At 66.7% G+C, this 115,343-nt stretch carries 109 protein-coding genes and 1 pseudogene (2 of these 110 running past the window's edge); 55 read left to right on the top strand and 55 right to left on the bottom strand.

From position 1 onward, the window contains the following. Positions 1-739 carry the 3' portion of an MFS transporter gene (locus OG326_RS27030; protein WP_442791055.1) on the top strand. 965 nt of this gene lie to the left of the window's left edge, so 739 of the gene's 1,704 nt are visible here — the last part of the coding sequence; its start codon lies off the left edge, out of view; its stop codon occupies positions 737-739. Positions 740-764: 25 nt separating this feature from the next. On the opposite strand, the gene OG326_RS27035 is transcribed toward OG326_RS27030, so the two are convergent. The 5 genes from OG326_RS27035 to OG326_RS27055 form a co-directional block, all read right to left on the bottom strand. Then, positions 765-1,265, bottom strand: a complete 501-nt coding sequence (locus tag OG326_RS27035; RefSeq protein ID WP_327139929.1) for a hypothetical protein — start codon at positions 1,263-1,265, stop codon at positions 765-767. A gap of 17 nt (positions 1,266-1,282) precedes the next feature. Further along, positions 1,283-2,791: a hypothetical protein gene (locus tag OG326_RS27040; RefSeq protein ID WP_327139930.1), complete on the bottom strand. Its 1,509-nt coding sequence runs from the start codon at positions 2,789-2,791 to the stop codon at positions 1,283-1,285. A gap of 159 nt (positions 2,792-2,950) precedes the next feature. Continuing rightward, on the bottom strand, positions 2,951-4,114 hold the full coding sequence (locus OG326_RS27045) for an SPFH domain-containing protein (protein ID WP_327139931.1): 1,164 nt from the start codon (positions 4,112-4,114) through the stop codon (positions 2,951-2,953). Between the two features lie 221 nt (positions 4,115-4,335). Further along, the gene (locus OG326_RS27050) at positions 4,336-5,160 is read right to left on the bottom strand and encodes an SDR family NAD(P)-dependent oxidoreductase (protein ID WP_327139932.1); all 825 of its coding nucleotides are present in this window, start codon (positions 5,158-5,160) and stop codon (positions 4,336-4,338) included. Between the two features lie 34 nt (positions 5,161-5,194). Beyond that, on the bottom strand, positions 5,195-6,766 hold the full coding sequence (locus tag OG326_RS27055) for a succinic semialdehyde dehydrogenase (RefSeq protein WP_327139933.1): 1,572 nt from the start codon (positions 6,764-6,766) through the stop codon (positions 5,195-5,197). A 130-nt stretch (positions 6,767-6,896) separates the two neighbouring features. Here OG326_RS27055 and OG326_RS27060 point away from each other — a divergent pair, with 130 nt between their 5' ends. Both OG326_RS27060 and OG326_RS27065 read left to right on the top strand, forming a co-directional pair. Beyond that, positions 6,897-7,568: a TetR/AcrR family transcriptional regulator gene (locus OG326_RS27060; protein ID WP_327139934.1), complete on the top strand. Its 672-nt coding sequence runs from the start codon at positions 6,897-6,899 to the stop codon at positions 7,566-7,568. A 107-nt stretch (positions 7,569-7,675) separates the two neighbouring features. Then, positions 7,676-8,137, top strand: coding sequence for a hypothetical protein (locus tag OG326_RS27065; protein ID WP_327139935.1), 462 nt, complete (start codon positions 7,676-7,678; stop codon positions 8,135-8,137). Between the two features lie 23 nt (positions 8,138-8,160). Here OG326_RS27065 and OG326_RS27070 read toward each other — a convergent pair whose 3' ends face one another. From OG326_RS27070 to recC, 4 genes are all read right to left on the bottom strand, one after another. Next, the gene (locus OG326_RS27070; protein ID WP_327139936.1) at positions 8,161-9,645 is read right to left on the bottom strand and encodes a flavin-containing monooxygenase; all 1,485 of its coding nucleotides are present in this window, start codon (positions 9,643-9,645) and stop codon (positions 8,161-8,163) included. Positions 9,646-9,756: 111 nt separating this feature from the next. Beyond that, on the bottom strand, positions 9,757-11,640 hold the full coding sequence (gene recD, locus OG326_RS27075; RefSeq protein WP_327139937.1) for an exodeoxyribonuclease V subunit alpha: 1,884 nt from the start codon (positions 11,638-11,640) through the stop codon (positions 9,757-9,759). 130 nt (positions 11,641-11,770) lie between these two features. Next, positions 11,771-15,184, bottom strand: a complete 3,414-nt coding sequence (locus tag OG326_RS27080) for a UvrD-helicase domain-containing protein (protein WP_442791056.1) — start codon at positions 15,182-15,184, stop codon at positions 11,771-11,773. Positions 15,185-15,659: 475 nt separating this feature from the next. After that, positions 15,660-18,998, bottom strand: a complete 3,339-nt coding sequence (gene recC, locus OG326_RS27085; RefSeq protein WP_327139939.1) for an exodeoxyribonuclease V subunit gamma — start codon at positions 18,996-18,998, stop codon at positions 15,660-15,662. Positions 18,999-19,195: 197 nt separating this feature from the next. Here recC and OG326_RS27090 point away from each other — a divergent pair, with 197 nt between their 5' ends. From OG326_RS27090 to OG326_RS27110, 5 genes are all read left to right on the top strand, one after another. Further along, positions 19,196-19,381: a hypothetical protein gene (locus tag OG326_RS27090; protein ID WP_327139940.1), complete on the top strand. Its 186-nt coding sequence runs from the start codon at positions 19,196-19,198 to the stop codon at positions 19,379-19,381. 172 nt (positions 19,382-19,553) lie between these two features. Continuing rightward, complete coding sequence (locus OG326_RS27095) at positions 19,554-20,450, top strand: tat pathway signal sequence (RefSeq protein ID WP_442790833.1); 897 nt, start codon at positions 19,554-19,556, stop codon at positions 20,448-20,450. A 238-nt stretch (positions 20,451-20,688) separates the two neighbouring features. Then, complete coding sequence (locus OG326_RS27100) at positions 20,689-22,131, top strand: NAD(P)/FAD-dependent oxidoreductase (RefSeq protein WP_327139942.1); 1,443 nt, start codon at positions 20,689-20,691, stop codon at positions 22,129-22,131. Between the two features lie 93 nt (positions 22,132-22,224). Continuing rightward, positions 22,225-23,220, top strand: coding sequence for a hypothetical protein (locus tag OG326_RS27105; protein ID WP_327139943.1), 996 nt, complete (start codon positions 22,225-22,227; stop codon positions 23,218-23,220). Positions 23,221-23,405: 185 nt separating this feature from the next. Beyond that, positions 23,406-24,182: a hypothetical protein gene (locus tag OG326_RS27110; protein ID WP_327139944.1), complete on the top strand. Its 777-nt coding sequence runs from the start codon at positions 23,406-23,408 to the stop codon at positions 24,180-24,182. A 139-nt stretch (positions 24,183-24,321) separates the two neighbouring features. Here the strand turns inward: OG326_RS27110 and OG326_RS27115 are convergent, their stop codons facing one another. The 3 genes from OG326_RS27115 to OG326_RS27125 form a co-directional block, all read right to left on the bottom strand. Beyond that, the gene (locus OG326_RS27115) at positions 24,322-24,972 is read right to left on the bottom strand and encodes an urease accessory protein UreD (protein WP_327139945.1); all 651 of its coding nucleotides are present in this window, start codon (positions 24,970-24,972) and stop codon (positions 24,322-24,324) included. Between the two features lie 69 nt (positions 24,973-25,041). Continuing rightward, entirely contained in the window at positions 25,042-25,755 is a 714-nt protein-coding gene (gene ureG / locus OG326_RS27120) for an urease accessory protein UreG (protein ID WP_327139946.1), read from the bottom strand. Positions 25,756-25,825: 70 nt separating this feature from the next. Further along, a complete protein-coding gene (locus OG326_RS27125; RefSeq protein WP_327139947.1) occupies positions 25,826-26,458 on the bottom strand; it encodes an urease accessory protein UreF in 633 nt (210 codons plus the stop codon). Positions 26,459-26,579: 121 nt separating this feature from the next. On the opposite strand from OG326_RS27125, the gene OG326_RS27130 reads away from it, so the two are divergent. Then, entirely contained in the window at positions 26,580-27,557 is a 978-nt protein-coding gene (locus tag OG326_RS27130) for a zinc-binding dehydrogenase (protein WP_327139948.1), read from the top strand. A gap of 284 nt (positions 27,558-27,841) precedes the next feature. Here OG326_RS27130 and OG326_RS27135 read toward each other — a convergent pair whose 3' ends face one another. The 4 genes from OG326_RS27135 to OG326_RS27150 all read right to left on the bottom strand — a co-directional run bounded on the left by OG326_RS27135 (position 27,842) and on the right by OG326_RS27150 (position 34,195). Next, a complete protein-coding gene (locus OG326_RS27135) occupies positions 27,842-28,594 on the bottom strand; it encodes a fumarylacetoacetate hydrolase family protein (RefSeq protein WP_327139950.1) in 753 nt (250 codons plus the stop codon). A gap of 5 nt (positions 28,595-28,599) precedes the next feature. Next, positions 28,600-31,548: an FAD-binding and (Fe-S)-binding domain-containing protein gene (locus OG326_RS27140; protein WP_327139951.1), complete on the bottom strand. Its 2,949-nt coding sequence runs from the start codon at positions 31,546-31,548 to the stop codon at positions 28,600-28,602. Continuing rightward, on the bottom strand, positions 31,545-32,888 hold the full coding sequence (locus OG326_RS27145; protein ID WP_327139952.1) for an MFS transporter: 1,344 nt from the start codon (positions 32,886-32,888) through the stop codon (positions 31,545-31,547). Before OG326_RS27145 ends, OG326_RS27140 begins: the two co-directional genes overlap by 4 nt. 140 nt (positions 32,889-33,028) lie before the next feature. Then, a complete protein-coding gene (locus OG326_RS27150) occupies positions 33,029-34,195 on the bottom strand; it encodes a pyridoxal-phosphate-dependent aminotransferase family protein (RefSeq protein ID WP_327139953.1) in 1,167 nt (388 codons plus the stop codon). 100 nt (positions 34,196-34,295) lie between these two features. On the opposite strand from OG326_RS27150, the gene OG326_RS27155 reads away from it, so the two are divergent. Then, a complete protein-coding gene (locus tag OG326_RS27155) occupies positions 34,296-35,024 on the top strand; it encodes an IclR family transcriptional regulator (protein WP_327139954.1) in 729 nt (242 codons plus the stop codon). Here the strand turns inward: OG326_RS27155 and OG326_RS27160 are convergent. The 4 genes from OG326_RS27160 to OG326_RS27175 are packed head-to-tail and all read right to left on the bottom strand — an operon-like array spanning position 35,021 to position 39,744. After that, positions 35,021-36,187, bottom strand: coding sequence for a glycerate kinase (locus OG326_RS27160; RefSeq protein ID WP_327139955.1), 1,167 nt, complete (start codon positions 36,185-36,187; stop codon positions 35,021-35,023). The two genes, OG326_RS27155 and OG326_RS27160, sit on opposite strands and share 4 nt — an antisense overlap. A gap of 8 nt (positions 36,188-36,195) precedes the next feature. Further along, complete coding sequence (gene gcl, locus OG326_RS27165) at positions 36,196-37,971, bottom strand: glyoxylate carboligase (RefSeq protein ID WP_327139956.1); 1,776 nt, start codon at positions 37,969-37,971, stop codon at positions 36,196-36,198. Next, the gene (locus OG326_RS27170; RefSeq protein ID WP_327139957.1) at positions 37,971-38,864 is read right to left on the bottom strand and encodes a 2-hydroxy-3-oxopropionate reductase; all 894 of its coding nucleotides are present in this window, start codon (positions 38,862-38,864) and stop codon (positions 37,971-37,973) included. The genes gcl and OG326_RS27170 overlap by 1 nt, the downstream gene beginning before the upstream one ends. A gap of 55 nt (positions 38,865-38,919) precedes the next feature. Further along, on the bottom strand, positions 38,920-39,744 hold the full coding sequence (locus tag OG326_RS27175) for a hydroxypyruvate isomerase family protein (protein ID WP_327139958.1): 825 nt from the start codon (positions 39,742-39,744) through the stop codon (positions 38,920-38,922). Positions 39,745-39,925: 181 nt separating this feature from the next. Here OG326_RS27175 and OG326_RS27180 point away from each other — a divergent pair, with 181 nt between their 5' ends. After that, positions 39,926-40,690 carry an IclR family transcriptional regulator gene (locus tag OG326_RS27180; protein ID WP_327139959.1) on the top strand — a complete coding sequence of 255 codons (765 nt, stop codon included), beginning with the start codon at positions 39,926-39,928 and terminating at the stop codon, positions 40,688-40,690. A 443-nt stretch (positions 40,691-41,133) separates the two neighbouring features. Here OG326_RS27180 and OG326_RS27185 read toward each other — a convergent pair whose 3' ends face one another. The 4 genes from OG326_RS27185 to OG326_RS27200 all read right to left on the bottom strand — a co-directional run bounded on the left by OG326_RS27185 (position 41,134) and on the right by OG326_RS27200 (position 47,327). After that, on the bottom strand, positions 41,134-43,626 hold the full coding sequence (locus tag OG326_RS27185) for an Hsp70 family protein (RefSeq protein WP_327139960.1): 2,493 nt from the start codon (positions 43,624-43,626) through the stop codon (positions 41,134-41,136). After that, positions 43,626-44,012, bottom strand: coding sequence for a hypothetical protein (locus OG326_RS27190; RefSeq protein ID WP_327139961.1), 387 nt, complete (start codon positions 44,010-44,012; stop codon positions 43,626-43,628). The genes OG326_RS27185 and OG326_RS27190 overlap by 1 nt, the downstream gene beginning before the upstream one ends. A gap of 26 nt (positions 44,013-44,038) precedes the next feature. Further along, positions 44,039-46,900: a tetratricopeptide repeat protein gene (locus OG326_RS27195; RefSeq protein ID WP_327139962.1), complete on the bottom strand. Its 2,862-nt coding sequence runs from the start codon at positions 46,898-46,900 to the stop codon at positions 44,039-44,041. A gap of 157 nt (positions 46,901-47,057) precedes the next feature. Further along, positions 47,058-47,327 carry a hypothetical protein gene (locus OG326_RS27200; RefSeq protein WP_327139963.1) on the bottom strand — a complete coding sequence of 90 codons (270 nt, stop codon included), beginning with the start codon at positions 47,325-47,327 and terminating at the stop codon, positions 47,058-47,060. Between the two features lie 247 nt (positions 47,328-47,574). Here OG326_RS27200 and OG326_RS27205 point away from each other — a divergent pair, with 247 nt between their 5' ends. Beyond that, a complete protein-coding gene (locus OG326_RS27205) occupies positions 47,575-48,480 on the top strand; it encodes a helix-turn-helix domain-containing protein (protein WP_327139964.1) in 906 nt (301 codons plus the stop codon). Then, entirely contained in the window at positions 48,470-48,664 is a 195-nt protein-coding gene (locus OG326_RS27210) for a DUF397 domain-containing protein (RefSeq protein ID WP_327139965.1), read from the top strand. Before OG326_RS27205 ends, OG326_RS27210 begins: the two co-directional genes overlap by 11 nt. A gap of 189 nt (positions 48,665-48,853) precedes the next feature. Here OG326_RS27210 and OG326_RS27215 read toward each other — a convergent pair whose 3' ends face one another. Next, complete coding sequence (locus OG326_RS27215; RefSeq protein WP_327139966.1) at positions 48,854-49,099, bottom strand: hypothetical protein; 246 nt, start codon at positions 49,097-49,099, stop codon at positions 48,854-48,856. A gap of 262 nt (positions 49,100-49,361) precedes the next feature. Between OG326_RS27215 and OG326_RS27220 the strand changes: the two genes are divergently transcribed. After that, a complete protein-coding gene (locus tag OG326_RS27220; protein WP_327139967.1) occupies positions 49,362-49,784 on the top strand; it encodes a hypothetical protein in 423 nt (140 codons plus the stop codon). A gap of 8 nt (positions 49,785-49,792) precedes the next feature. Here the strand turns inward: OG326_RS27220 and OG326_RS27225 are convergent, their stop codons facing one another. After that, positions 49,793-50,683, bottom strand: a complete 891-nt coding sequence (locus OG326_RS27225; RefSeq protein WP_327139968.1) for an SDR family NAD(P)-dependent oxidoreductase — start codon at positions 50,681-50,683, stop codon at positions 49,793-49,795. A gap of 115 nt (positions 50,684-50,798) precedes the next feature. Between OG326_RS27225 and OG326_RS27230 the strand changes: the two genes are divergently transcribed. Beyond that, a complete protein-coding gene (locus OG326_RS27230; protein WP_327139969.1) occupies positions 50,799-51,536 on the top strand; it encodes a hypothetical protein in 738 nt (245 codons plus the stop codon). An 18-nt stretch (positions 51,537-51,554) separates the two neighbouring features. On the opposite strand, the gene OG326_RS27235 is transcribed toward OG326_RS27230, so the two are convergent. Next, the gene (locus OG326_RS27235; protein WP_327139970.1) at positions 51,555-53,021 is read right to left on the bottom strand and encodes an MFS transporter; all 1,467 of its coding nucleotides are present in this window, start codon (positions 53,019-53,021) and stop codon (positions 51,555-51,557) included. A gap of 121 nt (positions 53,022-53,142) precedes the next feature. Between OG326_RS27235 and OG326_RS27240 the strand changes: the two genes are divergently transcribed. Continuing rightward, complete coding sequence (locus OG326_RS27240; protein WP_327139971.1) at positions 53,143-53,811, top strand: TetR/AcrR family transcriptional regulator; 669 nt, start codon at positions 53,143-53,145, stop codon at positions 53,809-53,811. Between the two features lie 68 nt (positions 53,812-53,879). Here the strand turns inward: OG326_RS27240 and OG326_RS27245 are convergent, their stop codons facing one another. Both OG326_RS27245 and OG326_RS27250 read right to left on the bottom strand, forming a co-directional pair. Beyond that, positions 53,880-54,290, bottom strand: coding sequence for a YchJ family protein (locus OG326_RS27245; RefSeq protein WP_327139972.1), 411 nt, complete (start codon positions 54,288-54,290; stop codon positions 53,880-53,882). Between the two features lie 52 nt (positions 54,291-54,342). After that, on the bottom strand, positions 54,343-54,741 hold the full coding sequence (locus tag OG326_RS27250) for a nuclear transport factor 2 family protein (RefSeq protein WP_327139973.1): 399 nt from the start codon (positions 54,739-54,741) through the stop codon (positions 54,343-54,345). Between the two features lie 95 nt (positions 54,742-54,836). Between OG326_RS27250 and OG326_RS27255 the strand changes: the two genes are divergently transcribed. After that, a complete protein-coding gene (locus tag OG326_RS27255) occupies positions 54,837-55,391 on the top strand; it encodes a PadR family transcriptional regulator (protein ID WP_327139974.1) in 555 nt (184 codons plus the stop codon). A 21-nt stretch (positions 55,392-55,412) separates the two neighbouring features. On the opposite strand, the gene OG326_RS27260 is transcribed toward OG326_RS27255, so the two are convergent. The 7 genes from OG326_RS27260 to OG326_RS27290 form a co-directional block, all read right to left on the bottom strand. Then, on the bottom strand, positions 55,413-56,081 hold the full coding sequence (locus OG326_RS27260) for an O-methyltransferase (RefSeq protein WP_327139975.1): 669 nt from the start codon (positions 56,079-56,081) through the stop codon (positions 55,413-55,415). Positions 56,082-56,145: 64 nt separating this feature from the next. Beyond that, complete coding sequence (locus OG326_RS27265; protein ID WP_327139976.1) at positions 56,146-57,867, bottom strand: urease subunit alpha; 1,722 nt, start codon at positions 57,865-57,867, stop codon at positions 56,146-56,148. Next, positions 57,867-58,178: an urease subunit beta gene (locus OG326_RS27270; protein ID WP_327139977.1), complete on the bottom strand. Its 312-nt coding sequence runs from the start codon at positions 58,176-58,178 to the stop codon at positions 57,867-57,869. The genes OG326_RS27265 and OG326_RS27270 overlap by 1 nt, the downstream gene beginning before the upstream one ends. Positions 58,179-58,184: 6 nt before the next feature. Further along, positions 58,185-58,487: an urease subunit gamma gene (locus tag OG326_RS27275; RefSeq protein ID WP_327139978.1), complete on the bottom strand. Its 303-nt coding sequence runs from the start codon at positions 58,485-58,487 to the stop codon at positions 58,185-58,187. Positions 58,488-58,543: 56 nt separating this feature from the next. Further along, positions 58,544-59,986: a HAMP domain-containing sensor histidine kinase gene (locus OG326_RS27280; protein ID WP_327146597.1), complete on the bottom strand. Its 1,443-nt coding sequence runs from the start codon at positions 59,984-59,986 to the stop codon at positions 58,544-58,546. Between the two features lie 110 nt (positions 59,987-60,096). Next, a complete protein-coding gene (locus OG326_RS27285) occupies positions 60,097-60,486 on the bottom strand; it encodes a PaaI family thioesterase (RefSeq protein ID WP_327146598.1) in 390 nt (129 codons plus the stop codon). Positions 60,487-60,665: 179 nt separating this feature from the next. Next, positions 60,666-61,142, bottom strand: a complete 477-nt coding sequence (locus OG326_RS27290) for a hypothetical protein (protein WP_327139979.1) — start codon at positions 61,140-61,142, stop codon at positions 60,666-60,668. Positions 61,143-61,350: 208 nt separating this feature from the next. Between OG326_RS27290 and OG326_RS27295 the strand changes: the two genes are divergently transcribed. The 4 genes from OG326_RS27295 to OG326_RS27310 are packed head-to-tail and all read left to right on the top strand — an operon-like array spanning position 61,351 to position 63,583. Continuing rightward, positions 61,351-61,680: a hypothetical protein gene (locus OG326_RS27295; protein WP_327139980.1), complete on the top strand. Its 330-nt coding sequence runs from the start codon at positions 61,351-61,353 to the stop codon at positions 61,678-61,680. After that, positions 61,667-62,173: a DUF6879 family protein gene (locus OG326_RS27300; protein ID WP_327139981.1), complete on the top strand. Its 507-nt coding sequence runs from the start codon at positions 61,667-61,669 to the stop codon at positions 62,171-62,173. Before OG326_RS27295 ends, OG326_RS27300 begins: the two co-directional genes overlap by 14 nt. Further along, complete coding sequence (locus OG326_RS27305; protein ID WP_327139982.1) at positions 62,170-63,003, top strand: helix-turn-helix domain-containing protein; 834 nt, start codon at positions 62,170-62,172, stop codon at positions 63,001-63,003. The genes OG326_RS27300 and OG326_RS27305 overlap by 4 nt, the downstream gene beginning before the upstream one ends. Before the next feature lie 58 nt (positions 63,004-63,061). Then, complete coding sequence (locus OG326_RS27310; RefSeq protein ID WP_327139983.1) at positions 63,062-63,583, top strand: DUF6879 family protein; 522 nt, start codon at positions 63,062-63,064, stop codon at positions 63,581-63,583. 236 nt (positions 63,584-63,819) lie between these two features. On the opposite strand, the gene OG326_RS27315 is transcribed toward OG326_RS27310, so the two are convergent. After that, complete coding sequence (locus OG326_RS27315; RefSeq protein WP_327139984.1) at positions 63,820-64,326, bottom strand: excalibur calcium-binding domain-containing protein; 507 nt, start codon at positions 64,324-64,326, stop codon at positions 63,820-63,822. Between the two features lie 78 nt (positions 64,327-64,404). Next, on the bottom strand, positions 64,405-64,677 hold the full coding sequence (locus OG326_RS27320) for a YciI family protein (protein WP_327139985.1): 273 nt from the start codon (positions 64,675-64,677) through the stop codon (positions 64,405-64,407). Between the two features lie 564 nt (positions 64,678-65,241). Between OG326_RS27320 and OG326_RS27325 the strand changes: the two genes are divergently transcribed. Then, complete coding sequence (locus OG326_RS27325; protein ID WP_327139986.1) at positions 65,242-65,628, top strand: hypothetical protein; 387 nt, start codon at positions 65,242-65,244, stop codon at positions 65,626-65,628. 6 nt (positions 65,629-65,634) lie between these two features. Beyond that, a complete protein-coding gene (locus OG326_RS27330) occupies positions 65,635-68,079 on the top strand; it encodes an ATP-binding protein (protein WP_327139987.1) in 2,445 nt (814 codons plus the stop codon). A 36-nt stretch (positions 68,080-68,115) separates the two neighbouring features. Here the strand turns inward: OG326_RS27330 and OG326_RS27335 are convergent, their stop codons facing one another. From OG326_RS27335 to OG326_RS27360, 6 genes are all read right to left on the bottom strand, one after another. Further along, positions 68,116-68,664: a hypothetical protein gene (locus tag OG326_RS27335; RefSeq protein ID WP_327139988.1), complete on the bottom strand. Its 549-nt coding sequence runs from the start codon at positions 68,662-68,664 to the stop codon at positions 68,116-68,118. 27 nt (positions 68,665-68,691) lie between these two features. Then, on the bottom strand, positions 68,692-69,618 hold the full coding sequence (locus tag OG326_RS27340) for a metallophosphoesterase family protein (RefSeq protein ID WP_327139989.1): 927 nt from the start codon (positions 69,616-69,618) through the stop codon (positions 68,692-68,694). Beyond that, positions 69,615-71,342, bottom strand: coding sequence for an ABC transporter permease (locus OG326_RS27345; protein ID WP_327139990.1), 1,728 nt, complete (start codon positions 71,340-71,342; stop codon positions 69,615-69,617). The genes OG326_RS27340 and OG326_RS27345 overlap by 4 nt, the downstream gene beginning before the upstream one ends. A 2-nt stretch (positions 71,343-71,344) precedes the next feature. Next, positions 71,345-72,391: an extracellular solute-binding protein gene (locus tag OG326_RS27350; RefSeq protein WP_327139991.1), complete on the bottom strand. Its 1,047-nt coding sequence runs from the start codon at positions 72,389-72,391 to the stop codon at positions 71,345-71,347. A gap of 37 nt (positions 72,392-72,428) precedes the next feature. Further along, on the bottom strand, positions 72,429-73,475 hold the full coding sequence (locus tag OG326_RS27355; RefSeq protein ID WP_327139992.1) for an ABC transporter ATP-binding protein: 1,047 nt from the start codon (positions 73,473-73,475) through the stop codon (positions 72,429-72,431). Between the two features lie 81 nt (positions 73,476-73,556). Beyond that, positions 73,557-74,264 carry a hypothetical protein gene (locus OG326_RS27360; RefSeq protein WP_327139993.1) on the bottom strand — a complete coding sequence of 236 codons (708 nt, stop codon included), beginning with the start codon at positions 74,262-74,264 and terminating at the stop codon, positions 73,557-73,559. 113 nt (positions 74,265-74,377) lie between these two features. On the opposite strand from OG326_RS27360, the gene OG326_RS27365 reads away from it, so the two are divergent. The 12 genes from OG326_RS27365 (at position 74,378) to OG326_RS27420 (ending at position 86,909) form a co-directional block, all read left to right on the top strand. Beyond that, a complete protein-coding gene (locus OG326_RS27365; RefSeq protein ID WP_327139994.1) occupies positions 74,378-75,415 on the top strand; it encodes a FecCD family ABC transporter permease in 1,038 nt (345 codons plus the stop codon). Then, positions 75,412-76,533, top strand: coding sequence for a FecCD family ABC transporter permease (locus OG326_RS27370; RefSeq protein WP_327139995.1), 1,122 nt, complete (start codon positions 75,412-75,414; stop codon positions 76,531-76,533). The genes OG326_RS27365 and OG326_RS27370 overlap by 4 nt, the downstream gene beginning before the upstream one ends. 17 nt (positions 76,534-76,550) lie before the next feature. Next, positions 76,551-77,417 (top strand): ABC transporter ATP-binding protein, encoded by an 867-nt coding sequence (locus tag OG326_RS27375; RefSeq protein ID WP_442791057.1) that lies wholly within the window; start codon positions 76,551-76,553, stop codon positions 77,415-77,417. Between the two features lie 77 nt (positions 77,418-77,494). Beyond that, positions 77,495-77,896 (top strand): BlaI/MecI/CopY family transcriptional regulator, encoded by a 402-nt coding sequence (locus tag OG326_RS27380; protein ID WP_327139996.1) that lies wholly within the window; start codon positions 77,495-77,497, stop codon positions 77,894-77,896. A gap of 42 nt (positions 77,897-77,938) precedes the next feature. Further along, a complete protein-coding gene (locus OG326_RS27385) occupies positions 77,939-78,880 on the top strand; it encodes a M56 family metallopeptidase (protein ID WP_327139997.1) in 942 nt (313 codons plus the stop codon). Continuing rightward, complete coding sequence (locus OG326_RS27390) at positions 78,873-80,309, top strand: DEAD/DEAH box helicase (RefSeq protein WP_442790834.1); 1,437 nt, start codon at positions 78,873-78,875, stop codon at positions 80,307-80,309. The genes OG326_RS27385 and OG326_RS27390 overlap by 8 nt, the downstream gene beginning before the upstream one ends. Positions 80,310-80,421: 112 nt before the next feature. Further along, the gene (locus OG326_RS27395) at positions 80,422-81,048 is read left to right on the top strand and encodes a hypothetical protein (RefSeq protein ID WP_442791058.1); all 627 of its coding nucleotides are present in this window, start codon (positions 80,422-80,424) and stop codon (positions 81,046-81,048) included. 207 nt (positions 81,049-81,255) lie between these two features. Further along, positions 81,256-81,639, top strand: coding sequence for a hypothetical protein (locus OG326_RS27400; protein ID WP_327139999.1), 384 nt, complete (start codon positions 81,256-81,258; stop codon positions 81,637-81,639). Between the two features lie 200 nt (positions 81,640-81,839). Continuing rightward, on the top strand, positions 81,840-83,276 hold the full coding sequence (locus tag OG326_RS27405) for a GuaB1 family IMP dehydrogenase-related protein (RefSeq protein ID WP_327140000.1): 1,437 nt from the start codon (positions 81,840-81,842) through the stop codon (positions 83,274-83,276). A gap of 307 nt (positions 83,277-83,583) precedes the next feature. Beyond that, on the top strand, positions 83,584-84,960 hold the full coding sequence (locus OG326_RS27410; RefSeq protein ID WP_327146601.1) for a hemolysin family protein: 1,377 nt from the start codon (positions 83,584-83,586) through the stop codon (positions 84,958-84,960). After that, positions 84,953-86,017, top strand: coding sequence for a hemolysin family protein (locus OG326_RS27415; RefSeq protein ID WP_327140001.1), 1,065 nt, complete (start codon positions 84,953-84,955; stop codon positions 86,015-86,017). Before OG326_RS27410 ends, OG326_RS27415 begins: the two co-directional genes overlap by 8 nt. Positions 86,018-86,024: 7 nt before the next feature. Next, positions 86,025-86,909 (top strand): 3-methyladenine DNA glycosylase, encoded by an 885-nt coding sequence (locus OG326_RS27420; protein ID WP_327140002.1) that lies wholly within the window; start codon positions 86,025-86,027, stop codon positions 86,907-86,909. Positions 86,910-87,188: 279 nt separating this feature from the next. On the opposite strand, the gene OG326_RS27425 is transcribed toward OG326_RS27420, so the two are convergent. Further along, complete coding sequence (locus OG326_RS27425; RefSeq protein WP_327140003.1) at positions 87,189-87,581, bottom strand: hypothetical protein; 393 nt, start codon at positions 87,579-87,581, stop codon at positions 87,189-87,191. 364 nt (positions 87,582-87,945) lie between these two features. Between OG326_RS27425 and OG326_RS27430 the strand changes: the two genes are divergently transcribed. The 5 genes from OG326_RS27430 to OG326_RS27450 all read left to right on the top strand — a co-directional run bounded on the left by OG326_RS27430 (position 87,946) and on the right by OG326_RS27450 (position 92,416). Then, complete coding sequence (locus OG326_RS27430; protein WP_327140004.1) at positions 87,946-88,227, top strand: hypothetical protein; 282 nt, start codon at positions 87,946-87,948, stop codon at positions 88,225-88,227. 233 nt (positions 88,228-88,460) lie between these two features. Further along, positions 88,461-90,038, top strand: coding sequence for an LVIVD repeat-containing protein (locus OG326_RS27435; RefSeq protein WP_327146602.1), 1,578 nt, complete (start codon positions 88,461-88,463; stop codon positions 90,036-90,038). Then, positions 90,035-90,697 (top strand): DUF305 domain-containing protein, encoded by a 663-nt coding sequence (locus OG326_RS27440; RefSeq protein ID WP_327140005.1) that lies wholly within the window; start codon positions 90,035-90,037, stop codon positions 90,695-90,697. Before OG326_RS27435 ends, OG326_RS27440 begins: the two co-directional genes overlap by 4 nt. An 88-nt stretch (positions 90,698-90,785) precedes the next feature. Further along, positions 90,786-91,553, top strand: a complete 768-nt coding sequence (locus OG326_RS27445; protein ID WP_327140006.1) for an SDR family NAD(P)-dependent oxidoreductase — start codon at positions 90,786-90,788, stop codon at positions 91,551-91,553. Positions 91,554-91,690: 137 nt separating this feature from the next. Then, positions 91,691-92,416 carry a PaaI family thioesterase gene (locus tag OG326_RS27450; protein WP_327140007.1) on the top strand — a complete coding sequence of 242 codons (726 nt, stop codon included), beginning with the start codon at positions 91,691-91,693 and terminating at the stop codon, positions 92,414-92,416. A gap of 24 nt (positions 92,417-92,440) precedes the next feature. Here OG326_RS27450 and OG326_RS27455 read toward each other — a convergent pair whose 3' ends face one another. The 3 genes from OG326_RS27455 to OG326_RS27465 are packed head-to-tail and all read right to left on the bottom strand — an operon-like array spanning position 92,441 to position 95,116. Next, entirely contained in the window at positions 92,441-93,730 is a 1,290-nt protein-coding gene (locus tag OG326_RS27455) for an acyl-CoA dehydrogenase family protein (protein ID WP_327140008.1), read from the bottom strand. A 10-nt stretch (positions 93,731-93,740) separates the two neighbouring features. After that, positions 93,741-94,373, bottom strand: coding sequence for a TetR/AcrR family transcriptional regulator (locus OG326_RS27460; protein WP_327140009.1), 633 nt, complete (start codon positions 94,371-94,373; stop codon positions 93,741-93,743). After that, a complete protein-coding gene (locus tag OG326_RS27465; protein ID WP_327140010.1) occupies positions 94,370-95,116 on the bottom strand; it encodes an SDR family NAD(P)-dependent oxidoreductase in 747 nt (248 codons plus the stop codon). Before OG326_RS27465 ends, OG326_RS27460 begins: the two co-directional genes overlap by 4 nt. A 199-nt stretch (positions 95,117-95,315) precedes the next feature. Here OG326_RS27465 and OG326_RS27470 point away from each other — a divergent pair, with 199 nt between their 5' ends. From OG326_RS27470 to OG326_RS27480, 3 genes are all read left to right on the top strand, one after another. Beyond that, positions 95,316-97,493, top strand: a complete 2,178-nt coding sequence (locus OG326_RS27470) for a malate synthase G (RefSeq protein ID WP_327140011.1) — start codon at positions 95,316-95,318, stop codon at positions 97,491-97,493. 451 nt (positions 97,494-97,944) lie between these two features. Continuing rightward, positions 97,945-98,388 (top strand): MarR family winged helix-turn-helix transcriptional regulator, encoded by a 444-nt coding sequence (locus OG326_RS27475; protein ID WP_327140012.1) that lies wholly within the window; start codon positions 97,945-97,947, stop codon positions 98,386-98,388. Between the two features lie 315 nt (positions 98,389-98,703). Beyond that, complete coding sequence (locus OG326_RS27480) at positions 98,704-99,336, top strand: NAD(P)-dependent oxidoreductase (protein WP_327140013.1); 633 nt, start codon at positions 98,704-98,706, stop codon at positions 99,334-99,336. 304 nt (positions 99,337-99,640) lie between these two features. On the opposite strand, the gene OG326_RS27485 is transcribed toward OG326_RS27480, so the two are convergent. Then, positions 99,641-99,970 (bottom strand): MerR family transcriptional regulator, encoded by a 330-nt coding sequence (locus OG326_RS27485; RefSeq protein ID WP_327140014.1) that lies wholly within the window; start codon positions 99,968-99,970, stop codon positions 99,641-99,643. 157 nt (positions 99,971-100,127) lie between these two features. Here OG326_RS27485 and OG326_RS27490 point away from each other — a divergent pair, with 157 nt between their 5' ends. Together OG326_RS27490 and OG326_RS27495 are read left to right on the top strand one after the other, a co-directional pair. After that, positions 100,128-100,556 carry an Hsp20/alpha crystallin family protein gene (locus OG326_RS27490; protein ID WP_327140015.1) on the top strand — a complete coding sequence of 143 codons (429 nt, stop codon included), beginning with the start codon at positions 100,128-100,130 and terminating at the stop codon, positions 100,554-100,556. Positions 100,557-100,806: 250 nt separating this feature from the next. Then, complete coding sequence (locus OG326_RS27495; RefSeq protein ID WP_327140016.1) at positions 100,807-100,950, top strand: hypothetical protein; 144 nt, start codon at positions 100,807-100,809, stop codon at positions 100,948-100,950. A 712-nt stretch (positions 100,951-101,662) separates the two neighbouring features. Here OG326_RS27495 and OG326_RS27500 read toward each other — a convergent pair. Then, complete coding sequence (locus tag OG326_RS27500; RefSeq protein WP_327140017.1) at positions 101,663-102,787, bottom strand: hydroxyneurosporene dehydrogenase; 1,125 nt, start codon at positions 102,785-102,787, stop codon at positions 101,663-101,665. 158 nt (positions 102,788-102,945) lie between these two features. Between OG326_RS27500 and OG326_RS27505 the strand changes: the two genes are divergently transcribed. Together OG326_RS27505 and OG326_RS27510 are read left to right on the top strand one after the other, a co-directional pair. Continuing rightward, positions 102,946-103,554, top strand: coding sequence for a TetR/AcrR family transcriptional regulator (locus OG326_RS27505; protein WP_327140018.1), 609 nt, complete (start codon positions 102,946-102,948; stop codon positions 103,552-103,554). A gap of 160 nt (positions 103,555-103,714) precedes the next feature. Next, positions 103,715-104,983, top strand: coding sequence for a lipase family alpha/beta hydrolase (locus OG326_RS27510; protein WP_327140019.1), 1,269 nt, complete (start codon positions 103,715-103,717; stop codon positions 104,981-104,983). A 26-nt stretch (positions 104,984-105,009) separates the two neighbouring features. Here OG326_RS27510 and OG326_RS27515 read toward each other — a convergent pair whose 3' ends face one another. Both OG326_RS27515 and OG326_RS27520 read right to left on the bottom strand, forming a co-directional pair. Then, positions 105,010-105,180: a hypothetical protein gene (locus OG326_RS27515; protein WP_327140020.1), complete on the bottom strand. Its 171-nt coding sequence runs from the start codon at positions 105,178-105,180 to the stop codon at positions 105,010-105,012. A 63-nt stretch (positions 105,181-105,243) separates the two neighbouring features. Further along, entirely contained in the window at positions 105,244-105,900 is a 657-nt protein-coding gene (locus OG326_RS27520) for a peroxiredoxin-like family protein (protein ID WP_327140021.1), read from the bottom strand. A gap of 106 nt (positions 105,901-106,006) precedes the next feature. Between OG326_RS27520 and OG326_RS27525 the strand changes: the two genes are divergently transcribed. Together OG326_RS27525 and OG326_RS27530 are read left to right on the top strand one after the other, a co-directional pair. Further along, the gene (locus OG326_RS27525; protein ID WP_327140022.1) at positions 106,007-106,636 is read left to right on the top strand and encodes a TetR/AcrR family transcriptional regulator; all 630 of its coding nucleotides are present in this window, start codon (positions 106,007-106,009) and stop codon (positions 106,634-106,636) included. 198 nt (positions 106,637-106,834) lie between these two features. Continuing rightward, positions 106,835-107,431, top strand: a complete 597-nt coding sequence (locus OG326_RS27530; protein WP_327140023.1) for a hypothetical protein — start codon at positions 106,835-106,837, stop codon at positions 107,429-107,431. A 15-nt stretch (positions 107,432-107,446) separates the two neighbouring features. Here the strand turns inward: OG326_RS27530 and OG326_RS27535 are convergent, their stop codons facing one another. Next, the gene (locus OG326_RS27535) at positions 107,447-107,905 is read right to left on the bottom strand and encodes an ester cyclase (RefSeq protein WP_327140024.1); all 459 of its coding nucleotides are present in this window, start codon (positions 107,903-107,905) and stop codon (positions 107,447-107,449) included. Positions 107,906-107,955: 50 nt separating this feature from the next. Between OG326_RS27535 and OG326_RS27540 the strand changes: the two genes are divergently transcribed. Together OG326_RS27540 and OG326_RS27545 are read left to right on the top strand one after the other, a co-directional pair. Next, positions 107,956-108,414, top strand: a complete 459-nt coding sequence (locus tag OG326_RS27540) for a hypothetical protein (RefSeq protein ID WP_327140025.1) — start codon at positions 107,956-107,958, stop codon at positions 108,412-108,414. A gap of 6 nt (positions 108,415-108,420) precedes the next feature. Further along, on the top strand, positions 108,421-109,026 hold the full coding sequence (locus tag OG326_RS27545) for a TetR/AcrR family transcriptional regulator C-terminal domain-containing protein (protein ID WP_327140026.1): 606 nt from the start codon (positions 108,421-108,423) through the stop codon (positions 109,024-109,026). Here the strand turns inward: OG326_RS27545 and OG326_RS27550 are convergent. Beyond that, positions 109,023-110,447, bottom strand: a complete 1,425-nt coding sequence (locus OG326_RS27550; RefSeq protein ID WP_327140027.1) for an MFS transporter — start codon at positions 110,445-110,447, stop codon at positions 109,023-109,025. The genes OG326_RS27545 and OG326_RS27550 overlap by 4 nt on opposite strands. A gap of 91 nt (positions 110,448-110,538) precedes the next feature. Here OG326_RS27550 and OG326_RS27555 point away from each other — a divergent pair, with 91 nt between their 5' ends. The 4 genes and pseudogenes from OG326_RS27555 (at position 110,539) to add (ending at position 114,902) form a co-directional block, all read left to right on the top strand. Then, the gene (locus OG326_RS27555; protein ID WP_327140028.1) at positions 110,539-111,225 is read left to right on the top strand and encodes a TetR/AcrR family transcriptional regulator; all 687 of its coding nucleotides are present in this window, start codon (positions 110,539-110,541) and stop codon (positions 111,223-111,225) included. 135 nt (positions 111,226-111,360) lie between these two features. After that, positions 111,361-112,668 (top strand): annotated as a pseudogene (locus OG326_RS27560) (purine-cytosine permease family protein); the annotation flags it as partial. A gap of 51 nt (positions 112,669-112,719) precedes the next feature. After that, positions 112,720-113,811: an isopenicillin N synthase family dioxygenase gene (locus OG326_RS27565; protein WP_327146603.1), complete on the top strand. Its 1,092-nt coding sequence runs from the start codon at positions 112,720-112,722 to the stop codon at positions 113,809-113,811. Next, the gene (gene add, locus OG326_RS27570; protein ID WP_327140029.1) at positions 113,808-114,902 is read left to right on the top strand and encodes an adenosine deaminase; all 1,095 of its coding nucleotides are present in this window, start codon (positions 113,808-113,810) and stop codon (positions 114,900-114,902) included. The genes OG326_RS27565 and add overlap by 4 nt, the downstream gene beginning before the upstream one ends. Here the strand turns inward: add and OG326_RS27575 are convergent. After that, on the bottom strand, positions 114,874-115,343 hold the 3' portion of the coding sequence (locus OG326_RS27575; protein ID WP_327140030.1) for a helix-turn-helix domain-containing protein. The gene runs 139 nt beyond the window's last position; the window shows 470 of its 609 coding nt (coding positions 140-609); the start codon falls outside the window, past its right edge; its stop codon occupies positions 114,874-114,876. The genes add and OG326_RS27575 overlap by 29 nt on opposite strands.

The following is a 115,343-nucleotide window of genomic DNA, read 5'->3' on the forward strand; positions in this document are numbered from 1 at the left end:
CGACTATGCCGACACCCCGCTGTGGGCCGGCATCTACATGCTGCCGCTGACCGCGGGCTTCATGCTGGCCGGTCCGCTCTCCGGCCTGCTGTCCGACCGTTTCGGCACCCGCCCCTTCGCCACCGGCGGATTGCTGGTGATGGCGCTGTCGTTTGCCGGATTACTGCTGCTGCCGGTGAATTTCGACTACCCGGTGTTCGCGGCGCTGATTCTGCTCAACGGCATCGGCCAGGGCGTGTTCTCCTCGCCCAATACCTCCTCCATCATGAGCAGCGTGCCGCCCGCCCGGCGCGGCGTCGCCTCCGGCATGCGCGCGACATTCCAGAACTCCGGCATGTCGCTGTCGATCGGAATCTTCTTCTCGCTCATGATCACCGGCCTGGCCGCGCGCCTGCCGCAGTCGCTGGCGGGCGGCCTGCAACAGCAGGGCGTTCCCGCCGACGTGGCCACCCACCTCAGCCAATTGCCGCCGGTGGCAACGCTGTTCGCCGCGTTCCTGGGCTACAACCCGCTGGGCCACCTCCTGGCCCCCAGTGGCGTCCTGAACACCATTCCCGCCGACCACGCCCAAAAGCTGACCAGCACCACGTATTTCCCAGAGCTGGTCGCCGGCCCGCTGCACCACGGACTGATCATCGTGTTCTCCGTCGCGACGGCCATGACGCTGGTGGCCGCGATTGCCACCATGCTGCGCCCCAACGACCCGGGCAAAGTCCGCGCCCCTATTAACGAGGGCTGAGTTCGCCGGCGTCCGGCCTGTCAGATCAACTGGTCTCCAGCGACTTCCGGATTTCGGTCGCGATGTCGAGCTGGGCGCGGGCGGCGGCCAGACCGGCCGTGGTGTCGGCGGCGGTGCGCTGGGTGGCGGCCGAGATGTATTGGGCTACACCGGATTCGATGGATGCAACGGCATCGGTGGCCAATTTCAGTTGATCGGCGGCGGCCGCGGGCGGGAGGGCGGCCATGGCTACCAGGCGGTCGTCCCAGGACAGGGCGGCCTGTTCGAGTTCGGCGCGCAGGACGAGGGTGGTGCCGTCGTCGAGGGCGTCGGCGGTGCGCAGGGCGGTCATGGCATCGCGCAGGCGGCGGTGCAGGCGCGGCGCCGGGTCGTGGGAGCCCGCCCAGGAGGCGGGGGCCCGGGTGGGGGTGCCCGGGACCACCTGATTCGCGGCGCCCACCGCCTGCTTCTGACGTTTCGAGAGCAGCGCTATGCCGCCGCCGATCGCTACGACAAGCACGATCAGAAGTACGAGCACCCACACCATCGCTACACCCTCATCCGCTAATTGTGGTGTCCGGGCGCCGTATTCGGCGGCCGGGGCACCGTGGTCCGGCTGGTGGCCGTGTGATGGCCGTGCAGTCCGTTGTACACCAGGATGATCGCCACGATGGCGACGAGCACCGCCACGATCAAGGCAATGATCTTGATCTTGCTCCAGGGGCGGTCGCCGGAAACCTCGCCGGTGAGGCCGTTGATGTACACCTGGTACGGCTTGTCCATATAGACGACGGTCAGCAGCCAGATCGGCAGCAGCAGATGCTTGTAGGCCAGCCAGTTCCACGAGGTATTGGACTCGTGGACGATCTGGCGGTCGCCGCCGATCGCGGCGTGCACCGAACTCTCGATCGCCTGCTCCATGCGCTGCTGCGCCTCGGGCAGCGACTGTTCCGCGTCATTGTCGTAGGTGCGGCACAGGTGACCCGCGACGAATTCCGGTGAGTACGAACGGGCTTCCTCGACCGGCCAGGGCTCCAGCGCGCGAATGCGCGAGCGGTTCAGGTTCTCGTTGGCGAGCACCGGGAGATCCGCGAACTGATTGCTCACCTCACCGGAGGCCGGAAACCAGCGGGTACGCGTCTCGTAGATCGGATCGCCGTCTTCATCGGTGCCGGTCCGCACCTGATAGTCCTCGCCGCGCTCACCCTGGTACCAGGTGTCGGTATCGGCGTCGTAGGTGAAGTACGCGGTGTAGAGGCTCGAGAATGCGCCGATCCGCCGGTACTTGCGGAACTTCGACGGTGCGAACCACCGTCCGGAGACCCACTTCTCGACCAGATCCCGCGCCTGCTTCTCACCGACGTGGAAGGGCAGCAGCCCGTCCACCGGGAGCCGGGCGGGCGCATTGTGCACATCGTCGCGCTGGATGGGCGTCGCGCAGTAGGGGCAGCGGGTGGCGGTGAGCGTGCCGTTGAAACCGGTTGTCCCACCACAGTTCTGACACTTCACCTCCCACTCTCCCGTGACCTGCGGCCCGGCCTGACCGGCCTGGATCTGCCGCAGCTCCGCGATGGCCGATCCGAGCTCGCGCGCCTGCACCGGAGTGTTCGGCACGGTGATGGCCGAGCGATTACCGCAGTTGGGGCACAGCAGATCCTGTCCCACCGGATCGAACCCCAGCTGCCCACCGCACGACGAACACGGATAGGTGCGCGTCTGCTCGGTGGTGTGCAGCATGGCGCGATCGGGAACCGGCGGCGGCACCGGCGCTGCCGGAGCAGCCTCCGGAGGCGCAGGCACCGGGGCCGTGAATACCGGCTGCGCGTACCCCGCCTGCGGCGCGTATCCCGATTGCGGCGGAAGTGGCGGCGGCGCAGCGGCTCGAGGTTGCCCGGCCGGAAGTGGCGGCGGGCCGGAAGACGGCGCACCGGCCGGGGGCAGTGGCGGCGGGGCGGCGGGCACCGGCGGAGTCCACGGCCGCGGCTCCGAGGTCGGGAGCGGCGGCGGGGCGGCCGATCCCCGAGGGGGAAGCGGTGGGGGTGCGGCCGGGTACGGCGGCTGGTTGTCGTTCACTGGAGCTCACTCGAGGTGACGGAAGCGACGGTTACACCGTTGCTGCGGAGAGACTTTCAGGTGCGCCGACGATACCGGCGTGGTGACGTATTCGCCGCCCACGCGGGCATGTCTCGCCGGCGCACCCGCCGGTCTCGTGGATGGTGTTCGCGCGCGGCGCTAGTGCGGCGGCAGCGGCGGCGGGGTGCCCGGTAGCGGCGGCGGCGCGGCGAAGAGCGTCTGCAGCGCCGGGACGGTGGAGGCGGCAACCCAGCCCGCCATGCCCTCGGCCCACACATTGGTATCGCGGGTGAGCTGTCCGGCCGAAACATACTGGCGCAGTTGCTCGATCGGGAACGGCCCGGCCGCCTGCCCGCCATTGTCGAAGTGGAAGACCTGCTGACCCGGCAGCGGCGGCGGCGCGGCCTGCTGCGGCGCGGCGGCCTGCTGCGGCGCGGGCTGGGCGAATCCGCCCTGCATCTGCCCGGCCATCTGCCCGCCCAGCACCATTCCCATTCCGGCCTGCATGGCGGCACCCATTCCCCCGCCGGGGTTCTGGGCGGCGGCGAGCATGGCGTCGGCGGCCTGCATCTGCTGATACCGATTGAGGTCGACATTGTTCATGAACCCGCCGGCCTCGACACCGCGGGCGACACCGCGCGTCATGGCCTGCTGGATCTCCTCGGGCAGCGAGATCGACAGCGTGACCTGATCGACGCCGATGCCGAATCCGGACAGCCGCTGCGCCACGAATTCGCCCAGCTTGCCGGACAATTCGACCTGACGGCCCTGCAGATCGATGGCCCCGAGCCCGCTCGCGAGCACCATATCGGAGAAGGCCAGCGCCATATTGTTGCGCAGCGTCTCGCTCAGCACATCGGCGTCGACCTCGGCATTGGTGCCGATCATCTGCCGCAGGAACACCTCGACATCGGTGACCTTGACCATGGCGGTGCCATTGGCGCGGATCTGCACCATCCGGAAGTCGGGATCGCGCACGGTGACGGGCTGCGGTGTCCCCCAGCGCATATCGGTGACCGGGCGGGTATTGATGAAGTACACCTCGGACCGGAACGGCGAATTGAAGCCGTACCGCCACCCCTGCAGGGTGGACATGATCGGCATGTTCTCGGTGGTGAGCGTGTAGTGCCCGGGCCCGTACTGATCGGCCAGCTGCCCCCGGTAGACGAAGACCGCGCGCTGGCCCTCCCGGACGATGAGTTCCGCACCGTTCTTGATCTCGTTGTCGTAGCGCGGGAATCGCCACGCCAAGGTGGTGCGGGTGTCGTCGAGCCACTCGATGATGTCGACGAATTCGCCCCGGATCATGTCCATCAGGCCCATGAAGTCTCCTGTTCCTCCCTTCGGGCACAGCGCCCGCCCTGCGCGAGTATCGCACAGGCGTGTAAACGCTCGTGTCCCACGCGAACTGCTATCGCACGCAGGTACCCCCGGTGTTATCGCACTCTGCTGACCAGCGGGTTCGGCCCGGAAATGACGACCTCCGCCGGACAGGACAATGGCCCGCGGGGGGAGCATCTCCCCGCGGGCCATCGCTCGAAAAGCTACTTGCGGCCGGTGAACTCGTCCATGGAGTGATAGACGCCGACGCTGTTGAGGTAGAAGTCGCGCACCTTCAGCGGCAGCAGTCCGGAGATGGCGCGGTTGAGCCGCGAGGTCCAGGGCAGCACCACCAGCGCCGCACCCTTCTTCATCTCCTCCCAGGAGGTGTTCACGACCTCCTCCTGCTCCAGGATGGGGGTGAACAGGAAGCCCTTGGCGCCGTCGAACATTCCGGTATTGATGTAGGTCGGGCAGACCGTGGTGAACTTGACGTGCTCGTTGCCGGACTGCTCCAGCTCCAGCCGCACCGAGTCCGACCAGCCCAGCGCCGCCCACTTCGAGGCCGCGTACACGCTCATGCGCGGATTCGCGACCAGCGCCGCCGAGGAGGCGATGTTCAGCACCCGCGCCTCGCCGGAGTTCTTCACCATGGCCGGCAGGAACTCCAGCGTGATGTACATGGGCGCAAGGGAATTGATGGCCATGGTCTTGTCGATATCGGCCTTGTTCTCGGTCTCCCAGAAGTAGCCGTTGCCGCGCACGATGCCCGCATTGTTGATCAGCACATCGATATCGCCGACCTGCTCGCGCACCGCCGCGCCGTGCTCGGCAATGGCATCACGGTCGGAGACGTCGACCACATAGTGGTGAATGCTGCTGCTGCCCAACGCCGCAAGCTCGGCGGCCGTCTCCTTCAGCGCCTGCTCATTGATATCCCAGAGCACCACGTGGGCGGCCTGTTCGCGCACCGCTCGCTCCGCGAACGATTTGCCCAGGCCCATAGCGGCGCCCGTGACGAGGACCTTCTTGCCCGCTACGTTCTTCATACCCTGCTGCTCCCCTGTATCGATTGTCCGCGAATCACTTCTGCCGCAATGACTTCATGACGCCCAGGTAGACCGTCATGGTCTTGGCCCACAGCTGCTCCGACATACCGGGCAGCGGGGCGATGGGCAGCATGCGCTGCACCGCGATGGTCTGGGTGTCGACGTACTTGAGCAGGCCCTCCGGACCGTGCCGGCGACCGGTGCCGGAGATGCCGAGCCCGCCGGACGGTGCGGCCACCGAACCCCAGGCGGCGATGAAGCCCTCGTTGACGTTCACCGAACCGGCATTGACGCGGGCGGCGATCTCGCGTCCGCGGTCCGTATTCCGGCTCCACACACTCGCATTGAGGCCGTAGGCGGTGTCATTGGCCTGGGTCACGGCCTCGTCATCGCTGGCGACGCGGTACACCGAGACGACCGGGCCGAAGGTTTCCTCACGGAAGACCGTCATCCCCTCGCGCACATCCGCGAGAACCGTCGGCTCGTAGAAGTACGGGCCCAGTTCGGGGCGCGCCTTACCGCCCGCGAGCACGGTCGCGCCCTTGGCGACGGCATCGTCGACATGCTTACTGACAGTGTCGATCTGGCGCGGGAAGGTCAGCGAACCGATCTCGTAGTCGAAGTCGAGGGTCTTGCCGAGCGTGAGCTTCTTGGTATTGGCCACGAATTCGGTGACGAACTGGTCATACACCTTGTCGTGCACATAGATTCGCTCGATCGATTCGCACAGCTGCCCAGCCGAGGCGAAGCACGCGCGCACCGCGATCTTGGCGGCGGCGGAGACGTCGGCGTCCTCCAGCACGAGCAGCGGGTTCTTACCGCCCAGTTCGAGGGAGTAGCCGATGAGCCGCTCACCCGCCTGCTGCGCGATGGTGCGGCCGGTGGCGCTGGAACCGGTGTAGTCGACGTAATCGGCGCGAGCGATGACCTCGGGGCCGAGCTTGGCGCCGCGGCCGAGGACGGCCTGCCACAGGCCCTTCGGCAGTCCCGCGCGCTCGGCGATATCGATGGCCCACAGCAGCGTCAGCGCGGTCTGATTGTCGGGGCGGCCGATGACGGCATTGCCCGCGAGCAGTGCGGGCAGCGCATCCGAGGCGCCCAGTGCGAGCGGATAGTTCCACGGCGAGATCACGGCCACCACGCCCTTGGGCCGGTTGCGAACCTCGACCTGGGTCAGCAGCGGCATGACGCCGCGCGGCTTGCGGTGCGCGAGAATGCGTTTGCCCTCGGCGGCGTAGAAGCGGGTATTGACCGCGACATCGGAGACCTCGTCGAACGCGTGCACGCGCGACTTGCCGGTCTCGATCTGCACGATATCGAGAATGGTGTCCTGCTCGGCGAGCACCAGATCGTGAATGCGGCGCAGCAGTGCGGCGCGCTCCCCGACCGGCACCTTCGCCCACGTCTGCTGGGCGCTGCGCGCGGTGGCGAAGGCGGTCTCCACATCGGCGACCGAGGACTGCGGCAGATCGACGATCTTGCGGCCGGTGGCCGGGGCGAAGACCTCGACCGACGGCGCGCTGCCCGCGACCGCATGGCCGAGCAGTCGCTGTACCAGGTCGAACGGCAGTGCATCGGCGGCGGCGAGCTGCGGGGCAGTCGACATTGGTCGCCCTCTCGAGGAGTCGGACGCGGGCTGGCCCGCTATTTACTGAACACCGATGTTAGGTGAACACTAGTGTTAGATTAATAGGCGTGACGCACCTCATGTCAAGCCGTACGCGCGGTGGCCGCCCATGACAACGGCCTCCACGGCGGCCCGTCGCGGCCGCCCGCCGCAGACGGCGCAGCAGGCCGATCAGGTGCGCGCGCGAATCGTCCTGGCCACCGCCGACGTCTTCGCCGAACACGGTTCGCGCGGGCTCAGCGTCGCCCGCATCATCGATGCGGCCGGGCTGGCCCGGCCGACCTTCTACCGCTACTTCGCCAATGCCGTCGAACCCCTGCACGCGGTCCTGACCCTCTCCAACGACGATCTGGTCGGCGGCATTCGCGCCGCGCTCGATCGCACCGAAGAGCCGGTTCAACTGGGCATCAATATGATCGAGGCCTATCTCTACTGGGCGAGTGGCCACGGCCCGATGCTCTCCCCGCTCTTCGCGGAATTGCACGATCCCGGCTCGCCCGTCTCGTCCTATCGGGAGCGAGCCCTGGACGATATTCGCGAACTCGTTCGCACCAAGTTCGTCGAGCTGAGCCGACCGGTACCGGCTCCCCTGGATCTGGATACCGCCCTGCAAACCTGCGAATTCGTGGTCTACCGGATTTCCGCGGGCGGCGAACCCGGTCCCGAGACCATCGCGGCGGCCCGCCTCACCATGATTCGCAGCGTCCTGGTCACCCTCGGACGCCGCGAAGACGTCGAATACGCCCTGACAATTCCCGGGCTCTTCGCCGCCGACAGCTAGCGCAACCCGCTCACCAGCTAATTTCGCGCGCGGAGCAAATCGCGGCGTTCGCCTGCCGGACCGGCCAGGTTCCCGGCGCCGTGCCCGAATTGCACCTACCGTGGTTTATGCGAACTTTCGTTCACCTGCTGCTTTTCGCCTGTGCCATTGTCATTGCGGTCGGCACATTCGGTCCGCTGCTCGGCACGGTCGAGGCCCGGCATGTCCGGCTGTCGGATCTGCGGAACGGCTTCGGTTCCGGGCAGACCATCGATCAGGCCGGCAATCAATCCGTGTCGCTGGTGGTATCGCTGGCCATCGTGCTGCTCGGCGTCGCGGCCGTTGTGCTGCTGGCCGCGCTCTTCGGTTCCCGGGTGCTGGGTTGGCTGGGCGTACTGGCCGGGCTGGCGAGCCTGGGCGTGCTCACCTGGCGGCTCGACGAGCAGTTCGATCATGAGCTGCGCACGGACTACCGCACTCTGCTGAACGGCAGTTGGGGTCTGTACCTGGTCGGCGGCGGGCTCGTCGTGGCCCTGCTCTGCCTGCTGGCTCCACGCGAGCGGGTTGTTCGCGCCATTCCGCGCAGCTAGGAGCCGCAGTAGAGGATGGTCCGCTACGGAGCGCTCGATATGCGATCAGGTTTGCTCGCGCGCTCGAAGCGCATGGCCGGATCGGTGACCTTGCCGTAGCGGAGTTTCGGGAGGTCGCGCAGGTAGTTCATATGCAGTTTCCAGGGGGCGCGGTCGCCCTGCTTGGGGAGGCGATCGAGGGCGCGCAGGACATAGCCGGGCTCGAAATCCAGGAACGGGGCGGTGCCGACCGACGGGTCGCGGATGGGGGTGGCCTTGGCGTAGTCGTGTGTGTCCATGTGACGGAGCAGGCGAACCACGTACTCGCACACCAGATCTGCCTTGAGGGTCCAGGAGGCGTTGGTGTAGCCGATGATGAAGGCGAAATTGGGGACGTCGGAGAGCATCATGGCCTTGTACGCCATGGCATTCGGCAGTTCGACGGGTTCGCCATCCACCGTCAGGGCGATATCGCCGAAGGCGACGAGGTTCAAACCCGTTGCGGTGATGATGATATCGGCCTCGAGGTCGCGGCCCGATTCCAGATGCAGGCCGGTCTCGGTGAAGGTCTCTATCCGATCGGTGACCATCTCCAGCGTGTCGTGCCGGATGGCCCGGAACAGATCGCCGTTGGGCACCAGGCACAGTCGCTGATCCCACGGGTCGTAGGTCGGAGTGAAATGCGTGTCGATGTCGTAACCCTGTGGGAGCCAACGCTCTTGCAGACCGTGGATCCAGGCGCGCATACGCTTCGGATACCGCTGCGAGATCTGGTACATGGCGGTGCTGAAGCCGACGTTCTTGGCTCGCGCCAAACCGTAAGCCGCACGGGCGGGCAGGATGCGGCGCAGGCGATCGGCAATGGCATCCCGTGCGGGCATGGAGATGATGTACGACGGTGAGCGCTGCAGCATGACCACGTGCGCGCCCTGTTCGGCCAGCGCCGGGCCGAGAGTCACCGCGGTCGCGCCGGAGCCGATGATGACAACCTTCTTGCCCGCCACCTCCAACTGCTGCGGCCAGTGCTGCGGATGCACGATGGGCCCGCGAAAGCGCTGCATCCCGGCGAAATCCGGGGTGTAGCCCTCGTCGTAGCGGTAGTAGCCGGAACAGCTGAACAGGAAGTTCGCGGTCATGGTCACCGATTCGCCGTCATGGTCCGCGGTCACCGTCCACCGCGCGTCCACCGACGACCATTCGGCGCTCACCACTCGATGCCGGTACCGAATGTGCTTGTCGATCCCGCCCTCGGCGGCGGTGTCCCGCACATACTCGAGTATCGAACCGCCATCGGCAATGGCCTTATCCCCCAGCCACGGCCGAAACCGATAGCCGAGGGTGTACATATCCGAATCGGACCGAATCCCCGGATAGCGGAACAGATCCCACGTCCCCCCGATCGCCTCCCGCATCTCCAGAATCGCATACGTGCGCCCCGGAAACGCCCGCTGCACGTGATAGGCCGCCCCCACCCCGGAGAGCCCGGCCCCCACAATAAGCACATCGACATGCCCAGCCGCACCGCTCATCGACACTCCTTCGATTCGCCCCCACCCAGCGTATCCAGCGCACACCCACCGCAGGCCCGAAGCGACCTACGACCGCGAGAAGAATTCGGCGACAACCCCGGCCACGAGCGGTCAGGCGCGGAGGCCGCTGGCTCGGAGGACTCGGCGGCCGATGGCGGCGCGGATGGATTCTTCGGTGCCGAGGACTCGGACGTGGCGGCGGGCGCGGGTTATGGCTGTGTAGAGGAGTTCTCGGGTGAGGAGGGTGGATTCGGGGCCGGGGAGGACTACGGAGACGGTGTCGTACTGGCTGCCCTGGCTGCGGTGGATGGTCATGGCGTAGACGGTGGTGACGCCGGGGAACTGGGTGGGGTGCACCAGGTAGGGCTCGGTGCCGCGTTGCAGGGCGGCGCGCAGGGTGCCGTCGGGGGCGCGGACGATGACGCCGGTGTCGCCGTTGTAGATGCGGGCCTCGTGATCGTTGGCGGTGACCAGCAGGGGCTGGCCCGGATACCAGTGTCCGGGGCCGGGATCGGTGCTGATGCCGGCGGCGACCACCCAGCTCGCGGCCAGGCGGTCCCAGCGTTCGACACCGTAGGGGCCCTGGCGGTGTGCGCAGAGCAGGCGGTGCGATTCGAGGGCCGTGAGCGCGGCGGTGGCATCACCGGCCTCGGCCGCGTCCGTGGCGGCCCGCGCCGCCCGCAGCACATCCGCGCGCACCTCCGCCGTGTCGTCCGGACCGTGCAGCGTCAGTTCGGTCCCACCGGCGACGAGCAGTTCCCAGGCGGTATCCGCATCACCGGCGCGCACCGCCACCGCGAGTTCGGCAATGCGACCGCCGAAGCGGCGGCCCCGGGTGAGGCGAACGATGCCGCCGCGCAGTCGTTCCCGCTCGCGGACCGACAGCGCATCAGGATGGCCTGCGGTATCCCGCAATTCGCCGCCGAGGATCTTGTCCAGGGCCGGATTCGCCTGGCCCGCAATCGGTCCGGCGACGAGGTCGGCGAGCACCGCACCGGCGTCGACGGAGGCGAGCTGATCCGGGTCGCCCACCAGTACCAGGCGGGCATCGGGGCGGACCGCGGGCAGCAGCCGGCTCATCATGGTCAGGGACACCATGGAGGTTTCGTCCACCACGATGACGTCGTAGGGCAGCCGGTTGAACTCGTGGTGCTTGAACCGGCTCGCGCCACCGCGCTGCCAGCCCAGCAGACGGTGCAGCGTGGCGGCGGTAAGCTCGGGCAGTCCGATGTCACCGGCCTGCTCGCGCACCGACTCCTGCAGTCGCGCAGCGGCTTTGCCGGTGGGTGCGGCCAATGCGATGCGCAGCGCGGGCGCACCCGGCATCGCCTGCTGATGCGCCACCAGCAGCGCCAGCACGCGCGCGATGGTGTGGGTCTTGCCGGTGCCCGGCCCGCCCGCCACCACGGTGGTCCACTGCGTCGCCGCCAGCGCGACCGCGAGCCGCTGCCGATCCGGCGGCTCCCCCGGCCCGCCCTCACCGGGAAACAGCCGATCCAGCTCGCGCCGAACCAGTTCCGCGTCCACCATGGGCTGGGTGGTGGAACGCTCGGTGAGCGCCTGCCGGATGGTCTCCTCCTGCCGGTAGTACCGATCCAGGTAGAGCAGCGGACCGGCGTCCGATCCGGGCGGGTCGATCAATCGCAAGGGCCGCAGCGGCCCGGCAGGACTCCCGCACACCAGCGGACTCTTGCGCAGCGCCGCGATCACCTCGTCCACATCCGGCCACGGCAGCGTCGCCGGATCGATCGAGGACTCCTCGGCCCCTTCAGCATCCACGCCGATCTCGTGCATCCGCCGCACTTCCAGGCATACCGACCCCGACCGCACCGCACGCACGGCCAGCGCGGTCGCGAACAGCACCGCCCCCGAATTCTCCTGCCCCAACCGACCGAGCCGATACGCCACATGCAGATCCGCCGCCGACAACACCCCGGCCGCATTGAACGTCTGCAACAGCCCGGTCCCCCGCTGCGCCAACTGAATCGACGTCATCGCGCTATCTCCCGTCGGCTGTCCGCCGAGTTCCGAACGGACTCTTTCGCACCCGCCCACAACAGATCAGCGGTGGCAGATTCACAGACCGTCACAGCTAGGTCCGGGCTGCGCCCACTATCGGTGCGATTCAACGGTCTGCCTCCGGGTTCGTCAGTTCGCCTGCGAGCAGGAGGGACAGGTCCTCGACGAGGGCGGGGGGCGGCTTCCAGTCGAAGACGCCGCAGCCGTCCGGGGTGTCGGGGCCGATCATGCCTCGGACGAAGAGGTAGCGGATGCCGCCGAGGTGCTGGGCGGGGTTGTAGTCGGGGAGGCGCCAGCGCAGGTAGCGGTGCAGGGCTGCGGAATACAGGATCGCCTGGAGCGGGTAGTGGGAGCGCATCATTTCGGCGGCCATGCGCTCGTGGGTGTAGTGGGCGACGGTGAGGTCGCCTTGGCCGAGGCGGTTGGTCTTGTAGTCGACCACGACGAAAGACGTTCCGGGGGTGCGCAATACGGCGTCGATACTGCCGGTGAGGTAGCCGCGCAGCGGGGTGTCCTCGAGGTGCGCGAGTTGGTCGGCGTAGGGGGCGAAGACATCGTCGGCGGGGAGATGGCGGCGCAGCAGTTCGGCAATGCGGCGCACCGTCACCCGGGTCGGGGTGGGATTGTCGCCACCGGCGAGGGGCAATTCGAAATCGAGTTCGCTGAGCCGGTCGCGGGCGGAAATCTGTGCCAGGGAACCGAATCCGATCGGGGTGTGCATGACCGCGAGCAGTGCGTCGGCGAGCACCTCCGGATCGGCGTCGAACATCTGCTCGGCGACGGCATGCCGGCAGCGGGCCCGCATCTCGGCGGGCAGATCGGCGGCGTCGGTATCGACGTACTCCAGGATTTCGTGCACGAGCGTGCCGAATTCCGCACCGTAGGGCAGTGTATTCATGAGAGACGGTGCGGCCGTGGCGAATACGTCGACGGTGTCCTCGAGCACGCTCGGGGTCTCGGGCTCGTCGCTGACCCCGCCACCGTCGGGCTGATCTCCGGCGGGCATGGCATCGTGCGCACCGGCGGTCAGCGCCGAGTACGAGGTACGCCGCCATTCCTGATCCAGCGTGCGGTCGAAATGCGCGACGGCCAGCGCTTCGGGCAGCGATGCCGCATGGTCGCGCCGCAGCCGGGCCCGCCTGATCTCGTGCACCGGCTCGACGGCGATCACACCGGGTTCGGCAGTCGACGCCCATTCCGAAATGCGTTTGAGCACCACCGAATCAGCGGGCACCGCGACCTTGTCCGCCACGGCCGGACTGCCGGGCTCACGGCCCAGGATCATCCGGTGCAGCGGCGCGGTCTGCGTATCGAAGGCGGGCGCCCACCAGGCCACCACCTGCGCGCCCGCGCGGGTGAGCGCCACGTACAGCAGGCGCAGCTCCTCGGCGGCCTCCTCGGCCTCGGCACGCGGCTTGCGGGTGCCGTAACCGGAAGCGTCCGGGCCACCCACATCGAGGACGCGGCGGCCCTGCTCATCGTGGAAGAGCAGGGTCGGCGGATTGCGCAGCTTCGCGGCGTCCCAGGCGAAAGGCAGGTAGACGACCGGGAATTCGAGACCCTTACTGGCATGCACGGTGGCGAGCTGCACGGCCGCGGCATCGCGGTCCAGCCTGCGGCTGCGATCGGCGACGCTGCCGGAGGCGGGATCGCGCACCCGATCACCCAGCCAGCGGGTCAGCGCGCTCAGACCCAAACCCTCACGCAGCGCGGCATCATCGAGCAGTTGGGCGATGTGGCGCAGGTCGGTGAGCTGCCGCTCCCCGCCCTCCAGGGCGAGCAGTCGCGGCGCCAGCCGGGTTTCGGCGCTCATCTTCTCGAAGACGGCGGCGAATCCGGCACGGGCGAAAAGCCGTGCCGAGTCCCGTAATTCGGCGCTCAGGCGTCCGACGAGATCCGCTCCGCCGGAATCGATCTCGTCGGCGGCGATCCCGAGCAGCGCGGTACCGGCTGCCAGGCGCACCCGATCGGCGCGGTGCGGTTGCTCCAAAGCGTGCAGCACCCACAGCCATTCGGTGGCCGACGGTGTACCGAAGACGCTCGCACCGCCCGCCAGCACCGAGGCCACCCCGGCCAGTTCCAGTTCCTTGCGCACCAGGTCGAGCTGATTGCGATTGCGCACCAGGATCGCGATATCGCCGGGCCCGAGCGGCCTTTCGCCCGCGGTCCCGGCCTCGATACGCGTCCCCGATTCCAGCAGGCGCACGATATCCGCGGCGACATCGGTGGCAATGCGCTCCCGCTGCCGCCCGACGGTCGGATAGCCGGAGCGGTTCAGCGGTCCCGCACCGGTGCGCGGAAGACACCGCAGCCGGAAGGGCGTCACCGATTCGGGAGTTCCGGACAGCCGCGTGTAGGGGCGGGTCGCGGCCACCGCGTGCACGGTGATTTCCTTGTGCCCCAGCGCCGCACCGCCGTGCAGGTGTTCCAGCGCGGTGAGCAGTCCGGCATCACTGCGCCGATTGGTGGTGAGCTCACGCCGGGAGTCGGCGTGCGCCACCGCATCCAGATAACTGAGCACCTCCGCACCGCGGAAGGCGTAGATCGCCTGCTTGGGATCGCCGACCAGGACCAGTGTGGTGTGCCCGTGGAACGCGCGCCGCAGAATGTCCCACTGCAGTGGATCGGTGTCCTGGAATTCATCGACCAGCGCCACCTGGAACCGGTCCCGAATGCGCCGACAGGCGCGCGGCCCGTGCTCCGGATCGGCCAGCACCTCGTGCAGCAGCACCAGCAGATCGTCGAAATCCCGCAGACCCGAAAGCTGTTTGCGCCGAGCGGTTTCCGCGCGCGCCGCCTTCGCGAACGACACCCGCTCCCCCGCCGGATCGTCCTCGGACTCGGCCTCCGGAACCAGCATGGCGGCCCCGTCCCCCACCGCCGCGGCGGCCAATCGCTGCGCATCGGCGGGACTGAACGGCGGGATGTCCCGCGCGTACCGGCTCAGATACAGATCATCGGCGACGGTGGACACCACCTCATCGACGTTCTCCACCAACCGCACGCCCGGGTCCTGCTCCCCCGCGAGTCCCAGCTCGTCCAGCATGCGCTGACAGAAACTGTGTGTGGTCGCGATGGTCCCGGCATCGAAATCCGACAGCGCCGCCAGCAACCGCTCCCGCCGCGCCGCCACCTCCCCCGGATTCGCCTGCGCCAGATGCCGAATCAGCTCATCACCCTGCGCCTGCGCCCGCTCCGGATCGGCCAGCGCCGCCGCCACCGAGACGAACCGATCCCGCGTCCGCTCCCGCAACTCCTGCGTGGCCGCCCGGCTGAACGTCACCAGCAGCAACTGCGAGATATCCACCCCGGCCTCGGCCACGAACCGCACGGCCAGCCCGACGATGGCATACGTCTTCCCCGTCCCCGCACTCGCCTCCAGCACCGTCGTCCCCACCGGCAACGGCCCGGTCAGCTGGAATCCGTCGCCCGTATCGCCGTCCACGGCATCGGTATTCGAACTCGCCGAGCCTTCGGCCGCTCCGGACAATTCCGCTGCTGCCCAGAGTCCCTCACCCATCGATCGAGGCAGGTCCGCACCGGAATCCACACCGCCTGCGGCCGGCACCGGATCCACGAACCCGGGCAGATCGCGCGCGGCAGCTCCGAACAGATCGGGTGCGTCCTCGGCGTTTTCCCGCGCCGGGCCGGTCATCTCACCCGCCCGACCACTGCCTTCCCGCAACCCCGCCGCATCGCCGTGCGGGTCCGGATTCCCTTGTCCGCTCCGCGCGTTCACCCCGCCTGTCTCGTCCCGCGGCGACCGCTCGGAGGCCCCGCCGCCCTCGGGCGTGACGTCCCCGACCAGGCTGAAGAGATCGGCGCCGTCGTCGCCCGCCGGTGTGCGGCCGGGGCGCGAATCACCGCCCGCCGCACCGCTACTGCGGCGGGTGGTGGGGCGGACGTCGAAGTCGGTGTCGGCGATCGAGAACAGGTCGTCGGTCATCCGCGCCTTTCGTTGTCGGGGGCGGACCGCGGGGTCGGGTGCGAGGTGATCATGGCTGGCTTTGATTCTCGTTGGTGAGCAGGGGGTTCCACATGCGGCGCGCCAGTTCGCCGAAGCGGGTGGGTTCGGCCTCCAGGGAGGGCGGCGCGGTGGTGAGGGTTCCGGTGAGCTGGTGGAAGCGCGGAGTGGGGCCCAGGACGTAACGCAGGTAGCGGTCGGTGTGTTCGCCGTAGCGGCCGGGACCGTCCTTGCCGCCGTCGAATTCCTGCTCGGCGGCCAGCAGGGATTCATCGGGCGAGGAGCCCTGGCAGCGGCGTTCCGCGTAGGCGGCCGAGGCCGCGGGCGCGATGGGGAGCGCCTCGTTCAGACCGTCGTCGCGCAGTGCGCACAGGTCACGCAGAAAGGCCCGGGCCGCAGGGGCATTCGGGGCAGTGAGGGTGGATTGCCATGCGGGCCGGGCATGTTTGCCGCGCCCGATGGTGATGGCCCGCCAGCTCTGATGATCACCGGCCGCGGCGAGCGCCAGCAGCCGAACCCAGGCCGCCATGCGATGTTTCGGGGCGAGGCGGGAGAAGGTGGTCCGTAGCAGCGCATCATCGTGCACATCGGGCACGGTACCGGTGAGCCGGCGGCCGTCGCCCAGGTCCACCGCGATATCGACGGTGCGGGCGGGGATTTCGTGCAGCGGCTGGGCAACCCGCACCAGCCGGTCCACGGTGGTCTCCACCTCGTCGAGCACCGCCGCCCCGAGCGCGAACGGCGGTAGCGTCCCGCGCCGCCATTCGGCCGCGCGCAGCGCATTCGGATCGACGCCGGTGAGCCGGGCGTTCAACATCCGTTCGCCCATACCCCATTTGGTGAGCCCGTCCAGCTCGATGGGCAGGCGGTCGGCGATCTCCTCGGCGCTCTCGGGCACCCGAATTCCCAAGCGCTGCCACAGGAATGCCCGCACCGGATGTTCGACGAAGGAGACCAGATCGGCCAGCTCCACATCACTGCGCTCACCGCCGGGCAGGGCGCCGGCCAGGAACGGCGGCCGCGGCGCGGGCGCCTGCTGTGCGGCGAGCGCACCGGCCAGCGCGACACTGTCGAAACTGAACGGCTTGTCGGCCCGGAAATTGCGGCGATCGAAGGGCTGCAGCGGATGCCGCGTGATCACCTGATCCAGCGCCGGGGCGCCGACGTGCGCGCGCACGGTGTCCAGCAGTTCGGCCAGCGGAATCGCGGGCGGCCGATGCGCCCCGGTGACCGGATCGGATCCGGTGTGCAGCAGCACAAGTCGCTCCCCCGCCGCCATGATGGCATCGAGCAGCAACTGCCGATCCTCACTGCGCGGATCACGATCACCGGGCAGGCGGTGCCGCCCCAGCACATCGTCGCCATCCGCACCGCCGGCGCGCGGGAACACCTCATCGTCCAGACCCAGCAGCACCACCACGCGATGCGGCACCGAACGCATCGGCACCATGGTGCATACCGTCAGCTCACCCGTGCGGAAGTTCGCCCGCGAGGGCCGTCCCGCCAGGCGCGCGGCCAGCAGTGCGGCAATATCGGTGAGCCGCAGCGGAATCTGCCCGGCGTGCTCGGTGGCGGCGGCCAGCTCGCGCCGCGCCTGCACACCCATCCAGCCCTGGCTGTAGGGCACCTCGGTGAGCAGATCGAGCGCACGCCCCAGCACGGTCGCCCATTCGGCGGCGGGCCGCGCGGACCCGGCCGGTTCGGCGAGCGTGGGCCCGCGCAGATCGCGCAGGCAGACCGCGAGCCGGTCCACGAACTCCGCGAAACGCCCGGCCAGATCGATATCATTGCTGTCGACATCATCAAGGGGCAGCACCAGATCCAGCCAGTCCTCGGTGGATTCCCCCGCGGCCACACCCAGCAGAATCCGGTCGACGGCGGCATTGAGGGTGTTCTGCGCGAAATCGCCGAGCCCGAAGGCCTGCCGCTGCCGCAGCCCGATTCCCCAGCGCGCACCGGTCTCCGCCGACCACTCGCGCAAGCGCTCGATATCGTCGTCGTCGAAACCGCAGCGCAGCCGAATCGGTTCCGTCGCAGCCAGATCGAGGACCTCGGTGACGGTGACCCGGCCGTCGGCGAGCTCCAGCAGCGTGGCGATCACATCCAGCAGCGGGTTCACCGCCCGCTGCGCGCGGTCGGCCAGCCGCACCCGTAGTCCGTGCGCGGGATGGCCGGGCTGGGTCCCGTCGATGGACCACTGCCCGAAGGCGGCGCGCACCAGCGGCGCGTAACTCTCGACGTCCGGGCACATGACGATGACGTCCCGCGGCTCCAATGTCGGGTCCGCGGTGAACAATCCGAGCAGGGCATCACGCAGCACCTCGACCTGCCGCGCCGGACCGTGGCAGGAGTGCACGGCGATACTGCCGTCGGCCAGCGCGGGATCGGGCATGAGCGACCAGCGGTCCTGCCGGATGGCGGCCTGCAGTTCCGACAGCAGGGTGCGGGCGCCGATGGCCTCGGGCTGCGGGTGATAGGTGTCGATGTGATCGTAGGCGGCCAATCGCTGCTGCAGCTCGCGCACATCGCGCCCGAGCGCGGCCAGCAGCGGATGCCGCACGCGCACACCCGAATTCGGGATGACCTCGGCGTCGGCCAGCTTGGTCCACAGCGCCGGACTGGGATGCACCAGCCACAGGTGCACGCTGCGCCCGGCCGACAGGGCCGACAGCACCTGCAATTGATCGGTGCTCAATCGTGTCACGCCGAAGAGCGAAATCCGTTCCGGCAGCGAGACCGACTCCGGTTCGGCCCGCAGCCGCGCGCAGGCCGCGTCGAGTCGCTCGGCCGGGCTCGGCGTACCGACCTCCGCCCGCAGTCGCCGCCACAGCATGGGCTGCCACACCAGATCGGGCGGCAGCTGATGGCCCGCGCCGTCGGTATCGGAACCGGCCGCCCAGTCTGTGATCATGGCCGGGCGCTGCATCGCATACCCGCCGAAGAGCTCGGCAATGCGCGCCGCCGTCGCGTACCGGCGGCCCACGCGATGCCCGCCCGCATCACCATTGCCGAGATGGCGGGCCAGCACCGCACTCCACGGTTCGGTCAGCGCGGCGTCGAGCACCGGCAGCAGCGTCCACACCACCCGCTCGGGCGCCCACGGGTCCTCGTCCGGGATCAGTCCGGTCGCCTCCGCCAGCACCCGCGCCACCAGTGCGGCCGGATCGGCGAAGTCGATATTGGCCGCCACGCCGTCGGCATGCGCGGCGCTGCCGAGCACCACGCCCAGCCGCTGCTGCAGCCAGCGCTCGACGCCTTTGGCGGGGACAGCGACGACTTCCGGGGTGAACGGATCGCCGAGCGGATCCGCGAGCAGCCCGGCGAGCGCGTCGGCAAGCGTGTCAGCACGCTCCGCACGATGAATGTGCACGACCTGTGTTTATACAGCCAGCGAACGATATGCAATCATCTGGCTCTACGGTCGGCCGCGTGACACCCACCACACGCCCGTGATTTGCTAGGGCGCGCCACTCCGAATTTCTAGTGTGGTATGCGACAGTGCATTTCGGGGAGATCGTTGGTCCATCACGAAAGGCTGGTTGCGCGATGTCTGCGTCTGTGATTCCTATGATCCCGAGACGCGGGTTCACCGTCCGGCGGGTCGGAGAGCGCTGGGAGCTGGTGAATTCCCGGTACTACGGTCGCCACGTCGTCCTGCAGAGCTGGGCGCGCGATCGCCACACCGAGGCGTTCGAACACTGCTATCGCCTCAACAGCCGCCGCACCGAAGAACTCACCGCCGCATTCCGCTGAACGATTCGGGCGAGTCGCGAATCCGGGCGCGCCGCAGCGAAAGCGCATGCGCGCCAGGGGCCGATCGGCGGACTCGCCGACACGGACAGCGAAACCCCCTGTGACAGCGGCATTTCGATAGCAGACAGGGCAAACCATCTCAAGACGTGCAAAACAGGCATTGCGGTGTCTATTGTTTCCCTCCGTGCGTTCCCCGAAGGCCCGGCGCTCCCGCGTGGCCGCCTCCACCTGCCTCCTCGCCGCCGCGGCACTGATTCCCGCCGCGCCGGCATTCATCCCCTCCGCCGGCGCCAAGCCGGTACTCATGCAGGGCTGCCTGCAGGGATTCGACTGCGATATGAGTAATCGAATAGCCGCGGTCGACAACTATCTCGCCGGTCGTCCCGGCGTCACCGGATATGTGATGCGTGACCGCGTCTCGGGCGGCATGTACCGGAATGGCAACGCGGACACCATGTTCTGGACCGCGTCCACCATCAAACTCGCAATCGCGGAGGATCTGCTGAATCGCGCCCGCGTGGGCGCCATCACGCTGGGCCCCGACGATCGCGCCACCATGGAGGGCATGCTGGCAACCTCCAACGACGCGGACGCCGACATCCTCTGGAACAAATTCGCCGGCATCGATCGCATGTCGTTCAACAACGCCTTCCGCGCCAACGGTATGAGCGGGCTCACCCCGCTGCCGCCCACCACCTCGCTGGAGCAGGTGAAGCTCTTTCCGGACTGGGGCTTCCAACAGTGCACCCCCGGCGATCTCGATCGGCTCATGGACAGCGTCCTGAACCATATGAATCCGGACGACCGGGCCTATCTGGTGGACCGCATGCGCAAGGTCGACACCAATCAGCACTGGGGCGTGTGGGGCGCGGGCGCGGCCATGCAGCCGGGCCTGAAGAACGGCTGGTCCGATGAGCAGGGCGGCTGGGTCGTCAATTCGGTCGGCTTCGCCGGGCCGGGCGAGCGGTACACCCTCGCCATCATGACCGAGCAGGGCCCGGACGGCAGCTACACCGACGGCTCCGAGACCACCACGCACGTCGCGCAGATGCTCTTCGCGGGCCGCTGAGCAGGTTCTTCACTCGACGCTGAGCGCGGCCCGGTGGCACCGGGCCGCGACCTGCTTCCGCGAGCATGTCTTTTCGCCCCGAACTCCCCTTCGTATTGTATTTTCAGACCTGATGTCCTTTAAGTCGGTTTCCGAATGATCCTGATTCGTCGTCGAACCTCACGCCCCACTACCCTTGGACGTGAAGTGTCGTAGTTTCACGTCTGGGTTTCACCGTCTGGCTAGGAGCAGGGACTAGATGAACGCCGATAATTCCGTCGCACAGCGCCACCGCGTGGTGGTGATCGGGTCCGGGTTCGGCGGCCTCTTCGCTTGCAAGCACCTGCGGAAGGCCGACGTCGACATCACGCTCATCTCCAAAACCTCCACCCACCTGTTCCAGCCACTGCTGTACCAGGTGGCCACCGGCATCCTGTCGGTCGGCGAGATCGCGCCCGCCACCCGCATTGTGCTGCGCAAACAGCAGAACGTGCGGGTCATCATGGGCGATGTCAACGACATCGACGTGAAGGGCGGCACTGTCACCTCACGGCTGCTGAACCAGGACACCGTCACCCCGTTCGACAGCATCATCGTCGCCGCCGGCGCGCAGCAGTCGTACTTCGGCAACGATCAGTTCGCCACCTACGCGCCCGGTATGAAGACCATCGACGACGCCCTCGAATTGCGCGCGCGCATTCTCGGCTCCTTCGAGGAGGCCGAACTGGCCAAGGACCAGGAGACGCGCGACCGCTTCATGACCTTCGTGGTCGTCGGCGCGGGCCCCACCGGCGTCGAATTGGCCGGGCAGATAGCCGAACTCGCGGACCGCACGCTGGACGGCACCTTCCGCAATATCGACACCCGCGACGCGCGCGTGATTCTCGTCGAGGGCGCGGGCGCGGTGCTGGCTCCGATGGGCCCGAAGCTCGGCGGCAAGGCGCATCAGCGGCTGGAGAAGATGGGCGTGGAGATCCAGCTCAATGCCATCGTCACCAATGTCGACGCGCGCGGCGTCACCATCAAGGACGGCGACGGCACCCGGCGCATCGAATCCGCCTGCAAGGTGTGGTCGGCCGGTGTGCAGGCCAGCGGACTCGGCAAGATCCTGGCCGAGCACTCCGAGGGCACCGAGGTCGACCGTGCCGGACGCGTGATCGTCGAACCGGACCTCACCATCAAGGGCTACCCGAACGTCTTCGTGGTCGGCGATCTGATGTCCGTACCGGGTGTGCCCGGACAGGCGCAGGGCGCGATCCAGGGCGGCACCTATGCGGCGAAGGCCATCAAGGACGGCATCGCCGGGCACAAGCCCGAGGAGCGCAAACCGTTCAAGTACTTCGACAAGGGCTCGATGGCCACCGTGTCGCGGTTCTACGCGGTCGCCCAGGTGGGCAAGCTGGAGTTCAGCGGCTTCTTCGCCTGGCTGGCGTGGCTGGCGCTGCACCTGTGGTACCTGGTCGGTTTCCGCAGCCGCTTCGTGACGGTGCTGGAGTGGTTCACCTCCTTCCTGGGCCGCCACCGCGGGCAGATGGCCGCCACCGAACAGTGGGTGTTCGCCCGGCTCGCACTCGAAGCGCTCGATGATCCGGACGAAGCGCGTGAACTGCATAAGCAGATCGGCGGCGAATCCGCTTCCGGCAGCGGCAAATCCGCGGCGAATGCCAAGGCGGCACCGGCCACGGAGACACGCGCCGGCTGACCACACCGTCAAGGGCCCATGACCCGACCAATCCGGCGCGCCGACCGGATCCGAATGTCCGACGTCCGTCGACATTCGTCAGAAAGGTCATCCATGGGCAAACGCCAACCGGCTGATCAGGTTTCCTCGCATCGCCGCCGTATCGGTTCCCTCGCCCTCGCGGGAGCACTTCCGCTCGTCGCCGCTCTCACCACCGCCGCGGCCGCTGCGGCGGATCCGGTTGCGGGCGACGACAATCCGTCCGCCGTGATCGAGAACCAGCCCACGACCCCCGCGCAGCCCGGACTCGTGCTCGACTCCCCCTTCGGCCAGCTCAATGTGCCGGTGCCCCCGATGGTGTCGGAAGGCGCGCGGCCGTGGGCCGAGACCGCCGCGGCGCCCGTGGGCGCCCCGGCCGACGGCGGGTCGTCCCAGGCCGCACCGGTCATCGACCCGGTGACGGACGCGGCCGATCCCCTGGTCGATGCGGCGGGCGCGCCCGCGCCGCTCGTGCGCGTCGGCCGCAATTCCGTCACCGGGGTGCGCGATATCCCGAACGGCCCGGTGGCGGCGGTCGATGTGCAGGGTCTGCACATGCCCGATCCGTCGCTCGCGGCCGATGTCGCCCCGATCGCGGCCCCCGAGGGCAAGCTGCGCTTCTGCGATACGCAGATCGACATCCCGTCCTTCCTGACGCCCGAGCAGGCCGCACAGGTCAATGACTACTCGGCCCGCACCGAGGCGAACCTCGCGCGCACCCTCGACTCGGCCGGCTTCGAGCCGAGCCGTTCGGACCGGATCGCCGCGCAGACCGTCGGCACCGCTGCCGTGGGTGCGGCGGTGGGTGTGGGCATCGCCGCGCCCGCGGAGGTCGCCGGCGGGGTGCTGGGCGGCGTCATCGGCGGTATGGCGGGCACGCCCTTCGCTCCGGCCGGGTGGGTTGTCGGCCCGGCCATCGGCGCGAGTGCGGCCGTCTCGCTCATCGCGGTGCCCGCGGCGACCATGGGCGCGGGCATCGGCGCGGCGTTGGGCGCGGTGAACGGTGTGCTGGCCCCCGCGACCGCGCCGGCGGCGGGCACAGCGGCTCCCGGGGTAGCAACCGCTGAGTAATGAACGATTTGTCGGGGCCGGAATCCATCAACTGGGATTCCGGCCCTGATTTCGTGAACTACCAAGCAGTTAGCTAACTTTCGGCAATGCGGACGTTCTACGCGACTCCCGAAACCGACCAATCCAGTTGACCGACGGGTCCGAATGCTGGGCGTCGATGTTCACCCTCGGAGGAAAGGACGCGAATGGCCGCAGGTAAGCACAGAGCCCTCAACCCGCATCGCACCAAGGTCGGCACCGTAGTTGCAGCGGGTGCCGTGCCGCTAGTCTTGGCGATCGTCGGAACGGGTACCGCCAATGCCGCACCGGAGACATCCAATTCGGTGACGGCACACGACGATACGTCCAAGCAGTGGCCGGCGGCGGATGCTCCCAATGTCAGCCCCTACGAGGGCATGCACATCCCAGGTGACACCAAGAGCTCCATCCAGTGGTCGCGTCAGGCCCCGGACAAGAGCTATCTGGCCCCGGTCGGCGTGCTGCACGCACCCGTCCCCGTGGCCGCCGTGCCGCCGATCGCGCCGCTCCCGGGCAAGTTCCGGTTCGGCGATTCCTCGTTCGACATCCCGGCCGGGATGGACAGCGAGCAGGCGATCCAGATCAATGACCAGGCCGCCACGACCGAGGCGAATCTCGCCACCTTCCTCGACTCGATCGGCATGGAGCGCAGCCGTTCCGACCGCATTGCCGGCCAGACCGTCGGCACCGCGGCCATGGGAGCGATGGCAGGAGCCGGATCGGCCGTGCCCATCGCGCTCACCTCGGCGACCGTCGGCGCCGCACTCGGCCTGGTGGTCGGACTTCCGCTGTTCCCGGTCGGCCTCGTCGCCGGTCCGGCGCTCGGTGCTGCCGCGGGTGCGGCGGTCATCGAGGTACCCGCAGCCGCGGCCGGCGCCGTGGTGGGTGCCATGGTCGGCGCGGTGAACGCGTACAACGCACCGCCTCGGGTCGTCGGCGACTGATGCAGTACGCCAGGCGACAAGCTTTTTCGCAGTAGAAGTGCGCGCGATGGGAACCGGGGGTGAGGTCCGGTTCCCATCGCGTTGCTGAATGTCCTATGCGGTGTCGCCGAATGTCCTACACGCGCAGGACAATTGCGGCCTACACGCGCAAGGCAGTTGCGGTGCGCGTGAACAGAGTTCCGCCCGCCGCGAGCGGCAGCAGCGCCGCATCCCTCCCGGTGATCTCCGCCGGTCGGTCATCCGGATAGGTCAGCACGCTCTCCAGCGCTCGCGGTCCGGACAGCGCATCATCGGTCGCGGCGTCCCCACCGAGATCCAGCCGGTGCCGCAGCAGCGGCAGATCGCCGATATCGGCGCGCAGTTCTCCGGACCAGAAACCGTGGTCTTCCCCCGTGCGGCCGATCTGCACTCGCTCCCGAAGTCGCAGTCGCGCACCCTCTTCCAACCGCACCGTGGTGAGCGTCTCGTGCTCGGCCCCGCCGGCGACCACGGTCGGCTCCGGATCGAAATCCAGCTCCCCGTCCGCCGCCACCTCGAAACGCCAGTGCGCCAGCGATTTCCGCGTCTGACGGCCGGGCAGCGCAATCGTGGCCGCCACCGAGCGCACCAGCAGACGCGCACCCGGGCCGACCGTGATCCGGATATCCAGCTCGTCACCGCCCAAAGGCGTTGCGGCCGTGCCGATCAGGTGCACGGTACCGACTCCGGTGCGCCGCGCCGCCAGAGCGCCGACCGCGTGAATCTGCGGCAGCGTCCCGGCGGCAGCGGTGATCCGCAGCTCAGTGCGCATATCGCACCGGCTCAGTGCACATGGCTCGCCCGCGTGGCACGCAGCTCAGTCGGCCATCCGGCATACAGGTCAGTGCGAGTGTGCGGCACCGGCCGTCGCATCCTGCTCCGCGGCCAGGCGCAGCTGTTCGCGCACCCAGGTCAGCACCGGTGTGGCGGCCGGGTCTTCGGTGAGCGAGGTGAAGACGAACGGCCTGCCCTCGCGCACCTTGGTCGAATCGCGGTCCATGACAGCCAGATCCGCGCCCACCATGGGTGCGAGGTCGGTCTTGTTGATGACCAGCAGGTCCGAGAAGGTCACGCCCGGGCCGCCCTTGCGCGGGACCTTATCGCCGCCGGCGACGTCCACCACGAAGATCTGCGCGTCGATCAGGCCGGAGGAGAAGGTGGCGGTGAGATTGTCGCCGCCGGACTCCACCAGGATCAGGTCCAGGGGCGGATTCGCCTCGACCAGATCATCGATGGCGTCCAGGTTCGCGGTGATGTCGTCGCGGATGGCGGTGTGCGGGCAGCCGCCGGTCTGCACCGCGGTGATCCGCTCATCCGCGAGCACGGCGTGCCTGCGCAGGAAGTCGGCGTCCTCGGTGGTGTAGATGTCATTGGTCAGGACGGCCAGGGACAGCTCGTCCCGCAGCTGCCGGCACAGCGCCGCCACGAGCGCGGTCTTACCCGAACCGACCGGTCCGCCGATGCCGATGCGCACCGGCTCCCCGGGTGTGCGCGCCCGCTTGGGCCGGTCGTGGTGATGATCGTGCGGTTCACCGTCGATGAGGTGGGGTGGCATATGTGCTCCTTTCCGCAGTCATCCTGTCCGATGCACGTAAAGCGCTTGTTACCTGCCCTCGATCCGCTGGTCAGGAGGCGAACAGCGGCATATCCCGGATGAGATGACGTTCGGCCAGCACGTCCTGGAGGGGGTCCGAGAGGGACATCATCGCCTTCGTCGCCTCCTGCGCGGTGCGATCACAGACCTCGGCGAGTCGGATGGTGCACGCGGCGACCGCGGCCGGATCGAGCGCGAGCAAACGCTGTGCGGCCGTCGCCGCGCCCGTCATGGTCGTGTAGACGACAACCCCCGCGATCTCCTCCGGAGCGGACCCGGAGACCACGCCGACCACACCGAACACCGTCGACAGATGCGGGCGTGGGCCCACGCCGGACCAATCGCCCTGCGGCCAGACCTGTTTCGCCAGTCGCAGCAGGCCGCGACCCTGTGCGCGGGAGGCGGTGCGCGCGGCGGGCGACGGGGTTCGCGCATCGGCCTCCAGTTCGGCGCGGGCGGGTTCGAGTGTCCCCGCGCAGACCGCCGCGGCGAGCGAGGCCGCCACCGCGCCCGAGGTGCGGATACGCCTGCGCAGGTACAGCTCCACCGTCGCCACATCGCGCACCAGCCCGGAGGACACCGCCTCCTCCACGCCGCCGGAGTGCACGTGGCCGCCGATGGGCAGCCGCGAATCGGCCAGGGTGAGCAGCATGGCCAGACTCATCGACGCACCTCCGGGTATCGCATCGCTCGATCCTAAGCCGCCCCTAGCGGACGCTTGACCTCAACCTTGGTCCAGGTAGCAAGCTGGTCGACGCGACCAGTTCTCGATCCGAGGAGTTCCCATGCATGCCATCCGCCTCCACGCCTTCGGCTCCGCCGAGAATCTCCGGTACGAAACGGCGCCCGATCCCGAGCCCGGTCCCGGCCAGGTCCGCATTGCCGTGGCGGCCTCCGGCGTGCACCTGCTGGACACGACCCTGCGCAGGGGCATGGCCGCCGGACCCATACCGCTCCCCGAGCTGCCGACCATCCCCGGCCGGGAAATCGCCGGCACGGTCGATCGGATCGGTCCCGGAGTGGACGACACCTGGCTCGGCACAACGGTTGTCGCGCACATCGGCCAAGCGCCCGGCGGGTACGCCGAGCTCACCGTCACCGAAGCCGAACGCCTGCACGAGATTCCGGCGACTCTCGACGCGGCGGCGGCCGTGGCAATGATCGGCACCGGCCGAACCACCCTCGGCATACTGCAATTCGCCGACATCACTCCCGACACCGTCGCCCTCGTCCCCGCCGCGGCGGGTGGCATCGGCACCCTGCTGGTGCAGTTCTTGAAGAACGCCGGAGCCACGGTCATCGGCCTGGCGGGCGGCCCCGAAAAGGTCGACCTGGTCGCGCGCAATGGCGCCGACCTGGCCCTCGACTACCGCCGCCCCGACTGGGCGGCGAAAATCCGCACCGCCTACGGCGACCGCCCGGCCACCATCCTCTTCGACGGCGTCGGCGGCGAAACAGCCGGCACGGCAATCGATCTCCTCGACAAGGGCGGTCAGCGCCTGGTCTTCGGCTGGTCCGCCGGACCCGTCGAGATATCCGATCAGGAACTCGCCGACCGCGGCATCACCTCGACCCCGGTCCTGGGCCCGCCCATGATGCAACGCGCGGGCAGCCTGCGCAATCTCGAAACGCGCGCCCTGGCCGAAGCCGCCGCCGGCCACCTCCGCCCCGCCCTGCACCGCTTCCCGCTGGCCCAGGCGGCCGCTGCCCACGCCGCTCTCGAAAACCGCCACACCACAGGCAAAGTCGTCCTGATTCCCTGACCGGACGGGTGTTCGCCACACCAGGAGACTCGACCGCCACACACCCCGTCCCGTGCGTCATGCCGACTGGACCGTACGGATAGCGACCGGATCCGGTCCGGCAGGCCCACGGGCCGCACTCGCAGAGTGCGACCGCGCCGGCCGTCATGCGCATCGCATCGCATCGCATCGCATCGCATCGCATCGCATCGCATCGCATCGCATCGCATCGCATCGCGGCAGGGTTGGGTGTGCGGCGGCGTCGCCCGCAGGCAGGCAGCCGAGAATCGGCTGCCTGCCGACGATCAGCCCTGGCCCGCGACGGTATTGCGCAGTGTGCCGATGCCGGAGATCTCGACGTCGACGGTATCGCCGGGATGCATCGGGCCGACCCCGGCGGGGCTGCCGGTGAGCAGCACATCGCCGGGTTCGAGGGTGATCCACCGGGTGACGTAGGCCAGTAGCTCACCTACGCCGAACACCATGTCCGAGGTCGGCGCCTGCTGAACTGTGCGATCGCCGAGCCGGGTGGTGATGCGCAGTGCCGCCGGATCGGGGATATCGGTTTCGATCCATGGACCCAGCGGGCAGAAGGTGTCCGCGCTCTTGGCACGGGCCCACTGGCCGTCGGCACGCCAGTCGTCCGCGGTGACATCGTTCGCACAGGTGTAGCCGAGGACGAAGTCGGCGGCACGATCGGCGGGGACATGGCGGGCGGTGCGGCCGATGACCACCGCCAGCTCACCCTCGTACTCCAGCCGCCGTACCTCCGCCGGGCGCAGCACGACCGAGCCGGGACCGGTGATCGCATTGCGGCCCTTGAGGAAGAGCGAGGGCTGCCGCGGCCGGGGCAATCCTTTCTCGGCGAGCTGACCGCCGTAATTGCTGCCCGCGCAGACGATGGTGCGCGGGTCGCAGGGTGACAGGAGGGTCAGCTCCGCGAGCCTTGCCACCACCGCGCCGGGTTCGGTGTTCCCGTCGGGGAATTCGCGCACCTCATCTCCGGTCAGCACGCCGCGTCCGGTCCGTCCTTCGAGCCAGTAGCGCACGATACGCATAATCCCTACTCCCCCATCGCTTCCCGGACCAGCTCGACCGGATGCCACGCCGTACGACCCGCGCCGTGGAAGATCTGCTGACGGCAGGACACTCCGGTGGCGGCCACAATGGTGTCGTGCGGCTCGGCGGCAAGGGCCGGGAACAGCCGGTCTTCGCCTACGGTGAGCGACATTTCGTAGTGTTCGGATTCGAAGCCGAAGGAGCCCGCCATTCCGCAGCAGCCGGAATCGATCTCCTCGACCCGGACACCCGGAATCCGTTGCAGCAGCGCCATGGTGGCGGCGGTGCCGACCTCTGCCTTCTGATGGCAGTGGCCGTGGAACACGATGCGCCGTCCCGCGAGCGGGGAATCGGGGCGCAGGGTGAGCCAACCGGCATCGATCGCCTCGACAAGCAATTCCTCGACCTGTTTGACCCGGCGGCCCACCGTGCGCACATCCTCCGAATCCGGCAGCAGCGCGGTGTGCTCGTCCCGCAGCATGAACAGGCACGACGGTTCGCAGCCGACGATCGGCGAGCCCGGTTCGGTGGTCGTCACGAGCGAATCGACCAGCGCCGCAGCCTTTTTCCGCGCATCCTCGAGCAGCCCCTTGGACATGCTCGACCGGCCGCAGCAGCCGCCGCTCGCCAGTTCCACCCGCCAGCCCGACCGTTCCAGCAGTTCGATGGCCGCCTGCCCGATATGCGGTTCGGTGAAGGTGGTGAACGAATCGGCGAGCCAGTTGACCGTGCCCAGCAAGCCGGAGACCGGCGGAGCCGCCCGGTGATGGCGGCGGAACCAGCGAATCAGATTGACCCGCTGGAAGACCGGCAGCGGCCGGGCGAAGGCGATGCCGAGCGAACGGTCCAGGAACCGGCGCAGCAATTCCACCCGGCCCAGCACGTTCGACAGCGGCGCGGTCGCCGAACCGAGCCGGTTCAGTAGCCGAATCGAGCCGAACATCCTGGAGCGCAAGGGCGTTCCGTGGATCTGGTGATGGTGCGAGAGCGTTTCGGCCTTGAGCGAGGCCATATCCACACTCATCGGGCATTCGCTCTTGCAGGCCTTGCACATCAGGCACAGATCGAGAATCTCGTGCAATCGCTCACCGCCCAGTGCCGCATGCGGATCCGGTTCGGAGAGGGCTTTCACCAGGGCATTGGCCCGGCCGCGGGTGGCGTGCTCCTCATTTCTGGTCGCGATGTAGGACGGGCACATGACGCCCGGTCCGGCCTTGCGGCACAGGCCGATATTCATGCACCGATCCGCCGCGCCGCGCATTCCGCCGACCACCTCGAACTGCAGCGTCGTGGTCATCGGCGGTGCGGGCGGCAGCGCGTCGCGGTCGCGCAGATTGTCGGTCATCGCGGGCGCGTCGACGATCTTGCCCGGGTTCATGATGTTCTCGGGGTCGAAGAGCCGCTTGACCTTTCGCATGACCTCGTAGAGCGCATCACCGAAGATCTCGCGATTGAACTCACTGCGCGCGAGGCCGTCACCGTGTTCGCTGGAGTTCACGCCGCCGTATTCGGCGACGAGATCCTTGACGGCCTCGGCGACCTTCCGCATTTTCGCCACCTCGCCAGGATCGGTGAGGTCCACGAACGGCCGAATGTGCAGGCAGCCCACCGAACAGTGGCCGTAGAACCCCGCCTCCAACTGGTGCTCGTCGAGAATCTCCTGGAACCGCCTGGTGTATTCGGCCAGGTGTACCGGATCGACAGCGGTGTCCTCCACGAAGGCGAGCGGGCGGCGGGTGCCCTCGCCCGCGGCCATCAGCAGACCCAGGCTGGATTTGCGCACCTTCAGCAATGCGGTCTGATCGGCCGGGGTGATCGCGCGAATGGTGTGGTAGCCGTGCCCGTTTCGCTGCCACAGCGCATCGAGCCGATCCAGCCCCGCGAGCAGCGCCGCCTCATCGTCACCGCTGAAGGAGACGAACAGCAGCGCCCCCGGATCGCCGACAAGAATGTCGCCGAGTCCGGCGTATTCGATCTTCTGCCGGGACAGTTCGAGAATCGTGCGGTCCATCAACTCGACCTGATGGGGTTCGCAGCTCAATGCGTCCGTGGTGGCCGCGATGGCGCCGGCGGTATCGGTGAAGTGACCGACCGCGTACACCGTGTGCGCGGGCTTGGGCACCAGATCCACCAGCGCGTGCGTGATGATCAGCAGTGTGCCCTCGGCGCCGACGACGAACTTGGCCAGATCGAAAGGATGCTCCTCGCCGAAGTCGACCAGCCGGTCGAGACGGTAACCGCCGGCGCGACGCCAGAACACCGGCATCCCCGCCCGGATGACCTCCTCCTCGGCCCGGACCAGCTTCGGAAGTGCGTGGTAGATCAGCCCTTCCAGCGTGCCCGCGCCCGCGCGCCGCATGCGCTCGGCCTCGTCGACGGCGTCCAATCGCGCATGGGAACCGTCGCTGAGCACCACCTCCAGCGCCCGCACATGATCGATCGTCATGCCGTAGGTGAGGGAACCGCTGCCCGCGGAATTGTTGCCGATCATCCCGCCGATCGTGGCCCGATTGCTGGTCGAGGTGTCCGGGCCGAACATCAGCCCGTATGCGGCGACGGCCCGATTGAGCTGATCCTGCACCACCCCGACCTCCACCAGCGCGGTCCGGGCCACCGGATCGATCTCCACGATCCGGTTCATATGCCGGGACATGTCCAGGACCAGGCCGGGGCCGACGGTCTGCCCGGCCAGACTGGTGCCCGCGCCCCGGGACACGAGGGGTACGCCGAGCTCTCCGGCGGCCCGCACCGCCGCGGCGACATCCTCCGCATGCCGCGGAAAGGCCACGCCCAGTGGAGTTATCGCGTACATGCTGGCGTCGCGGGAGAACAGGTGGCGGCTGTAGTCGTCGAAGGCGACCTCACCGTCCATGGTCGCGCGCAATGCCCGCTCCAGTCGCGCGCCCACGTCCGACGGGCCCTGCAACGCGACCTCGGTATCGAAGAGTGTCATTGAAAGTCCTTCTTGTCCATGGCCATCGGCAAGAGCGGTGGCGCGGCGGGATCGGCCGTCTCGTGCGTCGTCGCCGCGCGCAACGGTTTACGCAGGGTCAGTACGAGCAGCGCCGCGATGGCGAACACCGCACCGAAGAACGCCTGCGTGAGCGCGTAACCGCCACCGCTGATATCGCTGAGCCAGCCGCCGATATAGGGCCCGAAGAAGCTGCCCAGATTGCCGACGCCATTGATGAGCCCCAGTCCCGCGCCCGCGGCTGCCACGGGGGTGAGTTTGGTGACCGTCGCCCAGAACGGGCCGTACCAGGCGATCGACGCCGCCGTGCCGAGGATCATCGCCCCGAGCACAAGCCACTTCTGGTCCGCCGAAATGAAACTCGCGCCGACGAGAATCATGGCCGCCGCGCCGAGCACCACCGCCATATGCGCGACATGCCGGCCGCGCCGGTCCGCCGACCGTCCGACCAGAATGATGGCGATACCCGCGGCGATCTGGGGCAGCACCGCCACCAGCCCCACCTTCAAATCGGTGTGGAAGGCCTTTTTGAGCACGCTCGGCAACCACAGTGTCAGTCCGAGCAGACCCATCTGGGTCATGGTGTAGATGAGGGCGAAGCGCCAGACGATCCGACTGGTGAAGGCGGCCTTGAACGTTCCGTGATGGACCAGCGGCTCACCTTCCTCGAGCCGGGATCGCTCGATGTACTCACGCTCGTTCTGCGAGAGCCACCGGGCCTTGGCGGGCGTATCGCGGACCACCGCGAGCCAGGCGGCGAGCCCGATGACCAGTGGCGCACCACCCTGGATGAGGAACATCCAGCGCCAGTCGAAATAGGTGAGAATGACACCGGAGAACGGCGCCGCGACGATCGCCGCGATCGGGGTGTAGAGCTTGAATATCGCGAAGGCCCGGCTCCTTTCGGCAAACGGGAACCACGCCCGGATGGTGGCCATCAGCGCGGGTTGCACACCGCCCTCGGCGACGCCGAGCAGGAAGCGGGCCAGCAGCAGCTGCCCGATGGAGTGGGTCAGGCCCTGCGCCATGGCGGCCAGGCTCCACAGCACCATCAGGATCGCGATCCACCTTCTCGCACTCCATCTTTCGGCCATATAGCCGCCGGGAATCTGCAGCAGCAGATAGCCCCAGAAGAAGATGCCGCTCGCCAGACCCTGCTGGGCCCCGGTGAGATTCATATCGGTCTTGAGATGCGGCAGCGCGAAACTGATATTGGTGCGGTCGATATAGCAGATGACATAGATGAAGACGACGATCGGCAGAATGTAGATCCACCGCTTGTTTTCGGACAGTCGCCGGACAGGGGACGTTCGCTCGATCAACGACCTACCTCCTCGTAGGTGGCCCGCGCGGGTCGGCGCGGGCTGGGATCGGCGCTCAGCTCGTGGCGGAGCATGGAGAAACTGCCCGTGCGGCCGACCGCTCTCCGCTGTCGGCGGAAAGCGCTGGGCCGCAGCGGGTATCAGGCGGTGCGCAGCACCGCGAGGGCGGCCTGGGTGCCGGCGGGGTCGATATCGACGCCGGCCAGCTCGAGTCCCATCTGGACGCCGGAGAGTGTTCCGGCGAGCATCAGATCGTTGAAATCGCCGAGGTGACCGATCCGGAACACGCGCCCGGCGAGCTTGCCCAGGCCGGTGCCCAGGGACATGTCGAAGCGGTCCAGGATGATTCGGCGCACCTTGTCGGCATCGTGCTGCTCGCCGAGCAGCACCGCGGTCAGGGAACCGGAGTACTCGCGCTCGTTCACGCACAGCACCTCGAGACCCCAGCCGCGCACCGCCGCCCGGGTCGCTTCGGCATGCCGGCTGTGCCGCGCGAACACATTGGGCAGTCCCTCTTCCTCCAGGAGCAGCAGGGCTTCCCGGAGTCCGTAGAGCAGGTTGGTGGCCGGTGTGTACGGGTAGAAGCCGTGCTCGTTGGTGTCCAGGATGGCGGTCCAGTCCCAATACGATTTCGGCAGTCGCGCCGTCGCGGCGGCCGCCAGCGCCTTGTCGCTGATCGCGTTGAAGCTCAAGCCCGGTGGCAGCATGAGCCCCTTCTGCGAGCAGCCGACCGTCACATCGACACCCCAGTCGTCGTGCCGGTAATCGATCGATCCCAGCGAGGAGATGGTGTCGACCAGCAGCAGCGCCGGATGATCGGCCTCGTCGATGGCCGCCCGAATCTCCGGTATGCGACTGGTGACTCCGGTCGAGGTCTCGTTGTGCACGACCATCACCGCGGCGATGCCGTGTGCGGTATCGGCGGCCAGCCGTTCGGCCAGCGCCGCCGGGTCGGCGCCGCGCCGCCAATCTCCGGGCACGAATTCGACGATCAGGCCGAGGCGTTCGGCCATATCGCGCCACAGGCTCGCGAAGTGACCGGTTTCGAAGGCCAGTACGCGATCACCGGGCGAGAGGGTGTTGACCAGAGCCGCCTCCCACGCACCGGTGCCGGACGAGGGGTAGATGACCACCGGTCCGCTGGTGCCGAACACCGGTTTGGTCCTGACCAATAGGTCCAGGGTCAGTTCCGCGAAGTCGGGACCGCGGTGATCGATGGTCGGTTGCGCGATGGCGCGCAGTACCCGGTCCGGGACATTGGTCGGTCCGGGGATCTGCAGGAAGTGCCGTCCACTCTGAGCGCTCATCACACAATTTCCAATCTGTGCCGTGATATGGCACACTGTGCCGTGAAAAAGTGCAGTAAGGGTAGGTACCGCAGATCGAGGAGTCAAGACCTTGCGAAACGTGCTGAATACGCTCCGCGTACTGGAGGAAGTCGCCGCGCGGCAGCCCATCGGCGTGGGCGAATTGGCCCGGGCGCTCGAGATGCCCAAGAGCACGGTGCAGCGGGCACTGCTCACGCTCGACGAGGCCGGATGGATTCGCCCCGGTTCCGGTGAGGTGACCCGATGGGTGCTGACCACCAAGGCGCTCGCGGTCGGCAGTCGCGCCGGCGGTGATCTCGGCCTGCGCGGGGCGGCCCTGCCGATCATGGAGGATCTGCGCCGGCATACCGGGGAGACCATTCACCTGACGGTCCCCGAGGACGGCCGCATGGTGCTCATCGAGCGGCTGGAGACCGATAAACCGGTGCGCACCAGCATGGCGCTCGGGCATTCGCTGCCCTTCCACGCCTCGGCCAATGGCAAAGCGGTCCTTGCCAACAGCAGCGCCGAGGTCCTCAGGGCGCTGCTCGTGGACGAACTCCCGCGCTACACCGAGACGACCATCACCGACCCGGACGCACTGCGCGCCGAGCTGGCCGCCATCAGGGCCCACGGGTTCGCCGTCAATCGCGGCGAATGGCGCAATGATGTCGGCGCGGTGGCCGCCGTCGTCATGGGCGGCCACGAGAAGCCGATCGCCAGCATCAGCGTGAATATCCCGATCGGCCGGCTCACACCGGAATCGGAGATCCTGTTCGGCGAGGCGGTGCGGGAGGCGGCGAGCAGTCTGGGTGCACGCCTGGGTTAGCCGGGCCGAGGGCCGAATTCGCCCGGCGCAGCGGCGAATTCGGAGGACAGGTGCTCGGCGGCGAGCCGCGCGCCGAGCCGCCGCAGCAATGCCGCCCCGTCGGTGAAGCATCGCCGCACATCCGGTTCGATCTCCGTCAGCGAATAGACGGCGGTGAATCCCGCACTGCGAAACCGTTGGGCGGTCAGCGTATTTCGCCCGCAGACGGCAATGACCGGCACACCCGCCGCCCCGGCCGCGGCAGCGACACCGGCGGGGGCCTTGCCGTACAGTGTCTGCTCGTCGAGCATGCCCTCTCCGGTCACGACCAGATCCGCACCGGCGAGCTGTGCGCCGAAATCGACCAGTTCCAGCACCAATTCGATGCCGGGGCGCAGCGTCGCGCCTAGTGCGGCGACCGCCGCGAACCCGACCCCGCCTGCGGCACCGGCTCCCGCACGGTCCCGCAGATCGTGGCCGGTGGCCTCGGCGATACAGTCCGCCCAGCGGGTGAGCGCCGCATCCAGGGCAGCCACTTGCCCACCATCCGCGCCCTTCTGGGGACCGTAGACCGCTGCCGCACCGTATGGACCGGTCAGCGGATTGTCCACATCACAGGCGACGGTGAAATCGACATCCGCCAGCCGTTCCCGCAGGGCCGCAAGGTCGATCGTGTCGAGCCGATCCAATGCCGCACCGCCATCGCCGATATCGGCTCCTTCGGCATCGAGCAGGCGGGCGCCGAGCGCCCGCAGCAGTCCCGCGCCGCCGTCGGTGCTCGCGCTCCCGCCGATGCCCAGCACAATCCGGCGGCAACCGGCGGTGATCGCCGCGTCGATCACCTCGCCGGTCCCCCGGCTGGTGGCTGTCATAGGTGCGAATTCCCCACTCGGCAACCGGACCAGCCCGGAGATATCCGCCAGCTCCACGACGGCGATATCGCCGCGTCGTGCATAGCCGGTCTCGACCGGCTCGCCCGTAGGCCCGGTGGCACGCACCGGAATCGCGACGAACCCGGCGGCCACCGCAGCCGCGACGGTCCCGTCACCGCCGTCGGCGACAGGCACCACCGACACGTCCGCGTTCGGCAGCACGTGCCGAATACCGGACGCGACGGCGTCACCTACCTGTGCGGCGGTCATCGACCCCTTGAACTTGTCGGAGGCGATCAATACGCGGGCCATCGAATCCCTCAGTCCAGCAGTGCGATTGCGGTGGGCGCGTCCGCGGCGGTTTCGGCCAGCTCCTCGAATTCGACGATATTGTCGATTTCCAGGCCCATCGACACATTCGTGACCCGCTCCAGGATGCACTCCACGACCACGGGCACACCGTATTCGGCGATCAGTTTCTTCGCCTGCTCCAGCGCGGGCCCGATCCCGTCCGGCTGGAAGACCCGAATTGCCTTGCAGCCCAAGCCCTCGACCACCTTGACGTGATCGACGCCGTAACCGCCGACCTCCGGGCTGTTGATATTGTCGAAGTCGAGCTGGACGTAGTAGTCCATGCTGAACGCCCGCTGCGCCTGACGGATCAGACCCAGGTACGAGTTGTTCACCAGCACATGGATATACGGGATGCCGAACTGTGCGCCGACGGCCAATTCCTCGATGAGGAACTGGAAGTCGTAGTCGCCGGAGATGGCCACCACGGTGGCATCGGGATCGGCCGTGGCAACACCGAGGGCGGCGGGCAGGGTCCAGCCCAGCGGCCCGGCCTGGCCCGCATTGATCCAGTGCCGCGGCTTGTAGACGTGCAGCAGCTGCGCCGCCTGGATCTGCGACAGGCCGATGGTGCTGACGTAGCGGGTGTCACGGTCGAACGCCCTGTTCATCTCCTCCCAGACCCGCTGCGGTTTGAGCGGCACCGCATCGAAATGAGTCTTGCGCTGCCCCACCTGCTTTCGAGCCCGGACCTGACCGGCCCAGTCGGTCCGGTCGGTCAGCGTGCCCATGGCCGCCATCTCCTGGGCGACCTCGATGAACACCTGCAGCGCCGCGCCCGCATCGGAGGTGATGCCGAAGTCCGGCGCGAACACCCGGCCGATCTGCGTCGGCTCGATATCGACATGCACGAAAGTGCGGTCCCGCGTGTAGGTTTCGACGCCACCGGTATGCCGGTTGGCCCACCGATTGCCGATACCCAAGACGAAATCCGACTCCAGCAGCGTCGCATTGCCGTGGCGGTGCGAGGTCTGCAACCCGACCATGCCCGCATGCAGCAGGTGATCATCGGGGATGGTGCCCCAGCCCATCAGGGTCGGCACCACCGGAACCCCGGTCAGCTCGGCGAATTCGACGAGCAGGTCCGCCGCATCGGCGTTCACGATGCCGCCGCCCGCCACGATCAGCGGCCGCTCGGCCGCGTTCAGCATGACGAGAGCCTTCTCCGCCTGCGCCCGGGTGGCGGCCGGACGATGCACTCGCAGCGGCTCGTACGTCGCGATATCGAACTCGATCTCAGCGAGCTGCACATCGATCGGCAGGTCGATCAGGACCGGTCCCGGCCGGCCTTCGCGCATGAGCTGGAATGCCTTCTGGAAGGTGCCCGGCACCTGCGCGGGCTCGAGCACGGTGACCGCCCACTTGCTCACCGGGGCGGCGATGGAGGCGATATCGACGGCCTGGAAGTCTTCCTTGTGCAGCTTGGCCACCGGCGCCTGCCCGGTGATGCACAGGATCGGAATGGAATCCGCACTCGCCGAATACAATCCGGTGATCATATCGGTGCCCGCGGGGCCCGAGGTGCCGATGCAGATGCCGATATTGCCGGCGGCGGCGCGGGTGTACCCCTCGGCCATATGCGAGGCCGCCTCGACGTGCCGGGCGAGCACGTGCCGAATCCCGCCGTGCGCGCGCAGGGCGCTGTAGAACGGGTTGATCGCGGCGCCCGGGAGTCCGAATGCCTGTGTCGCACCTTCTTTTTCGAGAATCAAGACCGCCGCGTCCGCAGCGCGCATCCGTGCCATTATGAGATCTCCTTGTCCGCACGCCCGCTCAGGCGCTCCACCCCGCGCAGCAGGGCACTGTGATCGAGTCCGCCATCGCCGTTCGCCTTGGCCGCGGCCACCAGTTGCGCGACCAGCGCGCCCAGCGGCACGACCACACCGGCCTTGCGTGCCGCGGCCGTCACGATCCCCATATCCTTGTGGTGCAGGTCGATTCGGAAGCCGGGCTCGAAGGAACGGGACAGCATATTGCCCCGCTTCTGCTCGAGCACCTTCGAACCGGCCAGGCCGCCGCCCAGGACGCGCAAGGCCGCCTCGAGGTCCACGCCGTAGGCCTCCAGGAAGACCACGGCCTCCGCGAGCGCCTCGATATTGGCCGCGACAATCAGCTGATTGGCCGCCTTGACGGTCTGGCCCGAACCGCTGGGGCCCACGTGCACAACGGTTTTGGCGAGGGCGTCGAAGATCGGCCGCGCCTGCTCGAAGTCCGCCGCAGCGCCGCCGACCATGATCGAGAGTTCGGCGGCGAGGGCGCCCGCCTCACCGCCGGACACCGGTGCGTCCAGCAATCGGAAGCCGCGCTCGGCGGCCTGGGCCGCGAGCTCGAGGGTCACATCCGGCCGGATGGTGGAGAAGTCGATGATCAGCGCACCCGGCTCCGCGGTGTCGAAGACGCCCTTCGCGCCCGCCAGCACCTCGTGCACATCGGGTGAGTCCGGCACCATCACACAGATCACCTCGGCCCCGCGCACCGCATCGGCGATCGAGGTGGTGGCGTGACCACCCGCCGCGACGAGCGGTACGGCCTTGACGGTGGTGCGGGCGTAGCCGGTCACGGCGTGACCGGCGGTGGCCAGGTGGACGGCCATCGGGCTGCCCATAATGCCTAGTCCGATAAAAGCGATCCTGCTCATTCCGGTATCCCTGAAGTCGTTGCGTAACAGTGGTTCACGTGGTCACATCGGCCCTTCACGCGCTGTGCCCGCGGCGCTCGCGCGGCAGCCGGTCGAAGCTCTCGGCCGAGCCGCCGGAGGGTACGTACTCGAGCCCGACCCAGCCGCGGTATCCGCCGGTCTCGAGTGCGGTCAGTTGCTGCTGCAGGGGCAGGTCCCCGGTGCCGGGTTCGTGACGGCCGGGGCTGTCGGCGATCTGGACGTGGGCGATCCGGGCGGTATGCGCCGCGATCACCTTGTCGACATCATCGCCATTGACCGCCAGGTGGTAGAGATCGGCGAGCAGGCCGATATTCGCCGCGCCCGTGGCCGTCTGCACCCGGTCGATCACCGCGAGTACCTCGGCGGCGGTGCGCAGCGGGTAGCGGTTGGGGCCGCTCACCGGCTCGAGCAGCACGGTGCCGTCGATGCGGGCGGCAGCCCAGGCGGCCAGGCCGAGATTCTCGGTCGCCACCTCGTCCTGCCGCTCGGCCGACACCCCGTCGATCCGATTGCCGTAGAGCGCGTTGAACATTCGGCAGCCCAGACGCGCGCCGATCTCGAGGGTGGCATCGATATTGGCGCGGAATTCCGCGGACAGGGCGGGCCAGGACACCAGGCCGCGATCACCGAGCGGCATATTGCCGGCGGCGAAGTTCAGGCCCACCAGCGATACCCCGGCGTTCTCGACAGCGGCGACGAAGGCGTCGGCCTCCTTATCAGTGGGAACCGAGCGGTCGAAGGGCCACCAGAACTCGACCGCGTCGAATCCGGCCCGCCGGGCGGCGTCCGGCCGCTCGAGCAGAGGTAGTTCGGTGAACAGGATCGAGCAGTTGACCTCGTAACGCAGCGAATGACTCATGGATCTCTCCCGGTGAATTCCACAATGCGGAAGTAATATTCTGTTATGTGGAATAGCATAGGAGGCGCGCTCCGGCACGGTCAAGGAATATCGAAGGAGCCGAGCCGTTTTCGGTGCGTGCGGCCGACGCCGGACCGGCCGGTAGACTTCCGCCATCCGGAAACATGGAGGAGACGGGCCAGTGACGGCAGCGAATGAAGCCAAGGGACGCACCGGTGGCGTGCAATCGATCGAGCGCGCCTTCGGATTGCTCGAGACCATGGCCGACGAGGGCGGGATGATGGGTCTGTCGCAGCTCGCGACGGCCTCCGGCCTCCCGCTGCCCACCATCCACCGGCTGGTGCGCACACTGGTCGATCTCGGATATCTGCGCCAGGAACCCTCACGCCAATACGTACTCGGCCCGAAGCTGATCAAGCTGGGCGAAAGCTCCGCGCACATGCTGAGCATCCGCGCGCGGCCGTACCTCGCGCGGCTCGTGGACGAACTGGGCGAATCCGCCAATATGGCCATGCTCGACGGCGATCAGATCGTGTACGTCGCCCAGGTGCCCTCACGGCATTCGATGCGCATGTTCACGGAGGTGGGTCGCCGGGTCCTCCCCCACTGCACCGCCGTCGGCAAGGCGCTACTGGCCGCAATGCCGCCCCAGCGAACCCGAGAACTACTGCAGCGCACCGGAATGCCGCGATACACCGAGCACACCCTCACCGACCCAGGCGAATTCACCCGTCAGCTCGAGGCCGCAGCCCGCAACGGCTACGCCATGGACGAGGGCGAACAGGAACTCGGCGTGCGCTGCGTCGCGGTCGCGGTCCCCGATGCCCCGGCCGCCCTGGCCATCTCGGTCTCCGGCCCGGTCGGCCGCATGTCCGAGGAGCTCGTAGAACGAGCAGTCCCCCTCCTCACCGAAGTGAGCCGAGCACTGTCCGCCGGCCTGCACTGACAGCGCCCCGGCCAGCCGTCCAAGGGGCCGAAGCTGCTCCGCCTCGCCCTCCCGGAATGCTCCGCCTCGTAACCCCGGCATGTTCCGCCTCGTAACCCCGGCATGTTCCGCCTCGTAACCCCGGCATGTTTCGCCTCGCCCTCTCGGCATGGTCCGCCTCGTCATCCCGGCATGCTCCGCCTCGCCCTCTCGGCATGCTCCGCCTCGCCCTCTCGGCATGCTCCGCCTCGTCATCCCGGCATGCTCCGCCTCGTCATCCCGGCATGCTTTGGCCGGGATCCACACCCGCAGCGCGACAACGGGTTTCTGTGGATCCTGGCCAAATGCGCGCCGGGATGACGGGAGTTGCGCCGAATTTACGGAGTTGCGCCGGGATGACAGGGGTGCCGTCAGGCGCCGGGATGACAGGGGTGCCGTCAGGCGCCGGGATGACAGGGGCGCCGTCAGGCGCCGCGGATGGTGCTGAAGGGGTCGGGGTCGGCGGGGGGTTCTTCCATGAGGTGGCGCAGGCGGGTGTTGATGGTGCGGAGTTGGGGGAGGTCGTTGGCGCGGACAGCGGTGTGGCCCTGGGTGATCAGGTTGTCGGCCAGGACCAGGTCGGTCATGGTGTGACGGTCTTCGCAGAAGCGCTCGAAGATGATGACCTGGAGTTCGCCGGTGCGGTCGAGCAGGCGGCGCCAGAGACCCAGCAGTTCCGAGGTGCGCTGGCGGAGCAGATCGGGGGCGCGGCTGTCGATGGCCTGACGCATGGCGACCTCGTGCTGATCGAATTCGCGGCGGTAGACCTCATCGCCGGCCTCGTCCACGCGGGGGCGGACATAGCCGAGCATTTCCTTCGCTCTGGCAACAAGACTCGGCCACATGAGTTCGTCCTCGGCCTCGTCGATCGCGGCGCGCAGATCACGCAGACGCTGTTCGGCGGCGACCGCGGCATCGGGATCGGTGGCCGCCGCGGCGACGAGCTGCTGGGTGTCGCTGGCGGTCTTCTCCTCCTCGAGGCGCTCCAGCAGCAGCCCGGAGGTCGGATTGCCGACCTTGGCGTGCTTCTGCCGGACCTCCTCCAGCCGCCGCAGCTCCTGCTCGGTGTGGCGGCGCAGATCGCCTGCGTCCGGGAGGGTTTCGGTGTGCAGATCGATGACGTTCTCGAATTCGGCATCGAGGTACGGCAGGTACGCGCGGGCGACCATGATGCGTGAGGCGTCGATCTCCAGCGTCAGTTCGATCTCACTGCCCTCGGGCACACTGCGCTCGATCTGATCGGCGGTGATATCCAGGCAGCCGATGGTGCGATTGCGATCGGCGCGCGCATGCTCGCCCTCCACCACCGGGATGCGAATGAATCCGGTCTTCGCGGCGCCGCGATGAATCGCCACCGAGGTGCGCAGGCGTTTGCGGGCGCGGGCCGGCAGCGGCGTATTGCGCTCGATCAGGCGCACGGTCGAATTGTCCGACAGCCCGACACTGATGGTGTGGATGAGCGGCGGCTGGGTTTCCACGGCGCCGACCGTGTAGTTCAGCGTTGCGGGCTCGAGCGCCCGCCGGTCCCCCGCATAATCGGTGAGTTCGAGCTCGAAGGTATTGGCGCGCCCGGTATCCGCCCACAGGGTGGTGCTGAAGACCCCGTTCTCCCCCACGGCGATCTTGCCGCTGCGCCACGGCGGCCGCGCCTGGGCATTGACCGCCTCGATGGTCAGCCCGCTCGGCACATCGCCGACGGCGGCTGCGATCCGGCCGACGATCAGCGGCTCACGATCGGGTCCGACGGGCTGGTATTCGAGCTGAACGGTGAAACCACCGGGCGCGGCAATCGGCGCCGACGTCTGCGGAATACGCTGTGTCCCAGCGAAGATCGCGGCGCCGCGCGCGACCACGGTCAGCGGATCCTGACTGAAGTCGAGCGGAATGCTCAATCCGCGCCGCTCGTCCCCGAGGTGTTCGCGCAGATACGGCGACAGCGTCGGTCCACCGACCAGAATCAGCTTGCTGATATCGCCCGGCCCGAGATGTGCCTCCTCCAAGGCCTTTCGGCACAGGTTCACCGACCGGGTGATCAGCGGTTCGGTCAACCGCTCCACATCCGCGCGCTGCATTTCGTAGTAGAACTCGACCCGGCGCCCGGCGCCGTCGTCCAGCTCGATCTCGATATCGGCCGAATTCGACCGCGACAGCTGGATTTTCGCCTTCTCGGCATTGAGTTTGAGCTTATTGACCACGGCCCGCCAGCGCGCCGACCCCCGGGCCAGATCGGTGAATCCGAACTCGTCACGCACCGCCGGAATGAGCAACTCCTCGACGATCCGCCAGTCGATCAGCTTGCCGCCGAGGTAATTATCGCCACGATGGTTGAGCACCGTGAATTCGCCGTCCCGCAATTGGATGACGGCCGCGTCGAAGGTGCCGCCGCCGAGGTCGTAGACCAGCCAGCGGGCATCCTCGTCCGAGGACTGGAAACCGTAGGCCAGCGCGGCGGCCGTCGGCTCCTGCAGCAGCGGCGAAAACCGCAGTCCCGCAGCCTCCGCGGCCGCACGCGTCGCATCGCAGGCGCTCATATCGAAGGCGGCGGGCACCGTCACCACCGCTGCCTCGATATCCTCGCCCAGCCGCTGCCGCACATCGGCCCGCAGTGATTTGAGCACCTCGGCGGACAACTGCACCGGGCTCAATCCGCGCCCACTGGCCGCGAAGCTCACCGATTCGCGCGCCGTCCCCATGCGCAGCTTGAATTCGGCGGCAGTATTGTCCGGATCGGATTCACTGCGCTCCTTCGCCGCGCGCCCCACCCGCAGCTGATCGCGCCGATCGATCCACACCGCCGACGGGGTGGTGTCGGAATCCTCATTGTTCTTGATCACATCGGCGTCGACGCCGCGCAATACGGCGACGGCACTGTTGGTGGTGCCCAGATCGATTCCGAAATCAACCGTCGATCGGCCCATTATTGATTGTCCTCCGAGATTTCGTGTGTCGTGCCGGTGTCCGGTGTGGCCACGATGATCTGACCCATCTGAACGATGTGCCCGTCGAGATACACCGTGGGCGTGATGGTTTCGACGACGGTCTCGCGCGCCACCGACTCCGAGGGCGCGAAGGCGACCACCTGCACCGACTGGCCGGGATCGAACGGTTCCCCGGTATGCGACTGCACCAGCACGCCCGCATCGGAGAGCGCATCGGCCATCGATTCCAATTGCCGCGTCACCGATCTCAGCAGTTTCGCCGGATCCTCCCCCTCCACCGGATTATCGGCGGCCAGCTTGCCCTGCAGCCGCCACACCCCCGTCGCCAATTCCACCAGTACCGGCCGGAAATCCTTGCCGTCCATGAACATCTCCCACTGTCGGGCGACGGCTACGCCGGCCGCTCGCCTTTCTTCCACCCCTGCTCGATCAGGTCCGTAATGTGCGGGAACCGCATGGTGTGTTCCTGCACCTCTTTGTCCATCGACCCCAGAATGATCGACGAAAGCACGGCGACCACCAGGGCGATACCTCCGACGATCAAGACCGGGTGCGCACCGAGACCGATGAGGAGTCCGAATATCGCGACCAGCCAGGAGATCGCGCACACCACGCCGGTGCTCGTGCGCTGCTGCTCGGCAGGGCGATGCTCCTCCTTGCAGACCGCGCACCGCGGCACATCGATATGCAGCGCCCGCCACTTCTTGCCATTGACGGTGTGCTGTACGTCGCGGTGCAGGCCGACCCGAATATGACCGTCGGGCGCCTTCGGCCTGGTCTTGCAGTACCAGCAGTTGTTCTCCAGCTGGGCGGCCGCGGTGCGCTGCTGCCGGATTCGGCCGAGCGCGGCGTACTGCTCCTGCACGAACTCCGTCGCATCCCGGCCCTGCGGCAGCGGCCGGATCCGGGTCAGCAATTGCTCGGCGGTATTCAGATCGCTCGTTTTGTTGAAGTACGCCACCGTGCACGAGGTGGCCGTGCGGGCGACCGCGTCCTGCCACTTCACCGTCTGCTCGCCGTCGGGACCGTGGACGGCGCGGACCCGGGCGAGCGGCAGCCGGGTCCGGTCGAGGAGGTCGCGCGCGGTCTGCGCACCGGATCCCTCGCTCACCTCGATGGCGCGGCGCGCGATGCTGATCAATTCCGCAATGCGCGACATTGCGGTGCCGCCCCATTCGGCGGCCATCCGCGTCCGGGTCGCCGCCGTGGTCGCGACCGGGCCGAGCCGTTCGAGCAGGGCTTCGCTCGCCGCGGCATCCTTGGTTTCGTTGAAGTACTTGATATCGCAGGAGATTGCGGTCTGCACCAGATCATCGTGGGCGCCCGCGCCGACCGGATCCGGCGGCGGGCGCAGCCGGTCGATCACCTGCAGCGGAACACGGGCGCGGTCGAGCATGCGGTGCGCCGTGGCATTGGCTTCCCCGGGCTGCTTCACACCGGCGTCGAAGGCCTCGTCGGTGATCGTCTTCAGGCGTGCGGCCAGCTTCCGGACGGCGGCATCGCGGGCATCGCCGATCACCCCGGCCCCGAAAATGCTCGGATACCGGGCCGTCTGGGCGGCGAACTGATCGAGCACTTCGAGATGGACATCGGTGATCGCGGAGCTGTTGTCGTCCGCGGCACGCACGATCAGCCCGGTGTGAATGCGCAGGAGCGCCACCGGAATCGCCTGCCGTAGTTCGGCGAGCACCAGTTCACCCAGCCGGCGTTCGTCGATGCGCGCGGCCCGGGCGCGCAATCGCCGCCACAGCGCGGCATCGCCTAGTGCGGCATCCCAGGCGGTCAGCGCATCCAGCCAGGTTTCGGGTGCGCGCCCGCGCGATGTCTCTAGCCCCTGGACATGCCGCAGCACTGCGAGATTGTGCGCGGCGATACCGTCCCGGTCCGCCTGATCCAGCCAGATGCGTTCCGCGCCGGCGATATCGCCCTGCGCGAGGAGATCCATCGCGGGATCGGCGCCGTCGGCGGGCCAGAACCAGAACAGTTCCTGCACAAGACGATTCACCGGTTCACGCAATCGGTTGAGTGCGGATTTCACATCGGCCGGATCCGGCGGCGGCGTCACCGGCATGACTCCCGTGCGCGCCAGCGGTGCACCGAGCCGTTCGGCCGCCTCGATCTCGGTGACACGATGGCGAAGCTTGCGTGAATCGGCATCCGTGCGCAACCCCGCCAGCCGGAAAGGGTTGCGCCCGTACGCCGCATCGTCGACGAGCGCCTCCAGCACCGCCGTCACACCGACCGAGGTGGCCGATGCGCCCGCCGGCACCTCCGGGCTCGCCGCCCGTGCGACGTGCTCCGGCAGTACGGTGCGCACCAGCTCGGGCCTGGGTTCCGCTGTGGCAGCGGCGGTTCCGGGTATGCGCGCCAGATTGTTCCGCGCATTCGGGTCCCCGGCGACGGCCGCGCGCTCGTACCATTCGATGGCGGCGGGCAGATTGGGCGTGGCCAGCTTGCTCTGGAACAGCGTGCCGAGGTTGTTCATGGCGCCGGCCTGCCCTGCGGCGGCGGCCTTTTCGTACCAGAGGACCGCGCCGCCCAGGTCGCCATCGGCTTCGGTGAGCACCCCGAGAGCGAACGGCGCCTCCGCGTGGCCGCTGGCGGCGGCCTTCTCGTACCAGGTGCGGGCGGCGGCGATATCGTGCGGCTCCAGGTTGTACCGGTAGAGCTGGCCGATGTTGTACATGGCTGCGGCACTGCCGTTTTCGGCTGCCTTCTCGTACCACTGCCGGGCCGCGCGGTAGTCCGGCGGATTCACCCGCTCGGCGAGCATGTACGCGAGTTTGAACAGCGCGTCGGTGTACCCGGCCGCCGCGGCCTGCTCGTACCAGCGCCGCGCCGCCGCGAAATCCGGCGGATCGACCGAATAGTTGTAGATCTGCCCGAGGTTGTACATGGCTGTGTTGCTGCCGTTTTCGGCGGCCTTGGTGTACCACGCCAGCGAGGCGATCCGATCGGGTGGATCGACGAGCTCCGCGAGCAGATAGCCGAGCCGGAAGTACGCATCGACATGGCCTGCCGCGGCGGCTCTTTCGTACCAATCCCGCGCCGTCCGCACATCCCGCGGGCTCTTGTTCTCGGCCAGCCTGCCGAGATCGTTCATGGCACAGCGGTGACCTCCCGCCGCCGCCCGCTCGTACCATTCCGTGGCTTCGATCAGATCGGGCGGATCCGCCTTCTCCAAGGCGTAGCCGAGGTCGTGCATGGCGGCGGCGTCCCCGGTCGCCGCCCGGTCGTGCAGCTCACTGGTCACCACAGCACCCCCACTCTCCTCCCCAGGATCGCGGTGGCCACTGTGATGCCGTGATCGAAAACGCCCCGCCGACCCGTTCGCCGCACATGCTACCTATGGCCCCCGACAGGCGCGACCGATCCGATTCGTACGCAGCGAGCTTGTCACCCTTGACCTTTCAGATCGTGCCCTCCACGACCTCCCGCTGCGCGACGCTCGGCATGAGCACGGCCAGAACCGCATCGTCCCAGGAATTGATCTCGGGGCCCGCGAGGATCGCGTCCAGCAGCGGCGCGCTCGCCAGACTGCCGGGCCCGTAGTAGCCGCCGGCTCGGGCACTGGCCAGAACGGCGTGAATAACACTGGCGTACACCTGCGCCCGCGGTGCGTTGACCGGCCGTCCGGCCCGCTCGTACTCCCGCAGCCACCCGTCGACCGCCTCGATCACTTCACAAAGCACACGAACTTCGACCTCGCTCGTGCTGTCCATCTCGGAGCCGAACATCGTTGGAACCTCCCGTGATTCGGGCAAGTGCGGTGGAACCAGCACACCATTGGCACCCTTGCGAATTCAGCGAAAATGGGATCCCGGTGAGAATCCGCCCATTCACCCACGATCCGACCCACGTACGCGGTACAACGGAATCACTGACTGAACACGGTTGATTCGAGTCCGCAGACCGAAGGTAGAACCGATGACCAGCAATGACGATGATGACGGGGCGGCATCGACACTTCCCCGGCGGCAACTCGGCCGCCTGCTGCGCGAGGAGCGGGAAAAGGACGGGCTGACGATCGAGGTGGCGGCCAAACTCGCCGATCTGTCGAAATCGGCGCTGCAGCGGCTGGAGGCCGGGCGCAATCAGCGTATTCAGAAGCAGGATGTGCGGGCCTTGTGCGAGGTCTACGGCGTGGATCCGGCGGACAGCACCCAGGCCGTCGAACTTGCCGAACAGGCCAGATCGAAGAGCTGGTATCACGCCTTCGGCGGGTTGTTCAGCAATGAATTCAATATGTACATCGGGCTCGAGGCCTCGGCCCGGCACCTGGTCTTCTATCACGAGCAGGTGCCCGGACTACTCCAAACCCGTGACTACGCACGGGCTTTGATCGGTGCGTTCTATCGCGACGGCACACCCGAGGACATCGAACGCCGCGTCGAAGTGCGAATGCGGCGACAGCACATAGTCACCCGCAGATCCGGGCTGCTCGGCATCGAAGTGCTTCTGCACGAATCCGCGCTGTACCGGGTCATCGGCAACCGCAAAGTCATGGCGACCCAGCTACGTCACCTCGCCGAAATCGGCAAACTCCCCACCGTCTCGATCCGCATCCACCCCTACGACGCCGGCCTCACCTGGGGCATCCTGCACGGCCAATTCGTCCTGCTCGACTTCGGCGCCGACACCCGCGGCAAACCAGTCGAACCCCCCATCGTCTACCTCGAGGGCGGACCCAGCAGCGACGTCTACCTCGAGAAGCCCGACGAAATCCAGCGCTACGATGAACTCGCCTCCGGCATTCGGCAAACGTGCCTGAGCGAGAACGACACTCGAGACCTCTTGCGGCGGGTAGCGAAGGAGCACGAACGTGACCACTGACCTGCCCGGAGCGCACTGGTTCAAAAGCAGCCACAGCGAATCAGGCGGCCAGTGCGTCGAAGTGGCATGGCTCGAAGACGGCAAGGTCGGCATTCGCGACTCCACCGACCCGACCGGCCCGGCCCTGACTTTCACCTGCGCCGATTGGGTGGGCTTCCTGCCGTTCCTCACCTCTGCACAGTGAAATACCTCTGCACAGTGAAATGCCCAGCCCGGATCACTGGGCTGGGCATCGGATCGGGCGCAATCGGCGTGACTCGATTCCTTCGATCATGCACTCGAGGATGCCACATCGAATCCTGCTGAGCGAGTGCATAATCCAGCATATGGACGGAGCGCAGCTCTCCGAAGGACCGGCAGGTTGTGATCAGGTTTAGGGGGTGGGGCAGAGCAGTCCGCCCGACGGCGGGGGTACGGGGACGATGCGTTCGGGGGCGGGGACCGGGTGTTCGGCGCCACCACCGGCGGGGGTTGATCCGTGGTTGGAACCGCCGGGTGCGGCGGCGGGGGGCGGGGCTCCTACGTCACCGGAGCTCCATGCGGCAGAGGGGTTCAATGTGACCACGGCGGCACACGCGAACGCTGCGACAAGCCGGCCGATGAGCTGCTTTTGCGTCATGGGGTACGACCGTACAACCAGCTCAACACAATTCGAGGGAACCGACGCCCGCACGGAATGTCACGAATGGATCAATTCACTGTGCGAGCAATGAATTCCGTTGCGGTACAAGGCCGCAGACCGGCGGAACAAGCCCTTTTCACACGAACACGCCGCTGACGTGGCAACGAAAGGTTTTCGGCAGTCTTCCGGCGTGTCGCACAGGAACTCGAACGTCCGTGATGTTCAGTGAATGGCGATATCTTGACCGGGAAGGAACGGCATGACGGCTGGACCGGGTTCGAGAACCGCCGCGATCGTGGTACTGGCGATCGGCGCGTGCGCCGCGCTGACCTGCAGTGCGCCCGCGAGCACCGCCACCGGGGGCTGCGGCACCGACCTCAGCGACGTCAAAGGCGAGTTCACCGCGCAAGAAGGCGCGTTCAATGTGCTGCAATTCGACGGCGCGGGCGGCATAACCTTCCGCAGCGACCGGCACGGGAATGGCTCCGGTATCTACGCGATAATCCCCACGGGCGGATTCACCGCCGCCATGCGGATGTCGGACAATGGTTCCGCCGATGCCCGCGCAGCCACCGCAGCGGTGAAAAGCATGACATTCGCCTGCGCAGCCCCCGGCTCCCAAGTCACGGCATTCACCTCGCTCGACCAGAACGCCCGGTCATTCGACTACGTCCGATCCTGACGCGCTATTCAGCGCCGGAAGCCACGCTCCATGAAGCGCTGCGCCGCACCGCGCCGGAGATCACTCCACGCCTGCACCGGACCCGTCCACCACGGTGAGATTTCCGGAGGGCGCGAAACAACGGCGTGGCACACCAGATCCGCGGCTTCGTCCGCGGTGAGCCCGGGGACGCCGGAGAAGTCGGTGGGCGCGCTCATCCGGGTGTGGACCAGGGGCATGTAGATGGAAGTCGTGGTGACATTGTCGACCGCGATCTCGGTGGCCACGGTGCGAAGCCAGATATCGAACGCCGCCTTCGACGCACCGTACGCAGCCCAGCGCGGCGCCGGTGGCATACGGATTCCCCAGGTCGAGATATTGACGATGTGACCCTCACGGCGTTCCCGCATGCTCGGCAGCAGAGCCAGCAGCAGTCGCACCGGGCCGAGGTAATTGATATCGATGGTGCGCGTGAAATCGTGGAAGCGGTCATAGGATTCGTCGATCGGACGGCGAATCGACTTGCCCGCGTTATTGATCACCACATCGATGTGACCGTGCTCGGCGAGCAGATCGCGGCCCAGCTCGTCGACGGCATCCATCTCGGTGAGGTCGGCCTGGTACACATGCGCCGTCCCGCCCTCCTCGCGAATCTCGGCGGCCACCTGCTGCAGATCGTCGAGGGTGCGCGCGACGAGCAGTACGGTCGCCCCGCCGGCGGCGAGCTTCTTCGCGGCGGCCTTGCCGATGCCGTGTGACGCTCCGGTCACCAGCACCACGCGGCCGGCGACCGCATCGCGCAGTGCCTTGTCGCGGGGTCGGGTGGTCGGATAGAAGAGCCTGGTCGCGACCCGTTCCGCGAGGGGACGGCCGTTCGAACCGGCCTGATTGTCGGGCTCCGGCGTCGAGTTCTCACCCACGCCTCGACTGTAACCGCCCGACCGGTCCATAACTGGGGTTGAGTGGAAATACCCAGGGCGCGAGGCACTTTCCTGCACCAGGATGAGAGGAGTGAACGGGGAGAGGACGGGGACGATGTCCATACAGGCGCCACAGCAGCAGACGCCGGAGCAGGTTTCGATCGGCGGGTGGGCGGCTCGCACCGTAGCGGTGGTGATCTTCATACCGCTGCGCTTGCTCTGGGAGGGCTGCAATCTCGCCGGGCGGATGGCGGTGGCGGTGCTCGACTACATCGTCGAGAATCTGCTGGTCCCGATCGCAAAGCTGGCCTGGTACTGGATAATTCGCCCGGCCTGGGATTTTGTCCGGAATTACCTCTGGGGCCTGCTCATCCAGCACCTGCTGTGGGGCATGATTCTGACTCCGCTGGGCGCGGCGCTGCTCGACTACTTCCTGCGCCCGATCAAGCGGGCGGTGGAGGATTGGCTGTGGCGCCGGGTAGTGCGCCCCGCGCTGATCTGGCTGGCCGACGAGGTGATCGAGCCGGTGGGGACCTGGATCGCCCGCTGGATTCTGCGGCCGATCGCCGGAGCGATCGCGCGGGCCGTGACCTTTGTCGTCGAGTGGCTCATCCTCTGGCCGCTGCGCCAACTCTGGCGCTGGGTGCTGCGCCCGATCCTGCTACTCGTGGCCGCGACGCTGGCCTTCGGCTGGCGGGTCGCCACCACCGTGGTGCGCGTACTGGTGGTGACGCCCTGCCGATTCCTGTATCGGACTGTGCTGCAACCGCTTTCGCGGTCATCGCCCAGGTCTGGCATCTCGTCGTGGAACGTCCGGTGCGCTGGCTCTACACGACCGTGGTCACGCCCATGAACAAGGCCGCATCCGAGTTCATGAGCGCGATTTTCGACCACTGAGCACGGCGATCACCGCCATACCGGCCAGCAGCACCGCGCCCGCGGTGGTGGCCACATGCATGCCGTGCACAAAGGAGTCCCGCGCCGAATCGATCAGCGCGGTGTCACCACCGGCATGGGTGAGGGTGTCCCCCAGCGTCGGCCCGAAGTCGCCGCCGGACCGGAATACCAGTGCCGCAAGCGAACCCAGCAGTGCCAGTCCCAGACCGTTGCCGAGTTCGAAACTGGTCTCGGAGATACCCACGGCGGATCCGGCGCGCTCGGGCGGCACCGCCGCCACCGCGACCTCCGACACCAGCGTGAACGCCATACCGAAACCGGCGCCGGCCACCACGGTTCCGGCCACGTACCAGCCGATCCCACCGTCCACACCGACACCGAGGAGCATGAGATTGCCCAGCGCGGCCAGACCCAGCGCCAGCACGAAGGCGGTGCGGATGCCCAGTCGGCGCCCGACCCGCGCACCGCTCACCGAGCAGACGAAGACCACCACGGCCATCGGAATGCCCAGCAGCGCAGCGCCGAGCGCATCGCGGCCGGTGACCGACTGCAGGTACACGCTGGTCAGATAGCTCATACCGGCGAGAGCGAGCATGCCGATCGTGCTGGACCCAATGGCCACCGAGAACAAGCCGTTGCGGAACAGGCTCAGATCCAGGAGCGGTTCGGCGAGATGCCGCTGCCTGCGCACGAAGGCGATGAGCAGCAGGACACCGATGAGTCCGATGCCGACCACCGGAAGATCGAATCCTTCGGCCGCACAGTGCTTGATGGCGAAGACGATCGGCAGAATGCCGCCGATGGACAGGCCCACGCTCGGCAGATCCAGCGGTCCGCGACCCGCCGCGCGATGCTCGGGCAGCAGCAGCGGCCCGAAGACCAGCAGGACCACCAGCACCGGCGTATTGATCAGGAAGACCGAACCCCACGAGAAGTGGTGCAGCAGTACGCCGCCGATGATCGGGCCGACCGCCGAGCCGCCCGCGAAGAATGCGGTCCACACGCCGATGGCGGTGGCGCGCGCCCGTACGTCGGGGAACATGGTGGAGATCAGCGCAAGACTGGAGGGCAGCAGAGTCGCACCGCCGACACCCATGAGCGCCCGCGCCGCGATCAGCACCGAGGCGCTCGGCGCGAACGCCGCGAGCACCGAGGCCAGTCCGAAGACGGTCGCACCGATGAGCAGAATATTGCGCCGGCCGATCCGGTCGCCCAGATTGCCCATGGTGATGAGCAGACCGGCGATCATGAAGCCGTAGATATCGAGAATCCAGAGCTGCTGGGTCGCCGACGGATCCAGCGCCTCGGTCAGCGTGGGCATGGCCAGGTACAGCACCGACATGTCCATGGACACCAGCAGTACCGGCAGCAGCAGTACCGCCAGTCCGAGCCAGGCGCGGCGCGAAGTCGTCGCGTCAGGGCGCGCGAGAGTGCGGGTCATCACCTATCCTCAGCTGATTTCGATTCGAATGAAGTCTTTGCAGAACGAGTGCGCGTACGTCGTACGCACGGCCAGAGTACAGTGTACGCATACCGGCGCGTGAAAGGAAATAATTCGTCCGATGACCGAGGCCAAGCTCACCCGGGCCGCCATCGTCGACGCCGCCATCACCCTGGCCGACGAGTCCGGAATCGATGCCCTGTCCATGCGCCGCATTGCCGAGAGCATGGGCGCGGGAGCGATGTCGCTGTACCGGCACGTCCCCAATAAAGACGCACTGCTGGCCGCCATGACCGACGAGGTTTCCCGGCGCAACCCCTACCCCTCGGCCGAGGGACAGGGCTGGACCTGGCGAGATCGCGTGCGCATTGCCGCCGAGGTGGATTGGCGGCTGTACCGCGAGCACCCCTGGGTGCTGTTCACCTTCGCCGTACCGCGCTACAACTTCGGCGAGAACAGCCTGCTCGTATTGAACTGGCTCGTCGAAGGATTCAACGAACTCGGCGTCAGCACCCGCGAAGGCACGCGCATGTCCCTATCGGTCTGGAGCTATATCGCCGGCGTGGCACTGCAACACGTGAGCGCTCGCCTCCTCATCGGACGCGACAGCGAACCCGAGGAATCCTCCGGACTCACCGCACTCCTCGAGGGCGAACCCCGCTGGCCCACCCCACCCGCACTCATCGAACTGCACGGCACCGGCGGAGACGACCTACTCGACCCCCAAGCCCTCCTCGACTCCGGCCTCAGCGCCCTCTGCGACGGCTTCGAAGCCCGAGCCCGCCGCTAGCGCCGCTGTACGGCAGCGCCCGCGTGTTTGCACCGACTGCACCCCCACGTCGCGTGCAGCAAACGATCTCAGTTCTCGATGACGCCGTCGAGGTAGACCCAGGCTCCGCTGTCGCGGCGGAAGCGGCTGTTCTCATGGAGTTCGCCCGGCGTGCCGTGGGATCGGTAGTGGGCGCGGAATTCGACGGTGCCTTCGGTGTGGAACGGTCCGCCGCCGGTGGCCTCGAGGATTTCCAGTCGCTCCCAGAGCATTCCGGGGTCGAAACCGACATCGGCGGGGCGGGTGCCGGGGTCCCAGCTGCGCAGCAGATAGGCCTCGTCGCGGACCGCGAAGGCGCTGAAGCGCGAGCGCATCAGCTGTTCGGCGGTCTTCGCCTGCGCCTCACCGCGGTGCAGACGCCCGCAGCAATCCACATAGTTCGCGGGTAGCCCGCAGGGGCAGACCGCGGGAATCGGCTGGGGTTTGCGATGCTTCGCCATGCGGTCCATTGTCCGCGCCCGATTCCCGCATTCGACCGGCGGTACCGCGTGCTCAGTAGAAGCTGCGCCCGACCAGACCGCCCGATACCGACCAGACCTCGACGATTCGGCCATTCTCCGCGCGCAGGATATCGGTGCCGCTCAGCTCGGTGAGCCGGCCATCGCGACCGGTGAACTGCACGCCGTAGGGCCGGGCCACCAATCCCGTTCGGCTGTCGTCCATATCGACGACGCCGGGGCCCTGCGGTGCGAACCGCACGCCGGGAAGCTGCGTGCGGAAGGTTTCGATCTGCGCGGCAAAGGCTTTCGCATCGTGAATATCGTCGTAGACGGTCGCGCCGGGCTGGGCGTAGCGCAGGGTGAATTCCGGGGCCATGATCTCGTCTGCGGCCAGCTCGCCGTTCCACAGATCGGTCCACCGGTCGTACAGCTCGATGCCGAAGTCGCGCATTCGCACTCCTCAATAGTCTCTTTGATACGGTCTCGCAGCAATTAAGCTATAGTCTCAGCGATACGGTGTCAATGGGTGAGCGAAGGAGCTGCGGTATGACGGAGGTCGGCCACCAGGACCACATAGTGCTGGGATTGATCGCCAGGCACGGGCCGCTCACCCCCTATGAGCTCAAGGCCCGGATCGAGGAGAGCGTCGAATACTTCTGGCCGATCCCGCACGCCCAGCTGTATCGCATCCCGCCACGCCTGGCCGATCAGGGACTGCTGCACGAGGAGGCGGAGACCGGTGGCCGACGCCGGCGGGTCTTCCATCTGACCGACGCCGGCCGCACCGAACTGACCCGCTGGCTGGCCGATCCCAGCGCACCGCCGCCCGAGACCCGGGATCCGGCGCAGGTGAAACTCTTCTTCGCCGATCTCGGCGGGCCCGGAGATGTTGTCGCACTCGCACACAGGCAGGCCGCCGAACACCGCCGCTGGCTCGATCTCTATCGGAAGCTGCAGACGGAGATCGATCCGGACGACAGCGAACGGGCGGTATCACGGGCGCGCATCCTGCGGCTGGGCATCGGCCACGAGCAGGCCTACGTCGATTTCTGGGAGGATCTGGCCGCGAATCCCGACGGCGAGCCGGGTACCCGGAACTGATTGCTCGCCGTCGGAACTGGATTACTCGCCGTCGGTCACGATGGCGTAGGCGAATCCGTCCCAGCCCTTACCGCCGACGGTCTGCAGCACGGTCGCTTCCAATCGCGGTTCGGCAGCGAGCAATTCGATGACCTCGCGGCTGGCGCGCACGGCCGCATCCGGCGAATCCGGATTCGCGATGCCGCCATTGCGGACCACATTGTCGACGATGATGACCGAACCCGGCGTGGTCAGCCGCAGTGCCCACTGCACATAGTTCGCGTTATTGACCTTGTCGGCATCGATGAACACCAGGTCGAACGGCTCCGGGTCCTCCTCGGCCAGCACCGGGAGACTGTCCAGCGCCGCGCCGACCCGAATCTCGACCCGGTCCCCCACCCCGGACCGATCCAGATTCGCCCGCGCCACCTCGGCATGCTTGGGCTCGTACTCCAGGGTCAGCACCTGCCCCTGCTTGCCCACGGCCCGCGCCAGCCAGGTGGTGCTGTACCCGCCGAGCGTGCCGATCTCGAGCACCCGCTGCGCCCGCGCGGACTTGGCGATCAGATACAGGAACTTGCCCTGCGGTGGTGATACATCGATGGCGGGCAGCCCGGCGGCCGCATTGGCGGCGAAGGTCGGCGAATCCCCGTCTCCCACCAGGGTGTCCACCAGATAACGATCAACTTCGGCCCAGTCTGATGTCGTCATACCGGCCAGTCTGCCACCCGCACGGCGCGGGTGGCCTCCCTTTAATTCGGTGTGATCGGGTGACTCAGAACAGGAAGTAGCGCTGCGCCATCGGCAGTTCCGTGGCCGGCTCCTCCGCCCACACCTCGCCGTCGATGCGCACGGTGAAGGTGTCGGGATCGACCTCGATGCGCGGCATAGCGTCATTGCGCGGCATATGCGCCTTGGTCCGCTTGCGAACATTGGCCACCGGCACCAGCTTCCGATTGACCCGGAGCCGGTCCGCCAGACCGTCCTCGATGGCCTGCTCGGACACGAAATGCAGTGAGGTCCCCGCCGCCACCGCCGGGGCCGCGCCGAACATGGGTCGCGGCAGCACCGGCTGCGGAGTCGGAATGGAGGCGTTCGCATCACCCATGGCGGCCCAGGCGATCATGCCGCCCTTGAGCACCGCATGCGGGCGCACCCCGAAGAACGCGGGCTCCCACAGCACCAGATCGGCCAGCTTGCCGACCTCGACCGAACCGATCTCGTGATCGAGACCGTGGGCGACCGCCGGGCAGATGGTGTACTTCGCGATATAGCGCTGCACCCGATTATTGTCCGCCGCACCGTCTCCCGGCAGCGCGCCGCGACGCCGCTTCATCACGTGCGCGGTCTGCCAGGTGCGCATGACCACCTCGCCGATACGGCCCATGGCCTGGGAGTCGCTGCCGATCATGGAGATCGCGCCCATATCGTGCAGCAGATCCTCCGCCGCGATGGTGGAGGGCCGAATCCGGCTCTCCGCGAAAGCCAGATCCTCCGGAATGGACGGGCTCAGGTGATGGCACACCATGAGCATGTCCAGATGCTCGTCGAGGGTGTTGACCGTATGCGGCCGCGTCGGATTGGTGGAGCTGGGCAGCACATTGAGATGCGCTGCGACAGTGATGATGTCGGGCGCGTGCCCGCCGCCCGCACCCTCGGTGTGATAGGAGTGGATGGCCCGGCCGCGAATGGCGGCCAGGGTGTCCTCCACGAATCCGGCCTCGTTCAGGGTGTCCGAGTGCAGTGCCACCTGCACGCCCGAGGCATCCGCCACGGTGAGACAGGCATCGATGGCCGCCGGGGTGGTCCCCCAGTCCTCGTGCAGCTTGAAACCCGCTGCGCCGCCGCGCAATTGCTCCCACATGGCTTCCTGGCGCACGGTATTGCCCTTGCCCAGCAGCACGATATTCATCGGCCATCCGTCGGTGGCCTCGAGCATGCGGCCCAGATGCCAGGCGCCCGGCGTGACGGTGGTCGCCTTGGAGCCCTCGGCCGGGCCGGTGCCGCCGCCGACGAGGGTGGTGATGCCACCGCCCATCGCCTCCTCCAGCAGCTGCGGGCAGATGAAGTGCACGTGACAGTCGATGGCGCCCGCGGTGACGATGCGGCCGTTGCCCGCGATGATCTCCGTGGACGGGCCCACCACCAGATCCGGATGCACCCCGGTCATGGTGTCGGGATTGCCGGCCTTGCCGATCGCGCAGATGCGCCCGTCCCGAATACCGATGTCGGCCTTGATGATTCCCCAGTGATCGACGATCACCGCACCGGTGATGACGGTGTCGGGAGTGCCCTCGGCGCGGGTCGCCCGCGCCTGGCCCATGGATTCGCGCAGCACCTTGCCGCCGCCGAAGACCGCCTCGTCACCGGCGAGTCCCGGTCCGCCACTGCGGTCTTCGGTGATCTCGATGAGCAGATCGGTGTCCGCCAGGCGAATTCGATCGCCGGTGGTGGGGCCGAAGAGTTCGGCGTACCGGGCGCGGGAGAGTTCGGCCATCAGGCATCCAGCTTTCCGGGAGGAGTCAGGCTGATTCCGTGCACTTCACGATTGCCGCCCAGCGGGACCAGCGAAACCCGCTGGCCCAGACCGGGTTCGAAGCGCACCGCGGTACCGGCCGGAATATCGAGGCGGCGGCCGTGCGCGGCCTCGCGATCGAAGTCCAGGGCCGAGTTCGACTGCGGGAAGTGCACATGGCTGCCGACCTGCACCGGGCGGTCGCCGGTATTCACCACATCGAGTTCGATGCGTTCGGCGCCGGCATTGAGCTCGATCGTGCCCTCGGCACAGAGGTACTCACCAGGAATCACGAGGTATCAGCCGATCGGATTGTGGACGGTGACGAGCTTGGTGCCGTCCGGGAACGTGGCCTCGACCTGGACGTCGTGAATCATCTCCGGCACGCCGTCCATGACGTCGGTGCGCGTGAGCACGGTTCGCCCGGAGGCCATGAGCTCAGCGACGGTCCGGCCGTCGCGCGCGCCCTCGAGCACGTGATCGACGATGAGCGCGATCGACTCGGGGTGATTCAGCTTGAGCCCGCGGCCCTGCCGTCGCCGAGCCAGCTCGGCCGCATAACTCAGGAGCAGGCGTTCCTGCTCGTGCGGCGACAGTCGCATTCGGGCTCCTCACCGAGGTTGCGGGCGGGTCGTCGCACATTCTGGCACGACCCGTATTACCTCGATGTTTCGTAGGCCGCGGGCGTGCCGCGTTCGCCCGGGAGCACGATGCGCAGCACGGTCCCGCCCCGGTCGGAGGCCTCGACGGCAATGGTGCCGCCGTGGTTCATGACCACCTGCTTGACGATCGCCAGGCCCAGCCCCGAGCCGGGCATCGAGCGCGAGGTCGTCGCCCGGTAGAAGCGTTCGAAGACCAGCTCCCGCTCCGCGGCGGGGATGCCGGGGCCCGCATCGTCGACGATCAGCTCCATCAGGCCCGAGTCGTTCTCCCGCATGCCGACCCGCACCTGTTCGCCCTCGGGGCTCCATTTGGCCGCATTGTCGAGAACGTTGATGATCGCGCGCTCGAGGCTGGCCTCGTGTCCGTAGGCCAGCCACGGGCGCAGTTCGACGCTGAAATCGATTCCGGCCCGGCGTCTGCGGACGCGTTCCAGGGCGCGATCCACCGCTTCGCTGATGTCGACCTGCTCGTAGACGGTGTCGGGGGCGTCCTCGCGAGCCAGGTCCACCAGATCGCCCACCAGCGTGGACAATTCCTCGATCTGCGCCATGACGTCCGAGCGCAGTTCGACCATGTCCTCGTCCGGAATACGCGGTGCACCCGGAAGAGAGGAGGCGATCAGCAGCTCCATATTCGTGCGCAACGAGGTCAGCGGTGTCTTGAGTTCGTGACCGGCGTCGGCCACCAAACGGCTTTGCCGCTCCCGGGATTCGGTGAGCGCGCGCAGCATCGTGTTGAAACTCTCAGTGAGCCTGGCGAGTTCATCATCACCGGTCACCGGGATAGGGGTCAGGTCATCGGTGCGGGCCACCCGCTCGGTCGCCGCGGTCAGCCGGGCGATAGGCCGCAAACCGGTGCGGCCCACCGCCGTTCCCGCCGCGGCGGCGAGCAGGACTCCGCAACCGCCGACCACGAACAGCAGCCACGCCAGCCGATCCAGCACCTTCTGGGTGGGCTGCAGCCGCTGCGAGATCACCAGCGTGGAGCCCGAATGCGTCCGCTCCGCGAGCACCCGCTGATTGCCGACGGTGCGCAGCGAGTAGGCGATATCCCCGTGCGCCACCGCCAGCTCCTGACTGCCGATCGGTGGTGCGGCATCCTGCCCGATCACATAGCCCTCGGACTTGCTGTCCGGATAGATCAGCGCGACACCGATATCGTTCGAGAACAGGCTCCCGAGCGTGAGCGCCTCCAGATAGTTCATGCTGTCGACATTGTTGGCGATCATGACCGAGGCCCGCGTCCGCAATTGCGAATCCACATCCGCGTACAGCGAGCGCGCCACCATCGCATAGGCGGCGATGGAGGTGAAGGCCACGGCGACCGTCACCACCGATGCGGCCAGCAGCATGACGCGCCAGCGCAGCGAGACCGAGCGGGCCGACGGCAGCGGCGGGAGCGGATCGGATTCCGGTGCGTTCCCGAGCCCGGCGACCACCGGACGGCGTGGGACGGTTCTACTCACGAGCGCATGCCGCGAGCACCAGAATTGCGCATACCTCCATGCTGCCCACAGCGACTGAGAAGCAACTGAGAGCAGCGGCCGAATCAGCCCTGCGGACTGAGGTTCTGCAACCGGACCTGCCCGCGCGCCACCGTACGATCCTGCTCATCGGTAATGACCACGACCCACAACTGCTGCGATCGGCCCCGGTGCACCGGCGTGGCCACCCCGCGCAGCACACCGTCGCGCACCGCACGCAGGAAGTCGGTGTTGTTATTGACCCCGACCACGGTCCCGCGATCGCCGAGCCACACACTCCCCGCGATACTCGCCAGGGTCTCGATCACCGTGCAGTACACGCCACCGTTCACAATCCCCGCCGGCTGAAACTGCTGCGGCGTGACAACCCACTCCGCCGTCACCCGGTCCGCACTCATCTCGGTGAGCTTCAACCCGAACGTATCGGTGAAGAAGCCCTCACTGAATTTGTTCATCAGCTCGGGCGTCACATCAGCCATGGACTTGAGCGACGAGAAGTCGTCAACACCCGTGGTCACATGCTCATCAGCACTCATACATTGGAGCTTAACCAGCCCCGTTTTCGCGGCGATCAGCAGAGCGAGTCCGGGGAATCTCAGGGTGCAGAACGCGACTACTCAGCTTCCGGTAGCCCCTATGAGTTGCTCAGCATCTCGCGCCGCGCGTAGGTCTCTTCAGGGTCCACAGTGATGACGTCAAGTTGCTGCACCAGCGCCCTCGGTATCTCCCCACCCTCGAAATGCTCCGGGGTAGGAACTATGACCGCCTCGGCATCCAACCGGCTGGCTTGCGCCCGCAACCGCGCCAATGGTGGCCGACCGATGAACTTCGGGTCATAGACCACCATGTCCGCGAAGTCATACCCGAGACGCGTTGCAAGCCTCCGGATTCGGGCTTGATCCCAAAGCTGCTCTAGCCCCGACACATCGGCCTGCAAGTACCCGATACATGTTGGCTTCCAACGCATTACAGCCCCTTCCTGATCTCCAGCCTGCCCACAGAACTCGAGATAGAACCCGGTACAGTCATCGCCTACATCTCCGGCGCTTCGGAGTTCGAGCACCCCACCGGGGAACCTGAACAGTCGCGCGCGCTCCGCTTCGTCAGCCATGACCGGCCCCTGTCGTCAGTTGGTGAGGCCGCTCGGGACCAGGACGGCTACACCAGCCCCGAACGCCTGCTTCGAAGGTACGAACGAGGGCATTCAGCACGCGAGCATCTTGCAGTTTCTTGCATGGATCGTTGACCGATGCTGCTGAAGCTGAGGACGATTGCAATGTCAGTGCAAGTTCACGACACCCAGTAGGGGGAAAGCTCCCATGAAGCTCGAACGACTCGGCGGAGACTCCGTCAACGGACAATCTCCCACCCTGTACCGCAGCGATCGAGATACCTACCTCGTTCAGGGATGGCGGACCAGCCAACCCGCCACCATCGAGATTCCACACCGGCTGATCAGGTTTCTACAGCCGGGAACCTGCCTCGGTGCCACGCTGTACGACAGTGGGCACGGCACTTTCACCCTCACCGGAGATTCGGTCACCGATATCGAAGCTCTGGATCAGGTGCGGCCACCAGCCCACGAAACCGTCGTGGAAGTGTCCGTGACCGCAGAACGGAGGCCTGATGCGCCGAATGGGGTTCGATGAACTAGCTGCGGCCCTCGGCAATCATCAACGCGCATTCCACCTGGAGGTGCGGGATGACTACACCGGTGTACCCGGGGAAGCCGAAGCGCTACAACGGTTCCTGGCCGGAGAGACGCTCGACCCGGCATTTACAGCTCAGTGGTACACCCTAGTTGGGAAGGCCACCACCACAGGCACGGCGGTGCAACGTGTCCGCGTAGTCAGCGAACCCCACACCGACTACGTTCGATTCGCGTTGTCCACTACCCCAGGCAGTCTCGCTGCCGGTGAGGACATTCGTTGGCTTCCCAGGACAGATGCACCCCCTGGGCTAGCCGATGATGATTGGTGGTTGTTCGATGACCGCATTGTCGCGTGGACTGTCTTCGAGCAGGATGGCACCGCTTTGCCGGGATGGGTTGCGAGCGATGATCCGGCCATCGCCGGCCACTGTGCCCAACTGCGTGATCAGCTGTGGGGTAAGGCCATTCGACACAACGACTACGTGACGTGACAGATGTTCGCCAAGGTCGCCGCGATCTGGGGGCTCGACTCCGTGACCTCCGGTTCGCGGCACACCTACGCGCCTATCAACTCGCCGAACAAGCCGGGTGGTCAGCGTCGAAGGTTTCCCGAATCGAGAGCGGGGCGCACTCGCTCACCGAAGCGGACTTGGAGACCTGGTGCCGGCTTACCGGCGCCGAACTCGCCTACCCCGACCTGCGTGCGACGCTCCGCAATGTCAACGCCGCATGGAAGGAATGGCGACGGATTGTCGGCACCGGCCACGCTCGCCACCAAGCCGAAATAGGTGGCCTCGAAACCCGTACAGGGCTCATACGCAGCTACGACCCCCAGGTCATGCACGGACTACTGCAGACCGAAGACTATGCCCGCGCGATCCTGTCAGCCGCTGCCGACTTCCTCCACATCAGCCAAGACCGTGACGTCGCGGTCACAGCGCGCATGAAGCGGCAGACAGTCCTACGCCAAGGTCGCCACCGCTTCTACTTCTTGATCGGCGAACCAGCACTGTATGCCACCGTTGGAAGTAATGCCGTTATGCAAGAACAGCTTTCGCACATGCTCGAAATCATGACCCTGCCGAGCGTCGTCGTAGGGATCGTGCCCCTACAGGCCCCCTTCTTCTATCGCACAACAGAATTTGCAATCTACGACCAGTCCAGGGTGCTGATCGAGACCATCACCGCAGAGTCAACCATTACCCAGCCCGGCGAAGTTTCCTTGTATGAAAAGACCTTCGCCAGACTCGCCGAGCAAGCTTCTTACGGCGAGGTAGCGAGAGAACTGGTCCGCAAGATCCTCGACTCCAGAGCCAATTGATCCGCTAACCGAGGAACGGACTGTCGAGGTATCGGATGGAAGGGAGTCCGCCCGGACGATGTATCTACTCACTGCTGATGAACAAGAACAGCTGCTCAGGCGATGCCGGCGCGCTTTTCATCTGGAGGTTCAGGACAGCTACGCGGTTACGGACGAAGCCGAAGCGCTGGCGAAGTTCCTCGAAACCGGCGAGTTCGAATATGACCCCGAGTGGTTGCACTGGGACGACCTCGTTCGTGAGGTCACGGAATCGGGGCGGGCAGTGCAGCGTGTCCGAGTGGTCACCGAACCCCACACCGACTACACGCGATTCCTCTACGCCACAACCGGAAGCAACGTCGACTCCGGCGAGGAAATCCGCTGGCTCCCACGCCATGCGATCGATCCTGACGAGCTGACCGCAGATGATTGGTGGCTGTTCGACGACAACACCGTGGCATTCACGGCATTCAGGCCAGACGAAACCCTGGGAGGGTTTGCCGTCACCAAAGACCCGAGAATCAGTGGGTACTGCCGCCGTGTCCGTGATCGCGTGTGGAGCTTGGCGACACCGCACGCGGAGTACCGAATCAAGAGGTGAGCGGTGACGGCTGGGCTCACGATCACCCAGCTGCGCATGCGTGCTCGGAATACGAAGCGGCGGGCTCCCCTTGGTAGGGGAACCCGCCGCGGCAAGGGACCGGGGGTTCTCGGCAGCCCTCCGGAACACTCACTCGGTCCTAACGCCGATTCCGAGTGTAGGTCAGGCTTACCTAACAAAGCAAGTCCTCTGCGGCGACGCCGACGGAACAGCCGGGGTCACCATGAAGGTGGGGCTCATTTCTCGCATGCGATGCCGTCCCCATCGCGATCGAGCCCCGGCCGATAGCCAGGGTCACCTCTGCGCAGAGGGGCGACGCCGGCTCGCCTCGCCTCCGCACAACTGCTGTAGTACGCCGAGGGCGCATCCGTTGTCGGCACGACTGCCGGTGGTGGCGCGGGCGGGAGCGGAACCTCTGGCACGGTGGTGATTTCGGGCTGCCGGAGCGCTGGAGCGAATGTCGTGAGGAGAGTTTCTGTGGTCGCTGTGGTGCTGTCCGGCGTCGCCGTGGCGGACAGCGGGCTCATGGCATGAACCGCAGTAGTTACCGCTGCGACAATGCTCGTCCGCGTCGCGGACGAAGGTTCTGTCGCCGATCCGCAGGCTGAAATCTGTACCACGCCCGCAGCGATGGCTGCGGCGACCAGAATGCCTTGTCGTAGCGCTGACACGAGTGATCCTTCATCGATTGAACTCGACCTGCCACGAGCAAACACACTGCTATTGGAAGGTTCGTGGACCATGAACGATCCGCGCTGTCGACGCGGGCGTACAGGGCTCAGCAAACGATCGGCACAATCGGTCACACGAGAGGCACGGAGCTACTCGGCGAGGGCCTCGTTCCAGTCCAGGATGCGGTAGCTCTTGACGACGCCGTGCAGGACGAAGGGGTCGTTCGCTACGAATTGTTCGGCGGCCTCGCGGGTGGCGAAGATGCCCATGGAACCGTTTTGCTGGGGGTCGGCGAAGGTTCCGATCATGAGGAGGTCGCCGCGGTCGATGTAGGGCTGGTATTGGGCCACGTGCGCGGCGAAATGCTGAGGGGCCTTCTCGGCGAGATCGTCTGCGGATTCGTAGAACACGACGGCTTTCATGGGTTGACTTCCTCTCGGCTCATTGGGACCGCGTGCCTCCGGACACTACAAGCCGCATACGCGCGGTAGCGGCTACCAGCGCAACGTCACCTCGGTGCACGGTGCCCCAGTCGACATCCGCGACGGAAAGCGCATGAGCACGCGCCCATACCCGTTCACGGCAACCTAGCGACCTCCGGACATGTACAACGCTCACATCAGTCACTGGTTCGCACGTGTCCATGTGCTGCCGGACGAGTAGCTCACAACAAGTTCCATGCTTGGCCGTCCGGCTGGTCGGAACAACAACTGTCTGCGTGGGCGACGAGCACGATCCCGTTTGGGCACGAGCATCTTTCCGCCGAAAATGAGTACCCGCACACCGATGTCGGTCAGTGTGTGTTCTTGGCGTAGAGGCGCCACGTACGCAGCTTCTAGGGAAGGATCGAGCAACCTGTCTGTGCCGCAACCCGTTTCGCAACATCCCTTGGCCGAGCGGCCCGACCCGAGTACTCGCTTCGAGACCAGGCTGGCAGTACGCTGGCAAGTCTCGGCATGCAGTTGCCGTCGGGGAAGGGGACGACCATGTTGGAGCCGGTGTCGTTGGGAATCGCAGCAGCAGCGTTGTTGGCGTCGAAATTCGGCGAACGCTTCGCACAGGAGGCGGGAGAAAGCACCTGGACAACGGTCAAGCGTTTACGAGAAGTAGTGGCCGCAAAGTTCCGTGGCGACAGCGAAACCGAAAGCGCAGTAACTGCTTTGGCGGATACTTCGACAGACGCAGCCAGAGCACTCGTCGCGACGCGGATCTCCGAAGCCGCGAAGACAGACTCCGATTTCGGTGCTGAACTTGAGCGGCTCGTGACCCTCGCTCGTCGCGATCGGACGGTGGACAGCTTCCTGGCACAGGCTTTCGACAACGCAAAACAGGTCAATTTCCGCGGCGATAACCTCGGCCAGATCAACCTCTGAGTAACGATGACCGAGTTCCATCCCGGCGCCAACGATCAAGCACGACAAGCGAATATCGCTGGTGACAACGACGGTCCGATCAACATGCAGATGACTCCACCGCAGCGCACAGTGACGGATACCCTGCCCCGGGATATATCGACATTGGTCGCCCGGGACGAGGAGCTCCAGTGGATCGTCGATGCGGCGGAACCGGGCCGGACTGTATCGGTCTGCGCTGTCGACGGTATGCCGGGAGTCGGCAAGACTGCGCTGGTCACCCGTGCAGCCCATCGGCTAGCAGATCAATTTCCCGACGGCCGCTTCTTCGTGGAGCTCAACGCCCATACCCCGGGTCAGGCCCCAGCAGAACCTATTGACGTGCTTGCCGGACTGCTCTCCGATCTCGGCGTCGATCCCCGCGTCGTCCCCAAAAGTTTGCAGGACCGCCGAAATATGTGGCGAACTCGCTCGGCAGGCAAACGTGTTCTGCTCATTCTTGACGATGCCAAGGACACCGCACAGATCGAGCCACTCTTGCCGACCGGGCGGCAGTGCTTGACGTTGGTGACCAGCCGCCGCCGGCTGATCGCCCTGGACGGCGCAATGTCGGTACCTTTGGACCCGTTGACACCTCGGGCTGCAATCGAATTGTTCTACGCGTTAGCCCGACGCACGCCTACCGCCAGCGACACCGTCGCGGCGCGAAAGATCGTGTGGCTGTGCGGATACCTACCCTTGGCGATTGTATTGTTTGCCGGTCGCCTCGCTCACCATCCAGCGTGGACGATCGCAGCGACGGCGATCGAATTCGCTTCTGCGAGAGACCGACTCGGGGAGCTCGACGTAGGAGAGCGTGCCGTCTATGCTGCTTTCACGATGTCTTACCAAGACCTTCCCGCGCATCAACAGCGCCTATTCCGGCGACTCGGGCTGCACCCAGGCCCAGATATCGACGCCTCTGCGGCCGCCGCCCTGGACGACATCCCCGTTTCCACCGCACGGCGAGAACTCGATGCGCTGTACACAGTCCACCTCATCGACGAGACGGCACCCGGTCGCTACCGGTTGCACGACCTGTTGCGCGACTATGCCCGCACTCTTGCAGAAGAAGATCCCGCGCACGAGCGGTCACAAGCGGTCGGCAGGCTCTTTCACTACTACCAGCACACCGCTCACGTCGCTGGCCGTCGCCTTGCACGGGTCACCCGCCCGAGACCGGATTTGGGTGCAGTCACACCGACTTCGGCACCGAGCCTCGACACCTGCTCGGAGTCGATGGCATGGTTGGGCACTGACCACACTAACCTTTTGGCTTGCTTGGAATACGCCGTAGCGAACGACCTGGTGCCCAGCGCTATACAGCTAACCTGTGGCCTGTCGGAATTCCTTAACCTGGCGGGTCTTTGGCCGGAGGCCATTGCACTACATGAACGCGCCGTCGGTCTCGCCCATGACATCGGTGACAGCCTTGACGAGGCGAATGCCCTCTACAATCTCGGCGAAATCCGAGTCTGGACCGATGACTACCCAGTTGCGGCCGGATTGTTCGACCGTGCGCTGGCCATCTATCAACGGGTCGGTAATCGTGTAGGTGAAGCCAACTCGCTGTTCGGTCTGGGTCTGGTCCGGCACCTGACGAGTGACTACCCCGTGGCCAGACGCCTTTATCAAGAGGCAGTCGCGATCTACCGCGACATCAGCGACCGCCTGGGCGAAGCCACCGCGCTCAACGAGCTGGGCCGGACATGGCAGAGAATGGGCCACTACTCGACGGCAGCCGACCTCTACCGGCAGGCAACGATGATCTACCAGGAAATCGGCAGCACCGCCAACGAAGGCGATGCACTCTGCAACTCGGGGTGGGTGACGCATACGATCGGTGATTACCCAGCGGCGATAGATCTATACGAGCGAGCTCTCACGATTGTCCAGGACATCGGACGCCGTCTCTCGGAGTCCGATATCCTCAACGAGCTCGGCACCATCCAATATCTAGTGGGAGACTACGCTGCCGCAACCGTAGCGCTCCGAAAAGCGAATACCACCTATTGCGAGATGGGCAATCGTTTAGGTGAGGCCAATTCATTGAGCAATCTCGGCTGGGTCCAGTTTCTGACTGGTAGCTACTCGGCAGCGGCGGACCTACTTCAACGAGCGCTTGATATCTACCGCGAGACCAACACTCGGTTCGGCGAAGCCGAGGTACTCAATCGTATAGGCAGAGTCCTGATCGATTCGGGCGATTACCCGAACGCGCTGCGAGCGCACGTCGCTGCGTTGCGACTGGCGCGCGAGATCAAGAACCCGATAGAGGAGGCTCGAGGTCTCGACGGAGCTGCCCGTTGCCGGATACAGCTGGGCGACCACACAGCCGCCTTGACTGAGCTGCGAGATGCAATAACGATCTACCGCCGCATCGGTGCCGCCGAAGCAGACTCTACAGAGAGTTATCTCGACAGCATTCAATAATGCTTGGGAGTGACCGACCGCTCGCACTCGATACGGCTACCAGCGCAACATCGGTGCGGGGGTGAGTGGGTGGCGTACCGCATGACGAATGATGCCGGTGAGCACGATTCGGTGGAAGTGTTCGTAGGGTAGTTCGGCTACGACGGAATGTACTGTGGCGCGGGGGATTTGGTTGCGGAGCAGGCCGTGGCTGGCGTCTACGAGGTCGGCGATGCGGAAGGTTTCGACGAGGCGGTCTTCCTGTACCGGGCGAATGCGGTGGTGGTCCATGACCATTCGGTGCACGAGGTCGGGGTCGGCGATGGAGAACTTGTCGACGAACTCGTCTGCCAGGGCTGCGGAGGGCTCGAGGTAGTCCATTGTTTTCGCTGTCCAGACGCCCAGGTCGTGGATCGCCCAGGCGAGGGCGGCCGAGTCGGGGAGCGAATCGACGCCGAGAAGTCGCAGTTGGTAGTTGAATCCGCGCAGGACGTGGTTGCGGTAGGCGTCGTACTCCTCACCCAGTTGCGGGCGGTAGCGGTCCAGGACGGCGTCGACGATCGGGTGGCTGGTGATGATCGGACTACGAGCGGCAGGCGAACCCATACCCGCACAGTACCGACGATCGGGGACCTATCCGGGCATGTTCTTCGCTCGGCCGTCCGCGACGGCGAATCCGGGGTAGTGACGGGCGGCTTCCCGGGCGGAATCGAGGAGTTCGGGCGGACCGGAAAGCGTCCAGATGGTGGTGCGGTTGTTCGGGAGGTAGTCGGCGAATCGTTTCCAGATGTCGGATTCGGTGTCGGCGGTGAGGATTTCGCGGACTACGGGGGTGGTGTCGATCGGAATTGCCGTGGCGGGTTCGGCAGGGCGGAACTCGAGGAATCCGCGTGGGCCGTATTCGGTCTTTCGGGCCGGGTAGGGATTTCCGGCGTACGCCACCGTGGGGTTGTCGGTGAGCTGGAGTCGCCGGTGAACGTGGCCCAAGGCCCAGTAGTCATAGCCGCTGGCGGTCAGTGTCGTGAGTGTTGTCGGCGCGCAGGGACGACGGCTGTCACCTCCGGTCAGGCTGGTGTGCAGCAGTCCGATATTGGTCCAGCCGTCGACGGGTTCCGGGTAATCGGCGGCAAGGTCGCGCAATTCGTCGGGGTCACCGATGGACCGGCCGTGCACCACGATCCCGCTGTCCGGCCAGTAGTGCGTGCCCGGCGCCTCGATCGGCGCCACCCAGCAGCTCGGCGGTGGGCGAAGCTGTTCGGGCAGTGGAGATTCGGCGTCGTGATTACCCCAGATGAGCGCTACCGGAATGCCCGCGTCGTGCAGGTCGGCCAGTGCCGCGTTCGCCGTATTCGCCGCGCGCGAGGTCGCCTCGTGGCGATCGAAGAGGTCGCCCGCGATGAGCACGCCGTCGTAACCGCCGTCGAGGATATGACGCAGCAGGGCATCGAAGGCGTCGTAGGCCATCTGCACCGGGTCGATCGGCGGGCAGCCCGGATACTCGGGCACCGCACGCAATCGCGCACCCAGGTGCAGGTCGGCCAGATGCGCGAGGCGGATCATCGAGATCGCTTCTCACTCATACGGTTTCGCCACCACTCCAGGACGACCAGTACCACGGTGGAGCCGAGGACGCCGATCACAGTCATGGCCATGGCCTCGGCACGGTGCCCCTGGTCGAACTGGCCGAGAATCCACGGCGACAGCAACTGCAGCGAAGCCGGCCGCACCATGGAGGAGGCCACAACCTCGCGCACCCCGAGCAGAAACGCCAGCAGCCACCCCGCCACGATGCCGGGCATGAGCAGCGGAATCGTAATGCGCCACAGGGTCTGCCACGCGGTGGCGCCGGAGGTGGCGGCCGCCTCGAGGAACTTGTCGTCGACCGCCGCGTAGGCCACCTTCACGTTCTGCAGCACCACCGGCAAGGTGATGACGACATACGCGAGCACCACCATGGCGCGCGTGTTGTACGGCGTGAACGGCAACCAGGGCGCATTCCACAGGAAGATGAACCCGATCACCAGCACGATGGTCGGCACGGTATCGGGGGCGATGCCGAGCAGATCGATGCCGCGTCGCGCGGTGGCCCGAGCCCGCGTTTCGGCGCCTCGCCGCCGGGCGATCACCATGGCGCACGCCACCGCCAGCACCGTCGCCACCGTGGCGGCGATGAGCGCCAAAGTGATGCTGTTCTGCAGGGCATCCAGCCCGCGGCCCGGTCGCAGCACCCGCGCGAAATAGTCGAAGGTGAGATTGTCCATCGACGGCGGCTTGGACCGCAGCACGGTCATCGCCCCGAGAATGATCGAAATGTAGGGCACCAGCACCGATATCAGCAGCACCAGCCCGATCCAGAGCCATCCGGGCGCGGTCCACCAGCCGGTATCGACCCGCGTGCGGCGCGCCACCCGGCCGCCGAACGGCACTTCCCGCCGGCTCATCCACTGCTGCAGACCCCAGACCGTCATGCCCATGGTGAGCAGCACGGTCGAAAACGCCGCGGCCCGAGGGAAATTCAGCGGGTCGATGGTGACATTGCCGTAGATCTCCGAAACCAGGACCGGAAAGCCGATCCGGTTGCCGAGCGTGACGGGAGTACCGAATTCCCCTGCGGCCCGGATGAATACGATCAGCGCGCCGAGCGCGTAGGTGGGGCTGAGCAATGGTGCGAGCACCAGCCGGAACCGCTGCCCGGCCGAGGCCCCGGCCACCGCGGCCATTTCATCGAGCGAGGCGGGCACCGCATCGAGGCGATTGCGCAGCAGCAGGTACAGGAAGGTGAAGATCTCGCAGGACATGATCGCCGCCATGCCGACCGGAGACTCCACCACCGAGCGCACCAGCGCGCCACCGGACGCGCCGAGCCACCGCTCCCCCAGCCCATTGATGCGCGTGAAATCCAGCCACGCCATGGCCGCCACATACGGCGGCGTCAGAAACGGCACCATGACCGCGATATCGATCCAGCGATGCCGCCGCAGCCGAGTCCACGACATGAGAAATGCCAGCGGCGCGGCCATCGCGGTCGAGATGACGACCACCAGCACACCCAGCAGCACCGTATTGCCGACGATCCGCAGGTTCTCCGGCCGCAGCAGCTGCCCGAGCGCCGACGGATCACCGTTGTACCCGGTGACAGCCCGGATCAGCATGGCGATCAGCGGCGCCGCCACCGCCACGAGCAGCAGCGCCAGCAGGGCGTAAACCCCCGCACCGGAACGGAATCGAGTCTTCGTTCCGGCGGAGCCGAGATCGGTTCCGCCGGAGTCGATATCAGTGGTCACAATCAGCCGAGGTACCGCTTGGTGAACTCCGCGAGCACGTCCTTACCACTGGCCTTGGCCTGATCCCAGGTGAAGTTCAGCTGCTTGACGTCGGCGTAGGAGCGGGTACCGGCGGCGGCAGGCACATCGGTGCGCGCGGGAATCATCTTGCGGGCGGCGGAGATCGCCTGTCCCTGCGGGGAGAACATGAAGTCCACCAACGCTTTAGCAGCGGCCGGGTTCTTGGAATCCTTGACGATGAACACCGGTCGCGGCGTGATGGTGGTACCGGAGGCCGGCGAAACCACCTGCAGCGGTTCACCCTTGTCGATGGCCGCGTAGGCGGAGTAGTCGACGCCGCCGAGCACCACCGCGTGCGAGCCCGCGGTGACATCGTCGAGCGCCGGGCCGTTGGCGCCGTGCACCACCATGCCGTTGGCGAAGAGCTTGTCGAACAGCTCCCAGGTCTTGTCCTTGCCCCAGGCGATGGTCATGGCGGTGACCAGGTCTGCGGCGGTACCGGATTCGCGCGGATCCGGCATGATCACCTTGCCCTTGTATTCGGGCGCGGTGAGATCGGACCAGTCCTTCGGCGTGCCGGGAGCGGCCTTGGTGTTCACGACAATGGTCAGCGCCGAACCGTCGCGGCCGGTGAACGCATTGCCCTTATCGGCCCAGCCGGGCTGGATCTTGTCCGCGTCCTGCGGGCTGTAGACCAGCGCCTTGCCGTCGGCGGCGTACTTCGCGACCGGCGTCCAGGAGGCCAGGTACACCACATCGGCCTGCGGGTTCTGCCATTCCGCATCGAGTTTCGCGGTGATCTTGCCGGTTTCGCCGCCGAAGGTCTTCACCTTCACCCCGGACGCCTTGGTGAACGCGGCCACCAGATCGTCGGTGAGCTCCTGCGGATTGGCCGAGTACAGCGTCAGATCCCCGGACAACCCGGCCGGAGCGGTCCACGTCGCCGCGGGCTTGACAGCCGGAGCGGAGTCGTCGGCCGAACCACACCCGGCGACCACGAGGGCCGAGGCGAGGACGGCCGCGGCAAAGGCGCGGCGAGACAGAGACATCGGAATGATTCCTTTCGAAAAGCGGTACAGCGAAAGCTCAGGAGGCCGGGACGATGACATCGGCGGCGTCCAGCGTCAGGCGCACCTCGGTGCCCGGCGCGTGCGCGCTGGGGTGCGGGACGATCCAGGGCCGGTCGACTCCGGCGACCTCACAGTGCAGGTGGTAGTTGCCGCCGGTGAATACGGCCGAGCGGACGGTCGCGGGCACGGTGAGCGCCTCCGCGGCAGTGCCATTACGGTGCGCGAGAACACCATTCGCCGACCCGGTCGCCTTGCCGTCCGCAAGAACTCGCACGCGCTCGGCGCGTACGCCTCCCCCGCTCGGCAGCGGGTTGAAGGTCCCCACGAATCCGGCCACGAACGTATCGGCGGGCCCGTGGTAGAGCTCCTCGGGCCGGCCGACCTGCAGAATACGACCGGCCCGCATCACCACAATGCGGTCCGACATGCTCATTGCCTCGGCCTGATCGTGGGTGACGAATACCGTCGTCGCCCCCAACTCCGTGGTCAGCGAACGGATTTCGGTGCGCAACTGCTCGCGCAGCGCGGCATCGAGTGCGGAGAGCGGCTCATCGAGCAGCAGCAGCGCGGGCCGCGCCACCAGGGCGCGCGCGATGGCCACCCGCTGCTGCTGACCACCCGAAAGCTGGTGCGGCATCTTGCCCGCCGCACCGGCGAGGTCGACCCGCGCCAGCGCATCGGCGACCCGCGTCTCGATCTCGGTCCGCGCGACGCCCGAAACCCGCAAGGGGAAACCGACATTGGCGGCGGCCGTCAGATGCGGCCACAGCGCGAGATCCTGGAACACCATGCCCAGCCGCCGCGCCCGCGGGGGAACGAACACCCCCGACTCGGTATCACACACCGTCTGGTCACCGAATCGGATCCGCCCCCGCTGCGGCTCGTCCAGCCCGGCCAGCAACCGCAGGAGGGTGGACTTACCGCAGCCGGACGGGCCGAGGACGGACAGGAATTCACCGGGCTCGATCACCAGATCGGTCGGCTGCAGCCCCGTCCCGTCACCGTAGGTGCGGGACAATCCCTCCACCACAACCCGTGCTCCGATATGGTCCGCTTCCGACATAGGCGGTGACGGTAAGCAGTGATTCTGTCTCGATGGGGCGGGTCTAGTGAATTGTGAGTGACTTCTACGGTCACCCGCCGGTTATCGGACGAAGCACGTCCGGCGCACCGGCAGACCGCGATCCTCCAGCGCCGCCAGCATGGCCTGGCCACGTTGTGCGCCCTCCGACGAGGACGTGCCCGCCAGCGCCGGGACATAGGTCGCCGCACCGACAATGGACTCCGCGACCAGCGACCAGAAGCGCCGCACACCGAGTCCGGCGCAGCGCGCCATCGCCTCCTGCACCAGCGCCAGCCCCGGCTCACAGCGATGCGCGAGCCATACGTACAGCGCCTGTTCGCACGGCAGCGCGACGACACCCGGCTGGCCGATCAGGCGATCGCCGTCCACCACGCGAATGGTGGTGTCCACCAGGCCCGCCCAGTCGATCCCGCCGTCGTTGTCGGTATGGATCCACAGATTCTCCAGGCCCGGATCCCAGGCCCGGCCCTCGGAGACCAGCATGGCCATCACCCGGCCGACCACCGCGTGGATGAGCGCGGTGGCCACCACCTCGGCGGCGATCTCGGCATTGGCCATCTCGGCGACATGGCGGCGGTACATCAGTTCGATGCGACCCTCACGAATTCCATCGGCCAATCGCCACCAGCGCCGTTTGCCCTGTTCAGCCATGACGGCGACGGCATAGACGCGCGGGTGCTCCGGTTGCAGGCCACGCAGGCGGGCGCTGGCCCGGCCGAAAGCGATCCGGGAATCGCGAGGCGTGCACACGGTTACGGGTTCGAGCATCGAACCTCCTCATTCATCGAAAATCAGGCCAGTGGGTACGCAACGAGGTAGAAGATAGGTTAGGCTTACCAAGCTAACGAGAGCAATCAACACAACAGGAGTGGTTCGTCACCGTGCCCGCCGTAGCCACCACCAGACGGCGACGTCTGACCGGACTGGTCCTGCTCGCCGCGCTACTGGTGTGCGCCGTGATCGCGAGCATCGCTCTGGGATCGCGTTCACTGCCACTCGCTGCTGTATTCGATGCACTCACCTGTCCGGCGGGGTTACCGCTGTCATGCCCCGCCGACGGAACGGCCGGACAGATCGTGCGCGAATTGCGGTTACCACGAACCGGACTCGCGCTCATCACCGGTCTGGCACTGGGGATGGCGGGGGCTCTTATTCAGGGCTATACCCGAAATCCGTTGGCTGACGCGGGATTACTCGGAATCAATGCCGGCGCAGCTTTTCTGGCCGTGCTGAGCATCCATCTCTTCGCGCTCACCGCTCCGGCGCAGTTCATTTGGTTCGCCTTCGCGGGCGCATTGATCGCGGGCGCGGTCGTGTTCGGCGTGTCCGCCATCGGCGGTGGCAAGGCCAGCCCGCTGAGCCTGGTGCTGGCGGGCGCGGCCGTGACCGCATTCCTGCAAGCCATGACCAATGTGGTTGTACTGCTCGATCAAACAGCGCTCAACAGCTACCGGTACTGGGTGGTCGGCGATGTCGCCGGGCACGATGCCTCGGTGTTCCGGCAGGTCCTCCCGTTCCTCATCCTCGGTGCGATGCTGGCTCTCATCGCCGCTCCGGGCCTGAATCTGCTCGGACTCGGCGACGATGTGGCACGCGGGCTCGGGGTGAAGCTCGGGCGCAGCCGGGCGCTCGGCCTGGCCTCGGTCGTCCTGCTCGCGGGCGGGGCCACCGCCGCCGTCGGGCCGATCGCCTTCCTCGGCCTGATCGTTCCGCACCTGGCCCGCAGTATTACCGGACCGGATTACCGCTGGCTGGTTCCCTATTCGGGACTACTCGGAGCGATCGTCCTGCTCTTGGCCGACACCACCGGCCGATTGATCGCCCGCCCCGGCGAACTACAGGCCGGTTTCACGCTGGCCGCGCTCGGCGCCCCGTTCTTCATTCTGCTGGTACGCCGCCGAAAGCTGGTGAGCCTGTGACTGTTCCGACGCCCCCTGCCGTCGTGCCCGACCCACCCGCCCGCACCGTGCGCGCGGTACGACCGGCACTGCGCGTGCACGGCTTCTCGACGGTGCTCCGCATCAGTGCGCTGCTCATCATCGCGGTGCTGATCGCGGTACTGCTGGCCCTGTTCGCACTCGATATCGCCACCGGCGACTTCCAGATTCCGCTGGGCCGGGTACTGGATGTGCTGACCGGCGGTGGTTCGCGCGCCCAGCGATTCGTCATCATGGATTCGCGACTGCCCCGGGCGCTCACGGCGGTCGTCGTCGGCGCGGCGCTCGGCCTGGCCGGTGCGATCACCCAGTCGATCCTGCACAACCCGCTGGCCAGCCCGGACATTCTCGGCATCACCACGGGCGCGAGTTGCGGAGCCGTGGCGGTCATGGTCGGCACCGGCGGCACGGCCACCGGAGTGGCTGCGGCACTGGGCGTTCCGGCCGCCGCGCTGGCGGGAGGCCTGTTGACGGCCATCGTCATCTATCTGCTGGCCTGGGGACGCACCACCACCGGGGACAGCGGGGTGATGGGATTTCGCCTGGTGCTCATCGGCATCGGCGTGAATGCCGCGCTGCTGTCGGTGGTGAGCTGGCAGCTCACCCGCGCGACGCTCAGCGATGCGGCCCACGCGCAACTGTGGCTCACCGGGTCGCTGGACCGTTCGGATTGGTCCACCCTGGTGCCCGCCGCCCTCGGTCTCGCCGTGACCCTGGTGGTCGCCGCGGTATCGGCGCGGACGCTCGCCGCACTGCGGTTCGGCACCGATACCACTCGGGTACTCGGTGTGAGAATTCAGACGCAGCAGGCGATTCTGCTCGCCGCCGCCGTCATCGCCGCCGCCCTGGCGACCGCCGCGGCCGGACCGCTCGGATTCGTCGGCCTGGCCGCGCCGCAGATCGCGCGCCGCCTGCTGCGCACTCCGGGGGAACCGATCATCGCCTCCACCCTTGTCGGCGCGATCTCGGTGGTGGGCGCGGATCTGATCTCCCGCACCATATTTCCCATCGATGTGCCGGTCGGTGTGATCACCGCGGGCGTCGGCGGCCCGTTCCTGCTCTACTTGCTAGTGCGCACCAATCGGAAGGCGACGCTGTGACAACGGAAAGCAAGACCGTGACACTCGCTGCGGATCACCAGGTTCCGGCCCCCGGGCACCGGCTGGAAGCGTCCGGCATCACCCTCGGATACGGCGACCGCGTCATTGTCGACGGACTGTCGCTGGATATCGCGCCGGGCGTCATCACCACCGTCATCGGTCCCAACGGTTGCGGCAAGTCCACCCTGCTGCGTTCGCTCGGGCGACTGCTCAAGCCGCGCGAGGGCCGGATCCTGTTGGACGGCAAGGCCATTTCGTCCATGAAGACCCGCGATATCGCGCGCATCGTCGGCATGCTGCCGCAGACCCCGATCGCCCCCGAGGGCCTCACCGTCGCCGATCTTGTTGCGCGCGGCCGTCATCCGCACCAGTCCTGGTTGCGACAGTGGTCCGCCGATGACGAATCGGAGGTGACCCGCGCGCTGGAGCAGACCGGTATCGCCGATCTGGCCGATCGGACGCTGGACGAACTCTCCGGCGGTCAGCGTCAGCGCGCCTGGATTTCCATGGCGCTCGCGCAGGGCACCGATATTCTGCTGCTGGACGAGCCGACCACCTATCTGGATCTGGCGCATTCACTCGAGGTGCTGGATCTGGTCGACCGCCTGCACGCCGATTTCGGCCGCACGGTCGTGATGGTGCTGCACGATCTGAATCTGGCGATCCGCTACAGCGATCAGCTCATCGTCATGCGTGCGGGCCGCATCGTCGCGCAGGGCAGGCCCGGCGACATCATTTCCGCCGAGTTGTTGCAGCAGGTGTTCGGCCTGCGCGCCGAGGTGCTCGAGGATCCGGTTTCCGGCCGGCCGATGATTGTGCCGATCGGCACACGGCATGTGCACGGCGCCGACGGCCAGGATGCCGTTTCCCCTGCCCGGCTATGACCAATACCACACAGCTACCGACCGGTTACGACGACTTGTAGTACGCATTCGTGTCGTTGTCTCCGTAAACTTGTGGGATGGCAGGTCTTGGTGAACTCGAGAAAGCGGTCATGGACCAGTTGTGGTCGGCCGATGAACCCCAAACGGTGCGGCAGGTGCACGAGGCCCTCGCTCAGCGCCGCGAGCTCGCGTACACCACGGTGATGACCGTTCTGCAGCGTCTCGCGAAGAAGAATCTCGTCCTACAGCAGCGTGATGACCGCGCGCACCGGTACGCACCGGTGCATACGCGCGACGAACTCGTCGCGAGTCTGATGTTCGACGCACTGCAGCAGGCGGATGAAGTCGGGAGCCGTCGAGCGGCGCTCGTGCACTTCGTGGAACAGGTCGGAGCCGATGAGGCTGCCGCGCTGCGCGATGCACTCGCTAAGCTCGAAGCCACCGAGGCGGCACGCAAGGAGCCGAAAGACTCCCTGTAGCTTCAGCCTCGGCCCAGGCCCCACAACGCAGTGAGCTGAGGAATGGACGTAACAGCGCCGGTTTTCGCCGGTCTCGCCTTGTTGCTGGCGGGACCGGTTCCAGCGCTGCTCAGCCGAGCGACCTGGCCCTATCGCAGTCCGCGTGCGGCGCTGGTGCTCTGGCAGGCCATCGCCCTGGCCGCCGTGCTGAGCGCCTTCGGCTCCGGACTCGCCATCGCCAGCCGACTGCTGGTGCCCGGAGCCCACGGCCGGCCCACCACCACGCCGAGCAAGGAGATCGCCGCGCTCGGCCTGCCGCTGTGGCTGGCTCTGGTCACGGTCTTCGCGCTCACCCTGCTCGTCGGCGCGCGCCTCATTTTCTCGGTGGTGCGCGTCGGAATACACACCCGTCGCCGGCGGGCCCGCCACCGCATGCTGGTCGATCTGCTCGATCAGAGCGGGGTGGCGCGCAATTCCGCCGATATCCGGGTGCTCGCCGCCACCGAACCGATCGCCTACTGCCTGCCCGGCATTCGGCGCCGCGTCGTGCTCAGTCAGGGCACGGTGACCAATCTTTCCCATGAGGAGTTGACCGCAATCGTCAGCCATGAGCGTTCGCATCTGCGAGCCCGCCACGACCTGGTGCTGGAGGCGTTCACCGCCGCACACGAGGCGTTCCCGCGGGTGGTGCGCTCCAAATCCGCCCTGGATTCGGTGAAATTGCTGATCGAATTGCTGGCCGACGACTCCGCCGTGAAGGTCACCGGGCCGACCCCGCTGGCGCGCGCGCTGGTGGCCTGCTCCAATTCGCCTGCGCCGCAGGGCGCGATGGCGGTGGGCGGGCCGACCACCCTGATCCGTATTCAGCGGCTGGCCGGGCCGATGGGTGATATGCGCATTGCCGCGGTGGCCTATCTGGCCGCCGCCGCCATTCTCGTGGTGCCCACGATGGCAGTGGCTATTCCGTGGTTGCAGGAGCTCACCCGGTTGCTGAACCGTGCCTGAGCCGCGCAGCACCACTCCCGATTCGGTGGTCACCGCCCCGCGGTTCGCCTCCTCTGCCGCTGGCGCCCGGCGCTTTGCCGATCTCGGATTGCCACCGCTGCTGGTGCAGGCGTTGCGGCGCAATGGCATCGACACTCCGTTCCCCATTCAGGCTGCCGTTATTCCGGACATTCTGGCTGGTCACGATGTATTGGGCCGGGCCGCAACCGGTTCCGGCAAGACCCTCGCGTTCGGCCTGCCCATGCTGGTCCGGCTCTCCGGTGCGCCCACCGCGCCGCGCCGGCCGCGCGGGCTGATCCTGGTGCCGACGCGGGAGCTGGCCCTGCAGATCGAGACCGCGCTCGATGAGCCGTCGCTATCGCTCGGGCTGCGGCTCGCCTCGGCCGTGGGTGGTCTGGCGATCAAGACGCAGGACGAGAAGCTGGGTCGCGGTGTCGATCTGCTCATCGCCACGCCCGGGCGCCTGACCGATCTGATCGGCCGTCGCGCCGTGAATCTTTCGGATGTTCAGATCGTCACCGTCGACGAGGCCGACCATATGGCCGATCTCGGCTTCCTGCCGCAGCTGACGGCAGTGCTCAATCGTGTTCCCGGTGAGGCGCAGAAGCTGCTGTTCTCGGCGACGCTCGACGAGGCCATCGATGCCCTGGTGCAGCGCTATCTGCGCTCGCCCGTCAGTCATGCGGTCGTCGCACAGCCCAATGCGCCCGCACCCTCGAATTCCGCTGTCGCGGAGACCGAGACAGAGCTTCCCGATATCGCGCACTACGCACTGCATGTGCGGCGCATCGAAAAGCGGCCGGTGGTCACGGAAATCGCCGCGCGCAAGGGCCGGACCCTGCTGTTCGTGCGCACCCAGCACGGTGCGGACAAGCTCGCGCGCAAGCTGCGTGAGGTCGGCATCGCTGCCGCCGCACTGCACGGCGGCCAGGGCCAGAACCAGCGCACCCGCACCCTCGCGGCCTTCGCGGACGGCACCTGGCCGGTACTGGTCGCCACCGATATCGCCGCCCGCGGCATCCATGTGGACGATGTCTCACTGGTCGTGCACGTCGATCCCCCGGCCGATCCGAAGGACTACCTGCACCGCACCGGCCGGACCGCACGCGCCGGCGCCTCCGGCACGGTGGTCACCATCGTCAGCCCGGACGACCGGCAGGAAGCCGCCGATCTGGCCCGGCGCGCAGGCGTTTCCGTCACCGATGTGGAAGTCCGTCCCGCGGACCGCCGCCTCGCCGAGATCACCGGCGCCCGCCGCCCGTCCGGCCACGCGCTCGCCGATCCGGCCACCATCGCGGCGACCGCCAAAGCCGCTGCGGCCGCGACCGATTCACCTCCCGAACGCCCCCGCCACCGCATCGATCCCCGCACCGGCGGTCGTCAGCACTCCAAGAAGCGCAAGACCAATACCACCCGCAAGGGCCGCTGACCGCCGAACCCGCACTGCCGCATCGAAATACCCGCCGGACAGGCACTCTGACCGGCAGCCCTTCGCGCTGCCGGTGCATTCGGTGCCGGGTAAAGTCCGCCGCGTGAAGTTCATGATGGGGTGTGCACTGGCCGTCGCGTGCACAAGTGTGGGATTGCCTGTGGCGCACGCGGATACCGCGCCGACGCCCTCGTGCGTCGACTCGGACAATGGCTACAAGGCCGAGTGGCAGGCCAGTTGGGCGGTGTATCAAGCCGAAGAGGGTAAGCCCGATGCGCGCTCCTCGGTGGTAGTCGATCTGCCGATCACGATCAGCGCCCCGCTGCCGAAGGTGTGGTCGGTGTATTCGAATCTGCACAACGATCTCGGCCGCCATCCGTTCCTGAAGGACGAGATCGTTCATCGCACATGTGACGACGGCAGTGCACAAGTGGTGGATTTCACCGCGCTGGAAGACATTCCGATGGGGCCGATCACCTTCCCCGGCCACACCCAGGCCGAGCAGCGCATCCACGCCGCGGAGCACTACTACACCTCCGACAGCTGGGATATCCCGAATATCACCACCCACCAGCTGATCACCTTCACCGATAACGGCGACGGCACCACCACGGTCAACGAGCACATCACCTTCCTCGCCGACCCCGCCCTGATCCAGTTCACCGCCGACAACGGCGCATCCTCGCACCGCGCCTACCAGGCCGCCCTCAAGCGAGACATCGAAAACGGTTCACTCTGAACCGATTACCCGACGCGCCCGGCACCGCGCGAATCGCCATCAACACACCTGTTTTCGACACCGACACGCCAATTGCCAGCTGCCGCTGATCCATCGGAGCAAACATCTGGCAATCCGGTCGGCGCGATGCCGCCTACCCGGTTTGCACCACTGGCTATTCCCCAGAGGGAATCGCACCCTCCGACCGGATCGCGCACAGTCGTCCTCGTGAATGACGAGCAGACTCTGCGCTACACCCGCATCGACAGCACCGCCCAGGGCGGCTCCCGGTTCGTCGAGGCCGAAATCTCGCTGGCAGAAAGGACTCTCGCGGTCGGTGTGCCCGCCATGTCGGTAGGCGGGATGCCATCGGCGGCCGGAGTGTCTTTTCTGCGCAGTGCCGGGTTCGACAGTGCGCCGCATCCGGCCCCGGCGCGGCAGTGGGTGGTACTGCTTCGCGGGGTGCTCCAGGTGACCACTTCGGACGGTGAGGAGCGCAGATTCGGGCCCGGCGATCTGTTGTTCGTCACCGATACCGAGGGCGCAGGTCACACCACCGTGGCGGTCGGCGCACCGCCGTTCGAGGCACTGTTCATTCCGGCCGGCGCCTGATCCGCGGCGGCAAGGAGCCCACGCTCCGACTGTTCCCGAGCGGGCCGACTACACTGGGTCGCTGCATGCGTGACATCAGGTAAACGCACGAAGGGTGTCCACCTCATCGGATAACCTTCGGGTGATTCGTGCCATATACCTGCCACCGAAGCATGGATAACACGAAAACCCCACGTCAAAACCATGAGGCGGCTACGAACGTGCAGTTTCTTCCCGGGCAGAACCCGCCCTACGACCTGACTTACGACGATGTCTTCCTCGTCCCGAATCGGACGGATGTGGCGTCGCGGTTCGATGTCGACCTGTCCAGCAGTGACGGGACCGGGACCACCATCCCGCTCGTGGTCGCGAATATGACCGCGGTCGCCGGCCGCCGCATGGCCGAGACGGTGGCGCGCCGCGGTGGCATCGTGGTGCTGCCGCAGGATCTTCCGATCCAGGCCGCCGCCGACACCATCGCCTTCGTGAAGAGTCGTTCGCTCACCGCGGACACTCCGGTCACGCTGGATCCGGAGCAGTCCGTCTCCGATGCGCTCGCGCTGATCCACAAGCGTGCGCACGGCGCGGTCGTCATCGTCGAGGGCGGTAAGCCCGTCGGCGTCGTCACCGAGGCGGCATGCAGCGATGTGGACCGTTTCGCGCGCCTGAGCACCGTCGCCGACACCAATTTTGTGAGCGCACCGGCCGATGCCTCCCCGCGTGAGGTCTTCGGCCTGCTCGAGGGCAGCCGCTCCGGCCTGGCCGTCCTGGTGAACGCCGACGGCACGCTCGCGGGCGTCATGACCCGCACCGGCACCATTCGCGCGGGCATCTACCAGCCCGCCGTCGATGCCCGCGGCCAGCTGCGCATCGCGGCCGCGGTCGGCATCAACGGCGATATCCCGTCCAAGGCCAAGGCCCTTGTCGACGCCGGCGCGGATGTGCTGGTCATGGATACCGCGCACGGCCATCAGCAGAAGATGCTGGAGGCGCTGCGCTCGGTGGCCGCACTGGATCTGGGTGTGCCGCTGGTCGCGGGCAATGTGGTCTCGGCCGCGGGCACCCGCGATCTGATCGAGGCCGGCGCGGACATCATCAAGGTCGGTGTCGGCCCCGGCGCCATGTGCACCACCCGCATGATGACCGGCGTGGGCCGCCCGCAGTTCTCCGCCGTGGCCGAATGTGCCGCTGCCGCCGCGGAATTCGGCAAGCACGTCTGGGCCGACGGTGGCGTCCGGCATCCGCGCGATGTGGCGCTGGCGCTCGCGGCCGGCGCCTCGAACGTCATGATCGGCTCCTGGTTCGCGGGCACCTACGAGTCGCCCGGCGATATGCGCATCGACCGCGACGGCAACCGCTACAAGGAGAGCTTCGGCATGGCCTCCAAGCGCGCCGTCGCCGCCCGCACCGCCGCCGACTCCGCCTTCGACCGGGCCCGCAAGGCGCTGTTCGAGGAGGGCATCTCCTCCTCGCGCATGCGCCTGGACCCGGAGCGCCCGGGTGTCGAGGACCTGCTCGACTACATCACCTCCGGCGTGCGCAGCTCCTGCACGTACGCGGGTGCGCGCAGCATCGGTGAGTTCCACGACAAAGCCGTGCTCGGCGTGCAGTCCGCCGCCGGTTTCGCCGAGGGCCGCCCGCTGCCTTCGGGCTGGTAAGCGGTCATCGACCGGTAGATCTCCGCAGCCGAACCCGGCGGGAACCCTCGTGGAACCCGCCGGGTTCGGCTGTGTCCGGCGCGGTCGCGCGGAAACCCGCGCGACCAGCCGGTAGCATTATCGACGCCGGACCGTGACGACCCGTTTCACGGCCCACCCCATGCGAAAGGAACCAGTTGTCACCCGCGTCCGAGGGCGCCACTCAGGAGGGCTCCTCTACCGAGCCGGGTGACAAACCCGGCGCCATCGTTGCCCCAGCCCCAGTGATCTCACCCCAAGATCTTCAGACGGCCGGGTGGTGCTGACCGTGTCGGCCCTGCTCACCGTTCTCAGTCTGCTCGGTTTTGTCGCATTGACCGCAGGCACGGCTCTCTTCGTCGCCGCGGAATTCTCCCTCACCGCCCTGGAACGCAGCACCGTGGAGGCGCACGCCCGCGAGGGCGACCGCCGGGCCCGGCAGGTGCGTCAGGCGCACCGCACGCTCTCGTTCCAACTGTCCGGGGCGCAGCTGGGCATCACCATCACCACGCTGATCACCGGTTATATCGCCGAACCGGTGCTGGCGCGGCTGCTGGAGCCCATCTTCAACGCGTTCGGCGTGGATATCGGTACCTCGCACGGCATTTCGCTGGCGCTGGCACTGATCATCGCGACCTCGTTCTCGATGATCTACGGCGAGCTGGTGCCGAAGAACATTGCCATCGCCTCACCGCTGGCCACCGCGCGCTGGACCGCCGGGCCGATGATGTGGTTCTCGACGGCCTTCCGCTGGATGATCAATTTCCTGAACGGCACCGCCAACTGGGCCGTGCGGCGGCTCGGTGTCGAACCGGCCGAAGAGCTGCGTTCGGCCCGTTCACCGCAGGAATTGGGTTCGCTGGTGCGCACATCCGCCCTGCACGGCGTGCTCGATCAGCGCACCGCGCAGGTGGTGGATCGCTCACTGCAGTTCGGTGAGCGCAGCGCGGAGGAACTCATGACGCCGCGGGTGAAGATCGAATCCCTCGATCAGGACGACACCATCGCCGACCTCATCGAAACCGCCAGCCGCACCGGCTTTTCGCGTTTCCCGGTCATCGACGGCGATCTCGACAACACCCTCGGCGTGGTGCACGTCAAACAGGCGTTCATGCACCTGGCCAAGGATCGGCGCGTCATCAAGCTCAAGGACATCGCCCAGCCGGTGCCGATAGTCCCCGCCAGCCTGGACGGCGACGAGGTGCTCGAGCGGGTGCGCGCCGACGGTATGCAGGTGGCGCTCGTGGTCGACGAATACGGCGGCACCGCGGGCATTGTCACCATGGAGGACATCATCGAGGAGATTCTCGGTGACGTCCGCGATGAGCACGATGAGGAAGAACTCGATGTGCGCCGCACCGGCAACGATTGGAACTGCTCCGGACTGCTGCGCATCGACGAGGTCTCCCGCACCACCGGATACGACGCGCCCGAGGGCGAATACGAAACGCTCGGCGGCCTGGTGCTGACCCGCCTCGGCCGCATCCCCGTCACCGGGGACGAAGTGCTGCTGCCGCAACCCGGCAACCAGCACAGCATGGAAACGCCGACCAGCGGCGGCTGGATCGCCAAGATCGAACGCATGGACGGCCGGCGCATCGACCGGGTGCTGTTGCGCCCCGTCGATGCCGAGGGCCTGGCGGAGTGGGAGCACAACCATGGGTGATATCACCGCGGTCCTGCTCACCCTGGTGCTGCTGCTGGGCAATGCGTTCTTCGTCGGCGCGGAGTTCGCCCTGATCTCCGCCCGCCGGGATCGCCTGGAAGCCCTTGCGGCACAGGGCAAGCGCAGTGCCAATACGGTCATCGAGGCGGGGCAGAACCTGTCGATGATGCTGGCGGCGGCGCAGTTGGGCATCACCATCTGCTCGATCCTGCTGGGCCGGGTCGGTGAGCCCGCCGTGGCGCATCTGCTGCAGGGCCCGTTCGATCTGGTCGGGGTGCCCGATCAACTGCTGCATCCGATTTCGTTCGCGCTGGCGCTGACCATCGTGGTCATCCTGCACATCCTGCTCGGTGAGATGATCCCGAAGAATATCGCGCTGGCCGGGCCGGAACGCTGTGCGCTGCTGCTGGTTCCGATGCATCTGATGTGGTTGCGCCTGGCCAGACCGCTCATCGCGATCTACAACCTGGCGGCGAATCTGTCGCTGCGGGCACTGCGCATCGAGCCCAAGGATGAACTCGATTCCACTGTTTCCTCGGTGGAGCTCGCCGAGATGTTCGGCGAATCCCGGTCGGAGGGACTGCTGGACGAGGAGGAGCACCGCCGCCTCACCCAGGCGCTGGGCTCGAGCGACAGCATTGTCGCCGATGTGATGGTGGCACTGGCGAAGACCCGCTCGGTGCCGCTGCGCGGTGACGGCACCACCCTCGGCGATATCGAGAACGCTGTGGCCGAAACGGGTTTCTCGCGCTATCCGGTGCGGGCGGGGGACGGTTCCCTGGTCGGCTATCTGCACGTCAAGGATGTGCTGGACCTGGTGGCCGATGATGATGCGGGGCCGTCCACGCCCATCCCCCGCACCGATATCCGCCCGCTGCCGACGGTCAGCACCGGCGCCACCCTCTTCGAGGCCCTGGCCCGGTTGCGCCGCACCAACTCCCATCTGGGACGGGTGGTGGACAGTCGCGGCAATACCATCGGCATTGTCGCCCTGGAGGATCTGGTGGAGGAGTTCGTCGGCACCGTCCGCGACGGCACCCACCGGGTCGCGGAGTGATCTGAACGTGCTCACGGATCTCCCAGTGCTCGCGCCCGCCGACTGGCGGGCGCGAGCCGCCGCACACCGGGAACGGGTCGACGCGCTCGTGGGCCCGTATCTGCAGCAGCGGGCCGTCGGGTCGAAACATCCGGTCATCGACTTCCTGTTCACCTACTACGGCAATAAGCCCGCACAGCTCAGACGCTGGCATCCCGGCTTCGGCGTGGCGCTGGCGGAGGGCGCCGACTATTCGGAAGCCCGTGGCTACCACCAGGTTCCGGGTGACTCCCCGGACGCGGTCGTATGGACGGCAGACCCGGCATTCCTCCAGAAGCGCCGCGACACCATCGAATTCGTCGCGCGCCTGCTCTCGGCCACGGCGACCCGCCCGGCTCAGCTTTCCTGCTTCGGCCTGCACGAGTGGGCCATGGTGTACCGCACCGACGATGTCCGCCACCAGCAGGTTCCCCTGCGGCTGGGCCACGCCGGCACCGATGCGGTCGTCGAATCAATGCAATTGCGCTGCACCCACTTCGACGCCTTCCGCTTCTTCACCCCCGAGGCGATCCCGCTCAATATCGAGCCCCTGACCCGCGAAACCCAGGAGCACCGAGAACAACCCGGCTGCCTGCACGCCAATATGGACCTCTACAAGTGGGGTTTCAAGCTGACCCCCCTGATCGCGTCCGACCTGCTCTTCGACTGCTTCGAACTGGCCTGCGCCGCACGCGAACTCGATATGAAGGCCAGCCCCTACGACCTCTCCGAATACGGATACGAGCCCATCCGGATCGAAACCCCGTCGGGCCGTGCCGAATACGTCCGCCGCCAGGTCGAGATCGCCGCCCGCGGCGAAACCCTTCGACAGCGATTGCTGACCGCCTGCCGGGCGTTGATAGACGTGGCGTAAATCACCGCGCAGTGGCACCCTGGTCCGTGGGAGGAATTTCACTACGGGGGAGATGTCATGCCATTGCGCTTTCGCGCCGCCGCGCCCGCACCCGTTTCCAATGCCGGGCTCGGCGTATTGCAGAACCTGCCGGGCACCTGGATGGGGTCCGGATTCAGCCGCACATCCAGGTCGCCACGCTGTTGAAGCAGTAGACCCGGGCAAACGAGGTGGCGTGCGGGCAGCCGTAGCTGCCCGCACTCGCGCAGCCCGCCGGAAGCGGGCGCACAGCTCCCTCGGCTAGTGGTGACCGACAACCTCGGGCTTGTCGAGCGAGCCCATCAAGACATTGGGACCGTCATATCCATCCCCGACGATGGATACCTCCGCGTGGAACACGTCGCCCTGCTGAAGTCCTCTGTTCCACGCAGGAAAATCAACTGTCACCAGCGTCCCGTCCGCTTCGGGATCAGCGCTCTCATCGGCGGTCAGGTACGCATGGAAAGAGCTTTCCCGGGGACCACCCGCGGTAGTCACCCAGCCGTACACCCAGTACCGCTCGGCAATGTGCCCACGACAGTCGGCGAGCGCCGCCTTCAATGCGGCTTCCTCATTCACTCCCGCGTCGGCCGTTGCCGCCGCGCCCCCAGTCGCTACCGCGATGGCAACAGCAACCGTAATCAGTGTTCGCATGTTTTCTTCTCTGTAGAACCGAAGAGACGTCCTGCCCCCAATCAAGATCATCACACCCCCGCCGATGCGGCGACAATGTGGCATCTCCCGCATTCTTGCGAGTCCACACACGAAAGCCGTTGCGCTGGATACGATCCTCGCACTCACTCGGGAGCGATCAGGTTGGGACCTCTCATGTCGACCGACAACCGAAGGCTCCGGAGACGGAGATGGCACGTCTCCACACGGGCAGATCTGAAGTGAGAGCGAGCAATTAGTGACGCGTCAGCCACATGGCACTCGGACAGCAGTCAGGGAACCGTACGAGCGGGAACCACGGGAGGAACTAGAAGACCCTTCGCATGACTGGACGCACGACAGGTATGTGCTGACACCCAATCAGCGGATCGTCTTCTTCACCGCGAGACTGTTCGTTTTCATCAACTGGTTGATCGCGCTCTCGCTCGGCGGGTTGATCGTGCACAGCGCCGGTGCGACCATCTGGAACTCCCCCAATGCGAAATACGGTGGCCCCCGCTCGATCTGGATCGAATGCTTCCTCATCTCGTTCGTCATAACGAGCATCGGCGCCGGCTTCGTTCTCACCCTGATAGCCGTGATCAAGGGCCGACTGCGCAAGTACGCGCTGGAGCAGACCGAATACTGACCCGGGCGCTGCGGACGGGGGCGGCGGCAAGGCAGATCGGCGGTGGACGCCCATGCGCCGGGTGTTTGACAGAATCCGCCAATTCGAGCGGGTGATCTTGATTTCCGTGGCGAACCCTACCGAGCGGTCAGTTCATGGGTTACGGTTCCGAGATGTAACCGAGACCACACCGGGCACCCGACTGTGCTGCTGGTCATCGGCATAGCTGCTCTGAGGGAATGGGGGGCACCGCAATGTGGCGGTTCTCGGAAGTACGGCGGTTCAAACCGGCGATCCTGCTGACAGCCGCGTTCATGTGCGGGGCCGTGCTCCCGGTGACCGGCGCGCAGGCGGATCTGCAATCGGATATCCAGAATCAGGTGCAGCAGTTCTTCGATGTGGGGCGGACATCGGTACCCCGGGCGGACTGCGGCCCGGACTCGCTGCCGGAGACCGGCATGCAGGGTGATGTGCCTGCCGACGACCGCAACAGCGGCCGCAGCACGCTCGGTTACCGGTGCAATATGTCGCTCGTGGGCGGTTATGTCGGCCGCGGCGCGGGCATCACCTCGGCGACCTATGACCACTGCTCGTACACCGGATCGATGTTCCCGGGCAATATTCTCGGGCCCGCGCAGGGCGTCCAGGTCCTGGATGTCTCCGATCCGGCCAATCCGGTACTGACCGGCAACCTCACCGAACCCGCCATGCTCGCGGGCACCTGGGAATCGCTCAAGGTCAATCCGGTGCGAAAGCTCCTGGTGGGCACCGGTGTTCCCGTCGGAGAGGGCGCGGGGTACCTGTCGGTCTACGACATCTCCGATTGTGCGCATCCGAAGCTGCTCAATGCGGGCGCGGGCACGAATCTGCTCATGCCGCTGCCGATCACGACCCATGAGGGCGGATTCTCACCGGACGGCAATACCTACTGGGCCTCCGGCATCGCCCCCGGCTTCGTGAGCGCGGTCGATCTCACCGATGCGGCCAATCCGCACGTGATCTGGCAGGGCCTCACCGGTATCGAAGCGCATGGCTTCGGCATCAGCCCCGACGGCAATCGCATGTATCTCTCGGCGCTGGGCGGTTTCACCACCCTCGATATCAGCGCGGTCCAGCGGCGCGATCCGAATCCGCAGGTCAATCACATCGGCCGGGTGTTCTGGACGGACGGCATCGCGACCCAGCACAGCATTCCGGTCACCTATGACGGGAAGCCGTTCCTGTTCACGGTGGACGAGGCCGGGGCCGGCGGCGTGAAGCTCATCGATATCTCCGATGACACCAATCCCAAGGTCGTTTCGAAGATCAAACTGCAGATCGAACTCCAGGAGAACCTGGATTCGGGCATGGCCTCGTCCATGGGTGGTTCGGTGTTCTCCTACGACGCACACTACTGCGCGGCCGACCGCCCGGATAATCCGACGGCCCTGGCCTGCGGCTGGGAGGAGTCCGGCATCCGCGTCTTCGATGTGCGTGATCCGTTCCACGCCAAGGAGATCGCCTACTACAACCCGCCCGCGCGCAAGGGCCGCAATCTCGAACTGTGGAACTCGCCGCATGCACTCGCTTCGATCATCGGTCTCCCGCTGCTGCAGTTCCCCGCCGCCGCTCGAGCCATCCTGGAAGGCAAATTCGATCCCACCCAGGCGCTTTCGTCCCGCACCGGTGAGATCGCCTTCGGTGATCTGTCCACCGACTGGTGCTTCGCGCCGCCGGAGTGGCACGGCAGCCAGCTGTGGACCAGCTGCAATGACAACGGTTTCATGGTGCTGCAACTCGGCAACGATGTGTACACCCCGCCCGATGATCAGCACTCCGTGGTGGGCTCGTGACGGGCACCCGCTGGGTCCGCGCGGCCGGACTGGCCGCGCTCGCCGTCCTCCTGTGCGTCAGCGGAATGCTGCTGCGGCCGTTCATCATTCCCGACACGCAGTCCGCGCCGCCGATATTGAACCCGACCGAGATCGGCTTCACACAAGACATGATGGCGCACCACGAGCAGGCGCTGATCATCGTGCAGCGCCTGGACCCGGCCGCCGATCCGACCATTCGCCGACTGGCACAGCAGATCTCCGACAGTCAGCGCATGGAGATCGGCACCATGCTCGGCTGGCTGCGCCTGGCCAACGCCTCCCCCACCGATCCGCACCCGATGTCCTGGATGCGCAGCACCGGAATGCCCGGCGGCACCGACCATTCGGCGATGACCATGACCACCGCGGCGACAGCGGGCGCCACCATGCCCGGAATGGCGACCCTGGCCGAACTCGATGCCCTCTCCGCCGCGCGCGGAGCCGCCGCCGAAACCCTTTTCCTGCAACTGATGCTGCGCCACCACCGCGGCGGCGTCGCCATGGCCCAGGCCGCCGATAAGCAGGTGGCCTCCGGTCCGGTCAAGGAGACCGCCCGCGCCATGATCACCGCACAGTCCCAGGAGGCGGGCATCATGACGCTGCTGCTGGCCCAGCGGGGCGCCCAGCCGCTCGCGTGAACGGCACAGTGCGCGCACTGTGACACTGCGCCGGAAATCCCGGACGTCTCCTCGAAAGAAAGTGTGCGCCATGGGTATCGTCGGCGGAATGAGTTCAGAGGGACGCGTCGCACTGGTCACCGGTAGCGGTCGCGGGATCGGGCGCGCCATTGCGCTGGCATTGGCGGAAGACGGCGCGGACGTCGCGGTGAACTACCGCTCCGACGCAGAGGCCGCGGCCGAAACGGTGGCGGCGATCGAGAAACTGGGCCGCCGCGCGCTCGCGGTGCAGGCCAGCGTGGATTCGGTCGAGGACGACGAGCGCATGGTGGACCACGTCATCGACGAGTTCGGCCATATCGACATCCTCGTCAACAATGCCGGCATTGCCAGCCGCGGTCGCTTTGTCGCCGATACCAATCCCGATGAACTGCTGCGCGTCATGGCCACGCACGCGCTGGGCGCGCATCACGTCTCCCGCCTGGTCCTGCCCTCCATGCGTTCGCGCCCGCGCGGCGACATCATCATGATTTCCAGCGTCGCCTCCCTGGGCTTCGCACCGGGCGGCGCGCCGTACACGATGGCCAAGGCCGCGCTCGAGGCCCTCGCGTTCACTCTCGCGAAAGAAGAGCGCGACAACGGTATTCGTGTGAATGTCGTGGCGCCCGGCCTGGTCGACACCGATATGGGCAGGCGGCTCGTGAAGGCGGTCACCGGCATCACCGATATCCGCAAGCTGGACGAGAACTCCCCCTTCGGCCGCGTCTGCCGGCCCGAGGACATCGCGAATATGGTCCGCTTCCTGGTCTCCCCGCAGGCCGAATACATCACCGGCCAGAAGATGAACATTCACGGCGGCAGCGCCACCGTCGGCTGACCCGCACCGTTCGCCGGGCCCGCGTCGACCGGGGCTGTGGAACTTCTCACTTGCGCGAATCTCGTGTGCTCGGCGAACCGGGGCGGCGTTATCGTCGAAGTGTTGATCAATGTCGCGACGCGGAGGACTGCTGCAGTATGACGATTCCTCTCGATACGCAGACCATCCCCGAACATATTCACGGATACCCTGACCTGGCCTTCGGCGGGTACGTGGCAGGCATGCTGGCCGCGCGGGCGACCGGGGACACGCTCCGGGTGGACTTCCGGCGAGCCGTGTCGGTATCGACCCCGGTGGTGCTCACCACCGAGGACGAGGGCGCCAGCCTGCGCACACCGGACGGCACGCTGCTGGTCGAAGCCACACCGTCGATGCTGAGCATCGATGCGGTTCCGGCCCCGCCTCTCTCCGAGGCCAGAGCCGCGACCGCACGGGCACTGTCCGCTCCCGAGCGCCGGGTCACCGACTGCTACGGCTGCGGTGTCGCCTGCCCGCCCGGACGCGGCTTACGCCTGTTCGCCTGGGGCATCCGGGAGCGACGTGTCATGGCGGCGGCATGGACCCCTGATGCGGGTCTGGCCGGAGAGAACGGCGAACTGCCGCCCGAGACGGTGTGGTCCGCGCTCGACTGCCCGGGCGGCATTGCCGCGTGGGTCTACTCCGAGATGGGCATGGGCGCGTTCACCGCGGCCCTGACGGCGAGGCAGCTGCGCCCGATGTTCGCCGGGACCGAATACATCTCACACGCTTGGCCGATCGACCGCGATGGTCGCAAACACACGGTGGGCGTGGCACTTTCGACCGCCGAGGGCGAGCTGTGCGCGCTCGCCGAGGCCCTGTGGATCGAGCCGCGCGCGGAATAGCCCGCGCGCGACCACATTCGGCGCCTACAGGTTGCCGACGGCGTGTTCCAGCCGACGAGCCACCAGATCCCGCGCCGCCTCACGAAGCGCGGGCCGGTAACCGCTGGGGTACACCGGATCTCCGGGCGCGTAGGTCTTGAGGACCTCCTTGGCGAGGGTGATCTTGTGCACCTCGGTCGGACCGTCGGCAATCGCCATGACCTGGGCGTAGTTCATCATGTCGACAAACGGCAGATCGGTGCTGACGCCGATGGCGCCGTGCAGGTGCATGGCCCGCTGGGCGATATCGTGCATGACCTTGGGCATGGCCACCTTGATGGCGGCGATATCGTGGCGCACCTTGCGGTAGTCCTGCTCCTTGTCGATGCGCCAGGCCGTGCGCAGCACGAGCAGCCGGAACTGCTCCATCTCGATCCACGATTCGGCGATCTTCTCCTGCGTCAGCTGCAGGCCGCCGAGCACACCCTTGCGCATGGGCCGGGACACGGCGCGCTCGCACATCATGTCGAAAGCCTTGCGCACCAGGGCAACCGTGCGCATGGCGTGGTGCACGCGCCCGCCGCCGAGGCGGGTCTGCGCGACGACGAAGCCGAGCCCCTCGGCGCCGAGCAGGCTGTCGGCGGGGATGCGCACATCGGTGAAGCGCAGGTGGCCTTCGGTATCGCTGAAGCCGGGCACGGTGAAGTTCCGGACGATCTCCAGGCCGGGGGTATCGGCGGGCACGATGAACATCGAGAGCCGCTGATGCGGTGCGGCCTCGGGATCGGTCACCGCCATCACGATATGGAAGGTGGCGTAGGCGGCCGCCGAGTTGAACCACTTCTCGCCGTTGATGACCCACGAATCACCGTCGCGGACGGCAAGGGTCTTGAAGGACGTCGGATCCGAACCACCGGTGGGTTCGGTCATGACGTAGCAGGAGCCGATCTCACCGGCGAGCAAGGGCTCCAGGTACGTCGACTTCTGCTCCGGGGTACCGAAGTGCGCGAGAATCTCCGCATTGCCGGAATCCGGTGCCTGACAACCGAAGACGAGCGGCGCCCACTGCGAGGTGCCGAGCACCTCGTTGAGCAGTGCGAGTTTCAGCTGACCGTACCCGGGCCCGCCGAGCTCGGGGCCGAGATGGCAGGCCCACAGCTCCTGCGCTTTCACCTGCTCCTGTAGCGGTTTCATGAGCGCCCGGATCTCCGGGTTCTGCCGGTCGTACGGGTTCGGGTAGAGCAGATCCAGCGGCTCCACCTCGGTCCGGACGAACTCCGCGACCCAGTCCAGTTTCTTCTGGTATTCCGGGTCGGTCTCGAAATCCCAAGCCATGGTCAGCCTTTCACTTGATTCCGGCCGGTGTGGTGACACCGTCGAGGATGGTGGTGATGAGAATGTCGGCGATCTGATCGGGGGTGTACTCGCCCTCGGGGTGGTACCAGGAACTGGTCATATTGAGCATGGCGACAACGCTTTTGGTGACGACGTGATCAGCGGTGCGCAGGACGCCCGCCGCATGACCCTCGTCGAAGACCCGCTGCCAGCTGCGCTGGATCCCGTCCCGCAGTTCCTGTAGATCGGCATGGCGCTCGCCGGTCAGCGCACCGGCGTCACGCAGGGCGATGGTGACCTCGTGCCGGTGTTCGAGAATGAGCCGCACATGACTGCGAATCAGCTTGCGCAGCTTGTCCATCGGCGCATCGCCGGTCTCGGCGATACCGGTGGCGGCCTCGAGCATGAGCTGGGTGTAACCGCGCCGGATCTGGAAGAGCAATTCCTCCTTGGACCCGATGTGGTAGTACAGCGCCCCGCGCTGAATCCCGGCCCGATCACCGATCTCACCGACGCTGGTGGCGTGGAATCCCTTCTCCGCGAACAGTTCCAGCGCCGCCCGTACAATCCGCTCCCGGGTCTCCCCGGAATTGGATTCCGAGGCCGGTGGCCGTCCACGCCGGCGCGCGGGCACCGCGGTCATCGCCACCCACCGTCCAGGGCGAGCGTCGCGCCGGAACAGAAGGCCGAGGCATCGGAGGCGAAGAACAGTGCGGCGCCCACGATGTCGGCCGGTGCGCCGATCCGCCCGAGCGCATTGTGCTGGGTGAGATAGTCGCGCACCGCGTCCGGCCACGCCTTGGCGATATCGGTGTCGAAGGCCCCGCAGCGGATGGTGTTGACCCGCACCGCCGGGCCGTAGGTCTGGGCAAGCCCGCTCGAGAGCGCCTCCAGCCCGGCCTTGGCAGCGGCATACGGCACGGCCATCGGCTCGGGCTTGACCGCTTCGATCGAGGACATATTGATGATCGATCCGGACCCCGCCGCCGCCATCCGCGCCCCGATGAGCGCCGACAGCCGGAACGGCCCCTTGAGATTGGTGGCGATCACCTTGTCGAACATCGCCTCGGACACCTGATCCAGGCTCGGGTACAGCAGCGACATGCCCGCATTGTTGATCAGCACGTCGACCTGCCCGAATTCCGCGTAGGCGGCCTCGGTCAGGGCCTCGCAGTGCGCCCACTCCCCCACATTGCAGGCCACCGGCAGCGCGCGCCGCCCGTATTTTTCTCGCACTTCAGTGGCGAGTACGTCACATGCGTCGAACTTGCGACTGGCGATGACCACGTCCGCACCGGCGTCCGCGCAGGCCAGCACCATCTCCCGGCCCAGGCCCCGGCTACCGCCGGTGACCGCGACGACCTTGCCGGACAACGTGTTTCCCATGCGCGACACCTTCACGTGCTTGACCTCGGAAATGTTCCGATCAGTACATTAAATGTACCGGACGATACAATCAAGACCCGCCGCAGGACACCGAAACACCGGTACCGCGAAATCCCGACGGGTACCCGCGAGTAACATGACAGGCGTACTTTTTCCCGAACATCACAGCCCACCCGGCTTTCTCGAAACGAGGCAGTAGATGACAGAGCGGATTCAGGTCGGCGGACTCCAGGTCGCGCGCGTCCTTCACGATTTCGTGGAGAACGAGGCACTTCCGGGTACCGGCGTAGACTCCGCCGCGTTCTGGTCGGGTGCCGAGGCCGTTATCAACGACCTCGCCCCCCGTAACCGTGCTCTGCTCGCAGAACGCGACGACATCCAGGCCAAGATCGACGAGTGGCACCGCGCCAACCCCGGCGCCGGCTACGACAAGGCTGCCTACAAGCAGTTCCTCACCGAGATCGGCTACCTGCGTCCCGAACCGGCCGATTTCCAGATCGGCACGGAAAACGTGGACGCCGAAATCGCCATCACCGCGGGCCCGCAGCTCGTGGTTCCGGTCATGAACGCCCGCTTCGCCATCAATGCGGCGAACGCGCGCTGGGGCTCGCTGTATGACGCCCTGTACGGCACCGACGCCATCTCCGAGGCCAACGGCGCGGAAAAGGGCAAGGGCTACAACAAGGTTCGCGGCGACAAGGTCATCGAGTGGGCCCGTAACTTCCTCGACGACGCGCTGCCGCTGATCACCGGTTCACACCTGGGCACCAGCAAGTACGCCATTGTCGACGGCGAGCTCGAGGTCACCCTCGAGGACGGCACCGATATCGGCCTGGCCGATGCCGACGCGCTGGTCGGTTACCTCGGCGCCCCCGAGGCCCCGACCTCGATCCTGTTCAAGCACAACGGTTTGCACATCGAACTGCAGATCGACCCCTCCTCGCCGGTCGGCTCGACCGACGATGCCGGCGTCAAGGACGTCGTGCTGGAGTCCGCGATCACCACGATCATGGACTTCGAGGATTCGGTCGCCGCCGTGGACGCCGAGGACAAGGTCCTCTGCTACCACAACTGGCTCGGCCTGATGAAGGGCGATCTGTCCGAAGAGGTGTCGAAGGGCGGCAAGTCCTTCACCCGCACCATGAACCCGGACCGCGTGTACACCGCGCTCGACGGGTCCGATCTGGTGCTGCACGGCCGTTCGCTGCTGTTCGTCCGCAATGTCGGTCACCTCATGACCTCCGACGCGATCATCGACGCCGCGGGCAATGAGGTTCCCGAGGGCATTCTCGACGGGCTGCTCACCTCGCTCATCGCCAAGCACGCACTGAACGGTGAAGCGCGCGTGTCGAATACGCGCACCGGCTCGGTCTACATCGTGAAGCCCAAGATGCACGGCCCGGACGAGGTCGCCTTCACCAGCGAGCTGTTCGGCCGCATCGAGCAGGTGCTGGGCCTGACCCCCAACACCCTCAAGGTCGGCATCATGGACGAGGAGCGCCGCACCACGGTGAACCTGAAGGCGTCCATCCATGCCGCCAAGGACCGCGTGGTCTTCATCAATACCGGCTTCCTGGACCGCACCGGCGACGAGATCCACACCTCCATGGAGGCCGGGCCGATGGTCCGCAAGGCCGATATGAAGTCGCAGCAGTGGATCAAGTCCTACGAGGACTGGAATGTCGACACCGGCATCGCCGCCGGCCTGCCCGGTAAGGCGCAGATCGGCAAGGGCATGTGGGCCATGCCCGATCTGATGGCCGACATGCTGGTCCAGAAGATCGGCCACCCCAAGGCCGGCGCGAACACCGCCTGGGTGCCGTCGCCGACCGCCGCCACCCTGCACGCCACCCACTACCACCTGGTGGATGTGTTCAAGCGGCAGGCCGAGATCGCCAAGGGCGGTCCGCGCGCCACCGTCGATCAGATCCTGGAGATCCCCCTGGCGCAGGACACCAACTGGTCCGCCGAGGAGAAGCAGCAGGAACTGGACAACAACTCCCAGGGCATCCTCGGCTACGTGGTGCGCTGGATCGATCAGGGCGTCGGCTGCTCGAAGGTGCCCGACATCAAGGACATCGGCCTCATGGAGGACCGCGCGACCCTGCGCATCTCCAGCCAGCAGGTGGCCAACTGGCTGCACCACGGCATCGTGACCGAGGACCAGGTCCTCGAGAGCCTGCAGCGCATGGCCCCCGTGGTCGACCACCAGAACGCCGGTGATTCGAACTACCGCGCCATGGCCCCCGATTTCGCGGGTTCGATCGCCTTCCAGGCGGCCAAGGAACTGGTGCTTGAGGGCACCAAGCAGCCCAACGGCTACACCGAGCCCATCCTGCACCGCCGTCGCCGCGAGGCGAAGGAGGCCTGCAAGTAGGGCGCTGTTAACCCCTGAAAAGTAGCTCCTAGCAGCTCTTTTCTACTCGAGGCCCCGCTCCGGAACGTTCCGGAGCGGGGCCTCGTCTATTACTGGCCGCCTATAGCCACGAAGACTGCGATCGGAGTTATCACGATCCGGCGACTCGGGTGCTTTCAGACGGGAAGCCGTACGATCCCACCGACCCAGTCCGCCGTGCGGACAAGCTGATTGGCGTCTGCGAACATCTGATCACTGGCTCCACCAGATTAGTCAGCTTTCATTACTAATATAGTCATACGTCCGAACCGATGACAAGAGTGACAGGAACGAGGTCCGCCCAGGGGGTAGGTGGCACATGCGGGACGCAGCGTGCACAGCACCGCGGCGCGCGCCCCCACCGCAGGCGAATCGGCGGCGGCGTAGGGTGTGAACCTCGCGAAATCAGGCGGGCGATGGAGTTGGGAGCGACGTGGACGACGAGCAGCGGGTTGATCTAGGGACGTCGTTGTTCATTCCGTACCGGTACACCGAGGACCGGATTTTCCGGGCCCTGCAGGATGCCGGGTTCGACGACTGGACCCTGACTCAGTGCCGGGTGTTCCAGCGCATCGCTCAGGACGGATCACGCCTCACAGACCTCGCTGACCAGGCGCAAATGACCAAGCAGAGCGCCAGCGCGATGGTCGACCAGCTGGAAAGCCTTGGCTACGTCCGCCGGGTCCCCGACCCCGCGGATGGCCGCGCCCGGCTGATCGTGATCGAGCGGCGTGGCCGGCGGGCGGTCGCGGTGGCCAAGGCGACACGCGACGAGATCCTCGCGGAGTGGAAGGAATACCTGGGCACCCGCAACTTCGCCCTGCTGCAGCAGATCCTGGATCAACTCCGCGAGATCACCGACCCCTACGCGCGGTAGGCCCGTCCGCACCGAGCCGCTCGCACCGATTCCCGCCGGCCCCGAGCCTCCTGGATCCGGCGGGCGCCAACAGGCCTCGACTCCGCGTTGACATAGTCAGGTTTAGTTACTAAATTGGGTGATGATCCTGACGATGTTCCGGTGATGCGCAGCCGATAGCAGCAGTGCGCAGACGTGAGCCGGACCATTGCCGCACAGGCCGCCATCAGCAACGGCCTGAGGGGTCCTCCACAACATGGGCAGGAATCGGCCCCAATGCCGCTGGGGCACAACACAAGCACGCCCATTCATTCCTTCAGCAGAGAGCGAACTATCGTGAAGTTTCTTGTTCTCGGAGCAACCGGTCGCACCGGCGTCCTGTTCGTGAAAAAAGCATTGGACCAGGGACACCAGGTCACTGCCCTGGTTCGGCGGGCCGACGCACCCATTGATCCGCGCGCCCAAATCGTCGTCGGCGACGTCACCGATGCCACCGTGATCGCAACGGCCGCCGGAGGCCACGACGCGATCATCAGCACGCTCGGAGTGAAGAACGCCCGTGACACCCCCACGCTGATCACCGACACCGTCCGCGCAGTCATCACATCCGCGAAAACATCAGGCGTAAACCGTTTCGTCATTCTGTCCGCGTTCGGAGTCGGCGACTCCCTCGCCAAAGCCTCATTCCTCGTCAGCCCCATTTTCCGAACCCTGCTTCGGAAAACCTACGCAGACAAAGCCGCATCGGAAGTGCTCCTGAGAGCCAGCGATCTGCAGTGGACCCTCGAATATCCCGGAGCGTTGAACAACGGTGACAGCACCCGCTACAACACCGTTGCGCTCTCGGACGCCACGAAGTTGCCGATCTTCCCCTCAACCTCTCGCGCCAACGTCGCAGACTTCCTCCTCCATTCCGCTGTGGAAGACACCTTCATCCGTCAGATCGCCGTCGTCACCGACGCCAAATAGGTCACCGGGCAGACCAACATGGCTGGACTACGCCACCACCGAGCTACCAGCCCTGACCGGGATCCCCGCGACCGGCGGACGGCACCGGCTCCGCGACGAGTTCTGATCGCTCGAAACTGCGGCATGTTCATGCCCTGCACCGACCGGCAGCGGCAGACCAACGCTGCCGGCGCTACCCGGGTCGACCTCACCGAAAGCACCAACTAACCCGATACCCTCGAAAATGATTGGGCCCCATCCGATATCGGATGGGGGCCAATCAGTCCGTGAGCAATCGAGATTCTTTGTGTGCGTGAATCGGTCGTCAGAGAGCGTGTGTGCTGCCGGGGCCGGCGCGCAGCTGGTCGCGTTCATCGGCCAGGGCGGTGTTGGCGTCTTCCAAGTCCAGGATGCGCCCGATACCGGCGAGGTTGACTCCCTGCTCGGCCAGGGCGGTGATACGCCGCAGGCGCGCGAGATCGTCGCCGCTGTAGCGGCGGGTACCGCCCGCGCTGCGGTGGGGGGTGATCAAGCCGTGCTGCTCGTACAGGCGCAGGGTCTGCACCCCGATCCCGGCCAGTTCCGCGGCGACGGAGATCGCGTACACGCCTTGTCCGGAGCGGGGCAGGTGTGTGCCCTCGGGCTGTGAACGCATGGACACACTCCTCCTGGCTCGTACTACTTGTCAAAAGATTACCTCTTGTCGAGTCTTGCACTCTCCTGCACCGAGTGCTATCTAATATCTATGCCAGATGGCAGAGGTTATCTGGTGAAGCGCCTATCGAGAATGGAGTGAGTGAGAGGTGGCGACCATGCTGATGCGTACTGATCCCTTCCGTGATCTGGATCGTTTGACGCAACAGGTGTTCGGCACCGCGGCCCGACCCGCGGCGATGCCGATGGACGCCTGGCGTGAGAACGACCAGTTCCTGGTCGAGTTCGATCTGCCGGGTATCGATCCCGATTCCCTGGACCTGGATGTGGAACGCAATGTGGTGACCGTGCGCGCCTCGCGTCCGGAACTGGACCCCGGCCGGTCCATGTTGGCCGCGGAACGCCCGCGTGGGGTGTTCAGCCGCCAGTTGGTGCTGGGCGAGAGTTTGGATACCGAGCAGATCCGCGCTGATTACCGCGATGGGGTGCTGCGGTTGTCGATTCCGGTGGCGGAGAAGGCCAAACCTCGCAAGATCGAGATCGCCAGACCCGAACGCGAACCCGAACGCCAGGTCATCAACGCCTGAACCGTGAAAGGAAGGTGATGCCCGTCCCGAACACCACACGCACACCACCGAGGGGCGACGCCACCGGTTCTGATACCCACCTCACGCGCACAGCGGACACCCTCGCGGTCCGCGCGCACGGCCACCTGGTGGCATACCGAGTCTGGTGACTGTTTCCGCCCTCGATGGTATCAACGCAACATCATGTCGATCCGCTCGTTCCACACGGTGGGCCCGACCGGCCGGTTCCGGCCGGGCCCACCCCTCGCAGATGACCACCATCGCGACCGCTGGAGAGCTCGACCTGACCCACACACACCACCCCGTCCCGCCGGAAAGCATCGACACCGCCGACCTGGCCGACCGTATAGATCACCCCCATGCCGATGACGACTTCTACTGCCTCGCTTACTGACCGCACTCTCGACCCGCATACCCGTGACCGCACCCTTGCTCGTTGGCAGCACGCCCGGGTGGCCTGGTTCGACGCCGAGAAGGGGTTCGGGTTCCTGACTCCCGGTACCGGGCCGGTCAGCAGGTCATCTACACCGCCACCGACACTCCTCGCGGGCCCGAAGCCACCCGCGTCGTGCCCTACTCGCGCACCGATACCGGCACCACACCCGCCCCGGCGCCGGTGCCTCAGGTCCGCGGCCACCGCAGCGCCCCACACCGCTGCCGCGCCCAACACCGCGCGGCCTGAACACCCCACCTGATCGGACAGATTCGTGAGCACGAGGACCTCTCGGGATACCGACCGCACGACCACTCGCCCCGACCCGGACCGGGATCCACTGGTGGTGCGCTGGCCTGATCCCAGCCCGCTACGCCCGTGGTGGGACACCGTCATGGGCCCGGCGATGCCCGCCCCGCTCGCCGCCCAGCGGTCCCCTACGCCGTGTCATCCACGTGCGCGGAACCCGCATGTGCGCCGGCGCAGATCCGTCGGTGTGCGCACACCCCGCTGACCCCTACCTCGCTCGCAAGAGACGTTCGCGCAGCTCGGCGACGCGGTACGATGCGAACGTCGTATCTGGTTGCCGCACAACACCTCACGAAGAGTGGACAACGGCCAGGCCTGTCTTTACCGGCCATCCGCCGTGCGCTCGGGATCTGGCGGGGCGCAATCACTTGCCGAAGAACATCAGTTCCCAGACCGCGGTCGGGCTCGAATACTCCTCGACGACATTGCCGCCACGGAAGACGCGCACCGTGGCCTCACCCGTGAAGCGGTGGTAGGCGCCGTCGAAACCGGTCAGCCGGGACACGACCCCGCGCGCGAACGAGTTCGGGATGATCTTGTCGAGGAACTTCGCGACCAGCAGATTCTTCTTGCGCCACAGGGTGATTTCGTATCGCAGGTCGTCATCGGGCACCTCGTACTCGAACAGGAGCCGGTCGCTGATCGGTTTGGGACTATCCGGTCCGACCCGTGGATAGGTTCGGTAGACGGTGACGTTGCGTTCGTCATCGGCGACGGTATGCCCGTCGCGAGCGAGGTTGAACACGACGATGGGCACATTGTCGAATTCGGATTCGGCGATGATCTCCGCGACGATGAAGGTGAACGGGCCGATTTCGGCGCGGCCCCAATACCAGTGGTTGATGACCTTGGGCATCATCACGGTGCCCCAGTTGTGGTCGTGATAGCACGAACCGGACTCGGTGAACGTCGCCTCGGGGCTCTTCACATCGACCGTCGTCTTGCCTTGCGGCACAGCGACAACCCAGCCGAAGAACTTGTCGTCCTCGCCGAAAGCGATGATCCCGGTCTTGGGCCGCCAGCTGTTGCTGGTGCGGTCGATGCTGACCTCGATGTCGAAATCACCGTCCACAACCCGGATCTCGTAATGCTCGAGATCGCCGCGGAAGTAGTTCTCGCCGATACGGACATCGCACGAGGTCTCGCTCGCCGACCACTTCGCGGCATCGAATTTGAACTCCCGCTCGATATGAGTGCCGTCGGGCCGGTCGATCTCGACGGTGATCATCGGGCCCATGCCCTTGAACGGGGTGTTGAAGTCCTTGGTGTAGAACACGATCACCACCGTGGAGCCGTCCGCGAGGTGACTGTCGAAGTACCACCACTCCCAGGTCCCGGACGCGCCGCTGGTGCGCATTCCGTCCTCGGCGACCGCCGGCGCCCGGCCGTCTGTCCCGATACCGAGAGCCTGATAGTCCTCGACGTCCGACAGCAGACCAGCCGGCAAGTCCTTGCGGGCCCGGTGGAGCGGAAATGCGGGTGCGGGCATGACTTCCTCCTCGGGTGGGATATGCAAGACTTCCATCAAGAACGGTACAACTGTGTTCTATTTCAGGCAATGATGTTCTAATTAATTGATAGCTGACATGCATGAACACCTCGACGAGGCATATGTGGAACAACCGAGTTCCGGTCCGGAGTAGGCGAATGCGCGCAACGAACAAACGAATCACTGCCGCGGCGATCACACTGTTCGCCGAGCGCGGCAGTCTGGACCTGACCATGAGCGAGCTGGCCGAAGCAGCCCAGGTATCGCGCGGCACGCTCTACCGGAACGTCGAATCCATAGAACGGCTCTTCGATCAGGTGATCGAGGACCTCGCCACCGAATGGCTGACCCGCATCGGGGTAGCCATGGACCGCCACGGCGATTCCGATCCGGCCGCTCGCATGGCCACCGGCCTGCGCCTGGTCATACGGCTATCGCACGAGAACCAGGCACTGGGCCGCTTCATCGTCCGATTCGGCATGACCGACAAGGCTTTACGCGAAATCCTGTCCGGCCCACCGATGTACGACGTCGAACAGGGAGTCGCCACCGGACGCTACAACCTCGGCGGCGCAACAGAATTCGGCGTCGCATCCCTCATCATCGGCACCGTGGTCAGCACCGCATGGGTCGTCCTCGAGGGCCATCAGGGCTGGCGTGAAGCCGGCTCCAGCGCCGCCGAACTGCTACTGCGAGCGCTGGGCATCGAACCTCTCGAGGCACAACAGATCGCGGCGGCCGAACTGCCCGAACTTCCGTTCCACTGAGCGCCACCCGTGCCGCGGGAAGCCGATTCCGGGATCTCCACACCGGGCACTACGACACCGCATCATGTTCAGGAAGGACTGTTCGATGACTCTGGATAACCTGCGGGCGCAGGACTCTCGCCGGCGGGCGCCATTCAGTGCACACTCGTACACTGAATTCATGGTGGAGTCGAAACAGCGGCGAGCGGAGATCCGAGCACTCGCGCATCTCGCAGGCGATGAACTCGGCGGTGCGATCAATGGGATCGGGACCATGCACCGAGCGGTCAGCGATCATGTATTCGCGGCGGTGTCCTGGGGCATCGGCCCGGCCGCGCGTCCGGTCAAGACTGTGCACGACGCCATCACCTCGGGCGTGTACCGGGTGGTGAGCGCAGGCGCGGTCGCGGCCGGCTCAGTGGCCGAACTGACGGCAGAGCTCCCCGGACTTCCCACCCCCTCGCGCACCGTGTACGGATCGGGCCTGATCGCCACACTCCAGGGGCTGATCGGCGACAATCTCGAGCAGGAGCGGCCGATCCTGGCCTCGCCCATGACTTTTCGCGTCAACGGGGAACCTGTCGGCCCGCGAGGCCTCGGTGCGGTGGTGGCGAATCCACGCCCGCGGATCGTGGTCTTCCTCCATGGGCTGGTGGAGACCGAGCATGCGTGGCGCCTCGGCGGGCGGCCCAGTTATGCCGAGCGACTCGACTCCGATCTCGACCGCACCACCCTGATGGTGCGATACAACAGCGGCTTGCACATCGCCGAGAACGCCCGCCAGCTCGACACACTCCTGCGGGAACTGTTCGCCCACTGGCCGGTCGAGGTGCAGGAGATCGCCCTGGTCTGCCATTCGATGGGTGGCCTGATCGCACGCGGCGCGTGCCACGAAGCGGACCGCGAACAGCAGGACTGGGTGCGCCGAGTCCGCCAGATCGTCTGCCTGGGTTCCCCGCATCTGGGCGCGCCCCTCGAACAGTTTGTCCACTACGCCTCCGCAGTCCTGGACCAACTGCCCGAGACCCGCCCGTTCGCCCGCCTGCTGCGCCGTCGCAGTGCCGGAATCCGCGATCTGCGCCAGGGCTCACTGGTGGACGAGGACTGGCAGGACCTCGACGTGGATACTCTGCGGCGCAAAGCCATTCAGGAGGTTCCGCTGCTGCCCAGCGCCGACCATTATTTCGTCACGGCATCCATCACCCGCAGTCCACGACACCCACTCGGCCGCCTCATCGGCGACGGCCTGGTCCTGCCCAGCAGCGGGTCGGGGCGAAACCGTGCCCGGCGCCTCGGATTCGACGACGCCAACGGCTTACACCTGACCGGCGCGAACCATTTCAGCCTGCTCAACCATGAGGCGGTCTACAGCGCTCTCCGGAGCTGGCTCGGCGACTGGCCCGCAGTGCCGATCACGTCGACTACGCCCTCGAGGGGCGGCGAATCATAGTTTCCGTCAACGTGATCGAGCGCCGACTACGTCGAGATCAATCCGCCGATCACCGTGACGAACTCGGACGCGCCCGCACCGAAACCCGTTGTCATATACACCGGTTGCTCCTGGAATCGATTCCCGGTGCCGCCAAGACGCTCCAGTCCGCGCGCCGACTCCGCGACCTGATCACGGTGTGCGCCGTGTGCGGACATTCGTACACGCCGCCGGTGTGGCGCCACTCAGCGATTACTCCGCTGCCCGGTCCCGAGAATCGTTCACCGCAGGTCGGTGAGCGCCGCGACGATGTCGGCGACCTCGGTACGGGCGGTGTAGTCGGGCTGGATGTCGACGAAACGCACCACACGGTTCTGATCGACGATCAGGACGGTGGGGCGCGGAAGTCGGGTCGAGCCCTCGACATTGACCTGAGCCAGATCGAGGCCGATCTTGCGCTGGGCCGCCAGGACTTCGTCGGCTTGCTGGAAGTCGATACCGATCCGTGCGGCCACGCTGCTACCGGGGTCGGACAGAACGGTGAACTCCAGCCCAGCCTTGTCCGCGGTCGAGAGCGAATCATCCGGGGATTGCGGACTGATGGCCACCAGCCGAGCACCGAAATCGCTCAGTTGCGGCAATAGTTCTTGCTGGTAGGTGCGCAGCGCGAGATTGCAGTAGGGACACCAGCCGCCGCGGTAGAAGACCATCACGACGGTCCCGGTCGCCACGAGTTGGTCCAGGGTGATCGGGGTGCCGGTGGCGTCGTCGAGGGTGAAGGGCTCCAACCGCTGTCCGGCTTGGATGGCGCCGGCGGGGACTCCCTGGTCCAGGAACTCTTGGATGCTGTGGTCGAAGACGGCGACCACGTCGGCCGGAAGACGCTCGGCCGCAACCGCCTTCAGCTGGTCGGACTGTTCGCGAATGCTGGGTGACATCGGATCTCCACATGGGTTGATCGGATTGACTGGACTGCCTAGTCCAATAACCAGAGGACCACGCCCGGAACTGGACTGTCAAGTCCACTCAGGGAATACTGGGCCGATGGGAGCCTTACCGACCACCGAGCGCGGACGCCTCACCCGCCGCCGGATCGTGGCCGCCGCCCTCGAGGTCGTGGCCGAGAACGGGGCGCTCGGGGCGAGCCTGGACGAGGTCGGCGCACGCGCCCCCGCATCGCGCAGCCAGCTGTATCACTACTTCGAAGACAAGAACGACCTGCTGCGCGCGGTCGCCGAAGCCACCAACGACATGGTGCTCGACGCCCAGCACGACCTCTTCGCCGATCTCGGTACCTGGCCGGGGTTGCTGCGCTGGACCGATGCCCTTGTCGCACTCCAACATCAGCGGGAAGGAAGGGGCGGCTGTCCGATCGCCAACCTGCTCGGACAGGTCGGCGAGCGCGACGACGATATCCGCGCCGTACTGGCATCCGGTTTCGACCGCTGGGAGTCGAGCATCCGCGCGGGGCTCGCGGCCATGTACGAATCCGGAGAGTTGCGAACGGAAACCGACGTCGCCTGGCTGGCCACCTCCACGCTGGCCAGCCTCCAAGGGGGTCTGGTCCTCGCACAGGCTCGCCGGGATCCCGCAGCGCTGCGCGGCGCCCTCGATGGCGCGCTCGCCCTCATCGGCAGCTACCGCACACATAACCACACCGCGGCGGCGGAGTGACACCCAGCCGATAGTTCCACCGCCCCAACGGAATCCATGCAATCTCCGTCGGTCATGTAAGCGACTACCCGAGGGTCATGCGGCATATCGCCGTCGCCATCCGAGGCAGATCACTGGCAAACAAGCCGCAGGGCGCCCGACTTCCCGCTACGTGGGCGGTTCCCGGGAAACCTGACTAATCGGGCAAGATGGACACTCGTGACCGCCCTCCCCCCGCCGGTGTACCCGCAGCCGATGCACAACACATCGCTCGGCTGGGTGTTCGCGATGGTCGCGACCCTGCTACTGATCGCGGTGTGCTGCCTCGGACTGCTGTGGGCCTTCGCCACTCGCAGTGATGCCCTCACCGCGCTGCTCTATGCCGGCGGCGGGCTGCTGGTCCTGGGCGTGATCTGGCTGATGCTCGCCCTCATCGGCGGAATCGCTTATCGCACATACCTACTCAGCGTGCTGGCGCCCGCGCTCATCGTGCTGACGGCGGTGCTGCTGGTCCTGCAGATTCCGCAGGACCTCGGCTGGCGAATGTCCCGGCCCGCCTTGGAGAAGGCGGCCGCCGCCTGTGCGGATACCCGCTCCGACACCCGGATCGGGCTCTACACCTTCGATTACATCCGCAAGACGCCCGAGGGCTGCACGTTCAGTCTGGCCGGTTCCGGCCTGGGCCCCGACGGCTTCGCCTACATTCCGAGCGGTGCGGCTCCCGAACTGCCCGCGACCGCCCTCGTCGGTGACCGCTACACCCCGCTCGGCGGGCCCTGGTTCACCTTCGACCACTTCATCGATCCCGCCGCCTGATCGCCTCGATCGTGATCAGTCGACCGTCGGCCAGTCCCAGCCCAGCTGCAGGAACATACCCAGCCGGTCACTGACCGCGCGAATCTCGGCAATCCGGCCCTCCACCAGGGTGAAGACCCAGATCTGCTCGACATCGCAGCTACGGCCGGTCGGCTCGGGCATCCGCGCATGCGCGCCGGTGTGCTTGCCGACCACCCGCAGCCGCGCCATGACCCGCCCGTCCTCACCCATCAGATCCTGGATCAGAATCCCGCCCTCACCGTCATCGGTATTGCTGAAGGCCGCCAACTGCTGCCGGAAGCCCTCGATGGCCGCACCCGGCTCGTCGGCCTCGCCGAAGATGATCTGGTTGTGGTCGATGACCTGCGGTGACAGATAGGCGATCCAGTCCGTCGCGGTCCCGTCGATGCCCTCGTTGAGCGCGTTGATGAACGAGGTGATGGTGGCCTTGTTGTCCGCAACCGTGCTGTTCATGACTATCTCCTGCTCGATCTCAGACTCTTACGTCGTAAGAGTTCTTCGTTGTGCACAACTTTGACTTACAACGTAAGAGTTGTCAACCCCTCGCAATCGCCCTTCCCCTGATCTGGCTCGCCTGGCTCATCGCCACCGAATGGATTCCGATGCGCCCGCTCAACGACCTCACCCCGGGCAATGTGCGACCCCGTCTCTTGGCCGCGAGCATCAATTACCCGTTCCCCCTGGCCATTGCGGGCGGCATCGCACTCGGGCAGACCTGGTCGCTCTGGACCGCCTTCGGACTGTGCATGCTGATCCTGGCCGGGCACCTCACCAGCTGGTGGCTCCCCTACTTCGGGATTTCCAGTGCGGCACAGCGCGATATCTATGTCCGGGATTATTCGCGCACCCTGAAAATCCTGCCGACCGCAGGTCACAGCGTCGTACCGGATGTGCAGCACATGATCGTGGGTGCACTCACCGTGGCCATGATCGCCGCCACCGTGGTGCAGACCCTAGGCTGAGCCCCGGTGAATGCCCCATCCGAACGCGCGAAGCCCGGTCGCCCGGCACAGTTCAGCCGCGAGGACGTCGTCCTCGCGGCGGTTGCCGTGCTCGATGCCGAGGGCCTCGAGGCCCTGACCATGCGCCGCATCGGCGCCCAGCTCAATGTTTCCGCCATGGCGCTCTACCGGCACCTGCCCAATCGACAGGCGGTCCTGGCCGCGATCGTGGATCACCTTGTGGCACAGACCGATACGACAATGGCCCCCGGCGTGACCTGGCCGCTGGCGCTGCACACGCTCGCCGGGAACTATCGCCGGATGCTGCTGAGCCACCCCAATGCTGTTGTGCTGCTTGCCACCCACCCCGTCGATATCGAGATCGGCACCCATCTGGTGTCCGACGTCCTCATCCTCCTCATGGCGGAGGGCATCACCCAGCAGGATGCCCTGACCACCATCCAGTCCGTCATGACCTTCGTCCTGGGCCACGCTCTCGCCCAGGCCGGCACCCCGCCCGGCTCCGACGAACCCACGCCCGCGGCGGACGCAGAGTTCTACGACCACTGGTTCACCACGGGCCTGGATGCCTTCGTCACCGGCTTCGAACAGAAGCTCGGGTCCGCGAACTAGTTCGATACCGCGGCAGGCACAGCGGCCGTGTCCGGCGTCGCGGTACGGCGCGGCAGGATGAGCGTCGCGACGATCGCTCCGGCGGCCAGTAGTGCCGCACCCCAGCGCAGGGCGATGTCGTAGCCGTGCGCGAGGGCTGCCGGATCGGTGGCGTCGCCGATGCTGTGGGTGGCGAGGGTGACCAGTACCGCCAAGCCCAGGCAGCCGCCCAATTGCCGTGCGCTATTGAGGATTCCGGAGGCCAGGCCGGATCGCGCGGGTTCGATTCCGGTGACGGCGGCCATGCCCATGGCGACCATGGCCGCGCCGATTCCGATGCTGCACACCAGCGAGGGCGCGAGAATACCGAGCAGGAAGGTGGTCGAGGGGCCGGACTGCCCGAACCACAGCAGTCCGGCCGCGCCGACCAGTCCGCCCGCCAGCAGTACCGGCCGGGGCCCGGTGCGGGGAGTGAGCGCCATGGCGATGCGCAGGCCCACGACCACTCCGACGCAGAACGGCAGGAAGGCCAGGCCGGTGCGGGTGGGGCTGTAGCCGAGCACTCGCTGCAGGAATTGCGCGACGAAGTAGAAACTCGCGAGTTGTCCACTGACCAGCAGGAATCCGAAGACGGTCGCGCCCGCCAGCGAACGGCGGCGCAGCATGTCCAGCGGCACCAGCGGTTCCGCCACCCGCGCCTCGACCACCGCGAACAGCGCCAATGCCACGATCCCGGCCACGAACCAGCCCAGGACGGGCGCGGAGACCCAGCCGTGGTGGTCGGTGGTGATGACGCCCAGCACCAGCGCGCTCACCCCGAAGGTCACCAGTACCGCACCGATCGCATCGACCCGGGGACGCCGAGCCGGGGCGGTATCGGTCACCCCGCGCAGCACGGCCAGCACCGTGGCGGCAACAAAGAGCAGATTCACCCACATGACCCAGCGCCAGCCGAGGTGGTCGGTGAGCACGCCGCTCAGCACCACCCCCACCGCGCCCCCGGCCGCAGCGGCGCCACCCCACACGGCCATGGCTTTGGCGCGCTGCGGACCCTCCTCGAATTCAGAAGTGGCCAGGGCCAAGGACATCGGCGCGAGTACCGCCGCAGCAATGCCCTGCCCGGCCCGGCCGATCAGCAGTTCCCAGCCGTGCTGCGCCGCTCCGCCCCAGGCGCTGGACAGGGCGAAGACGGTCAATCCGGCAAGGAGCAGCGTGCGGCGTCCGGTCAGGTCTGCGAGCCTGCCGCCCAGCAGCATCAGGCCGGCGAACGGCAGCATGAAGGCATTGATCACCCAGCTGAGCCCACTGGGACCGAAGTGGAATGCCTCATCGATCTTCGGCAGCGCCACGTTCACGATCGAAAGATCCAGGGAGACAAGAAACATCACCAGGAAGACGACGGCGAGCGTCGCCCGGGGGTGCGGTCTGGACAGGTCCGCCATGGCGGCCTCCTCTTTTAATAACGCGTGTTTTAATAAGAGTTAGCACACCCTAACGCCTGTGTCGAGAGGTCAGGTCCGCAGAATGAGGCGCATGCCAGCCAGCACCGCCCCCAAACGCGGCCGACCCATCCGGATGAGCCGCGAGGCGATCGTCGATACGACCCTGCGCGTGCTCAGCACCTCCGGACAGGACGGCTTCAGCATGCGCGGACTGGCCGATGAACTCGGCGTCAGCACCGCCGCCATCTATCACCACTTCCCCACCAAGGCAGCACTTTTCATCGCGGTGCTGAGCGCCCGCGCCGCGGAGCTCGACCGCCCCGAACTGCCCGCCGATCCGCGCGATCGACTGGTCGTGATCATCAACCATCTGATCGAGGTGCTGCACCAGCTGCCCTGGGTCGCGGAGATCCTGGTGGGCGGCGAATCCTTCGGCCGTGCCGCCCTGTGGATACTCGATGAATTCCTCTCCGCCGCACTCGCATTGGGCGCTTCCGACGAGTACGCCGGGTTCATGTACAACGCCGCCTGGCGATTCACGCTCGGTGAACTCATCACCCGCCGCGCCGAGGACGAGCGCGCGGCCGAGGCGGCCGCCGGACGCCCCCGGCCGCGCTGGACCGATCTGGCGCCGGATCAGCTGGAGGAATTCCCCACCGCCAGCCGCCTGCTGCGCAAATTGACCCCGATGCGCGACGACTACCGCAGCGCCGACGCCGTCGCCCATCTCATCGACGGCATGATCGCCGCGCTGCCCGGGGCGCCGGCCGCGCGGTAGCCGCCGAAAACCGGCGACTCCACGGAAACTGGCCCGTAACCAACGACTTACGCTGGAGCAATAAGTGCCACTTACGGTAAGTGACACTTACGGACGCCGCTCGAAGGCGCTCGATCATCAGTTTCAGGAGTCGCCATGAGCGTCGCTGCGCCAGGCACCAGCCCGCCCTCCTCCCCCCAGGGTCTCTCGATCGAACAGCACGGCATCAGCCTCATCCCCGAGCACGAAAGGCGCGGGCGCGCAGCCGATCTCGGCTGGCTGTGGGCGGGCACGAATCTCAATGTCCAGACGGTCGTCTTCGGATCGTTCCTGCCGTTCCTGGGTTTGTCGTTCACCCAGTCGGTCGCGCTGATCGTGCTGGGCAATCTCAGCTGGATCATCGTCGGATACGCCAGCCTGCAGGGCCCCGCCGCCGGGACGTCGATCTTCGCGATCAGTCGCGCCGCGTTCGGAATGCGGGGCGGCCGCGTTGTCGCCCTGCTCAGCTGGATTACACAGGTCATGTACGAAACGACCGGACTCGCGCTCATCACGCTGGCCACGCTCGCACTCCTCGACCGCGCCGGGGTGGCGACATCGGATGCGCTGAAGGTCGGCGTCATCGCGGCCGCGGCGGTGCTGCAATTGATCCTGCCTCTGTTCGGCCATCGCTACATCATGAAAATGCAACGGCTGCTGGTGATTCCGATGATCGTCATGTTCGTGGCACTGGCCGCGCTGACCGCCTCGAAGGTCACGCTCAGCGGCCATTCCGGTGGCGCCCCGGCCGTATTCGGCGGGCTCGCAGTGGTTTTCGCGGGCGGTAGCTTCGCCTGGATCGTCAATGCCTCGGACTATTCGCGGTATCTGCCGACGGGCACCTCGCGGCGCGGGATTGTCACCGCGGTAACCCTCGGCGGATACCTCTCGACCACCCCGCTGATGATCCTGGGTGCTGCGGTGGCGTCGATTCCGGCGTTCGCCGGTGACGCGATCTCCGGGCTGCCCGCTGTTTTCCCGGCCTGGTTCGTCGTCCCCTATCTGCTGTTCGTGATCGTCCAGATGTACGGAATCAATGCGATCGACCTGTATTCCTCCAGCCTCTCGCTGCAGGCCGTCGGCATTCCGCTGAAACAGTGGCAGGCGACCATCGTGGACTGCGTCGTGACCGCCGCCCTGACGACCACCGTCATCTTCTCGTCCTCGTTCAACTCCACGATCGCCGACATCATCCTGTTCCTCATGGTGTGGGTGGCGCCGTGGGGCGGCATCTTCCTGGTCGATTGGGCACTGCGCCGAGGCAGTTACCACCGCGCGGGACTGTTCTCGAAAACCGGCCCATACTGGCATACCGCGGGCTTCCGCACCTCCGCGTTCATCGCGCTGGGCGCCGGCGCTGCGGCCGCGCTGGCCTGCATCGATACCACGCTGTACGTCGGCCCGATCGCGCGAGCACTCGGCGGCAGCGACCTGAGCATTCCGGCGGGCGCGATCATCGCGGCGGGCCTGTACTGGCTGCTCGCACGCCGCCGGGTCAGCGGTGAGCCACACGACCAGCACACTCGATTCCAGGTCCCCGTCATCGATATCGGCCCGTACACCGGGCTCGGCGACCCGTCGAAACAGGGCATCGTCGCCCGTGAACTCGACCACGCCCTGCGCACCGTCGGCTTCCTGCAGATCACCAATCACGGTGTCCCCGAGGAGGTTATCGCCGGGCTCGCCCGGTCGATCGACGAGTTCTTCGCACTGCCGCCCACCACGAAACTCGCCTACCGCACCCGGGCGACGGGCAATCGCGGATACAGTCCCCCGCGCAGTGAGGCCTTGAGCCTGAGCGCCGGTATCACGCCCGCATCCCGGATGAACGACTTCTTCGAGGCATTCAATATCGGCGCCGAGACCGGCGACTACCCGGCGGCGCACCTGCCCGCCGAACATTATGCCGACAATGTGTGGCCCACCGAGAGCGGCGAATTCCGTTCTGCGGTAACCGATTACTACGCCGAGGCCGCACGGGTCGCACGGACGCTGACGACAATCTTCGCCGATGCGCTCGGCGTGGCGCCCGGTTTCTTCACCGAGTACACCGACCACTCGATCGACGTGCTGCGCATGAACAACTACGCGCTGCCCGCCGGCGAGATCACCGTCGACGGCGATCTGAACGGCATGGGTGAGCACACCGACTTCGGGATCGTGACCGTGCTGTGGGCCGATGCCGCTCCCGGTCTGCAGGTGCTCGGCGCCGATCAGCACTGGCACGATGTGCAGCCCGCGCCGGGCGCGCTGCTGGTCAATCTGGGCGATCTGATGTCGCGCTGGACCAGCGACCGCTGGCTCTCCACACTGCACCGGGTCAAACCACCGGTCCAGGACGGCAAGGTGCTGCGCCGGCGCTCGGCCGCGTTCTTCCATGACGGGAACAGTGATGCGCTCATCACGACCATCCCGTCCTGCCTCGATCAGCACTCGCCCGGGTACCCGCCGATCACCGTGGACGCGCATATCACCGCCAAACTCAACGGTTCTCGCGGCGGAGTGATCAATACCGGCGCCACCCGCGAGGCCGCCCGTATCCTCGCCGCACAGGGAGTATCGAAATGACTTTCACCGCACCACAATTGCCTGCCACACAGCCCCTCGGCCCACAGGAACTCGCGCCCGCCGACTATCTGCGCCGGATGCCCAAGATCGAATTGCACTGCCATCTGGAGGGATCGGTTCCCGTCGAGACGGCACGAAAGCTGGCCCGGCGCAACAACATCACCTTGCCGTCCGATGATCCGGACGCGCTCTACCGGTTCGCCGATCTGGAGGAGTTCCTGATCACCTATCAGGCGGTCTCGCGGTCGATGGTGAGTGCCGCGGACTTCGCGCTGGTCGCCTATGACTGCCTGGCCGAGGCCTCGAAGGCCGGTAATCTGCGTTACCGCGAGATGGCGTTCAACCCGACAAACCACCCGGACCTAAGCTATCGCGACATGCTGGCCGGGCTCACCGACGGTCTGTCGGCCGCGGCCACCGATTTCGGGGTGGACTGCCGATTGATCGTCGCGGTGAACCGTGAGCATTCACCCGGTGCGGCAGCCGATCTGCTGCGCACGGTCGCCGCTCACCGGAGTGATCACATTGTCGGCGTCGGTCTCGATCACAATGAACTCGTCGGACCGCCGGAAGCGTTTCAGGAGGCCTTCGCGATTGCCGCGCGGCTCGGCCTGCATCGGACCGCGCACTCCGGCGAGCGTGGCGATCACGCCGAAATCACCACGTGCATCGATGTTCTCGGCGTGGAACGGATCGATCACGGTTATGCCGTGCTCGATGCGCCCGCCGAGGTGCGTCGCAGTATCGATGCGGGTATTCACTACGCGACCTGCTGGGAGACCGCGCTGTTCCATGTCGGCGGCGAGGTGTCGCGGTCCCGGATCGGGGACATGATCGAGTCGGGGCTGAGCGTCTCGATCAGCTCGGATGATCCGCCGATGCTGCATACCGATATCGGCACCGAATACGTCCGCGCCGGAGCGCATCTCGGCTGGACCGTGGCCGATGCCGAACAATGCGTGCTCGACGCGGTCGATGCGACCTTCCTCGCCGCCGGTGAACGAGCGGCGTTGCGCTCGCGTCTGGTCGCCGAACTCGCCGAATTCCGCAGCGCCGCTTCGGCTACCGCTGCGCCCCCGGTGGAATCGTGACCACGATGACAGCCTCCGCCGGACCCTCCCCCAGCAGTTTCCAGCGGTGCGGGACATCGCCGTCATGATGCAGGGAATCGCCCGTGGCCAGCTCCACGGTTCTGCCGTCCTGGAATTCGACGAGAATCGCACCCGCGATGACATGCACGAAGTCCTCGCCCCGATGCTGATACCACTGCTGCTCGTCTTCGGCGGCCTCGATGCGGTAGTGGAAGGCCTCGAGTGCGACTCCCGGCCCCCGGCGAGTGAGCAGTCTGGGCCGTTGCGGATGTTCGGATTCGGTGGCCTCGATCATCGGCCCGTGCCCCGCGCGGGTGACGAGCACGCTGCCCGGCGCCTGCGGCAGCAGTTCGTTCGGGGTCGTGTTCAGGGCCTCGGCCACTCGGTACAGCGTGGGGATGCTGATGGAACAGCGTCCGGTTTCGAGCTGGCTCAGGAACG

The sequence above is a fragment of the Nocardia sp. NBC_01327 genome, assembly GCF_035958815.1.
Lineage (GTDB): Bacteria > Actinomycetota > Actinomycetes > Mycobacteriales > Mycobacteriaceae > Nocardia.

What these genes read in the sequence shown, in the direction of transcription:
- OG326_RS27035 (WP_327139929.1), bottom strand. Translation starts at nt 1,265, where the DNA reads ATGGTGTGGGTGCTCGTACTTCTGATCGTGCTTGTCGTAGCGATCGGC.
- OG326_RS27045 (WP_327139931.1), bottom strand. Translation starts at nt 4,114, where the DNA reads ATGGGCCTGATGGACATGATCCGGGGCGAATTCGTCGACATCATCGAG.
- OG326_RS27050 (WP_327139932.1), bottom strand. Translation starts at nt 5,160, where the DNA reads ATGAAGAACGTAGCGGGCAAGAAGGTCCTCGTCACGGGCGCCGCTATG.
- OG326_RS27055 (WP_327139933.1), bottom strand. Translation starts at nt 6,766, where the DNA reads ATGTCGACTGCCCCGCAGCTCGCCGCCGCCGATGCACTGCCGTTCGAC.
- OG326_RS27060 (WP_327139934.1), top strand. Translation starts at nt 6,897, where the DNA reads ATGACAACGGCCTCCACGGCGGCCCGTCGCGGCCGCCCGCCGCAGACG.
- OG326_RS27065 (WP_327139935.1), top strand. Translation starts at nt 7,676, where the DNA reads ATGCGAACTTTCGTTCACCTGCTGCTTTTCGCCTGTGCCATTGTCATT.
- OG326_RS27070 (WP_327139936.1), bottom strand. Translation starts at nt 9,645, where the DNA reads ATGAGCGGTGCGGCTGGGCATGTCGATGTGCTTATTGTGGGGGCCGGG.
- recD (WP_327139937.1), bottom strand. Translation starts at nt 11,640, where the DNA reads ATGACGTCGATTCAGTTGGCGCAGCGGGGGACCGGGCTGTTGCAGACG.
- OG326_RS27080 (WP_442791056.1), bottom strand. Translation starts at nt 15,184, where the DNA reads ATGGGTGAGGGACTCTGGGCAGCAGCGGAATTGTCCGGAGCGGCCGAA.
- OG326_RS27090 (WP_327139940.1), top strand. Translation starts at nt 19,196, where the DNA reads ATGATCCCGAGACGCGGGTTCACCGTCCGGCGGGTCGGAGAGCGCTGG.
- OG326_RS27100 (WP_327139942.1), top strand. Translation starts at nt 20,689, where the DNA reads ATGAACGCCGATAATTCCGTCGCACAGCGCCACCGCGTGGTGGTGATC.
- OG326_RS27105 (WP_327139943.1), top strand. Translation starts at nt 22,225, where the DNA reads ATGGGCAAACGCCAACCGGCTGATCAGGTTTCCTCGCATCGCCGCCGT.
- OG326_RS27110 (WP_327139944.1), top strand. Translation starts at nt 23,406, where the DNA reads ATGGCCGCAGGTAAGCACAGAGCCCTCAACCCGCATCGCACCAAGGTC.
- OG326_RS27115 (WP_327139945.1), bottom strand. Translation starts at nt 24,972, where the DNA reads ATGCGCACTGAGCTGCGGATCACCGCTGCCGCCGGGACGCTGCCGCAG.
- ureG (WP_327139946.1), bottom strand. Translation starts at nt 25,755, where the DNA reads ATGCCACCCCACCTCATCGACGGTGAACCGCACGATCATCACCACGAC.
- OG326_RS27125 (WP_327139947.1), bottom strand. Translation starts at nt 26,458, where the DNA reads ATGAGTCTGGCCATGCTGCTCACCCTGGCCGATTCGCGGCTGCCCATC.
- OG326_RS27130 (WP_327139948.1), top strand. Translation starts at nt 26,580, where the DNA reads ATGCATGCCATCCGCCTCCACGCCTTCGGCTCCGCCGAGAATCTCCGG.
- OG326_RS27135 (WP_327139950.1), bottom strand. Translation starts at nt 28,594, where the DNA reads ATGCGTATCGTGCGCTACTGGCTCGAAGGACGGACCGGACGCGGCGTG.
- OG326_RS27140 (WP_327139951.1), bottom strand. Translation starts at nt 31,548, where the DNA reads ATGACACTCTTCGATACCGAGGTCGCGTTGCAGGGCCCGTCGGACGTG.
- OG326_RS27150 (WP_327139953.1), bottom strand. Translation starts at nt 34,195, where the DNA reads ATGAGCGCTCAGAGTGGACGGCACTTCCTGCAGATCCCCGGACCGACC.
- OG326_RS27160 (WP_327139955.1), bottom strand. Translation starts at nt 36,187, where the DNA reads ATGGCCCGCGTATTGATCGCCTCCGACAAGTTCAAGGGGTCGATGACC.
- gcl (WP_327139956.1), bottom strand. Translation starts at nt 37,971, where the DNA reads ATGGCACGGATGCGCGCTGCGGACGCGGCGGTCTTGATTCTCGAAAAA.
- OG326_RS27170 (WP_327139957.1), bottom strand. Translation starts at nt 38,864, where the DNA reads ATGAGCAGGATCGCTTTTATCGGACTAGGCATTATGGGCAGCCCGATG.
- OG326_RS27175 (WP_327139958.1), bottom strand. Translation starts at nt 39,744, where the DNA reads ATGAGTCATTCGCTGCGTTACGAGGTCAACTGCTCGATCCTGTTCACC.
- OG326_RS27185 (WP_327139960.1), bottom strand. Translation starts at nt 43,626, where the DNA reads ATGGGCCGATCGACGGTTGATTTCGGAATCGATCTGGGCACCACCAAC.
- OG326_RS27190 (WP_327139961.1), bottom strand. Translation starts at nt 44,012, where the DNA reads ATGGACGGCAAGGATTTCCGGCCGGTACTGGTGGAATTGGCGACGGGG.
- OG326_RS27205 (WP_327139964.1), top strand. Translation starts at nt 47,575, where the DNA reads ATGACCAGCAATGACGATGATGACGGGGCGGCATCGACACTTCCCCGG.
- OG326_RS27215 (WP_327139966.1), bottom strand. Translation starts at nt 49,099, where the DNA reads ATGACGCAAAAGCAGCTCATCGGCCGGCTTGTCGCAGCGTTCGCGTGT.
- OG326_RS27220 (WP_327139967.1), top strand. Translation starts at nt 49,362, where the DNA reads ATGACGGCTGGACCGGGTTCGAGAACCGCCGCGATCGTGGTACTGGCG.
- OG326_RS27230 (WP_327139969.1), top strand. Translation starts at nt 50,799, where the DNA reads ATGTCCATACAGGCGCCACAGCAGCAGACGCCGGAGCAGGTTTCGATC.
- OG326_RS27235 (WP_327139970.1), bottom strand. Translation starts at nt 53,021, where the DNA reads ATGACCCGCACTCTCGCGCGCCCTGACGCGACGACTTCGCGCCGCGCC.
- OG326_RS27240 (WP_327139971.1), top strand. Translation starts at nt 53,143, where the DNA reads ATGACCGAGGCCAAGCTCACCCGGGCCGCCATCGTCGACGCCGCCATC.
- OG326_RS27245 (WP_327139972.1), bottom strand. Translation starts at nt 54,290, where the DNA reads ATGGCGAAGCATCGCAAACCCCAGCCGATTCCCGCGGTCTGCCCCTGC.
- OG326_RS27250 (WP_327139973.1), bottom strand. Translation starts at nt 54,741, where the DNA reads ATGCGCGACTTCGGCATCGAGCTGTACGACCGGTGGACCGATCTGTGG.
- OG326_RS27255 (WP_327139974.1), top strand. Translation starts at nt 54,837, where the DNA reads ATGACGGAGGTCGGCCACCAGGACCACATAGTGCTGGGATTGATCGCC.
- OG326_RS27260 (WP_327139975.1), bottom strand. Translation starts at nt 56,081, where the DNA reads ATGACGACATCAGACTGGGCCGAAGTTGATCGTTATCTGGTGGACACC.
- OG326_RS27265 (WP_327139976.1), bottom strand. Translation starts at nt 57,867, where the DNA reads ATGGCCGAACTCTCCCGCGCCCGGTACGCCGAACTCTTCGGCCCCACC.
- OG326_RS27275 (WP_327139978.1), bottom strand. Translation starts at nt 58,487, where the DNA reads ATGCGACTGTCGCCGCACGAGCAGGAACGCCTGCTCCTGAGTTATGCG.
- OG326_RS27285 (WP_327146598.1), bottom strand. Translation starts at nt 60,486, where the DNA reads ATGAACAAATTCAGTGAGGGCTTCTTCACCGATACGTTCGGGTTGAAG.
- OG326_RS27290 (WP_327139979.1), bottom strand. Translation starts at nt 61,142, where the DNA reads ATGGCTGACGAAGCGGAGCGCGCGCGACTGTTCAGGTTCCCCGGTGGG.
- OG326_RS27295 (WP_327139980.1), top strand. Translation starts at nt 61,351, where the DNA reads ATGAAGCTCGAACGACTCGGCGGAGACTCCGTCAACGGACAATCTCCC.
- OG326_RS27300 (WP_327139981.1), top strand. Translation starts at nt 61,667, where the DNA reads ATGGGGTTCGATGAACTAGCTGCGGCCCTCGGCAATCATCAACGCGCA.
- OG326_RS27310 (WP_327139983.1), top strand. Translation starts at nt 63,062, where the DNA reads ATGTATCTACTCACTGCTGATGAACAAGAACAGCTGCTCAGGCGATGC.
- OG326_RS27315 (WP_327139984.1), bottom strand. Translation starts at nt 64,326, where the DNA reads ATGGTCCACGAACCTTCCAATAGCAGTGTGTTTGCTCGTGGCAGGTCG.
- OG326_RS27320 (WP_327139985.1), bottom strand. Translation starts at nt 64,677, where the DNA reads ATGAAAGCCGTCGTGTTCTACGAATCCGCAGACGATCTCGCCGAGAAG.
- OG326_RS27325 (WP_327139986.1), top strand. Translation starts at nt 65,242, where the DNA reads ATGTTGGAGCCGGTGTCGTTGGGAATCGCAGCAGCAGCGTTGTTGGCG.
- OG326_RS27330 (WP_327139987.1), top strand. Translation starts at nt 65,635, where the DNA reads ATGACCGAGTTCCATCCCGGCGCCAACGATCAAGCACGACAAGCGAAT.
- OG326_RS27335 (WP_327139988.1), bottom strand. Translation starts at nt 68,664, where the DNA reads ATGGGTTCGCCTGCCGCTCGTAGTCCGATCATCACCAGCCACCCGATC.
- OG326_RS27340 (WP_327139989.1), bottom strand. Translation starts at nt 69,618, where the DNA reads ATGATCCGCCTCGCGCATCTGGCCGACCTGCACCTGGGTGCGCGATTG.
- OG326_RS27350 (WP_327139991.1), bottom strand. Translation starts at nt 72,391, where the DNA reads ATGTCTCTGTCTCGCCGCGCCTTTGCCGCGGCCGTCCTCGCCTCGGCC.
- OG326_RS27355 (WP_327139992.1), bottom strand. Translation starts at nt 73,475, where the DNA reads ATGTCGGAAGCGGACCATATCGGAGCACGGGTTGTGGTGGAGGGATTG.
- OG326_RS27360 (WP_327139993.1), bottom strand. Translation starts at nt 74,264, where the DNA reads ATGCTCGAACCCGTAACCGTGTGCACGCCTCGCGATTCCCGGATCGCT.
- OG326_RS27380 (WP_327139996.1), top strand. Translation starts at nt 77,495, where the DNA reads ATGGCAGGTCTTGGTGAACTCGAGAAAGCGGTCATGGACCAGTTGTGG.
- OG326_RS27385 (WP_327139997.1), top strand. Translation starts at nt 77,939, where the DNA reads ATGGACGTAACAGCGCCGGTTTTCGCCGGTCTCGCCTTGTTGCTGGCG.
- OG326_RS27395 (WP_442791058.1), top strand. Translation starts at nt 80,422, where the DNA reads ATGATGGGGTGTGCACTGGCCGTCGCGTGCACAAGTGTGGGATTGCCT.
- OG326_RS27415 (WP_327140001.1), top strand. Translation starts at nt 84,953, where the DNA reads ATGGGTGATATCACCGCGGTCCTGCTCACCCTGGTGCTGCTGCTGGGC.
- OG326_RS27425 (WP_327140003.1), bottom strand. Translation starts at nt 87,581, where the DNA reads ATGCGAACACTGATTACGGTTGCTGTTGCCATCGCGGTAGCGACTGGG.
- OG326_RS27435 (WP_327146602.1), top strand. Translation starts at nt 88,461, where the DNA reads ATGTGGCGGTTCTCGGAAGTACGGCGGTTCAAACCGGCGATCCTGCTG.
- OG326_RS27445 (WP_327140006.1), top strand. Translation starts at nt 90,786, where the DNA reads ATGAGTTCAGAGGGACGCGTCGCACTGGTCACCGGTAGCGGTCGCGGG.
- OG326_RS27450 (WP_327140007.1), top strand. Translation starts at nt 91,691, where the DNA reads ATGACGATTCCTCTCGATACGCAGACCATCCCCGAACATATTCACGGA.
- OG326_RS27455 (WP_327140008.1), bottom strand. Translation starts at nt 93,730, where the DNA reads ATGGCTTGGGATTTCGAGACCGACCCGGAATACCAGAAGAAACTGGAC.
- OG326_RS27460 (WP_327140009.1), bottom strand. Translation starts at nt 94,373, where the DNA reads ATGACCGCGGTGCCCGCGCGCCGGCGTGGACGGCCACCGGCCTCGGAA.
- OG326_RS27465 (WP_327140010.1), bottom strand. Translation starts at nt 95,116, where the DNA reads ATGGGAAACACGTTGTCCGGCAAGGTCGTCGCGGTCACCGGCGGTAGC.
- OG326_RS27470 (WP_327140011.1), top strand. Translation starts at nt 95,316, where the DNA reads ATGACAGAGCGGATTCAGGTCGGCGGACTCCAGGTCGCGCGCGTCCTT.
- OG326_RS27485 (WP_327140014.1), bottom strand. Translation starts at nt 99,970, where the DNA reads ATGCGTTCACAGCCCGAGGGCACACACCTGCCCCGCTCCGGACAAGGC.
- OG326_RS27490 (WP_327140015.1), top strand. Translation starts at nt 100,128, where the DNA reads ATGCTGATGCGTACTGATCCCTTCCGTGATCTGGATCGTTTGACGCAA.
- OG326_RS27495 (WP_327140016.1), top strand. Translation starts at nt 100,807, where the DNA reads ATGACCACCATCGCGACCGCTGGAGAGCTCGACCTGACCCACACACAC.
- OG326_RS27500 (WP_327140017.1), bottom strand. Translation starts at nt 102,787, where the DNA reads ATGCCCGCACCCGCATTTCCGCTCCACCGGGCCCGCAAGGACTTGCCG.
- OG326_RS27505 (WP_327140018.1), top strand. Translation starts at nt 102,946, where the DNA reads ATGCGCGCAACGAACAAACGAATCACTGCCGCGGCGATCACACTGTTC.
- OG326_RS27510 (WP_327140019.1), top strand. Translation starts at nt 103,715, where the DNA reads ATGGTGGAGTCGAAACAGCGGCGAGCGGAGATCCGAGCACTCGCGCAT.
- OG326_RS27515 (WP_327140020.1), bottom strand. Translation starts at nt 105,180, where the DNA reads ATGTCCGCACACGGCGCACACCGTGATCAGGTCGCGGAGTCGGCGCGC.
- OG326_RS27520 (WP_327140021.1), bottom strand. Translation starts at nt 105,900, where the DNA reads ATGTCACCCAGCATTCGCGAACAGTCCGACCAGCTGAAGGCGGTTGCG.
- OG326_RS27525 (WP_327140022.1), top strand. Translation starts at nt 106,007, where the DNA reads ATGGGAGCCTTACCGACCACCGAGCGCGGACGCCTCACCCGCCGCCGG.
- OG326_RS27535 (WP_327140024.1), bottom strand. Translation starts at nt 107,905, where the DNA reads ATGAACAGCACGGTTGCGGACAACAAGGCCACCATCACCTCGTTCATC.
- OG326_RS27550 (WP_327140027.1), bottom strand. Translation starts at nt 110,447, where the DNA reads ATGGCGGACCTGTCCAGACCGCACCCCCGGGCGACGCTCGCCGTCGTC.
- OG326_RS27555 (WP_327140028.1), top strand. Translation starts at nt 110,539, where the DNA reads ATGCCAGCCAGCACCGCCCCCAAACGCGGCCGACCCATCCGGATGAGC.
- add (WP_327140029.1), top strand. Translation starts at nt 113,808, where the DNA reads ATGACTTTCACCGCACCACAATTGCCTGCCACACAGCCCCTCGGCCCA.